The 99,709-nt window shown below is 54.7% G+C and carries 99 protein-coding genes and 1 pseudogene; 36 read left to right on the forward strand and 64 right to left on the reverse strand.

The genetic code is table 11. The features are described 5' to 3' along the window. The first annotated feature begins 97 nt into the window (after positions 1-97). Complete coding sequence (locus AC2FJB_RS17205; protein ID WP_496720550.1) at positions 98-1,786, forward strand: glycosyltransferase family 2 protein; 1,689 nt, start codon at positions 98-100, stop codon at positions 1,784-1,786. Positions 1,787-1,857: 71 nt separating this feature from the next. Next, positions 1,858-2,931, forward strand: coding sequence for a tetratricopeptide repeat protein (locus AC2FJB_RS17210; RefSeq protein ID WP_496720552.1), 1,074 nt, complete (start codon positions 1,858-1,860; stop codon positions 2,929-2,931). Positions 2,932-3,362: 431 nt separating this feature from the next. Here the strand turns inward: AC2FJB_RS17210 and AC2FJB_RS17215 are convergent, their stop codons facing one another. The 5 genes from AC2FJB_RS17215 to AC2FJB_RS17235 form a co-directional block, all read right to left on the reverse strand. Beyond that, entirely contained in the window at positions 3,363-4,763 is a 1,401-nt protein-coding gene (locus AC2FJB_RS17215; RefSeq protein WP_496720554.1) for a TRAP transporter large permease, read from the reverse strand. Positions 4,764-4,774: 11 nt separating this feature from the next. Next, positions 4,775-5,407: a TRAP transporter small permease subunit gene (locus AC2FJB_RS17220; RefSeq protein WP_496720556.1), complete on the reverse strand. Its 633-nt coding sequence runs from the start codon at positions 5,405-5,407 to the stop codon at positions 4,775-4,777. Positions 5,408-5,475: 68 nt separating this feature from the next. Then, positions 5,476-6,486, reverse strand: coding sequence for a TRAP transporter substrate-binding protein DctP (gene dctP, locus AC2FJB_RS17225; protein WP_117869969.1), 1,011 nt, complete (start codon positions 6,484-6,486; stop codon positions 5,476-5,478). 125 nt (positions 6,487-6,611) lie between these two features. Beyond that, entirely contained in the window at positions 6,612-7,952 is a 1,341-nt protein-coding gene (locus AC2FJB_RS17230; RefSeq protein ID WP_496720558.1) for a sigma-54-dependent transcriptional regulator, read from the reverse strand. Beyond that, positions 7,949-9,679, reverse strand: coding sequence for a sensor histidine kinase (locus AC2FJB_RS17235; protein ID WP_496720560.1), 1,731 nt, complete (start codon positions 9,677-9,679; stop codon positions 7,949-7,951). Before AC2FJB_RS17235 ends, AC2FJB_RS17230 begins: the two co-directional genes overlap by 4 nt. 427 nt (positions 9,680-10,106) lie before the next feature. On the opposite strand from AC2FJB_RS17235, the gene AC2FJB_RS17240 reads away from it, so the two are divergent. After that, positions 10,107-10,973, forward strand: a complete 867-nt coding sequence (locus AC2FJB_RS17240; protein WP_496720562.1) for a DMT family transporter — start codon at positions 10,107-10,109, stop codon at positions 10,971-10,973. 652 nt (positions 10,974-11,625) lie between these two features. Here the strand turns inward: AC2FJB_RS17240 and AC2FJB_RS17245 are convergent. The 3 genes from AC2FJB_RS17245 to AC2FJB_RS17255 all read right to left on the reverse strand — a co-directional run bounded on the left by AC2FJB_RS17245 (position 11,626) and on the right by AC2FJB_RS17255 (position 12,931). Next, positions 11,626-12,012, reverse strand: coding sequence for a YybH family protein (locus AC2FJB_RS17245; protein ID WP_496720564.1), 387 nt, complete (start codon positions 12,010-12,012; stop codon positions 11,626-11,628). Positions 12,013-12,037: 25 nt separating this feature from the next. Then, positions 12,038-12,472 carry a hypothetical protein gene (locus tag AC2FJB_RS17250; protein ID WP_496720566.1) on the reverse strand — a complete coding sequence of 145 codons (435 nt, stop codon included), beginning with the start codon at positions 12,470-12,472 and terminating at the stop codon, positions 12,038-12,040. Between the two features lie 72 nt (positions 12,473-12,544). Next, a complete protein-coding gene (locus tag AC2FJB_RS17255; RefSeq protein ID WP_496720568.1) occupies positions 12,545-12,931 on the reverse strand; it encodes a YybH family protein in 387 nt (128 codons plus the stop codon). Positions 12,932-13,078: 147 nt separating this feature from the next. Between AC2FJB_RS17255 and AC2FJB_RS17260 the strand changes: the two genes are divergently transcribed. Beyond that, positions 13,079-13,981, forward strand: coding sequence for a LysR family transcriptional regulator (locus AC2FJB_RS17260; RefSeq protein ID WP_496720570.1), 903 nt, complete (start codon positions 13,079-13,081; stop codon positions 13,979-13,981). Between the two features lie 25 nt (positions 13,982-14,006). Here AC2FJB_RS17260 and AC2FJB_RS17265 read toward each other — a convergent pair whose 3' ends face one another. After that, positions 14,007-14,921 (reverse strand): LysR family transcriptional regulator, encoded by a 915-nt coding sequence (locus AC2FJB_RS17265; RefSeq protein ID WP_496720572.1) that lies wholly within the window; start codon positions 14,919-14,921, stop codon positions 14,007-14,009. Between the two features lie 108 nt (positions 14,922-15,029). On the opposite strand from AC2FJB_RS17265, the gene AC2FJB_RS17270 reads away from it, so the two are divergent. The 4 genes from AC2FJB_RS17270 to AC2FJB_RS17285 all read left to right on the forward strand — a co-directional run bounded on the left by AC2FJB_RS17270 (position 15,030) and on the right by AC2FJB_RS17285 (position 19,038). Then, positions 15,030-15,665, forward strand: a complete 636-nt coding sequence (locus tag AC2FJB_RS17270) for a glutathione S-transferase family protein (RefSeq protein WP_496720574.1) — start codon at positions 15,030-15,032, stop codon at positions 15,663-15,665. A 1-nt stretch (position 15,666) separates the two neighbouring features. Then, a complete protein-coding gene (locus AC2FJB_RS17275; RefSeq protein WP_496720576.1) occupies positions 15,667-16,089 on the forward strand; it encodes a nuclear transport factor 2 family protein in 423 nt (140 codons plus the stop codon). A gap of 195 nt (positions 16,090-16,284) precedes the next feature. Then, a complete protein-coding gene (locus tag AC2FJB_RS17280; protein ID WP_496720578.1) occupies positions 16,285-18,255 on the forward strand; it encodes a pyridoxamine 5'-phosphate oxidase family protein in 1,971 nt (656 codons plus the stop codon). A 387-nt stretch (positions 18,256-18,642) separates the two neighbouring features. After that, on the forward strand, positions 18,643-19,038 hold the full coding sequence (locus AC2FJB_RS17285; RefSeq protein ID WP_496720580.1) for a nuclear transport factor 2 family protein: 396 nt from the start codon (positions 18,643-18,645) through the stop codon (positions 19,036-19,038). Between the two features lie 371 nt (positions 19,039-19,409). Here AC2FJB_RS17285 and AC2FJB_RS17290 read toward each other — a convergent pair whose 3' ends face one another. Together AC2FJB_RS17290 and AC2FJB_RS17295 are read right to left on the reverse strand one after the other, a co-directional pair. Continuing rightward, entirely contained in the window at positions 19,410-20,777 is a 1,368-nt protein-coding gene (locus AC2FJB_RS17290; RefSeq protein WP_496720582.1) for a sensor histidine kinase, read from the reverse strand. Next, positions 20,774-21,442 (reverse strand): response regulator transcription factor, encoded by a 669-nt coding sequence (locus AC2FJB_RS17295; RefSeq protein ID WP_496685736.1) that lies wholly within the window; start codon positions 21,440-21,442, stop codon positions 20,774-20,776. Before AC2FJB_RS17295 ends, AC2FJB_RS17290 begins: the two co-directional genes overlap by 4 nt. A 139-nt stretch (positions 21,443-21,581) precedes the next feature. On the opposite strand from AC2FJB_RS17295, the gene AC2FJB_RS17300 reads away from it, so the two are divergent. The 5 genes from AC2FJB_RS17300 to AC2FJB_RS17320 all read left to right on the forward strand — a co-directional run bounded on the left by AC2FJB_RS17300 (position 21,582) and on the right by AC2FJB_RS17320 (position 27,141). Beyond that, positions 21,582-22,670 carry a tricarboxylate transporter gene (locus AC2FJB_RS17300; protein ID WP_496720584.1) on the forward strand — a complete coding sequence of 363 codons (1,089 nt, stop codon included), beginning with the start codon at positions 21,582-21,584 and terminating at the stop codon, positions 22,668-22,670. Between the two features lie 77 nt (positions 22,671-22,747). Beyond that, on the forward strand, positions 22,748-24,778 hold the full coding sequence (locus AC2FJB_RS17305; RefSeq protein WP_496720586.1) for a tripartite tricarboxylate transporter permease: 2,031 nt from the start codon (positions 22,748-22,750) through the stop codon (positions 24,776-24,778). A gap of 10 nt (positions 24,779-24,788) precedes the next feature. Continuing rightward, positions 24,789-25,877 (forward strand): 4-oxalomesaconate tautomerase, encoded by a 1,089-nt coding sequence (locus AC2FJB_RS17310; protein ID WP_496720588.1) that lies wholly within the window; start codon positions 24,789-24,791, stop codon positions 25,875-25,877. A gap of 50 nt (positions 25,878-25,927) precedes the next feature. After that, positions 25,928-26,164, forward strand: coding sequence for a hypothetical protein (locus tag AC2FJB_RS17315; RefSeq protein ID WP_117870000.1), 237 nt, complete (start codon positions 25,928-25,930; stop codon positions 26,162-26,164). Then, positions 26,161-27,141 (forward strand): D-2-hydroxyacid dehydrogenase family protein, encoded by a 981-nt coding sequence (locus AC2FJB_RS17320; protein WP_496720590.1) that lies wholly within the window; start codon positions 26,161-26,163, stop codon positions 27,139-27,141. Before AC2FJB_RS17315 ends, AC2FJB_RS17320 begins: the two co-directional genes overlap by 4 nt. Here AC2FJB_RS17320 and AC2FJB_RS17325 read toward each other — a convergent pair. After that, on the reverse strand, positions 27,110-28,174 hold the full coding sequence (locus tag AC2FJB_RS17325) for an AbrB family transcriptional regulator (protein WP_496720592.1): 1,065 nt from the start codon (positions 28,172-28,174) through the stop codon (positions 27,110-27,112). The genes AC2FJB_RS17320 and AC2FJB_RS17325 overlap by 32 nt on opposite strands. A 78-nt stretch (positions 28,175-28,252) precedes the next feature. Here AC2FJB_RS17325 and AC2FJB_RS17330 point away from each other — a divergent pair, with 78 nt between their 5' ends. From AC2FJB_RS17330 to tcuB, 3 genes are read left to right on the forward strand one after another with little or no spacing between them, the layout of a single operon-like run. Beyond that, positions 28,253-28,933: a GntR family transcriptional regulator gene (locus tag AC2FJB_RS17330; protein WP_496720627.1), complete on the forward strand. Its 681-nt coding sequence runs from the start codon at positions 28,253-28,255 to the stop codon at positions 28,931-28,933. Between the two features lie 11 nt (positions 28,934-28,944). Continuing rightward, positions 28,945-30,339 carry an FAD-dependent tricarballylate dehydrogenase TcuA gene (gene tcuA / locus AC2FJB_RS17335; protein ID WP_496720594.1) on the forward strand — a complete coding sequence of 465 codons (1,395 nt, stop codon included), beginning with the start codon at positions 28,945-28,947 and terminating at the stop codon, positions 30,337-30,339. After that, on the forward strand, positions 30,329-31,408 hold the full coding sequence (gene tcuB / locus AC2FJB_RS17340; protein ID WP_496720596.1) for a tricarballylate utilization 4Fe-4S protein TcuB: 1,080 nt from the start codon (positions 30,329-30,331) through the stop codon (positions 31,406-31,408). The genes tcuA and tcuB overlap by 11 nt, the downstream gene beginning before the upstream one ends. A gap of 960 nt (positions 31,409-32,368) precedes the next feature. On the opposite strand, the gene AC2FJB_RS17345 is transcribed toward tcuB, so the two are convergent. The 4 genes from AC2FJB_RS17345 to AC2FJB_RS17360 all read right to left on the reverse strand — a co-directional run bounded on the left by AC2FJB_RS17345 (position 32,369) and on the right by AC2FJB_RS17360 (position 36,454). Further along, the gene (locus tag AC2FJB_RS17345) at positions 32,369-33,445 is read right to left on the reverse strand and encodes a lyase family protein (RefSeq protein ID WP_496720600.1); all 1,077 of its coding nucleotides are present in this window, start codon (positions 33,443-33,445) and stop codon (positions 32,369-32,371) included. Then, on the reverse strand, positions 33,438-34,952 hold the full coding sequence (locus AC2FJB_RS17350) for a tripartite tricarboxylate transporter permease (protein WP_496720602.1): 1,515 nt from the start codon (positions 34,950-34,952) through the stop codon (positions 33,438-33,440). The genes AC2FJB_RS17345 and AC2FJB_RS17350 overlap by 8 nt, the downstream gene beginning before the upstream one ends. 5 nt (positions 34,953-34,957) lie before the next feature. Further along, positions 34,958-35,425 carry a tripartite tricarboxylate transporter TctB family protein gene (locus AC2FJB_RS17355; RefSeq protein WP_496720604.1) on the reverse strand — a complete coding sequence of 156 codons (468 nt, stop codon included), beginning with the start codon at positions 35,423-35,425 and terminating at the stop codon, positions 34,958-34,960. A gap of 69 nt (positions 35,426-35,494) precedes the next feature. Next, entirely contained in the window at positions 35,495-36,454 is a 960-nt protein-coding gene (locus tag AC2FJB_RS17360) for a tripartite tricarboxylate transporter substrate binding protein (protein ID WP_496720605.1), read from the reverse strand. A 109-nt stretch (positions 36,455-36,563) separates the two neighbouring features. Here AC2FJB_RS17360 and AC2FJB_RS17365 point away from each other — a divergent pair, with 109 nt between their 5' ends. Next, complete coding sequence (locus AC2FJB_RS17365) at positions 36,564-37,481, forward strand: LysR family transcriptional regulator (protein ID WP_496720607.1); 918 nt, start codon at positions 36,564-36,566, stop codon at positions 37,479-37,481. Between the two features lie 25 nt (positions 37,482-37,506). Here AC2FJB_RS17365 and AC2FJB_RS17370 read toward each other — a convergent pair whose 3' ends face one another. Both AC2FJB_RS17370 and AC2FJB_RS17375 read right to left on the reverse strand, forming a co-directional pair. After that, the gene (locus AC2FJB_RS17370) at positions 37,507-37,707 is read right to left on the reverse strand and encodes a hypothetical protein (protein ID WP_496818750.1); all 201 of its coding nucleotides are present in this window, start codon (positions 37,705-37,707) and stop codon (positions 37,507-37,509) included. Positions 37,708-37,812: 105 nt separating this feature from the next. Further along, the gene (locus AC2FJB_RS17375; RefSeq protein ID WP_496720611.1) at positions 37,813-38,379 is read right to left on the reverse strand and encodes a TetR/AcrR family transcriptional regulator; all 567 of its coding nucleotides are present in this window, start codon (positions 38,377-38,379) and stop codon (positions 37,813-37,815) included. Between the two features lie 97 nt (positions 38,380-38,476). Between AC2FJB_RS17375 and AC2FJB_RS17380 the strand changes: the two genes are divergently transcribed. Genes AC2FJB_RS17380 through AC2FJB_RS17390 form a run of 3 tightly spaced genes read left to right on the forward strand, consistent with a single transcriptional unit; the run spans position 38,477 to position 40,747 of the window. After that, positions 38,477-39,583, forward strand: coding sequence for an NmrA family NAD(P)-binding protein (locus AC2FJB_RS17380; RefSeq protein ID WP_496720613.1), 1,107 nt, complete (start codon positions 38,477-38,479; stop codon positions 39,581-39,583). A gap of 47 nt (positions 39,584-39,630) precedes the next feature. Continuing rightward, positions 39,631-40,203, forward strand: a complete 573-nt coding sequence (locus AC2FJB_RS17385; RefSeq protein WP_496720615.1) for a carbonic anhydrase — start codon at positions 39,631-39,633, stop codon at positions 40,201-40,203. Positions 40,204-40,258: 55 nt separating this feature from the next. Then, a complete protein-coding gene (locus AC2FJB_RS17390) occupies positions 40,259-40,747 on the forward strand; it encodes a DUF8737 domain-containing protein (protein WP_496720617.1) in 489 nt (162 codons plus the stop codon). 296 nt (positions 40,748-41,043) lie between these two features. Here the strand turns inward: AC2FJB_RS17390 and AC2FJB_RS17395 are convergent, their stop codons facing one another. Then, a complete protein-coding gene (locus AC2FJB_RS17395; RefSeq protein WP_496720619.1) occupies positions 41,044-41,505 on the reverse strand; it encodes a hypothetical protein in 462 nt (153 codons plus the stop codon). Positions 41,506-41,890: 385 nt separating this feature from the next. On the opposite strand from AC2FJB_RS17395, the gene AC2FJB_RS17400 reads away from it, so the two are divergent. Together AC2FJB_RS17400 and AC2FJB_RS17405 are read left to right on the forward strand one after the other, a co-directional pair. Beyond that, positions 41,891-42,802, forward strand: coding sequence for a homocysteine S-methyltransferase family protein (locus AC2FJB_RS17400; protein ID WP_496720621.1), 912 nt, complete (start codon positions 41,891-41,893; stop codon positions 42,800-42,802). 315 nt (positions 42,803-43,117) lie between these two features. After that, positions 43,118-45,616: a tetratricopeptide repeat protein gene (locus tag AC2FJB_RS17405; RefSeq protein ID WP_496720623.1), complete on the forward strand. Its 2,499-nt coding sequence runs from the start codon at positions 43,118-43,120 to the stop codon at positions 45,614-45,616. Between the two features lie 97 nt (positions 45,617-45,713). Here AC2FJB_RS17405 and AC2FJB_RS17410 read toward each other — a convergent pair whose 3' ends face one another. The 11 genes and pseudogenes from AC2FJB_RS17410 to AC2FJB_RS17460 all read right to left on the reverse strand — a co-directional run bounded on the left by AC2FJB_RS17410 (position 45,714) and on the right by AC2FJB_RS17460 (position 55,656). Continuing rightward, positions 45,714-46,640, reverse strand: coding sequence for a DMT family transporter (locus AC2FJB_RS17410; protein WP_496720625.1), 927 nt, complete (start codon positions 46,638-46,640; stop codon positions 45,714-45,716). 806 nt (positions 46,641-47,446) lie between these two features. Further along, positions 47,447-48,574 (reverse strand): annotated as a pseudogene (locus AC2FJB_RS17415) (cytochrome-c peroxidase). Next, positions 48,571-48,876, reverse strand: a complete 306-nt coding sequence (locus tag AC2FJB_RS17420) for a hypothetical protein (protein WP_496720492.1) — start codon at positions 48,874-48,876, stop codon at positions 48,571-48,573. The pseudogene AC2FJB_RS17415 and the gene AC2FJB_RS17420 overlap by 4 nt, the downstream one beginning before the upstream one ends. Positions 48,877-48,944: 68 nt before the next feature. Next, on the reverse strand, positions 48,945-49,751 hold the full coding sequence (locus AC2FJB_RS17425) for an amidohydrolase family protein (RefSeq protein ID WP_496720490.1): 807 nt from the start codon (positions 49,749-49,751) through the stop codon (positions 48,945-48,947). 21 nt (positions 49,752-49,772) lie between these two features. Then, positions 49,773-50,639, reverse strand: coding sequence for a dioxygenase family protein (locus AC2FJB_RS17430; RefSeq protein WP_496720488.1), 867 nt, complete (start codon positions 50,637-50,639; stop codon positions 49,773-49,775). A gap of 10 nt (positions 50,640-50,649) precedes the next feature. Further along, positions 50,650-51,954, reverse strand: coding sequence for a TRAP transporter large permease (locus tag AC2FJB_RS17435; protein ID WP_496720486.1), 1,305 nt, complete (start codon positions 51,952-51,954; stop codon positions 50,650-50,652). Continuing rightward, the gene (locus AC2FJB_RS17440) at positions 51,951-52,502 is read right to left on the reverse strand and encodes a TRAP transporter small permease subunit (protein ID WP_496720484.1); all 552 of its coding nucleotides are present in this window, start codon (positions 52,500-52,502) and stop codon (positions 51,951-51,953) included. The genes AC2FJB_RS17435 and AC2FJB_RS17440 overlap by 4 nt, the downstream gene beginning before the upstream one ends. A 30-nt stretch (positions 52,503-52,532) precedes the next feature. Further along, a complete protein-coding gene (locus AC2FJB_RS17445) occupies positions 52,533-53,606 on the reverse strand; it encodes a C4-dicarboxylate TRAP transporter substrate-binding protein (RefSeq protein ID WP_496720482.1) in 1,074 nt (357 codons plus the stop codon). 29 nt (positions 53,607-53,635) lie between these two features. Then, positions 53,636-54,091 (reverse strand): OsmC family protein, encoded by a 456-nt coding sequence (locus AC2FJB_RS17450; RefSeq protein ID WP_496720480.1) that lies wholly within the window; start codon positions 54,089-54,091, stop codon positions 53,636-53,638. An 18-nt stretch (positions 54,092-54,109) separates the two neighbouring features. Next, positions 54,110-54,775 carry a malonic semialdehyde reductase gene (locus AC2FJB_RS17455; protein WP_496720479.1) on the reverse strand — a complete coding sequence of 222 codons (666 nt, stop codon included), beginning with the start codon at positions 54,773-54,775 and terminating at the stop codon, positions 54,110-54,112. Next, on the reverse strand, positions 54,772-55,656 hold the full coding sequence (locus tag AC2FJB_RS17460; RefSeq protein ID WP_496720478.1) for a fumarylacetoacetate hydrolase family protein: 885 nt from the start codon (positions 55,654-55,656) through the stop codon (positions 54,772-54,774). The genes AC2FJB_RS17455 and AC2FJB_RS17460 overlap by 4 nt, the downstream gene beginning before the upstream one ends. Positions 55,657-55,739: 83 nt before the next feature. On the opposite strand from AC2FJB_RS17460, the gene AC2FJB_RS17465 reads away from it, so the two are divergent. The 5 genes from AC2FJB_RS17465 to yghX all read left to right on the forward strand — a co-directional run bounded on the left by AC2FJB_RS17465 (position 55,740) and on the right by yghX (position 60,631). Continuing rightward, entirely contained in the window at positions 55,740-56,126 is a 387-nt protein-coding gene (locus tag AC2FJB_RS17465) for a YciI family protein (protein ID WP_496720477.1), read from the forward strand. Positions 56,127-56,168: 42 nt separating this feature from the next. Further along, positions 56,169-56,834, forward strand: a complete 666-nt coding sequence (locus AC2FJB_RS17470; protein WP_299898915.1) for a GntR family transcriptional regulator — start codon at positions 56,169-56,171, stop codon at positions 56,832-56,834. Position 56,835: 1 nt separating this feature from the next. Beyond that, positions 56,836-58,134, forward strand: a complete 1,299-nt coding sequence (locus AC2FJB_RS17475; RefSeq protein ID WP_496720475.1) for a malonyl-CoA decarboxylase — start codon at positions 56,836-56,838, stop codon at positions 58,132-58,134. After that, entirely contained in the window at positions 58,131-59,654 is a 1,524-nt protein-coding gene (locus AC2FJB_RS17480) for a malonate--CoA ligase (RefSeq protein ID WP_496720474.1), read from the forward strand. The genes AC2FJB_RS17475 and AC2FJB_RS17480 overlap by 4 nt, the downstream gene beginning before the upstream one ends. 89 nt (positions 59,655-59,743) lie before the next feature. Beyond that, the gene (gene yghX / locus AC2FJB_RS17485) at positions 59,744-60,631 is read left to right on the forward strand and encodes a YghX family hydrolase (protein ID WP_496720473.1); all 888 of its coding nucleotides are present in this window, start codon (positions 59,744-59,746) and stop codon (positions 60,629-60,631) included. 346 nt (positions 60,632-60,977) lie between these two features. On the opposite strand, the gene AC2FJB_RS17490 is transcribed toward yghX, so the two are convergent. The 12 genes from AC2FJB_RS17490 to AC2FJB_RS17545 all read right to left on the reverse strand — a co-directional run bounded on the left by AC2FJB_RS17490 (position 60,978) and on the right by AC2FJB_RS17545 (position 70,598). Continuing rightward, the gene (locus AC2FJB_RS17490; RefSeq protein WP_496720472.1) at positions 60,978-61,919 is read right to left on the reverse strand and encodes a YHYH protein; all 942 of its coding nucleotides are present in this window, start codon (positions 61,917-61,919) and stop codon (positions 60,978-60,980) included. 55 nt (positions 61,920-61,974) lie between these two features. Then, positions 61,975-62,934, reverse strand: a complete 960-nt coding sequence (kce, locus tag AC2FJB_RS17495; RefSeq protein ID WP_496720471.1) for a 3,5-dioxohexanoate:acetyl-CoA acetone transferase — start codon at positions 62,932-62,934, stop codon at positions 61,975-61,977. 4 nt (positions 62,935-62,938) lie between these two features. After that, the gene (locus tag AC2FJB_RS17500; RefSeq protein WP_496720470.1) at positions 62,939-63,967 is read right to left on the reverse strand and encodes a branched-chain amino acid ABC transporter permease; all 1,029 of its coding nucleotides are present in this window, start codon (positions 63,965-63,967) and stop codon (positions 62,939-62,941) included. Further along, positions 63,964-64,827 carry a branched-chain amino acid ABC transporter permease gene (locus tag AC2FJB_RS17505; protein ID WP_496720469.1) on the reverse strand — a complete coding sequence of 288 codons (864 nt, stop codon included), beginning with the start codon at positions 64,825-64,827 and terminating at the stop codon, positions 63,964-63,966. Before AC2FJB_RS17505 ends, AC2FJB_RS17500 begins: the two co-directional genes overlap by 4 nt. Before the next feature lies 1 nt (position 64,828). Continuing rightward, entirely contained in the window at positions 64,829-65,536 is a 708-nt protein-coding gene (locus AC2FJB_RS17510) for an ABC transporter ATP-binding protein (RefSeq protein WP_496720467.1), read from the reverse strand. Beyond that, positions 65,529-66,245, reverse strand: coding sequence for an ABC transporter ATP-binding protein (locus tag AC2FJB_RS17515; protein WP_496720465.1), 717 nt, complete (start codon positions 66,243-66,245; stop codon positions 65,529-65,531). Before AC2FJB_RS17515 ends, AC2FJB_RS17510 begins: the two co-directional genes overlap by 8 nt. Before the next feature lie 62 nt (positions 66,246-66,307). Next, positions 66,308-67,339 carry an ABC transporter substrate-binding protein gene (locus AC2FJB_RS17520; protein ID WP_496818771.1) on the reverse strand — a complete coding sequence of 344 codons (1,032 nt, stop codon included), beginning with the start codon at positions 67,337-67,339 and terminating at the stop codon, positions 66,308-66,310. A 9-nt stretch (positions 67,340-67,348) separates the two neighbouring features. After that, positions 67,349-67,588: a hypothetical protein gene (locus tag AC2FJB_RS17525; protein WP_496720464.1), complete on the reverse strand. Its 240-nt coding sequence runs from the start codon at positions 67,586-67,588 to the stop codon at positions 67,349-67,351. A gap of 43 nt (positions 67,589-67,631) precedes the next feature. Next, positions 67,632-68,555, reverse strand: a complete 924-nt coding sequence (locus AC2FJB_RS17530; RefSeq protein WP_496720462.1) for a 3-hydroxyacyl-CoA dehydrogenase family protein — start codon at positions 68,553-68,555, stop codon at positions 67,632-67,634. Between the two features lie 3 nt (positions 68,556-68,558). Further along, complete coding sequence (locus AC2FJB_RS17535; RefSeq protein WP_496720460.1) at positions 68,559-69,344, reverse strand: SDR family NAD(P)-dependent oxidoreductase; 786 nt, start codon at positions 69,342-69,344, stop codon at positions 68,559-68,561. A gap of 11 nt (positions 69,345-69,355) precedes the next feature. Next, positions 69,356-69,700: a cupin domain-containing protein gene (locus tag AC2FJB_RS17540; RefSeq protein WP_496720459.1), complete on the reverse strand. Its 345-nt coding sequence runs from the start codon at positions 69,698-69,700 to the stop codon at positions 69,356-69,358. Between the two features lie 61 nt (positions 69,701-69,761). Next, positions 69,762-70,598, reverse strand: coding sequence for a cyclase family protein (locus tag AC2FJB_RS17545; RefSeq protein ID WP_496720457.1), 837 nt, complete (start codon positions 70,596-70,598; stop codon positions 69,762-69,764). A gap of 216 nt (positions 70,599-70,814) precedes the next feature. Here AC2FJB_RS17545 and AC2FJB_RS17550 point away from each other — a divergent pair, with 216 nt between their 5' ends. Together AC2FJB_RS17550 and AC2FJB_RS17555 are read left to right on the forward strand one after the other, a co-directional pair. Continuing rightward, complete coding sequence (locus AC2FJB_RS17550; protein WP_170588260.1) at positions 70,815-71,561, forward strand: IclR family transcriptional regulator; 747 nt, start codon at positions 70,815-70,817, stop codon at positions 71,559-71,561. 611 nt (positions 71,562-72,172) lie between these two features. Next, entirely contained in the window at positions 72,173-73,105 is a 933-nt protein-coding gene (locus AC2FJB_RS17555) for a DMT family transporter (protein WP_496720455.1), read from the forward strand. 445 nt (positions 73,106-73,550) lie between these two features. On the opposite strand, the gene AC2FJB_RS17560 is transcribed toward AC2FJB_RS17555, so the two are convergent. Both AC2FJB_RS17560 and AC2FJB_RS17565 read right to left on the reverse strand, forming a co-directional pair. Beyond that, the gene (locus AC2FJB_RS17560) at positions 73,551-74,246 is read right to left on the reverse strand and encodes a DUF4336 domain-containing protein (RefSeq protein ID WP_496720453.1); all 696 of its coding nucleotides are present in this window, start codon (positions 74,244-74,246) and stop codon (positions 73,551-73,553) included. Positions 74,247-74,345: 99 nt separating this feature from the next. Beyond that, positions 74,346-75,230 (reverse strand): transporter, encoded by an 885-nt coding sequence (locus AC2FJB_RS17565; RefSeq protein ID WP_496720451.1) that lies wholly within the window; start codon positions 75,228-75,230, stop codon positions 74,346-74,348. A gap of 342 nt (positions 75,231-75,572) precedes the next feature. Here AC2FJB_RS17565 and AC2FJB_RS17570 point away from each other — a divergent pair, with 342 nt between their 5' ends. Next, on the forward strand, positions 75,573-76,553 hold the full coding sequence (locus tag AC2FJB_RS17570) for a helix-turn-helix domain-containing protein (protein WP_496720449.1): 981 nt from the start codon (positions 75,573-75,575) through the stop codon (positions 76,551-76,553). A gap of 920 nt (positions 76,554-77,473) precedes the next feature. Here AC2FJB_RS17570 and AC2FJB_RS17575 read toward each other — a convergent pair. From AC2FJB_RS17575 to gntH, 3 genes are all read right to left on the reverse strand, one after another. Continuing rightward, positions 77,474-78,697: a HupE/UreJ family protein gene (locus tag AC2FJB_RS17575; protein ID WP_496720447.1), complete on the reverse strand. Its 1,224-nt coding sequence runs from the start codon at positions 78,695-78,697 to the stop codon at positions 77,474-77,476. 52 nt (positions 78,698-78,749) lie between these two features. Next, positions 78,750-80,006 (reverse strand): hypothetical protein, encoded by a 1,257-nt coding sequence (locus tag AC2FJB_RS17580; RefSeq protein ID WP_496720445.1) that lies wholly within the window; start codon positions 80,004-80,006, stop codon positions 78,750-78,752. Between the two features lie 564 nt (positions 80,007-80,570). Further along, the gene (gntH, locus tag AC2FJB_RS17585) at positions 80,571-81,752 is read right to left on the reverse strand and encodes a guanitoxin biosynthesis MBL fold metallo-hydrolase GntH (protein ID WP_496818763.1); all 1,182 of its coding nucleotides are present in this window, start codon (positions 81,750-81,752) and stop codon (positions 80,571-80,573) included. A 197-nt stretch (positions 81,753-81,949) separates the two neighbouring features. Between gntH and AC2FJB_RS17590 the strand changes: the two genes are divergently transcribed. Next, positions 81,950-82,471, forward strand: a complete 522-nt coding sequence (locus tag AC2FJB_RS17590) for a TetR/AcrR family transcriptional regulator (RefSeq protein ID WP_496720441.1) — start codon at positions 81,950-81,952, stop codon at positions 82,469-82,471. Between the two features lie 273 nt (positions 82,472-82,744). Here the strand turns inward: AC2FJB_RS17590 and AC2FJB_RS17595 are convergent, their stop codons facing one another. The 7 genes from AC2FJB_RS17595 to AC2FJB_RS17625 all read right to left on the reverse strand — a co-directional run bounded on the left by AC2FJB_RS17595 (position 82,745) and on the right by AC2FJB_RS17625 (position 86,692). Beyond that, positions 82,745-83,623, reverse strand: a complete 879-nt coding sequence (locus tag AC2FJB_RS17595) for a CopD family protein (RefSeq protein WP_496720439.1) — start codon at positions 83,621-83,623, stop codon at positions 82,745-82,747. Next, positions 83,620-83,964 carry a copper resistance CopC family protein gene (locus tag AC2FJB_RS17600; RefSeq protein WP_299898926.1) on the reverse strand — a complete coding sequence of 115 codons (345 nt, stop codon included), beginning with the start codon at positions 83,962-83,964 and terminating at the stop codon, positions 83,620-83,622. Before AC2FJB_RS17600 ends, AC2FJB_RS17595 begins: the two co-directional genes overlap by 4 nt. A 12-nt stretch (positions 83,965-83,976) precedes the next feature. Further along, positions 83,977-84,441, reverse strand: a complete 465-nt coding sequence (locus AC2FJB_RS17605) for a c-type cytochrome (protein ID WP_299898928.1) — start codon at positions 84,439-84,441, stop codon at positions 83,977-83,979. Then, positions 84,441-84,776 (reverse strand): DUF411 domain-containing protein, encoded by a 336-nt coding sequence (locus AC2FJB_RS17610; protein ID WP_299898930.1) that lies wholly within the window; start codon positions 84,774-84,776, stop codon positions 84,441-84,443. The genes AC2FJB_RS17605 and AC2FJB_RS17610 overlap by 1 nt, the downstream gene beginning before the upstream one ends. Positions 84,777-84,966: 190 nt before the next feature. Further along, positions 84,967-85,302: a hypothetical protein gene (locus AC2FJB_RS17615; protein WP_496720436.1), complete on the reverse strand. Its 336-nt coding sequence runs from the start codon at positions 85,300-85,302 to the stop codon at positions 84,967-84,969. A 194-nt stretch (positions 85,303-85,496) separates the two neighbouring features. Next, positions 85,497-86,036: a luciferase domain-containing protein gene (locus tag AC2FJB_RS17620; RefSeq protein ID WP_496720434.1), complete on the reverse strand. Its 540-nt coding sequence runs from the start codon at positions 86,034-86,036 to the stop codon at positions 85,497-85,499. Positions 86,037-86,101: 65 nt separating this feature from the next. Beyond that, a complete protein-coding gene (locus tag AC2FJB_RS17625; protein ID WP_496720432.1) occupies positions 86,102-86,692 on the reverse strand; it encodes a YceI family protein in 591 nt (196 codons plus the stop codon). A gap of 124 nt (positions 86,693-86,816) precedes the next feature. Here AC2FJB_RS17625 and AC2FJB_RS17630 point away from each other — a divergent pair, with 124 nt between their 5' ends. Beyond that, positions 86,817-87,398, forward strand: a complete 582-nt coding sequence (locus AC2FJB_RS17630) for a TetR-like C-terminal domain-containing protein (RefSeq protein WP_496720430.1) — start codon at positions 86,817-86,819, stop codon at positions 87,396-87,398. 463 nt (positions 87,399-87,861) lie between these two features. On the opposite strand, the gene AC2FJB_RS17635 is transcribed toward AC2FJB_RS17630, so the two are convergent. Next, positions 87,862-88,560, reverse strand: a complete 699-nt coding sequence (locus AC2FJB_RS17635) for a hypothetical protein (RefSeq protein ID WP_299898940.1) — start codon at positions 88,558-88,560, stop codon at positions 87,862-87,864. Between the two features lie 223 nt (positions 88,561-88,783). Here AC2FJB_RS17635 and AC2FJB_RS17640 point away from each other — a divergent pair, with 223 nt between their 5' ends. Next, positions 88,784-89,665: a cation diffusion facilitator family transporter gene (locus tag AC2FJB_RS17640; RefSeq protein ID WP_299898942.1), complete on the forward strand. Its 882-nt coding sequence runs from the start codon at positions 88,784-88,786 to the stop codon at positions 89,663-89,665. A gap of 159 nt (positions 89,666-89,824) precedes the next feature. After that, positions 89,825-90,676: a hypothetical protein gene (locus AC2FJB_RS17645; RefSeq protein ID WP_299898944.1), complete on the forward strand. Its 852-nt coding sequence runs from the start codon at positions 89,825-89,827 to the stop codon at positions 90,674-90,676. Between the two features lie 76 nt (positions 90,677-90,752). Here the strand turns inward: AC2FJB_RS17645 and AC2FJB_RS17650 are convergent, their stop codons facing one another. The 8 genes from AC2FJB_RS17650 to AC2FJB_RS17685 all read right to left on the reverse strand — a co-directional run bounded on the left by AC2FJB_RS17650 (position 90,753) and on the right by AC2FJB_RS17685 (position 96,971). Beyond that, complete coding sequence (locus tag AC2FJB_RS17650; protein ID WP_170359583.1) at positions 90,753-91,400, reverse strand: response regulator; 648 nt, start codon at positions 91,398-91,400, stop codon at positions 90,753-90,755. Beyond that, positions 91,397-92,800 (reverse strand): sensor histidine kinase, encoded by a 1,404-nt coding sequence (locus tag AC2FJB_RS17655; RefSeq protein WP_299898950.1) that lies wholly within the window; start codon positions 92,798-92,800, stop codon positions 91,397-91,399. Before AC2FJB_RS17655 ends, AC2FJB_RS17650 begins: the two co-directional genes overlap by 4 nt. A gap of 308 nt (positions 92,801-93,108) precedes the next feature. After that, the gene (locus tag AC2FJB_RS17660; RefSeq protein ID WP_299898952.1) at positions 93,109-93,285 is read right to left on the reverse strand and encodes a MerR family transcriptional regulator; all 177 of its coding nucleotides are present in this window, start codon (positions 93,283-93,285) and stop codon (positions 93,109-93,111) included. After that, positions 93,275-93,484, reverse strand: a complete 210-nt coding sequence (locus tag AC2FJB_RS17665; protein WP_299898954.1) for a hypothetical protein — start codon at positions 93,482-93,484, stop codon at positions 93,275-93,277. The genes AC2FJB_RS17660 and AC2FJB_RS17665 overlap by 11 nt, the downstream gene beginning before the upstream one ends. A 78-nt stretch (positions 93,485-93,562) precedes the next feature. After that, complete coding sequence (locus AC2FJB_RS17670; RefSeq protein ID WP_496720425.1) at positions 93,563-94,834, reverse strand: sensor histidine kinase; 1,272 nt, start codon at positions 94,832-94,834, stop codon at positions 93,563-93,565. Further along, positions 94,818-95,501, reverse strand: a complete 684-nt coding sequence (locus tag AC2FJB_RS17675; RefSeq protein ID WP_496720423.1) for a winged helix-turn-helix domain-containing protein — start codon at positions 95,499-95,501, stop codon at positions 94,818-94,820. The genes AC2FJB_RS17670 and AC2FJB_RS17675 overlap by 17 nt, the downstream gene beginning before the upstream one ends. A gap of 83 nt (positions 95,502-95,584) precedes the next feature. Continuing rightward, positions 95,585-95,911 (reverse strand): PepSY domain-containing protein, encoded by a 327-nt coding sequence (locus AC2FJB_RS17680; RefSeq protein ID WP_496720421.1) that lies wholly within the window; start codon positions 95,909-95,911, stop codon positions 95,585-95,587. A 670-nt stretch (positions 95,912-96,581) separates the two neighbouring features. After that, positions 96,582-96,971 carry a hypothetical protein gene (locus AC2FJB_RS17685; protein WP_496720419.1) on the reverse strand — a complete coding sequence of 130 codons (390 nt, stop codon included), beginning with the start codon at positions 96,969-96,971 and terminating at the stop codon, positions 96,582-96,584. Between the two features lie 332 nt (positions 96,972-97,303). Between AC2FJB_RS17685 and AC2FJB_RS17690 the strand changes: the two genes are divergently transcribed. Next, positions 97,304-97,492 (forward strand): hypothetical protein, encoded by a 189-nt coding sequence (locus AC2FJB_RS17690; protein WP_299898963.1) that lies wholly within the window; start codon positions 97,304-97,306, stop codon positions 97,490-97,492. A gap of 239 nt (positions 97,493-97,731) precedes the next feature. Here the strand turns inward: AC2FJB_RS17690 and AC2FJB_RS17695 are convergent, their stop codons facing one another. Further along, the gene (locus tag AC2FJB_RS17695) at positions 97,732-98,895 is read right to left on the reverse strand and encodes a hypothetical protein (RefSeq protein WP_496720417.1); all 1,164 of its coding nucleotides are present in this window, start codon (positions 98,893-98,895) and stop codon (positions 97,732-97,734) included. 179 nt (positions 98,896-99,074) lie between these two features. Between AC2FJB_RS17695 and AC2FJB_RS17700 the strand changes: the two genes are divergently transcribed. Then, a partial coding sequence (locus AC2FJB_RS17700) for a PepSY domain-containing protein (protein ID WP_496720415.1) occupies positions 99,075-99,709 on the forward strand: 635 nt, incomplete at its 3' end.

Consider the following 99,709-nt stretch of genomic DNA (forward strand, 5'->3'; position numbering starts at 1 on the left):
TTGGCGGTTACGATGAGCCAGAAACCCTCTCTTATCAAATCAACCTAAACTGTCCCATTGGTGCTGACGTCAGACAGCCACAACACAACTTTGGATCGTGAACACTGATTTTGTCGCACAGGTATTTCCAAACCGGGACTATGTGTTTTCGGCCCATTCGGGGCGGCACGCCATTGCGATCCGGATCTTCCTGATCTCGTTCTTTGTTGCTTTTGCTGCATTCAGCTCCGGCGATTTCCGTGGGCGTTCGATGTTCGGCCTCGATCTGGTACTGACCTTCCTGGCAGGCTGCGCTGTTTTCGATCTGGCAAACGCCTTGGCAGAAAACCTCCTCGGATCATCATTCTCCCTGCATTTCAGTGCCATTGCCTCTGGGCTGTTCGGCTTCGCGGTCTATTCGTTCAAATTGCTAGAGCGCGGCTTCATGCCTGCCCGCATCCGGGTCGAGCATATCCCGGTTAGTCAGATGCGTGCCTTATTGCGCCTAGGCGTCACAATTGGCATCGCGGCAGTAGTCGCGATGTGGGTTGGTGGTATGGATCTACATGCGGTCGAAGTGATGCGCAGTCTGACGCTGTTGGGAGGCATTGGTCCGGGTGTGTTCCTGTTCCTGCCGGTGCTTTTTGGACAGCTTTACCTGCTTGCGATCTACGATGTGGTGACTGCCAAGACGCCCAAGTTCAATCCACCCGTCTCGGTCATCGTGCCCGCTCACAATGAATCCTACATCATCAAAGATACAATCAACGCAATGGACCGCGCCGCCCACCACTATGGTGGTGAAGTTAACATCCTAATTATGAACAACAATTCCACCGACGACACGGAAGAGATCGCGCGCGAAACACTCTTGTCTTGCAAGGCTGCCAAAGGACGCGTGATCAATGTACCAAAGCCCGGCAAGTCAAACGCTCTCAACGCAGGTCTTGATGCGTGCGAAACCGAGTTTCTTGTGCGTGTCGATGCCGACACGCTTGTGGGCGAAGACAACTTTTCGCGAGCTATGCCATACTTCACTGATCCCGCCGTAGGTGTTGTAGGCGGCGTGCCTGTACCACCAGGTGGAGCCCTTTTTGACCGGGCTCGCCTGTTGGAAGTTCTCGTGAAACACGGCTTCTACTCAGTTGCCATGGGGGCAGTGAATGGAGTTGTGGGTATACCGGGCATGTTCGTTGTCTACCGCACGCATCATCCACGCTACCTGGGCGGTTTTGTCGAAGGGATGAATGGCGAAGACACCGATATTTCGCTGCGTATTGGCGAGCTGGGCTTCCACTCGGTTGTCGATCCCAAGATCCGCTATATTTCCGAGGTGCCGTCATCCTACAGTCATATGCGCGAGCAACGCATGCGTTGGTTTCGCTCAATCTACCACATCTCGTCGCGCTGTCGGGACCTGATCTATGGACCAAATGTGACGTTGAGGGGCAAGGTGATCCTGCCCTACATGCTGGTAAACTCAGCACGTCGAGCGATGCTTGTGCCCCTGATAATCTTTGGTGTCTTGGAGTGGGGCGTCGCGTTCAACGAAAACACTCCTATTGTTTGGCAGTCGATCATCGCTGTGACCACAGGCGCGCCCGCAATCGTCGCTGTGGTTGCTTCGCTGCTCAATGGCGTGCCACGCGGCATCCTTGCGCTACCAGAATACCTGATCTTTCGGGTCTTGCGGGCCTATTTCACTCTCGAATCTATGCTCAGCATTCTGATCGACATCCGTGCCGAAAACCTTGAGCTCGCAATTCGACGCGACATCGTTCCCGACAAGCCCATACGCGTAGCATGATGACGACATTTCATTCACTGCCACAAAAGATTGGCCGACACAAACTATGGGATTAAGTAGAGGAGCGTAAAATGAGACAAATAGCTTTAGCTGCTACCTTAGCTTTGACTTTGGCAAATGTGGGCGCTGCTCAGGAACAACGCTTACAATTCAAGGCCATTATCAAGCAGGAGCAGGCCGATCCAGTCGCGGCACATGCCGCAATGACGTCTTTGGCAGAAAGTGGGTACGTTCCAGCAATCGATCGGGTCGGATACTATTTCCGAAATGGGATCGGCTCGCAAAAAGACCTAAAAGCAGCGCGTCAATGGTATGCGAGCGCCGTCGATGCTGGTCATCCTTGGTCCACTGCATCTCTGGCACGAGTTGAAATGGAGATGGGACGGGGTGACGTCGCATTGGAGCTCCTCCGGGCTGGCGCCCGCGACAACCAACCCGGCGCAGAACGGCTTTTGGCAACGGCACACATTGATCGAAAGTTGGGCGCCGCTTCGGACGTCAAAAAAGGACGAGCGATCTTGGAGCGTATGGCGGAGAGCGGTGATCAAAATGCGGCTCGCGATTTAATGGTGCGCATAAACTGGAAACGTTTAAGAGGACCGGCGCCCGATACAGCTGTAGAGCAAGTTGTGCGTGCAGGCCTTGGGGGTGACGCAAGGTACGCCGCAGTTGCACTGGTCTATCTGTCTTCGCAGCCTGATAGAAGCCAAGAGGCTATTCAAACACGTACAATGCTCGCGGAAGTTCCAGGCATTTCTGATCGGGTGTTGTCGCCAGAGCTGATTAAGCTTGCCGCGGAAATAAATCCCACTCAATTCTGGTCGGAAGTCGAGGAAATTCTTGAAGACACTCAACCAGAAAACTACGCCAAGGCGGCAAACACGGCCTTTTGGATCAGCAAGAATGCGTGGGTTCGCGTGTTACAGAAAGAACTTCACGCATTCGGGTATTATCAAGGTCGGATCGATGGGATGATGACCACACGTACAATCAAGGCTCAAAACCGTTTTTGCAGGGATCGCGAGCTTTGGTCAATTTGCGCATCAGGTCCACTGCGCGGAGCAACCGTACGGACCATGGCAGGTGCAATTGCAAAGGAAAAGCATAGCGGCAAAATTGACAATCTTGCGCATCCGGATTCGTGAAGTGAGGCGGAGCAAATGGAAGGTTTTAAACATTCAGGTACGGACTTTTGCGATCCGACTGAAGAGTTCCGAGCGCGCACCTCGTTTTGGCCTCGGAGAAACACAACTACATGGTGTTTCACTTCGTCGCTACAAGCTATCAACGTCGCTGAAGCGGATTTATGTGAAGCGATCTCTGGTTGAGTGATGGCCGTTCAGTGGAACAAGTACGAAAGGCTGCCTCGCGGACGGAGCCGGCATTGGCAATTCCACCTTGGCTGACGCTGCATCGATTTGCAATTGCAGCGAGTCTTTTACCGCGACGCAAACCAGGCTTAGTAAGCTGTCATTGGTCCAGTTCGTATTCGGAACGCCAACTGCTAGCATGGCCATTTTCGGATGCAAGAAAGCTCAAACCTATCCATCGCCGTTGGACCCATCGGAAAACCACTTCAAACCTGTCCGGGAAGCCACAGAACGATAGCAGGGAAAGCAACAAGCATCGCAATGGTCGCAGCATCCGCCAGAAAGAAAGGTGTTACACCTTTAAAAACATCCTGAACGCTTAGGTCATCACGCACGCCAGCCACTACAAAGCAATTCAGCCCGATAGGTGGAGTGATCAGACAGAACTCGGCCATTTTTACGACCAGAATACCGAACCAAATGGCACACATCGGTCCAGACATACCGAAGGTACTGTCAGCTGCGCTTACGGCCTCGCCACCATTCAGCGCCATAACCGCGGGATAAACTACCGGCAACGTCAGAAGCAGCATACCTATCGCATCCATGAACATGCCCAGAACGGCATAAGCCAGAAGGATGCAGATCAGGATCAGCATTGGCGACATCTCGAGCGAGGTGATCCAGTCGGAGAACGCGATGGGCAGCTCTGCAAAACCCAAGAACCGAACGTAAACCAACACGCCCCAGATGATGGTAAAGATCATGACGCTCAGCTTGGCCGTCTCCAGCAACGCGTCTTTAAGTTCGGACCAGCGCATGCCCTGATATAGCGCCATCAGAAAGACAACGAAGGCACCGATTGCGCCACCCTCAGTTGGCGTGCCCCAAGCATCGCCTCCGAATGGGTTGTAGACAAAGAAGATGATGGTAACGACGACAAACAAGATAGGCAGCGCGGGCGGAAGAGACATGAAACGCTCTTTCCATGTAAAGCCTGAGACTGCGGGACCAAAGTCTTTGATCACGACGGCCATGCCAATGATCAGCAAACCATAGATCAAAGCTGAGAACATGCCCGGAATGAAACCGGCTAACAGCAGTTTGCCCACGTCCTGTTCCACAATGATCGCGTAGATGACCAGAATGGCCGAGGGAGGGATGAGCGAGGCCAGCGTACCGCCTGCCGCCACGACACCCGCAGCAAAGCGTTTGTCATAGCCGATCTTCAGCATCTCGGGGATGGCGATGCGAGCGAAAACGGCGGATGTGGCAACCGAGGCTCCGGACACTGCAGCGAACCCGGCGGTCGCGAAGACAGTCGAAACCGCCAACCCACCCGGGACCCATGCCAACCAACGCTTCGCGGCTTCGAACAGTGCTTTGGTCAGGCCCGCGTAGTAGGCAAGGTAGCCAATCAGGATGAAGGTCGGGATAAGGCTCAACGCCTGGCTTGAAATCTTAGAGTGCGGCACTTGCCCCGCTGTTTTGACGGCCACAGTCACAGCCTTTCCGAAACGCGCCGGGTCGTACCCAAACTTGGCCCAGAAGATCCAGATCAGACCAACCATGCCAGCTGTCGCGGCGGCAAAGGCCACGCGCATCCCCAACACCACAAGAACAAGCATACCGCCCGAGACGATCAGACCAATATCAATGGGTTCCATCAGATTTAACCTCAGTTGTCGTGGCCCGAGACGTGCTCGGCTTCCATTGCAGCTTGAGTGGCTGCATCGGCTATTAGCGGGACGGCAATAGGTGCCTGATCCGGGTGCCTGATCGCGCGACCGTAGGCCCAGATCTGTAGAGCAAGCCTCAGGCAAAGCACGCTAAAGGCGACGGGGGCCAACAGCTTTGCGGGCCACAGCGGGATACCTATGTCGATGGAGCTGTCGCGGCTCCAGAGTGGAGCACCAAAGTCAAAGCTGCGTGCGAAATGCGCCCAGCTCCCCCAGATCAGCAAGACGATCAGCGCCAAAATGACAGTGGTTGTGACGAACTCAACGATATAGAGCGTCCGGCCTCTAAGCGCTCCAACAACCATGTCCATTCGGATATGACCGCCATCACGCTGCGCATAGGAAATCCCCATGAAGGCGATCAACGGCATGGCCTGCTCGATCCAGTCAACGTAACCGGGAAGTGGCGCATTGGCGAAATTCCGACCACCAACGGAGACTACGGCCATGACCATCAGCGAGAAAACTGCGAGGCCGCTGATCAGGGCCAGAAAGCTTTCCAGTTTGTAGAGATGTTGATCGAGAATGCTGAGACGGCTTTCGTCGGACAGCACCAGGGATGACCCGGCCATCGTTTTACTCCGCTGTCAGGAAATAAAGAACCCGACGCCAATCAAGCCGACGCCGGGTTGTGAGTGGATTAGCTGCCGTTTGCGATCTTCCCAGTCACAAGGTCATAGAGTTCTTGTGCTGGAAGGCCACGCTGGGTGTTTTCTGCAATCCAGGCCTCGGCCGCGGGGGCGGCAGCGGCTTCTCTGAACGCTGCAATTTCTTCGTCGCTGAAAGTGACCCGTTCGATGCCGCGTTGATCCAACTCAGGGCCCCACGCTTCCATCGTTTTGGTCTGGTAGTGGCTCACGTAGTGATCCAATGCCTCATCCACCGATCCCAGCAGAGCTTCGCGGTGTTCGTCAGATAGATCTTCCAGTGCCAGCGTGTTCACCACGACAGGGCAGTTGACGGTGCCGGGATTGAGGTTCGTCGTCCACCACGTGCCATTTTCAATGGTGCCAAAGGACATATGCGCGTGTGGCGCAAAGCTGACCGCTTTGACGATGCCGCTGTCCATTGCCTGACGCACTTCGGATGCAGACATCGAGGTCGGAACTGCTCCAACCGTCTCCATCGCTTTACCGATGCCGCCAGTCGCCCGAACGCTCAGACCTTCGAAATCGGTTAGGGATTTGGGTGCTTCACCAACGCCAACAAGGTTGTACTGCGGCAGCGGCGACGGCATCAGGAGCGTAGCATCCCAGCGGGCCAGATCCTCGACAACGGCCGGGTGTTGGTAGACAGCCATCGACAGGTCAACCTCTTGGTCCAGCGATGTCACACCCAGAAACGGCAGTTCCAGAACCGTGATCGAGGGGTTCTTGTCGCGATGATAGCCCGCGCAGAACTGGGCCATTTCAAACGCACCGATCGAAATCCCATCAAGATTTTCTTTGTTCTTCGACAGACCGCCATAGCTGATGTTGAGTGTGAATTCGCCGCCCGTCTTTTCGTTCACCAATTCGGCAAGCTTCTCGACGTGTTCGGTAAAGGCGCGACGTTTGCCCCACAGGGAAACGTTCCATTCGACAGCCAGTGCTTCGGATGCAACGGTCAGCGACAGGGCAGCAATGGCCGCCCGGTTAAGATGTTTGCGCATAATGGCTCCTCCCAGATCACGCAATGTGTTTGGGCAGAGTATTCAGGATGCGCAGCAGCCTGCCTATGAAGGAAAATGCGCGTGAAGTTTTGGAGTCCCTGCGGATATCCGCAGAGTGATTTCTCCTACAACAGCGCCTCTTTATCGAGACCGAGTTTGACGATCTTTTCGTTGAGTGTCCGGCGGCCAATCCCAAGCGCTTCGGCGGCGGCATCCATACGGCCTTTATGCGCCTTTATGGCTTTGCCGATGAGCTCGCGTTCAAAAGCGGCAACCGCTTCGCGCAGCGTATCCGGCACTTCGTCGAAGTTCTGATCGCTTTGGATAGCCTGCACCACCGACCCTCCTCCGCGTCGGGCCGCCAAAATGCGCCGTTCGCAGACATGGCGCAATTCACGTACATTCCCGGGCCAGTCATGTGCTAGCAGAGCAGCCAAATCGTCCTGATCGAGTTCTGGCGAGTCTATCTCATAAACTTGCGCGTATTCGTTGAAGAAATGCGTTGCCAACAGAACAAGATCATCCCGTCTTTGACGCAAAGGAGGTAAAGACAGGACAACGGTATTCAATCGAAACAAAAGGTCCTGACGCAGGCGACCTTCCTCGGCTGCCTGTACAACATCTTCGTTGGTTGCTGACACGACCCTGAAGCTTACTGGCACTGGCGACACAGCCCCCACCGGCAGCACCTGCTGATCTTCGATGACCCTTAACAGCTTGGCCTGCGCTGCAGGCGGGCATGAGCAGATTTCATCCAGAAACAAGGTCCCGCCCGATGCCGCCACAAGCCTTCCGTCGGATTCACCTGCGACGCCGAACATTTCCGCTTCAAACGTATCGGCCGACAACGCGGCGCAATTCAGCGCTAAAAACGGTGCCTCCGGCGAGCGGCCCAAATCATGTAAAGCATGAGCAACCAGCTCTTTCCCGGTGCCCGTATCCCCCTGCAACAAAACCGCGACCGAGGTATCAGCAAGATCAAGTACATCTTGTCGCAAGTCTGTGATGGCGTCTGTTTGTCCCAGCAGGATGCGGTCAAGGCCTGACAGTTTGAACAGCCGGTCTTTGAGGCGGGCATTGATTCTTCGCATTCGGTTTTGTTCAGCCGCGTGCCTCAGCACCGTAAGCAATCGCCGTGGCTCATATGGCTTTTCGATGAACCCATACGCCCCGTCCTGTATAGCCTGAACCGCCATCGGAATGTCACCATGTGCCGAAATCAATACCACCGGAGGTGCCACTTGCCTGTCCAGGGTGGCCAGCAATTCAAGTCCCGACATGCCGGGCATACGCACATCAGACAAAATGACATCGGGCGAGGCGTTGGCCAGATGTTCCGTCACCTGGGTCGCACGTGGCAAGGCGCTGACAGTCCAGTCGGCGGCTTCGAGCAACTCGACAAGAGATTGTCGCAGAGATTTGTCATCATCAACGACCAGAACTTTAAATGGTTGCCGCTGGGTCATTCGTTCGTTTCTTCAGTAATAGAGGCCAGCGGGAAGGTGACCCGAAAAACTGTTCCGCCGCCATCACGATTTCGGGCCGTCATCGTGCCATCGTGATCTTTGACAATGCTGGTGGAAATGGCCAGTCCCAAGCCCATGCCTCGCCCGCTCTCTTTTGTGGTTACAAATGGCTCTTGCAACTCAGCCAGCGTTGCCTCGCCCAACCCGTGACCGTTGTCCTGAATTTCCAACACTGCCTCATCATCAGATGCCATGATAGCGATTTGGATTTCAGGCGCATCCGCTTCATCCGTTGCATCTATGGCATTGCGCAAAAGATTGGTGATGACCTGTTCGATCCGCAGGGCACTGCCCCGGATAAAGACCGGATCGGTCGGCGCATCAACTGACATTTTCACTTTGCCCTGCTCGATGTTTGGCGCAACCAGAGCCAAAGCGGCATTGACCGAAGTGCATAAGTCTACGTCGTCAAACGCCTCACTCTCTGAGCGCGCGAAGAACCGCAATTGGCGCGTGATCCCTTCCATCCTGTCGACTAGACTTCCAATTTTTTGCGGCAGCTTGGACTCACCGGAAGATGAGATCTCTTCTGCCACCAGGTGATTGCGCATCGCAGCGATGGGCTGGCCCAGTTCATGCGTGACCGACGCGGATAATTGCCCCAGAGCCGCCAATCGGCTTGCGCGCTCCAACTCGCCTTGGGTGCGTTTGAGGCTCCGCTCGGCTGTCTTGCGGTCGTCGATTTCGATTGCAAGCCTTTCATTCGCCTCCCGCAGCTTTGCTTCTTCCTCTTCCGACCGCTCCAAGGCCGCGCTTACGCGCCTTGCGCGTTGTATCTGGAAAAAGATAAATGCGAGCCCCGCCAAAAGGACAAAGACTGCAGTTACAAGCCAACTACGTGCTACGGCCTGATCGTCACTTGCAAAATAGTGAAGCGACCAGCCATGGGGTAAATCCGTAGCTGCAAGGTGCAGGCGCTTCGTACCAGCAATTCTGGCCTGATCTCCCGGCAACTCAACCCAATCCAACACATCTAAGTCTTGCCCCGGAAACTGCCTGGCATCTCGAATCCGTTCTTGCTGAGTTTCTGACAATGGCGTCAACGCGCGGTATTGCCAATCCGAGTTCGAAGAAAGCAAAACGACGCCGTCTTCATTAGCCAAAAGAACCTGCTCGCCCGAGTTTTTCCAGCTTTCTTGAAGGTTGGAAAAATCAATCTTAATAGCAACGACGCCAGCTGGTTTTCCTGCTTCGCCACGCACCGCATTGGCAATGAAATAACCCGGCAATCCTGTTGTTGTCCCGATCGCGTAAAACCGCCCCTGGTCGCCGGAGAGAGCCATTTGGAAATATGGGCGGAACGCGTAATTCTGTCCTACAAAACTTCCGGCCTCACGGTAGTTGGAAGCCGATATCGTTATACCATTCCGGTCCATCAGATAAATCGCGTCCAGGCCCGCTTGCGCTGCAAAATCCTCGAATCTCTGATTGAGAATTCCGGTACTGTCACCTTGCGCAGTTCCGATTACGAATGGGTCTTGCGCCATTACGTATGTGAGGTGCGAAAAGCGCTCCAGCTCAGCGGTGACCGAACTTTGATAAAGAGAAAGCCGTCCCTGTGCTTTCGAAAGCTCTTCCGAAAGGAAATACCTGTAAGATGACAGGTAAAGGCCGGTGCTGGCGACAACTGCAGTAACCAGGATCGCAATATGTGACGATGACCGCATTAAGCACCCTTTGATCCCATAAGATAGGATCATAGTAGCTTGGGATAGTCTATCCCACACGCTGGGCGTGAGCGTAAGACACTGCTGCCTTGTGATTGAACGGCCAGTTTTCAGCCGCGTTACGGAGTTTGATTTTCTGCGCCAGCAACATCTGTCGCACTTTGCGCGCGCAGCATGAAACTAATATGACTGAAATGGGCTCACTGTCGGCATTCTCTGCGGTGGGCGTCGATTGGCGGTAAGAGCCCTTACCTGCCTTTTCCAAGCTACTTGACCTCTGCGGGTGCATGCGTCCTGTAAGCGGGCAAAGTTGCCGTACATTTGTCTTGACGAGATCACCCGCAATATAGCGTGTTAGTTGTCAGCAATGAACTAACTAGCCTCAGCCAAGCGGAACGCCATACCCTATGCCCTTGCGGTCGTTGGTGTGCTTTTTGCATCCATCTGTTTTGGCCTTGTACCTTACTTTAGCCGTGGGCTCACCGATCAGGGCCTCGCTCCCTATGCGGTTGCCTTTTATCGGTACATCTTGGCAGCGGTTGTCCTTTTGCCCGCACTTGTAATGCATCGCTCGAAGTGGCGGGAAATCGTCTGGGGCATGGTTGCAGGCGCAGTGATGGGTCTTGGCTGGGTCGGCTATGTTACCGCTCTTGAGACTGTTCCTGCATCGACGGTTGGTGTTCTCTACATGACCTATCCGGTGTTTACGATTGCTATCGCATGGGCGCTTTTTGGTGATCGACCAACACGGCGTAGCCTTATTGCGGCTGGATTGATCGTTGTTGCTGCGATATTCGCAGGTTCTCCGGCATCTGTGCCTCCAGACCAAATTCCAATCCTGCTCGTCTCATTAGCGGCACCTTTCGGTTTTGGCTTCGGCATATGTGTTCTCGTGCACCGCCTGTCACGTATTGCGCCTTTAGCCAGAATGGCGTCAGTCTCGCTTGGGTCAGTCATTGGCCTTGCCCCTCTCATTCTTTCATCCGAGGTCGGCGAAATCCGACCAGAAAGTGGGGACGACTGGTTTCTAGTTGTCGGATTTGGCCTTGTGACGGCGCTTATTCCACAACTGATTTACACGATCTGCTCGCCTATTATTGGGGCAGCGCGCACTGCTGTAGTTGGAAGTATTGAACTACCCACGATGTTTGGTGTTGGCGTTCTTGCATTCGGTGAAGTAATCACGGGTGCACAGGCACTGGCCTGCGCGCTGGTTTTGGGTGCGATAGCTCTCACTCAAAGTCGGTCAATTCAAACTGTGACGACCGTGATCAGCAAGGAGCCTGAGAGGTAGCTTTGGTCTCGTTGCCGACTTTCTCTACGGCGAGTTTGGACACGCAGATTGAGCCCTTTGCAGACCACCGCTAGCACGACTGATTTTGCCAGCGCAGCACGTCGAGAACCGCAGAAACCGGACATTGTATTTCCTAGGCGGGATTGGTGGTCAGCAGGACATTGCTGCCGTTTGCTTCCGCGAATATTGCTGACGCAGCATTTGCTCGCACTTGCAGCACGGTCATCTTTGCACTGCAGCCGCGGTCACTAGAGCGGCCATTGTAAACTGGTCTAAGCCGTCAAATCCAAACTGCTCTTTGGCTCTTTCGCTGTTTGGTTGAGCAGTTTTCGAGACGCGGATCTAGGCGACGTGGAAACTTTGAACTTCGCTGACGCCGCATCATTTCGCGGTCGCAGCTTTGCTACTATTGCCTCGCAAAGTGAGTTAGCAATGCTTTTGTTTGATGATATCGATTTGCGCCGATTTGAATTCGCTCTTTCGCCTTCTCGAACACATGTCAAAGGAGCGCCGGTCTATCCGGCGCGAAATCCCACATGTAATGCGCGGGCGTCACGTCGACCTTTGCCCGAATCCCGATCTGTTTTGCAATCCCACCCAGCGATCATGAGAGCGTCCGGTAGCCGTGGGACGCCCTCAAATGCTCGTGCGATCAAGCAAGGCTTGGAGGACCGTTAGGGCAGTCGATCAGATACCCCCAACCGCCGTTTTTCAGCTTTTTGGCGACTTCGGTGGATTGGCCTTCGGCCATCACATTACCGTCCGGGGCAATAACGCGCCAGTTTGCGCGCAGCAGAGCGACATCGCCATTAATGACCTCGCTGAACACCTCGCTCTTGATTTGAGGGCGGATGTCCAAGAATCCTTCAAAGGCTTTGCGAGCCCCTTCCAACCCTGTCAGGGGCGGCTGGTCGGGTGGAAAGAAGATCCGGCAATCTGGATGGAACATTGAGGTGATGCCATCCAGATCACCTTCTTGCAAATAGGCGCTGACGCAATCAGCGATTTCACCGGGGTGATGGGCGATACGTTGTGTCATGTCGTTGCTTTCAGATTAGAGGTGATCAGAAATCGAATGGGCCTGCCGCGCGTAGAGCATCGGGAAGCCATGTTTCCTGAATGTGCAGCCAAGTCACCGGGTCGGTCATTTTCATTAAGACGCTGGACACACGCGCGTTTTTCTTTTCGACTGACAACGCGGCACCTATCTGCCACTCGGTATATGTTACCATCACCAGATCACCGATTTCATGCCGGATGGTGACGTCGCGGATTTTGATGCGGAAGTCCTTGTTCGAGCCATACCCGCGGTCGAACCCGCCCTTGAGCATGTCGCCTGTCATGATGTGTCCTTCGGGCGGGATGAAGACGACATTTTCATCCAAGCGTGACAAGAACCGTGGCTCCAGTTGGTCGCGCTCTACGGTTCCGTTGAACCACTCGGTAAAGAAGTCGTGCAAATCGACGATTTCCTTTGTGACAATCTGAAGTGTTTTCATCTCGAACTCCTGGGGTCTTGGTTTTTCCTGAAAGAGGTCCGGTCGCGCCAGATCAGGCGCGGCGGCGACGGCCTAGGCCGGGCCGTTGTTGTCGATGTCGAGGAACATCTTCCACGCTCCGTTTTCGTCGCGCTTGTACCCAAGCACCAAGCGGCCCTCAGGCTTCTTGACCTCGCCTGTGTCGCGCATCTTCATCGTGCCGTAGAAACGGCCGGACACGATGGCTGTGTCACCGTAGACCTGCAGATCTTCGATGTCATAACCAGAGATGATTTCTGCGGCGGCAATACGTGGGTTGTATTTGTCGCGGATCGCTTGCGTGCCGATTGTTACGGGGTTGCGTTCGTTCACCGTCATCACATCAGGATGGCATGAAGCCACCATCCGTTCGATGTCACCACTGTCGAGGCCATTGTTCCATTCGTCGATGGCGGCTTGGATTTCTTCACGTTCGGTCATTGTCTTGCTCCTTGGGTTGTTGATTGAAGAACCGGCTATCGACCTGATCTTCGTTGCCACATTTTTGCGTCTTGCTGAGTATGTATGGCGCTGCTAACGTAAGGATAACCCCACTTCATCCTGACAGCGCGATCGGAAAAGCGAACAATGGCCCGTAGTAGCTTTGGTGACATTCGTGTATTTGTCGAAGTCGCGCGCCGTGGTGGTTTCCGCGCGGCGGCCGAGCATCTTCAGCAAGCTCCGGCGTCGGTTAGTGAGGCAATCCAACGTTTTGAAGACCGTCTGGGCGTGCGGCTGTTTGAACGTTCATCACGGTCCGTCGTGCTGACACCGGTAGGCGAACAGTTCTATGTAAAAAGCCTGCCCGCCATACTTGATCTGGAAGGCGCGCTGGATGACATCCACGCGCAGAAAGATGAGGTCGCAGGCACCTTGAGGCTTTCGGCCCCTTACAGCGCTGGCCCCTTCTTTCTGGATGATCTGGTCGCGCGTTTCGCGGCTACATTTCCAACGGTCGATGTCGAAGTGATCTATGATGATCAGAAGGTCGATCTTCTGACGTCAGGCGTCGATGCCGCCATCCGTTCAAGCACGCTACTCGGGCCAGATACTCATGCTGTTTCTGTTGGGCCAGAGCTGGAGATGACAATCGTCGCTTTGGCTGAGTACCTTGCGCAGAAGGGGACACCCGACCATCCGCGGGATATCCTAAATCACGATGCAATCTGCTATGCTTTTGGCTCAGGTGATAATCTGGCCGCGTGGGGGTTCAACGGGCCAGAGGGTATTTACACGATACAGCCAAAACCGCATATGGTGGCAAACGATATGCGGTCGCTTCTTGCCTATGCAAAGCAAGGGCTTGGTCTTGCATATCTTTACAGAGAAATAGCTGTGCCTCATTTGGAAGAGGGTGGTCTGACCGAAGTTCTTAGCGGCCAAGTGGGACAGCTTCCGCGCTATTCTTTGAATTACCGCAGTAAGCGTAATATGACACGACGGCTCAGAGCGTTTGTCGATATGGCAAAAGCGTCTGGCAAGGCGGCGTAGCGCAGGGTTGGGGCGATTTTCCGGGTCAGCCTGGCAGTGTCGCGACGCTGTCAGAACACAAGGCCGCGTCGCCTGAGAGATGATCAATAAGCGCGCGCACCCGCGTTGTAAGGCGCCTGTTCTGCGGGAAGAGCGCGGCAACAGTATATGGCGAGACCCGGTGCTCAGCGAAAAGTTCAACCAAGTCACCGGACCTGAAGGCGTCCGCCACCGTGTAGGCGGGGCAACGTGCTATTGCAGCCCCTGTTGCGGCGAGCCGGGCTGCGGCTGCGGGCGCGTTCATGCGAAAGCGTCCGCTGACTGAGACAGCCTCTTCCTGGCCATTGATATTGAACCTCCAGACGGTGGGCTCGGTCATGTTCCCGTCGAGAATACACTCATGGGTGGCCAGCGCGCGCGGGTGGTTTGGCGTTCCGGCTTGCTCCAGATAGGCAGTTGATGCGCAGACCACCAAGGGCATGCGGCCCAGTTGCCGTACCTTGAGTGAGCTGTCTCGCATGGGGCCAATCCTGATGGCGAGGTCGAAGCCTTCTTCAATGATCGACACGCGGCGGTCAGAGAATTGCAGATTAAGTTCCACTTTGGGGTGTTTCGCCGCAAACTTTGCAAGCGACGGCGTTAGCCGCAATGCACCGAACCCGGTGGGGGCCGAAATGTGTATCGCACCACGTAGCGACGCCTGATCGTGTCTGACCCTTTCTTCCAACTCATCAAAGCCATCAAGAAGCGGTTCACACAGCGTTAGGTATGTCGCGCCGGCGTCTGTCAAAGAGACACTACGTGTGGTGCGATTGAGCAGCTGCACACCAAGCGCGTTTTCCAAGTCAGCGACGTATTTGCTGACCAAACGCGCTGATCGCCCCATGCGTTGCGCGGCAATAGTGAAAGAGGCGTTCTTGGCGACAAGCGCAAACGCCCGCATTCGGTCAATTTTGTCCATCTTATTGCGCCTTCTCAGGGCTTAAACATACGCCAATTTAGACAATTATCGCTGGAATGTGCAACTGGTAGGGCTAGCGCATACCTTGAAACATAACTGGAGACACTGATGTCAAACGCCGTTCGCATTCACCACTTCGCAAAGTCAGGTCACGCCCATCGTGCCTTGGTTTTTGCGAAGCTTGCCGGGATCGCTCATGAAGAAGTTCCCGTGGATTTGGCAAGTGGTGCGCACAAATCACCGGAGTTTTTGGCCATGAACCCAAACGGGCAGGTGCCCGTTATGGAAGATGGCGATGTAATCGTATCGGATTCAAACGCAATTCTGGTCTATCTCGCGCGGACATATGCGCCTGACTGGATGCCAAGCACCCCGGTCGACGAAGCCAATGTTCAGCGCTGGCTGACCCTTGCGGCTGGTGAAATTGCATTCGGGTCTTGTGCCGCACGTCTGATCACCGTTTTTGACGCCCCGCTGGACCCAGTCTTTGCTGATTCCACAGCGACCAAGGCGATGCAAAAGCTGGAACATGGGCTGGAAGGTCGTGATTGGCTGGTTGGCGATCGTCCGACGATCGCTGATGTCGCGAATTATTCCTATACCGCCCATGCGCCTGAGGGGAATGTCTCGCTTGATCCTTACCCGAATGTCCGGGCATGGCTCGCCCGTTTCGAAGCCTTGCCAGGTTTCCAGGCCATGCCAGCGACGGCTGTCGGCCTTGTGGCTGAATTTGGGGGGCGCTGATATGACATCCGCAGCCCCGCGCCATCCGGTACCGCCGTTTGCGAAAGACTCCGCGATCGAAAAGGTGCGTCTTGCAGAAGACGGTTGGAACGGTCGAAACCCTGCGAAAGTCGCACTTGCGTACACACCCGACAGCAAATGGCGCAATCGGGCCGAGTTTCCCGAAGGCCGTGAGCAGATTGAAGAGTTTCTGACCCGCAAGTGGGCCAAGGAACTGGACTATCGGTTGATCAAGAAATTGTGGGCATACGGCGGCAATCGCATCGCCGTGCGATACGCCTATGAGTATCACGACGACAGCGGAAACTGGGTTCGGGCCTATGGTAATGAAAACTGGGAGTTCGACAAAGATGGGTTCATGGCGCATCGTTTTGCCAGCATCAACGAACACCCCATTCAAGAGGCAGACCGAAAGATTCATTGACCGCTTGGTCGCCGCCCTGATGATCATCCGGGTCTAAGCGATCTGGGGCTATAGCTCTGACGCCGTAGCACGAAAAGTCGCTAACGCCTTCCAGACCCACAGACCCACAGATCCACAGATCCACAGATCCAATGGAAGGCGTCAGCGGAAGCATTGCAATACAACTGATTGTCAAACGGATGAACGGAGCACGGGATGGTTCGGATACATAAATCTCACAAGGGTGAGCTGTTGCTTCAAAAGCGGCGCAAGACACCAAAAGAGCTGATCGACTCCATTCCTCGGTACATCGACAGTGACATGCCGCAGCAGCACGCGGATTTCTTTGCGGGCCTGTCTTACTTGCCGCTGGCGACGCTGGATCGCGACGGGCGACCGTGGGTCAGCCTGCTGGTCACACAGTCAGAGAGCGATCCGTTGATCGGCATCAAGATTTCGGGCCACAATGCGATGGACGTCTTCGCCGAAAGCAACGCTTTCGATCCCTTTGCCCGCTCTTTGAAGCAGGACCCAATGTCTGGGCGGCAACAACGGCTCTTTGCTGGAGTAGGGGTCGACTTCCGCAACCGTCGACGGAACAAAATCGCAGGGGGAATTCGCTCTGCATCTGTTGAAGAGACTGGAAAAATCAGCCTGCAACTGGAGTCTGATCAACACCTTGGGAACTGCCCCAAGTACATCACCGTGCGGGCATTGGCGCATGAACAGCGCGCCGCTGAACTGGTGCATGATTCCTTTGACAGCCACACAACTGCTTTGCCGGATGCGGCCAAGGCGGTCGTGGATCAGGCCAGCACGGTCTTTCTGGCGACAAAGCACAGTGGAGATGAAACCGCTACTGGCACGAAGACGGATATGGGGGTAAATCATCGTGGCGGTGCACCGGGTTTTACCCGCATTTACGAAGAAACCGATGGCGACGATATCACTACCTATCTGGTTTTGCCCGACTATTCCGGCAATCGCTTCTATCAGTCCTTGGGCAACATTGAGACTGACCCAGAGGTCGGCCTTGTCTTTCCAGACTTCACCACGGGTCATGTCCTTTATGTCACGGGTAAGGCCAAAAACCTGATGGATGATGAAGCGCCAGCGCTCATGCCGCGGGTCAGCCTGCTTACGCGCATCAAAGTTACAGGGGCGGTTTTTGTGAAAGACGGCCTGAACCTCAGGCTCATGTCGGAAGAGCATTTCTCGCCCTATAATCCGCCGGTAAAGCCCTTGCGTCAGGAACTGGAACAGATGGGGCATGCACTCGTTGCGCACGAGACTGCAACCCCAATCACTGCCACTCTTGTTTCGACGAAACCGCTTTCTGAAAGTATCACAACTTTCAACTTCGATCTGTCACAGCCGATCAACTCACCTTTGCCGGGTGGGTTTGGTGTTTTCGATTTCTCTGGGCTTCTGGACACGGGGTACAGCCACATGAACGAAGCCAACCCTCAGCTTGTCAACGAGGACTTCGTGCGCACCTGGACGCTTTCGAATGCGCCCAGCTTTGCGGCAGAAAGAAATGCGTTTGCCGCGACCCATCAGGTCAGCGTCACTGTCAAACGTAAACCGGGCGGCTTGATGTCGAATGTTCTACATAACAATGCCCAAAAACTGATCAAGGATAGACTGCCGATTGAATTCAGAGGGTCTGGCGCGGGGTTCACCTGCTTTTCGCAAGGCGCCAAAGACACGCCTCCACATATCCCATCAAAGGTTCTGTGGATCGCAGGCGGTGTCGGCATTACCCCATTTATGGCGATGTGGGACGGCATCCTCCAGCTGGCGAACGCTCACCCGCAAACATCGACCGACATCGTCCTCCTGTTTTCTGGTCGTGGTGATGACATCAAAGTGCTGGAGCATTTTGCCGGGCAAATTGGTCCTGTCCCAGCCAGTGTGAAACTTCGCATAGTGGCGTTTCAAAGCGTCGGAGATGACCCATTGGTCGCAAAATCTGCAAGGGATGATCTGCGTCTAGCATTTTCTGAGGATGCGCTGCAGACCGAAGAACGGCGCGCGCAGATTGAAGATATCCAATCCATCTCCGCACTCGACACACGAGAAGTCTATATGTGCGGACCCGATGCGTTAATGACGTGGAGCGAAGCAGCGCTCACTAAACTAGGCGTCGAAGAAGGGAGACGTCATCGCGAGTCCTTCGTCTTCTGATTACAAAATTCACAAAGCCAATGACCGTTTTACCCGCAGTTAGTGAATTCTGAACCAGATTTTTGCTGCAGTATGCACGAATGGCTGATTTATCCACCGCGCGGCAGCACTAAATTTTACACTGACGCAGCAGTTCCAGCGCTGCATGCGCGCGCAGCGAGAAAACCGAATTCACAGGTGGGGCTCAAACCAGACCTCGGAGGCGGCGCAGCATGTGAATTGAGGGATACCAGGAGCGGTATCGTGGACGGCCCGGATCGGATGAAGTGGTTGGCTCCTGCACCTTCGACATCGAACGTGCCATAGTGCAGCTTTCATGCGGTGGCTTGTTCACCTTCAAGGTCCCAATTAGAATTTTCGGAACGAATAATCACTGAGGGCGTAGCCATGACGCCTGATATCCAAACAGCCCGAAAATTGGCGCAAGATCATTGTGATGCCTGGACGAACAAGGCTCCGGATCAAGTCGCCAGTCGGTATTCGGAAAATACAACGATGATTATGAATGGTGGCGAACCGATGAACAGTCGCTCGCAGATCGGTGAAATGGCGGCTGGTTTCATGACTGAATTCCCCGACCTAGTGCTTAACCTCGATACTGTTCTCGTAGCCGATCATCACATGGTTTACGCATGGACGTTCGAAGGCCAGCACAAAGATACAGGAAACAAAGTTCGCTTTTCGGGTTGGGAAGAGTGGGACCTCGATGAAAATCTAAACGTGACCAAGTCGCTGGGGTGGTATGACGGCGCAGATTACGATCGTCAGGTTTCAGGGACGTAACCGCTCAAATCGCAAACACACTAACGGTTGATTTTGGGGTCAATGGTGGCCTCTGGTCAGCGCAGCCTTTCCCGTCGCGATACGAAGTCACTTGTGGGTGACGGCCCAAAACTGCCGTTGACAGAGAGACATCTTTGCTGCGATGCGGTCCGTCAGATGAGACATTCGCCGCGGGCGCAAAACCGAGATCGAGTCGAACTCACGATTTGCGGACCAAGCGCAATTTCGCTGCAAGAGGCTTCAAAGTCTGGTGAAGACGTATCAAGACCGCCGTGCCCAGCACCTGGGGTGGAAACCGGTCATTCGCTGCAATCGCAAAAATTCGCTTTGATTGTGACAGGTCTCGGGCTCCGAGCAGAGATAGAAACGAACTACAGGGCTATGGGAAGCTGAAGCGTAACGCTGGCTCCTTTTTCGACTTGGTTGATCGCGACCACTCCTCCGTGGCGCTTCGCTACAGCTGAGACAATCGATAACCCTAAACCGCTACCTTCGGAATATTCCAACTGCGAGAACCGACTGAAAACAGCTTCGCTTTGGTCGGGTGAAAGGCCGGTTCCGTCATCGGATACGGTTAGCTTGACGTCCCCTCCTTCACAGCGCAGCACAACTGAAATTCGACTCAGTATAGCGCCGCCGTGCTTAACCGCGTTATCCAGCAGGTTCTTAATAGCCTCTGCCAAAAAGACCCGATCTCCCAAGACCAAGATTGTCGGTTCTGGCATGGAGACTTCAAAATCGATCCCTTTTGCGAGGATATGAACACCCATGTCCGCGCAGGCTTCTTCCACAACCGCACGGAAATCAATCTTGTCCATCTGATCCTGATGCGTAGGCTGCCGCAACCGCTCCAACGACAATAGCTGTTCGGCCACCTTGGCGGAGTTTTTTGCTGCCGACACAAGCTCGACAATCCGTTTGTCCTTGTCCTCATTCGTTTTTGCATCCCGCAACGCCTCGGCCATGGACTGAACTGCTGCCGCCGGATTTCGCAGCTGATGTGCGGCTTCTGAGATAAACACCTGGTGGGCGTTGATGCTGTGCTCGACCTGTCCAAACAGCCGGTTCAAGGTCTGAACAATGCCAAGAACCTCGACCGGGACCGGGCGTTTGATTTCGCTCAGGTCGTCAGGTGAGCGTAGGTCGATCGCATCCTGTAAATCCAGCAAGGGCCGCAACCCGCGAGCGACCCCAAACCACACTACAAAAGCAAGGGTGGCCAGCAGGATACCCATCAGGATCGCCGCGCGGATCGACAGTTCGTTGGCAAAGGCGTTGCGGTCCGCAACGCGTTGCCAAGCTGTTACCGTCGCATCGCCCACTAGGTTACCCAGTGTGACACGCTCGGTCATTTTCAATACGCGCACCGGCTCATCCCGATAGATAGCCTCGAAAAACCTCGGCTGGTACGCGTCTTGCTCAGACGGGTTTGCAGCGGCCGGAGGATATGCATACCCTGTGACGTAGATGCCACCGGGTCCAGTCACGTGATAGAAAATCTCTCCGCCTGATGCGTCGCGGATCAAGCTGCGCGTGGTGGGCGACAGGGCATCGCCTTCGGACACCGCCACATCGCGTGAAATGGCCAGACCGGCAGACAACAGGCTGTCGTCAAATAACTCTTGCGCCGTCTGTTGGGCGACCGTGTAACGCCAGTATCCAAGCAGGATCGCGAGCAGTACCAAGGGCGTAAGGATCAGAATGAACAGCCTGAGCCTGAGTGAACGGTGCCGGATCACTTTTGCACCTCAAGCAGATATCCAAGACCACGGGCCGTCTTGATCCGGATGCCAAATTTCTGAAGGCGCTTGCGCAGTCGTGACACATGCGGCTCGATGGCTGAATCGTCGACATCGGCGCCCACGCCGTAGACGTAGTCGGTCAACTGACTTTTGGGGACGATCCTGCCGCGCCGTTCCAACAGGCATTCAAGCACAGCCATTTCCCGACGCGGCACATCGAGAACTTGGCCCTTTGCGCTCACTTGCCGGGCGGTACGGTCAAACTCAAGATCTCCGATGGTCTCTCGCGCGCCATAATCCAGTTGTTTGCGGCGGGACAGCGCACGGATGCGGGCCTCAAGCTCATCCATCTCAAAGGGCTTCACAAGGTAATCGTCTGCGCCCATATCCAGGCCCGATACGCGATCGCTGGTATCGGTGCGCGCGGTCAGCAGGATGACAGGCGCACTGTCGCCCCGATGGCGCAGCGACCGCAAGATCTCAAGACCTGACCGACCCGGCAGGTTGATGTCCAGAACAATCAGATCCGCGCCTTCCTGTTCCAGATACAGATCGGCGGCATCGCCATCTGTCAGCACGTCGGCGGCATGGCCCCGATCCCGCAGGCGATAAGCAATGGCGTTGGCAAGGGTTTCATTATCCTCGACGATGACGATCCGCATTTGGGCTCCTGCAAGTTTCGCGCAAGGTTGGCGTTCCATGATTGCCAGATGGGAGGGGGAATCAACCCCGCAGTTCTATTTGCGATCACGGTGGCGCGGAGGGCGCTGACGTGGTTGTTTGGTCAACAGGGAGGAACCAATGGCCATTTCCAACTTCACCCGTCGCGCCGTCGTGGGGCTGATTGCCGCCGCCGGTATCGCTGAACCTGCCATTGCTGAGGTTGATTTCTCAGGTAAAACCGTCGAATGGGTCATTCCGTTCTCGGAAACGGGCGGGTCGGCCAAATGGGCCAATTTCTTTGCACCGCTTCTGTCCGAGGCTCTGCCGGGTCAGCCGACCGTTGTGGTCAAGTTCATGCCGGGCGCTGGATCGACCAAAGGCGCGAACTGGTTTCAGGAGCAGAACCATGACGACGGCACGCTGCTGTTTGGCACGTCGGGTTCAACACAGTTCCCCTATCTGTTGAGTGACCCGCGCGTCCGCTATGAATACAACGACTGGATTCCCGTCATGGCATCCGGAACGGGCGGTGTTGCTTATCTGAACGCCGAGGACGGAGCCAAGTTCGACGGATCTGCCAATGCGCTGAAGGACACCAATTTCATCTACGGCTCGCAGGGTGCAACCCGCTTGGACCTTGTGCCTCTGCTGGCCTGGCAGATGCTGGGCATGAATGTTGAGCCGGTCTTTGGCATCAAGGGCCGCGGAGATGGTCGCCTGATGTTCGAGCGGGGCGAGGCCAATATCGATTACCAGACGTCCTCGGGCTATCTGGGCGGTTCGGCCCCGCTAGTCGAAGCCGGTCAGGCCGTTCCGATGATGACATGGGGCGCATTGGACGCGGATGGCAACATCGTGCGCGATCCGACCTTCCCGGATATCCCAACTTTCAAAGAGGTTTGCGCGGCCACCGAAGGGTGCGAAACCAGCGGAGAGGCATGGGATGCTTGGAAAGCGTTTTTCGTGGCAGGGTTCCCTGTGCAGAAACTGGCGTTCTTGCCCGGTGACACGCCACAGGAAGTGGTCGACGCATATACCGCAGCGTTCCAAGCCGTGACCGAGCGGGGTGATTTTGCCGATATTTCCTCTAAACGCGTTGGTAAGTATCCTGTGTTTGTCGGCGATGGTTCGAAAGCGGCGCTGCAAACGGCGACCAATGTTGACGACAACGCCAAGCAATACGTCTTGAACTGGCTGAAAGAGGCCTATGGTGTCGAGCTGAACTAAGCCCGGACACCGCAGCGCGCGCCCGGATATTGGGCGTGCGTTTTCCAACAAGTTACAATTAATGAAAGGCGGCCGCTATGGAGGTTTTCGCCACCGCTCTACCTGCGCTCAGCGACGCGTGGGGTTTGATCCTGCAACCCATTGTTCTGGGCTATCTTGTGCTCGGCGTCGTCATGGGGCTGGCCGTGGGCGTTTTCCCGGGTCTCGGAGGCATTGCCGGCCTGTCGCTGTTGCTACCTTTCATGTTTGGCATGGACCCGATCCTGGGTCTGGCCCTGATGATCGGTATGGTCGCGGTGGTGCCGACCTCGGACACCTTCGCTTCAGTCTTGATGGGCATTCCCGGCAGTTCTGCTTCGCAAGCCACGGTGCTGGACGGCTTCCCTATGGCCAAAAAGGGCGAGGCTGCGCGGGCGCTTTCGGCGGCCTTCTCCTCGTCCCTATTCGGTGGGCTGGTCGGCGCGACTTTTTTGACCATGTTCATCCTGATTGCGCGGCCCATCGTTCTGGCCTTCGGCCTGCCCGAGATGTTGATGATCACAATTCTCGGCCTGTCGATGGTCGCCATTTTGGCCGGGCGGATCCCGCTGAAAGGAGTCGCCGCCGCCGGTCTGGGCCTGATGGTCGGCACGATTGGTGAGGCGGATGCAGGCGGTTCGCTGCGCATGGCAACTTACGACATTCCTTATCTGACGGACGGTTTGAAGCTGGTCATCGTTGGCCTGGGTATCTTTGCAGTGCCCGAGATCGTATCGCTGCTGCGTCAAGATCGGTCGATTGCCAAAGGGGCCTCACTGGGCGCCGGTTGGCTGGACGGCGTCAAAGACTGGTTCGCAAATATATGGCTGTCGGTGCGTTGTTCGATCATTGGCGTGATTGTTGGAGTCATTCCCGGCCTCGGCGGCTCGGTTGTCGACTGGATCGCCTACGGTCACTCGGTGCAATCCACCAAGGACAAGAGCAATTTCGGCAAGGGCGAAGTGCGCGGCGTCATCGGCCCGGAAAGCTCGAACAACGCCAAAGAGGGTGGAGGGCTGGTGCCAACTCTGCTGTTTGGCATCCCTGGTTCAGGCTCGATGGCGATCTTCATCGGCGCGGTGGCTTTGCTGGGGTCAGGCGATATCGAGGTCGGTCCGAGCATGCTCAAGGACAATCTCGACATCACCTATTCGATCGTCTGGCTGCTGGCGTTGGCCAACGTCGTCGGGACCATCCTGTGCATCGCGGCATCGGGCGGGATCGCCAAGCTGACCACGATCCGCTTCACCTATCTGGCGCCGTTCCTGTTCATGTTGATCAGCTTTGCGGCGTTCCAATCCGGCCAAAACTTCGAAGACTTGCTGGCCCTGTTCGTGATCGGCCTGATCGGCATCTTTTTACGCCGTTTCGACTGGTCGCGCCCGGCCTTCCTGATCGGTTTCGTTCTGTCGAACCCGGTTGAGAAGTTCACCAATCAGGCGTTCCAGATCGCCTCATTCCGGTTCCGCAAAAGCTTTGGCGAGGGGATGGAATATGTCTTCAGCCCTATCGTCATCGTGCTGATCGTGGTCACGGTTGTTTCGGTCATTCTGGGTATCCGGCAGGCCAAGATGATCATGGCCGAGGGTGATGTTCAGGCCGGTACCAAACGCGCGCCGCTTATCTTTCTGCTGGTGATCATGGCCTATCTGATCGTCGCTTTGGTCAACGCCAACATGATCCCTGACTACAACATGACTGACAAGATCATCCCGCTGGTGATCGGCGGTGTGTCTCTGTTCTGCTGCGTGATCCTGCTGATTCAGATGATGCGGCGGCCCGAGGGAGACGCAATCTTTGCCGACAAGGAAATCGCTGGTGAGGACGCCAGCGCGCCTCATGGTCTTTGGTCCACACTGGCATGGTTCGCCAGCCTGATCGCTGCGACCTGGGTGGTGGGTTTCATCCTCGCTCTGCTGGGTTTCCTGATCGCATTCTTCCGTATCCGGGCCGGGGCCAGCTGGCAGATGACACTGATCCTGACCGCCTGCGGCATTGGTTTCATGTGCCTGATGGCGGGCGCACTGAACCGCGATTTCCCGCCGGGTCTGTTGCAAGACATGGTCAGCCTGCCCTGGCCGTTGAAGTGAGGGATCCAAAATGACCCAAACCGCAATCCCTTACCTCTTCATGCGTGGCGGCACTTCGAAAGGTCCGTATTTCCGCCGCTCAGATTTGCCCGAGGATTTGGACACGCTGGCCGAGGTGCTGGTCGCCGCCCTTGGTTCCGGGCAATCGCTGAACATCGATGGTATCGGCGGCGGCGCGGCGGTGACCACGAAGGTCGCGATGCTGTCGGTCAGTGAGGATGACTGGGCCGATATCGACTATTTCTTCGCGCAGGTCTCGGTCGACGAGAAGCTGGTCGATTTCAAGCCCACGTGTGGCAATATCCTGTCCGGCGTTGCCCCTGCGGCCATCGAAATGGGACTGTTTGTACCACAGGACGATGAAACTGAGATCCGCATTCGGGCCGTCAATACGGAGGCTCGGGTCGTGGCCAAGGTGAATACACCCGAGGGCGAATTGACCTATGAGGGCGATGCGGAGATCGCTGGTGTACCCGGCCATTCGGCACCGGTGCAGCTGAGTTTCATGGGTGTGGTGGGCTCGGCAACCGGAGCTTTCCTGCCCACGGGCAACTTACGCGATACCGTTCAGGGCGTTGAACTTACTTGCATGGATGTTGCAATGCCGATGGTCATCGCCCGCGCCGCAGACTTCGGGCTGACGGGCTATGAAAGCGCCGAGGAGTTGGATGCCAACCACACTTTTTTTGATCGGATGGAGGCTGTTCGGATTGAGGCCGGGAATCGGATGGGTATGGGGGATGTGTCCAAATCGGTCACTCCCAAATTCGGCCTCATCGCGCCTGCCAGAGAGGGCGGAACGCTTGCGGTGCGGTATTTCATGCCGTGGAAGACCCACCCGACCATGGCGGTCACCGGCGCGCAATGCATGGCGTCCTGCGCGCTGACGCCTGGCACAGTCGCGGACAGTTTGCTGGATCGCCCCACTGCAAGTCCGGCTGAAGTCGTGCTAGAGCACGCCTCCGGCGAAATCGAGGTGCTGGTGGACTTCTCCACCACTGACGGGTTCTCCGTGGACGCGGCGGGCCTAGTACGGACCGCGCGCAAGTTGGCGGACGGGCATGTTTATGTGCCGCAATCTGTTTGGAATGGAAGTTGATCAGGTGTCATCTATTAGGTATACGACGGTATACTATATTGGAGGATACGATGGACGACTATTCGGAATGCCTCGCTATCGCGCGTCAGGAACTTAGGTTGGCGCAAGCGGTCCTAAGGCGGGATATGGCAGAGTACCCGACACCGATCGCAGGGTGCGATGAGCAGTTCAACCATCTGCTGGACCAAAGCGAACGCGTCCGGAACGCGCTGGCCGCCCTCGACGCTCCGCATTTTGTACCAACCCCAAGAAAGCTGACCTACGGTCAGGGTATAGAAAGCCGATGAACGTACATATTCTGGATGACTGGTTTGACACGCTGCGTGGCCTGCCGTGCTTTGAAAAACTCATCAGTCATGAGGTGACGGTATGGACGGATCATGTCGAAGACACTGACGTTATAGCCGAGCGGTTGCAGGATGCAGAGGTGCTGGTGCTGTTCCGGGAACGCACCAAAATCACTCGCGCCTTGCTGGAGAAATTGCCGAAGCTGAAACTGATCAGCCAGCGCAGCGTTTATCCTCATGTCGATGTTGAGGCCTGTACAGAACACGGAATGTTGTTGTGTTCGAACATGCATGGTGGGACGCCGTCCTACGCCGCAGCCGAACTCACTTGGGCGTTAATCATGGCTGGGATGCGCGACTTGCCCGCACAAATGGCCTCGGTCAAAGCGGGGCATTGGCAGGCTGGTGTGGGCAAAACGCTGCGGGGCCGTCAGTTGGGGCTCTATGGCTATGGTCGCATTGCCCGCGCCGTTGCGGGTTATGCCGAGGCGTTCGGGATGAATGTTGTCTGGTGGTCGTCTGAGGAAGGTCGGGCACGCGCGCAGGCGGATGGCGCGCTGGTCGCGCCCAGCCGTGAAGCGTTCTTTGCCGACAGCGATGTCGTCTCAGTCCATGTGCGCCTGAAACCGGACACGCGCGAGATCATCACCGCATCGGATTTCGCACAGATGCAGCCGGGGGCGCTGTTTGTGAACACCTCGCGGGCCGGGCTTATCGCTCCGGGCGCTTTGATTGAGGCGCTGAACGCCGGTCGCCCCGGCAAGGTGGCCATTGATGTGTTCGATACCGAGCCACTGACCGATACGACCGATCCGTTATTGTCGCATCCCAACCTGATCGCGACCCCACATATCGGCTTCGTCACCGAGGATGAGTTCGGTCTGCAATTCGCTGATATTTTCGATCAGGTGAACGCCTATGCCGAAGGTGCTCCGATCCACATGATCAACCCCGAGGTTTGGACCAGCGCAGAATAAGATTTGCGGCGATGGGCGCACCGATGATCACCAACACGATCCTTGTCAGATGGTGGGTGATCACAAAGCCCAGATCCGCGCCCGAGACGATGGCCAGCACCGTCATCTCTGCCTGCCCACCAGGGGCGAAGGCCAGAAACGCCTCGACAGGTTGGCCCAGTCCCAAGGTCGTGACAACGGCGGTGAAAGCGGCTGCTAGGACGGCGAGGACAATGACATAGGCGAAGCCCGCTGCCACTACCCGGCGCAACTCGACCCAGGTAACACCAACAAACTTCACTCCAATCCCGCAGCCAATGAAAAACTGCGCTGCAAGGATGGCCTCGCGAGGCGGTCGGGTATGAATGAAATCGCCCAGTGACAAGGCTGCCGTCAGGATCATTGGCCCCAGGATTGACGCCCCGAATAAGCCGATCCGCTCCCCGCCTTTCCAGCCGATAAAGGCGGCCAGAACCATCAACGCCAATTCATGTATTGGCAGGTTGTGCGCAGGCTCGCCAATCGGATTGGTGAGTTGGGCATCATAGAACACGGTGAGGAACAAGGGGGCCAACGTCACGATGATCAGCACGCGCGTACCGTGGATCAAGGACAAGGTACGCGGATTGGCCCCCGCCTCGGCGCCAAAGATGATCATGTCTTGCAAACCGCCCGGCATAGCTGCGTAGAAAGCCGTTGTGGAGTCAAAGCCCCAGATCTTGCGAAAGAATGGCACACCTACCAAAGCGATCAGCAAGATGAAGAACGGGATCAGCGCAATCGACGCGGCCATTTGGGGCAATTCAGCAAACAGAGCCGGCGTAATCGATGCCCCTACCGCCACGCCCAGTATAGTGCGGGCGGCAACCGAGACCTGTCCAAAGCCTTCCATCGGTGCGTGCGCAAGAGCTGCAATCAAACATGCGCTCATTGGCCCGAACAGAAAAGGTAGCGGCAGGTTTAGCGCCCAAAATACCCCAGTGCCCAACACCGCCAGGCCGAGCGTGACGGCCCGTTTCGTCAGAAGAGAGGGGGTATCGGTTTGGCTGTGCAAGGTAAGCGTTCCAGCTTCGTTGACTTATAATGTATCCATGTGTATACAACTGGACGCAAGATGACAAGAGAGCCTGCGATGACCCTTCAGGACGACCCGTTACAACCTGGCCCACAAGGCAATTCTGCGTATCAGCGCCTGCTGGGCGAGATTCGCGAGGGCACTCTTTTGCCCGGCGACCGGCTGCGCGAGATTGAGCTCTCGGAACGGTTGGGCGTCAGCCGTACCCCGGTGCGCGAGGCGATAAGGCAGTTGGAAGCCGACGGACTGGTCACACATGTGCCACGGCAAGGTGCCACCGTGCGCAGCCTGGATTACGCTGAGGTCATGGAACTCTATGAGATGCGCGCGGTGCTTGAAGGGACAGCGGCCCGTCTGGCAGCCCGCGCGGCGTCTGATGTCGAACTGGATGAGCTTGAGGTTCTGAACGACCGGCTGGCCGAGGCGGGTACTGGCCCCGATGCGGCCCAAATCAACAAGATCTTTCACGCGACGTTGCTGGATGCGGCCAAGAACCGGTTTCTGGCAAAATCCATGCTCTCCTTGCAAAAGGCGCTGTTGATCCTGGGTCCCTCGCAATTGCTGGATAGCGACCGCGCCGAGGCCGCAGTGGCCGAGCATCGGCGCATCATGGCGGCTTTGAAGGCCCGCGATGGTGCGGCGGCCGAGACAGAGATGCGCGCGCATATTCAGGCTGCGCAGCGGATGCGCATCCGCGCGTTGCAGGACCGCGACCGCTCAATCGACGAAAGCCAGTAGGTAGACAGGATATGGCCACCCCAAAGGAAGCTTACGATATCGCTGTGATCGGTGGCGGCAATGCGGCTCTCTGCGCTGCGATGACTGCCGCTGAGGCCGGCGCACGCGTTTTGATCCTTGAAACGGCGCCAAAACCTTATCGCGGCGGAAACTCCCGCCATACGCGCAACTTTCGCTGTATGCACAAGACACCTTTGGGGCCGCTGATTGAGGAATACAGTGAGGACGAATACCTCTCGGATCTACTGAAAGTCACCGGCGGCAAAACCGATGAACATCTGGCCCGCCTCGCGATCCGAACGTCGGAAGAATGCCTTCCTTGGATGCAAGAACACGGGGTTCGGTTTCAGCCCTCTCTTTCCGGCACATTGTCATTGGCACGGACCAATGCGTTTTTCATGGGGGGCGGCAAATCTCTGGTGAATGCCTATTACCGCACGGCGGCGGGGCTGGGTGTAGATGTGCTGTATGAGGCCGCTGTGACGCATCTGGAACTGAACAGCGACCAGATCGAGTGGGTGGATTACACCTATGAAGGCCAATCTCATCGCGTCGCGCCCAAAGCGGTCATCGTTGCCTCCGGCGGCTTTCAGGCAGACACAGATTGGCTTACCCGGGCCTGGGGTGAGCCTGCCAAGAACTTCCTGATCCGGGGAACGCCGTACAACCGAGGCGTGGTCCTGTCTGATCTGCTGGACCAAGGAGTAGAAAGCGTCGGCGGCCTGACCCAATGCCACGCCGTTGCCATCGACGGGCGCGCGCCGAAATTCGACGGCGGCATCGTCACCCGTCTGGACTGCGTTCCGTTTTCCATCGTCGTGAACAAACATGCCGAGCGGTTCTATGACGAGGGCGAAGACGTCTGGCCCAAGCGCTACGCGATCTGGGGTCGATTGGTGGCAGCCCAACCGGATCAGGTGGGTTATGTGATCATCGACGCCAAGTCGTTGAACCTGTTCATGCCGTCCGTGTTCCCGCCGCTAAAGGCGGAGTCGTTGGACGAATTGGCCGGGATGATGGACCTGCCTGCGGACAAATTGAAAACGACCGTCAGCGAATTCAACGCCGCTTGCGGTGACACCAGCGGGTTTCATCCGACCGAGTTGGACGGGGTCGCGACCTCGGGTCTGACACCGCCTAAGACCAACTGGGCGCGCCCAATTACCGAACCGCCTTTCTATGGCTATTCACTGCGCACCGGTGTGACCTTCACCTATCTTGGGCTGAAGGTTGACGAGGCGGCCCAGTGCTCGACCTCAAACGGAAAGATCAAAAACCTGTGGGCCGCAGGCGAGACCATGGCCGGGTCGATCCTTGGGCAAGGTTACTTGGCCGGGTTCGGCATGACCATCGGAACTGTTTTTGGACGCATCGCAGGACGTGAGGCCGCCGCTTATGCAAACTGATCTTATTCAGGAAGCCCGCCGCCAGGCAGAGATCTGCAACGCCTGCCGATATTGCGAAGGCTATTGCTCGGTCTTCCCCTCCCTGCATGCGGAACGCGCGTTCTCGGATGGGGATATCACGCAACTGGCCAATCTGTGTCACAACTGCCGGGGCTGCTACTATGCCTGCCAGTACACGGCGCCGCACGAGTTCGACCTGAACCTACCCAAGGCGCTGGCCGAAGTGCGGCGCAATAGCTGGGAAAACTTCGCCTGGCCGCAGCCGCTGGCGCGCCGGTTTCACACGCATGGCGGGGCCATCGCCCTGGCGCTTGTGATCGGATTTGCCATGTTACTCTGGGCCATCCGCGCCATCGGTTCCAGTGGAGGCGGGGGATTCTACGCCGTCCTGTCGCACAACGCGATGGTTGCGATCTTCGCGCCTGCGTTCCTGCTGCCTCTGTTCAGCATAGCCATCAGCCTTCGGCACTATTGGGTCAAGGTTGACGGCAAACCGATCCAGGTGTCTGATCTGATGGCCGCGTTCAAACACGCGGGCCAGATGCAGGATCTGGCCGCAGGCCACGGCGAGGGCTGTAACTTCGAGGACGAAGACCGTTTCAGTCAGGCACGACGCCACATCCACCACGCCATCATGTATGGGTTCCTGTTGTGCTTTGCGTCGACCTCGGTGGCGACGGTCATGCACTACGTCTTCGGATTGCACGCGCCTTACGGGTTCTGGTCTTTGCCCAAATTGTTCGGAATTTCCGGGGGGCTGCTGCTGACGGTGGGATGTGGTGCGATGGCTGTGCTTAAGCAAAAGTCAGACCGGGATCTGGGGGACCCGTCGGCTTGGGGCGGCGATATTGGTTTCATCCTGCTGCTGGGCTTTGTTGGGTTCAGCGGTTTGGTTCTTTTTGCCCTAGTTTCAACGGCACTGATGCCCGCGCTGCTGGCCATCCACCTCGGATCGGTTCTGACCTTTTTCCTGCTGACGCCCTACTCAAAAATGGCACATGGGTTTTACCGATTAGCGGCGCTGATCCGGGACGCGCAACGGAAAAGAGATGTGTCCGTGGTCCGTTAACAGCTCGTCGCGTCTGTGTGAGCAGAAAGAACATGCAATAGGGTCAAATATGATTGTGAAGAACTCTGCGTTGCAGCACTTCGAGTGGCGGTCAACGTCTGGAATGGACCGTCCCTTGCACGACCGACGGCAGCGACGCACGCTTCGCTGGTATTTGGGCCAACCGCAGCATTTGGCACTCTGGGCTCACTGCCGCCGTTCCGGCTCGACCCAACTGGTGACCGTTTCCAACCAGCGAATGTCCTCACATCGTGGCACTGAGTTGAAAACGCAAAACTATACCATCTTTGGAAATGGCCGCTTTCGGATTGTTCTTCAGACTTGAACTACTGCGCCGCCGCAAGTCGGCTCTGAGCCCAAAGCCCCGGATGCTGCAGCGTTCTTGAAAGTCGGTTTCGGAGAGTTTGGTTTGCCTCTTATCGGCGGCGCCGTAGAAGCCAAAAACTGAAGCTGAATAATTCAAATACAAATGCGCCGGCAACTATGCCAATGAACAAGGGGAGCCCAAAGAATGCGCATATCGCCCCGCCCAGCGCGGCACCTACGGCTGCGCAACCTATGACGAAGGCTGCCATTAGTATGAAGTCTTTCAAGTGCCACTTCAGGCCTTCGCGGAACTCTGACTTCCAGTTTCGTTTCGTGCGATATTCCATCACCTGACGTTGATCAAAAAAGAATGTCCATAATGCGGCAACTCTATTCTCGAACCTTGACGTATTCAAAGCGGTCATTGGAGGATGTGCAGCGAGTTGGCGCTTCGTTCGCAAGTTTGACATCGGCCACCAAAATCTTGCTGCGGTTGGGACGAACGGCAGCTTTTCCTGCTGCGAAGCGGCTATCGGCTTAACTCGTGGCATTGCTGCAACTGCGAATTATGGGCTTTGTCGATCTCACCGAACGCGGACAGCGTTGCCGTTCGCCGCAACAACGCGAATGACGGCTAGCGTTTCTTAACTCTTCTCAGATTAAATTCTGTTCCATCCCGCCTTCGTCGACTCTCAAATCAGATAGCATCCGATTTGCCCATGACAAAGCTCCTGACGACAGCAAGAACACTTCAGGAACGACAAGCCACTCACCGACCCAAACACCGCCAGAGCGCTCATGTTGGTGCAGAGTCAGTTCCCCTATTTGCTCCGACCTTTGGCGCCCCAATCTTGCTACGGCCTCGGCAAATTCACTGGCCCGTTGATTACGTTTGTGATGCATTGAGGATGAAGCACCCCTACCATTTTCATGGCATTCGCAGACCTCACCGATATCACTGGATGAAAGCAGGTTGATGTTGTGGGCTATTTTGCAGATCGTCGCACACAGCGCGCCGAGGGCGGTGACAATATCGGCCACGCCGTCACGCGCGTTTTGCCAATGAGGTTCTGCAACGCCCAAACCAAGCGCCTCTGCCATTCGCACCTTTATCTCTGTCCCTGTTCCATCGCTATAATTTGACAAATCCCCTAACGGCCCGCCGACCTGAACGAACACCCCACGCTTTTCCGCTTCGATGATCACCTCGCGACGACGTAGAAGCTCCTCTAGCCAGACTTCAAACTTGGTCCGGAGCAGCATCGGGATCGCGTGTTGCCCGTTAGTGCGCCCGATCATTCGCGTGTTGGGGTGCTCCTTGATCAGGCCCGTCAGGGAAAAAACGAGCTGATCGAGGTCGCTCAACACGGTCGCCAGACCGAGCTTCATTTGCATCGCAAGCGCTGTATCCATGATATCTTGCGTCGTGCTATTGAAATGGACGAACTTGGCGAGATCCTCGCCGACGTGTTCGCGCAGTTGCCCGACCAATCCCACAATGGGCCGCCCGACAAGCGCCATGTCCTGCCGCAAGCGCTCCTGATCGAGCTTTCCGATGCCAAACCCGTCGAGTGCAACAACAGCTTCATTCGGCACGAGACCCGCATCACTTTGCGTACGCGCCAGCGTTTGTTCGACTTTGATCCAGGCAGAGATTGTCGAGGATTCAGACCAGATGTGCCGCATATCTGTGCTGGAAAAGCTGCCTTGCATGAGTTGCCATTCAAGCATCGCCCAACCCTCCCTGCGCCAGTTTGCGTTCTTTCATGATGCCGCGAATGCGAAAGGCAATCGCCCCGGCACCAAGGATCAAGAAGACGAGCGCAATCGGTCGTTCGACAAAGATCAGCGCACCGCCATCCGACATCAGCAGGGATTGCCGGAACGTCTCTTCCGCACCTTTGGCCAGAACGAAGGAGATTACGAATGCCGCAATGTTGAAGTCATATTTGCGCATCAGCCAGCCGACGAAACCGGCAAAGGTCATAACCGTCACATCGAACATCGAGCCTCGTGCTGAGTATGCCGCGACGAAGGCTGTCATGAAGATCAGCGGATAGAGAACGTTGGTCGGGATTTTCAGGATTAGTCGGGCAACTTGTGTGGCTCCGAAATAGCCGATCAGGCCATACACGAGGATACCAAGCATCCCGCAGGCAAAGAGCTTGTAGACAAGTTCCTTGTCGGTCAGAAATAGCGTCGGCCCGACCTGGATGCCATGGATCAGAAACACGCCCAACAGGATCGCGCCGATGGTCGAGCCTGGAATACCCAAAATCAGCAGAGGAGCCATGGACGGGCCGGACACCGCGTTGTTGGCCGCTTCTGGCGCGGCCACGCCTTCCAATGCGCCCTTACCCCATTGTTCAGGGTTTTTCGCACGGCGCTTACCTTCTCCATAAGAGATAAAAGCCGCAATCGCTGAACCCAGACCTGGCAGAACACCAATGCCAGCACCGATGAACCCGCCCCGCACAGCATGAGGCAGACAGGGTTTGTATTCCTCCCATGTCAGATCATTGCCATCAGCCGAGCTTTCGTTTTCTTTGGTCTCGCCTGTTGCTTTGCGCCGCTCTTCAAGTTGCGCAAAGACTTCGCCCAAGACAAAGACACCGATCATCAGCGGCACCAAGCCGATGCCATTGGACAAGTCGAACGAGCCGAATGTGTAGCGCTCTTCGCTGGAAATCGGATCGAGCCCCACCATTGCCACCAGAATTCCCAGGAGCGCGGAGGCCAGACCTTTAACAATGGATTCTCCGATCACCGAACCGATCACCACAAAGGCGGCAAAGTAGATGGCAAAGGTTTCTGGAGGTCCCAGCTTCAGAGCAATTGCTGCGATGAACCCGACACCAACAACCAAAAGAACGTCGCCCATGAGATCGCCGATCACGGATGAGATTGTGGCAACTTTCATTGCTTTACCCGCCTTACCAGCGCGAGCCAGTGGATAGCCGTCAATCTGCGTCGCAGCACTCGCGGCTGTACCAGGCGTATTAAACAAGATTGCTGCGATGGAACCGCCATAGCGTCCGGATTTTCCGATCACATAGAGAAAGGCGAGCGCAAAGAGGGGCGACATATAGAAGGTGATTGGCAGCAGCATCGCGATTGCTGCTGAAGCTGTCAGACCCGGCGTTGCGCCCACAATCATGCCAACTGTGGCAGCAAGAACGATGGCAAAGAGCAGCATCGGATCAGTGATGACCGAAAGAAGGGCGGGAAAAATTTCCATGAGACTTACCTCTGTATCAAGCTGAGTAGGTCGAACACTTCGCCATAGGGCGGGAAGACACCAAGCAGCACAAAAAAGATGAGGTGAAAAACCAACGGGCAGATGACTACAGAAACTGCAAGGCCGATCCAGCTCCGCACACCGAACAAATATAGCACGATGGGAGCCACGATGCCCGTAGGTAGTAGATACCCGAACCAGCGGAATGACTGTTGGTAGACCAATGCAATGATGAATAGTGCGATGATCTGAACAGTCGCCCCATTATCTGTGCTGGCGGCGGTGACATCGCCTGTCTGACGGGATGCACCTATCAGCAAGAGACCAGACAAGCCCAATAGAGCGACGGATGCGGCAAAGGGAACAATCCCGGCCCAGGTATCTCCGGGCGATGCAGCGGGCACCTGCCACGCGCCCCAAATAGCCACAAGTGAAACGGCCGCCAGCACCAAACCTTCGGCATAAGCGCGCATGTCATCCTCCCTCAACAACGCGTGGGCAAAAAAAGGCCGGGGGATCATCGATCCCCCAGCCTTGAAGACTTAATTAGTCAGACTTTCGACCAACGGAGCGGCGTCCTCTTTCATAGCGCTAAGCGTTGCCTTGGCATCCGCACCATTCTGATAGACAGGACCGGTCCCACGCGAAGCCAGCAGCTCGGCGAACTCGGGCTTAGCCGAAATCTGCGCAAGCGCGGCTTCCATCGCTGCGACCACCTCGGCAGGCGTACCCTTCGGAGCAAACACGATCACCGGCGAGGAGACAGCAGCAAACGGAATGCCCAATTCTCCAAAGGCAGGTACATCCGTCATGATGCCGTCGCGTTCCTGGCTGTTGACCGCCAGCGCGCGCAGTTGGTCCTCGAAACCGGCAAGCTGTTGTACGCCCAAGAAGCCGAAGTCGGCTTGCTCACCGATGAGAGCAGCACGGGTCGGGCCACCACCTTTGAATGGAACGTCTTGCGCTTCGATGCCGTTATTGGCCAGAAAGCCCAGACCGCCTACATGGTGGAAACCACCGCGGCCTGAATGCGCCCAACGAAGCGAGCCAGGATCAGCTTTAGCCGCGTCGATCACGTCTTGAACGGATTGAAACGGGCTGCTCTTCGGGACCATCAGCGAGGTTTGCAATTGGCCGACCTGTGCGACGAACTCAAAGCTGTCCAGCGCATCAATGTCGGTGTCGCGGGTCATGGTGGACAGCAAGAACGAGCCCCCTGAGGTCATCATCATAGTATAGCCGTCGGGTCGGGCGCCGACGACAGAATTGGCTCCATTCAAGCCGCCCGAGCCAGGTTTGTTCACGACCACTACGGGGGCATTCAAAATGCCTTCAGCTGCCGCCGAGATGGCGCGAGCATAGGCGTCAGTGCCGCCACCCGCCTTGTAAGGCACGACCAGATTGATCGGGCGTTTGGGCCAGTCAGCCGCAAAGCTGGCTGTTGCTGTTGCCGCAAGGGCGATGCCTGCCAGTACGGCAGAAATGAGTGTTCTGCGTTTCATAGTATCCTCCCTAATTCCTCTCCTGATCTCACCTAGCAGATGATGGAGATTGCGAAAAATGCAAAGGTGTTTAGTTTACTTGCAAAAATTGTAAGTGACGGTGGCGAACATGAATATCAAAGCGCTTCGTGCATTCAGAGCAACGCTGTCAGAGGGATCACTCGCAGCAGCAGCAAATATACTGCACCTTTCGCAACCAGCAGTCAGCCGGTTGATTTCTGGACTCGAGAGGGAGTTGCGGCTTAATCTTTTTGATCGAAGCGGCCGGAACCTCACTCCAACACCCGAGGGACTTGCGTTCTATCGCGAAGCTGGTCGCATCCTCGACAACCTGGATGAGATCCCCAGAATCACCGCCGAGATTCGTGCAGGCCGCACTCAGAACCTTCGGATCGTCGCAATGCCGCGCATCGCCCGCGCGCTCGCCTCCCCCGCTGTTGGCCAATTCATAAGGGAAAATCCTGATATCAATGTCAGCCTCGATGTGCGCGCGCGCAGAGAAGCTGGCAAATGGTTGGCCGGTCGGGAATATGACGTGGGAATTGGTGCTCTACCGGTCGAACACCCCGATATCCAAACCGAGTTGCTATTGCGCGTAAGAGCGCAAGCCGTCGTACCAATTGATCATCCGCTTGCCGATCTTGAAGAAGTTTCCATTGACGTTTTGGCTGACGTTCCAATTGTTCGCCTTATGCACGGATTGCTCTTGCGCGACCAACTGGATGATATGTTTAGATCTGCAGGGGTGCTGCCAAAACAAACCTGCGAAGTCGCATCTTCTTCGCTGGCATGTGCTCTGGTAGCAGATGGCGGTGGTGTCACAATCGCAGATGAACTCGTGGCCGCCGATGTAGATCAGACCCGTGTTCGGACAGTTCCAATTTCGCCTGAACGCTGGATGTCGTTTGGGCTTCTCTTTCCACTGCATTCAGAACCAAACGAAGCGCGTGACAAGTTCGTTGAAGTATTAAAATCGCATGTCGCAACACTCGCGGCATCGAGCCAGTCGATAGAGGTAGTTAGTTAGCGATTTAACTAGTCCCACTGAGCTTTCACTTGGAAACTCGACTTTCAGAGAGCCAAGCATCCAGGAAGCTGTCATTGGTGGACAATGCAGCATCGGTATCATCGGGCTCATTGAAGACTTCGGTGCCGTCGCAGCAAAGCCCCCTGCCCCGCAAATAACTGATCACGCGGACGGCCCAAGCCAGCCATTGGCCACACAACTCGACGCCAAAGCGCAGCTTTCGCATTGCTGCCGTTCGTGCACCTTGCAGCATTGTCGATTCGCGTGTGATGGCAATGCACAACGCAACCGCGAATCCCTCGGAATACCCTGCAGCAGTTTAGGACCTGTCTTACGGCCAATGATCCTGCAGCAAATCTATGGCAGTGCGTCCGGCCTCCAGAGCTCGGTCCGCCTCCTCTTCAGTTCCTGCCAAACGAGCCAGAGTAATCGTACCCATAAGGAGTGCCATCGCAGCCAGGCCCTGGTGCGAGCCGGATTCCGGTGTGTCCTGCAAAAGGGCCGCCATGCGATCCGAAGCTTGAGCGCCCGCTTGCCGGGATGCGCCCTTGGTACGGGCAAGCTCGGTTCCCATTGCCGCAAGCGGGCATCCATGCCGACTGTCTTGAACATGTGCCTGGGACAGGTACTTGGCTATATAGTCCTGACGTTCTTTCCCTCGCCCTTCGCTGGACCCCTCGCGCTCCATTTCGGAAACCACATCATCGACTGCGTGCCGGAAGGCTGCCGCGATCAAATCTTCTTTCGAATGGAAATGTCGGTAGAAACCTCCATGTGTCATTCCGGCTGCCTTCATGACGTCCGCGAGGCTAGTCGCTTCGATACCGCGTTCGCGGAACAACTGTGCTGCAGCATCCAGTATCCTGTTGTGACTGCGCCTTTTTTCCGCTTCCGACATTCTCGGCAATTTCGCACTCCTAGGCGGGATTGACAATTAAGATTACATCTATCATCTAATTTATAGATTGCAAGTATCATCTAAAAGGAGCGTGCCTATGCCTGCCAAGCCTAAGATCCTCGTCACCAGCGCAAGCGGCAAGACCGGGCTGCAAGTCGCGCTTCAGCTCAGAGCCAAAGCCTATCCTGTCCGTGCGTTCATACGGCAGAGGGATCATCGCTCTGATATCCTCGAACGCGCGGGCGCTGAACTATTCGTGGGTGACCAGTATTCGCTGAGCGACATGCGCAACGCCATGAATGGCGTGCAGCGGGCCTATCAATGCGCCCCGACGGCACCCAATGGGCTGCACTTCAACGCGGTCTTCACCGTTGCGGCTTACGAAGCTAAGATTGAGCACGTCGTTACGCTAAGCCAATGGCTTTCGAGCGTAGATCACCCGTCGCTGTTTACACGCGAAGTCTATTTAGGCGACATCCTGATCGGCATGCGCCCCGAGATGTCTGTGACCACGGTGAATGTCGGCTGGTTTGCTGAAAACTACCTGATGGTGCTGGGCATGGCGGCCCATCTTGGGCAGTTCACAATGCCGCTTGGCGACGGCGACGTGAAAAAGAATGCTGCCCCCTCGAACGAAGATATTGCACGCGTCGCGGTCGGTGCCTTGACGGACCCGGCACGCCATGCGGGCAAGACCTACCGCCCCACGGGACCAACGCTGCTGTCACCCAACGAAGTCGCCGAAGCAATGGGCCGCGCGCTGGGGCGGCGGGTACGTTATGTCGACATTTCCGAGCGTATGATGGTCAAGGCTCTGAAAGCCCTGCGCCCAGCCAACTATTCTGAAGCGGCAGTCACCCAGCTTGCAATCTATTCAGAAGAGTACAGGCGAGGCGCCTTCGCGGTGAACGCCCCGACCGGGGATGTATTCCAAGTAAGCGGGCACGAACCTGAAGCGTTTGAAAGCATCGTACGGCGCAAGGTCGCTGATCAGCCGGACCTGGCACGCAGCCTGTCCGGCAGCATCGGTGCGATCGGCAGCTTTCTGAAGATCCTCACGACGCGCGCCTTCGATCTTGATCTCGCTCAGAAGCAGCGAGACTACGTTCAGCTTTCCTCTTCGTCGTACTGCCTGGACGACGCGACATGGACGGAAAAACACCAACCCAAGGACGTACAAGCCGCACCAATGCGCGTTGCCTAACGCAGCATACGACGAAGGTTTACCCTCCAAGACGAAAGGACCTCTTCATGAACGTTCAAGACGAACTCATCACTCGAAACCAAGAATTCTCTGTGGGCTTTGACAGTGCTGGCCTACCGATCCTGCCAAAGTTGCGAACAGTAGTTCTAACCTGCGGCGATGCCCGGGTTGATCCCGCGCACATCCTCGGACTGGAGCTTGGCGACGCGGTTGTGATCCGAAACAATGGCGGACGGGTTACACGCGCCGCAATCGAAGAAATCGCCACCCTCGCCTTTCTGGTGAGCGCTATGACGGAGGGCCGCGAAGAGGGGTTCAACGTCATCCTGATGCAGCACACACAATGTGGAGCCGAGCGGCTGTCCAGTCCGGACCTTCAGGACGCGCTGCTGAAAAAGCTTGGGATTGACGTATCCGAATACGCGATCACGGATCAGGAAAGCGACCTTTCGGCAGACATCAAGCGTCTAGCGGCAGCACCGGAGGTACCGGACGCGATCACCGTCTCGGCCTTGCTTTACGATGTCGCCACTGGAAAAGCCCAAGAGATTACTCCAGCCGCTTCACTGGGGACGATCCGGGCCGAGGCGAGCGTATCGCAAACTGCGGCTCGAGCATGAAGGTCTGCCCACCCCCAATTCACGTAAACAGACGCATATCGAAAGGATCGATCAGATGACCCCCACAGTGATATTCCTTCTTCAGTTCGCGATGAGCCTCTTTGTCTTTGCTCTGATCGCGGCGTGGTACGTTGCACCCTGGCTTGCACGGCTGTCGGCGGCGGCGGCGCTCTCAATCCTGCTGCTGCCGCATGCTTTCCGACACATCGGAATGAGCTTCATGGTACCAAATCTCAACAACGGAGAGTTGCCCGAGGCGTTTGCAACCAGCGCCAGCTATGGCGATTTGCTCTCGGCGTTTCTGGCAATCGCGGCGCTTTTCGCTTTGCGATGGAGATCAATGGCCGCCCTTCCGTTGGTGTGGGGTTTCAACATCCTTGGAACTGTCGATCTGGTGAACGCCTTGCGCCAAGCCGAGGCAATTAACTACTTTGGCCCCACTTGGTTCATTCCAACATTCTTTGTGCCGGTACTTTTGGTCACGCATGTGATGATCTTTGCACGGCTATTGAAGGCAGTTGGCCCCAAGACAGCCTCGGCATGAGAGGACAGGTATTGTTCCAGGGCAGGCAGCGCTGCTGCCCGCCCCACTGAGTCTCACGGCCCAGAGCCGACCTTGAGTACGGTCTTAGAATGTTGCGGTGCGGCCCGTCGAAGCTACCATTCGCTGCGGCTGCATGATCGACGGCAGAACGAATTCACACTCCGCAGAATGAAGCGGCCGTTCGTCGCATTACAGCAAGCAATCCCGGAAGGTTTAAAACCAAGCAGCGAAATCCACTTAAGACCGACAAAGCTCGAGACCAATCGAAACAGTACAGATACAAAAGCGCAGCCGTCTTAGTCAGGGATTTCCACTGTTCCGACAAGGTGAGTTCGCCTCAGAGGCAACGCTTGGTATGCTGAGGCGATGTCTGTTGTCGCGATGCCGCTGCCAGTCATCCCTTCATAGCGCCCCGTCCCGGTGATGATTTCCCAGGTGTTTGCCGCGCCTTTTTCTCCTGCCTTCCACCGCATGGTAAAAGTGTCATCACCTTCACCGAATACGCATATTCCATTGATCGAGTTGGTGCCGTCTTCGAACCCAAATCCCGAACCCAAACATCTGGCGGGCCCGTTATCCATTGGGCCTTCAATTACTTCGAAACCACCAGTGTTGTCCGTCAGATGAAAAATGTGATCACCAAGATCAAAATTCTCTTGGTTCAGAGGGTAGACATTGTTGATCTCGATGCGTTGCTCGTCAGCACTGGCAGGAACACCAAGTATCGCCAAAAGCTGGATGATCCATAAGATTCTCATTAGGCTCTCCAAAAAATGTCACTCATCTTAAGGGCCTTCAAAGCATTTACAATCAGCAAAAATGCTGATGACCGTCCGCTTATAGTGTGTGGGGAAAGCGCTAATACAATCTCGAGATTGGGCCTTCACGGTCGTTAGATCGGACACAGAAAGTTAAGCTGACGGGTAAATCTGCCCGACGAGGTGGCCCAAATCGGCCATTGGCAATGGCTTGATGCATCCGCGGTTCAGCCCGCCGAAGGGGGCGTTCGCTGCGGTTGCGAGTTGCCCGGGAAGATGAGGTCATTCTCACGGCAGACACCCTGTCGCCGCCCTAAGGTTCACAGGAGGCCCAAGACAATGTAGGTTTCTTGTGAAAGCGTAACGGCAATAGGCGTAGATCAGAATGGCCCGACAGCTCTCACTCGAAGGTGATAAGACCTTTCTGGTTTACGCCGGCACTGGCACCGACCTGATATTCAATCATGGAGTTGAGTTACCCGGTTTCGCGTCGTTTCCATTGCTGGAAGAACCTGGCACCAGGGCAATACTGGCCGGTCAAATGCAGGCACTTGTCGATCTCGCCCGAGAAATGAATGTCGGATGCATCCTTGATGCGCCCACTTGGATGGCGAACGCCGACCGGGCAGCGCCCTTGGGGTACAATGCAGAACGGCTCAGTGAGGTGAACAAAGATGCGGTGAGTTTGATGGAGGACCTGCGCCAAGCTTCTGCTCGCGATGACGTACTGGTGTCGGCCTGCATCGGCCCGCGTTATGATCCATACGCCGACATCCCGCCGGTACCCGTCGAAGATGCACGTCAATACCACGCCGCTCAAATGCAAAGCCTGAAAGACACAAGCGTCGATCTGGTCACTGCTTATACATTCAACCGCCCATGCGAGGCAGCGGGTTGCATCCTCGCCGCCCGAGACGCTGATCTGCCAATCATCATGTCTCTGGTTGTTGAGACAGACGGGCGCCTGGCAGACGGAACCAAACTTGTGGACGGCATAGACCAAATCGACGCGGCAACCGGCTCGGCGGCGCTGTTTTTTATGGTCAACTGCGCCCATCCGACCCATTTCGGCAGAGCGCTTGGCAACCACCCCCGACTTAGAGGCCTGGTGGCGAACGCTTCGAGTTGCTCGCATGCGGAACTTGACGAAGCCGATGAGCTGGACGAAGGCGATCCAATTGAACTTGGCAAACAGATTGCCTCGATTGCGCGGCAGAATCCGTCGATTAAAGTATTTGGAGGGTGCTGCGGTACCGACATGCGCCACCTGAAATCGATGATCAGCGAATTGGCGTAGCCAACTTGGTTCAATCTGCGCGTTAACGCCGAGATCTGAGGCGATACCGAGATTTCTTTCCGCAACTTGTTAGGAGCGGCCGAATGCAATCATTGATCGCGTTCAAATGCTTATCGGTATTTTCTCGTAAAGCGGACTTTTATGCATGTTGCAGCCCTTCGGGCTCTATAGGGCAGGTCCAGCCGTCGCGTAGAAAGCTCTGACCGGTCGATTTAAACGCCTTGGTTCACACTATTGCTTGTGTATCATGTCACGAAACGGTGCCGCCTTACAGATATACACCTTCCATGGTCGCACTTCTGCGGAGTGACGTTAATGCCCGCCATCGATGATCTCTCATGGCCTGAAGCTTACATTGAGCTTCTGCCGCTGATAACTGACAGGTGGTCAGTGAAGGGTGAAATTTATTTTCACCGACAACTAAGTGCCGGCAAGTCCGGTGCCCTTGTTTTTATTGTCGACATCACTTGCGACGCATTCAGCGGCCAGGCCATTCTCAAATTTGACGCCCTGCCCGATCCGGAATGGAAAGAAAAGGCCGAAACCCAGCGACATCTGGAGGCGTTTGAAGCGGTTCCTGCGTTTGGATCAAAGCATCTGGCACGCATTGTCCATTCTTTGGAACACGACGGTAAGGTCGTGATCCTTTCCACCGTTGTGGCGCAAGGACTTGAATACTCTCTTCCTTGGAATGATTGCGGCTACGAGCTGGCCTTGAACGTTCTTGAGCGGCTGTCGAGAAGCCTGCTCGATGACTGGAACGTCGATTATGAAATGGCGCCCGGATTGCAGTCGCCGGGGGAACTGCTTTCCGGATGGCTCGGCTACAGACTGGACTCTGAACCAGGTCGGCTGCATCACTTTCTTTCGGATGTTTGCGGTCATGACCCGAACGAACGTTGTCTGATGTTTGAAGGGCACTGGTACCCAAACCCGCTGGCTTTTGCCTACGATGAGAACCTGCCAAGCCGGTTGAGTGTAAGAGCGGCAAAGGGTCGGGTGCATGGGGACCTCCATGGTTACAATATACTGGTTCGAGCGCACCAAAGCCGTGATCCCGATTATTTTCTGATCGATTTGGCGTTGTACGTAAACAAACAGTTTTTGTTTTACGACCACGCGTATTTCGAATTGGCATACCTGTTGGCGCGGCGCGGAAACTGCATACCTGCCCAATGGGATGCCATCCTTGATGATCTTGGCCTCTTTCATTCAAAACACCACACATTGGGGCTTTGGCAGGATGATGTCGGCATCGTCGAATTTGTCAGAACTCTGCGGCGTGGGGCGATGAGTTGGGTTGAGCGCCACGAAAGCCATCGGCTCAGTTTTATGGAAAGCCAATACTTGCTGGCCCGTGTCGCAGTGGGCCTGAATTTCGCACACAAGAACCTCAGTGTCGCTGCTCGCAGCCACGCATTCTTGTACGCAGCCCACAACCTTAAAGACTACATGACGCTCAACAATGTTGAGTGGCCCCGGCACGGACCAGTTTTCCGCTTTCCGACAGCGGAAGAAGCTTTGTCCAGCAATCGAACTGAAACCGAAACACTTGCACCAAAAACAGAGCCGCCGGCCGAAAAAGACCGTCTGTTTGATCAGATGGTCACACAGCTTCCAACACCGCAAAAGCCAGTAGTCGCAGTGCTGCCTTTCGATTGCCTCAGTGGACAAAGCGACACCAATGGGTTTGTGGCGGGCATCAACGATGAACTTGTGACCGAACTGGCAAAAGTGGATTGGCTATCGGTGGTCTCTCCTACTTCAACCAAGCTCCTCAAAGATGCTTCTTTGGCCGGCGAAGAGATCGCACAACGTCTCGGGGCGCATTATTTGGTAGAGGGTAGCGTGCGCTATGACGATCAGCGCGTTCGTGTGACCGCCCATCTGGTAGACACATCAACTGGGCATGATCTTTGGGCTGATCGTCTGGACCACAAAACGGAAGATGTTTTTTCCCTCCAGGAGGAAATTGCGTCAGCCGTTGTCGGGCACATAGATTGGGAGTTGCGGTTTGACTTGCGCGAACAAGCCCGATTGAAACGTGGTGAAATCAACGTGTGGGACAGGGTTCAAAAAGCACTGTGGCATCTGTTCAAATTCACAGATGAAGATACCCAGAAAGCAAACGATATCTTAACAAGAACCATCGATATCACACCAGACTACGCGCTCGCGCACGCAGTGATGGCAAACGCCGAGCTTCGAAAACTGTTCTTCGTCCAGGTCGATGATCGGGCAGAGGCGAAAGAACGCGCGCTCTATCACGCGGAGCGCGCCGTGGCCCTGGATGAACAAAGCAGTTTCGCGCATGCCACTCTTGCCCGTGCCTACACTCAGTATAACAAACACGATACCGCGATTGCAGAGGCACAACTTGCCGTCAGTCTTAACCCAAGTGCAGCAAACGCGCATTTGGTTCTCGGATATGCACATCTGGCAAATGGGCAGGCGAAGCCTGCGTTGTCCCATTTCGAGACAGCAACCCGGTTTGGCCCATCAGGTCCATATTTCAAGGTGAAACTGCTGGCCAAAGCTTTCTGCCTTTATGTTCTCGACAGTTTTGATCAGGCGGAAACTTGTGCGAGAACAGCTTTGGAGGGAAAATCGGTTGATCCATTCGGCCGTTATGTGTTGGCGGTAATACTGATACGACAGAAAGCTCCGGATGAAGCGAGACGAATAATCAGTCAGAGCAAAGAAAAACGCCCCGACATGACCTGTTCGCGCGTCCGTCTGGCCTTCGAAAACCTGCAAAAAAGCGATCTTGACAGATTTGTCGGAGACCTCCGGGAAGCTGGTTTGCCGGATTGAGCTTCACCTTCTGCGGACTGGCCATGAGGCATAGAATTCCATTCAATTCGCCTTGCCCAAAATGAGGCCAGGCACAATACCGCTGGAAGCACATGTATCAATGAGGCGGATGGTCCGCAGCGGTTGGTCGATGGTGCAAACGGGTTGCGATCAAAACGCCACTAACAATCAGCACACCGCCGAAACCTTGATAGATCTGGAGATCCACCCCCTTTAGGGCTACAGCTTCGACCGTAACGAGTATCGGCACGAGATATGCAAATAGGGAGGCTGTCGACGCACCAACTTCGTTTGTGCCGAAATTAAGCAAGTGCAGATAGATAGCACCCATACCAACTCCGACGAACAGGATCGAGCCCCAGACCTGCCAAGAGTAGTCTAATGGTCGAAATGTGCCAGCTTCATGTATCACAACGAACGGCAGCAGAACGACAATGCCAACAACGAAAATCACGAACAAACCTTCGTCGGGCTTAAGATGTATGTGCCATTTCTTGAGAAGAACCAAATAAAGCCCGCGGCAGGCATTGGAGGCTATCATCAAAAGGAAGGCGAGATGCGGGTTGAAATTGATTAGATTTTCCAAATCACCACGAAATGCAAAAACCAGCGCTCCAAAGAGTGCGATGGCGACACCCAGATACTGAACTGCTCGCAATCGTTCGTTAAGCAACAATGCCGAAAACAAGATCGTGAGCAAAGGCACACTGGTATATCCGGCGCCAAGATCTATCAGATCATTGGATTGGAGCGCTGTATATACAAACCAGGGCGTAGCCACCACGCCAATGCAAGCAAGGATTGTAGTACGAAGCCAACTGCCCTGAAAATGATGGAATGGGTTGCTCCGTCTCTTCAGAACAAGTGGTAAAACAAATATTGCTGCAATCAGGCAGCGCCAAAATGTTAATACAACCGGATGAACTTCGTTGACTGCCAGATTGCCGAACAAAAAGTTCCCGGCGCTGATCAGCATTGCAAGCAACAATGCCCCGTAAGCCAGTGCAGTTTTGTTCATTTTCATGGTTACATCAGAGCATGACCGGCTTTTGAAACAAAGCTTCAATCGATGCAGCAATTGTGTAAAAACCACCTTAAAAAACTTGCACTGCTTTGACCTCGAAGCTCGGAAAGCGGCCCAAAGGAGACCTTCAGGGTGGTTCTGTGATGCTGCGGTCGCAGCCCTCGAAACAGTTCTGTCGAATGACTGCTTTGCCTTGTTACTGGTCGGCGCCGAATCATTAGATCATCTTCTGCAGTTTCCTATCGGCGCGGATATCGGTCGTGAAATATGACCGCTTGTCCTCGGCTGTGCCTGCGGGCCGCACCACCCCTGTCGAATAGCGTTGCCTCGCCCCCCCCCCCCCCCCCCGCGTTTGCCACGTGGCAGATTAGCAGGAACAGGCAGCTTCGCTGTCTGACCTGCAAATCAGCTCTGATTGTCCGAAAGGGAAGTCAGAACAAACCAAACTGTCTGCGGGAGCATAATAAGGGGGCGGCGTGTTAGTTGATGACGCAAAGGTCAAATTCAACTGATGTCCAACGTTGGGGGCGCCATCTGATGTCGAACGTTCACCTTGTTTCTGGTCCACCTGTGACGGTTGGGTCAGATTCGTGTGACGTTCAACAGGAAATGTAGAACGTCACTGATACTTGACTCAATCGATATCCAAAACCTCAACAAATCGGCCAATCACGTCATCCATTTCTGACCCAAACGTCAAGCAATTCTGACCCAGAGCGAGCAGAACCCGCTCATCGGCACTGCTAACGATAGTCGCCGAACCAGCTTGCCAAATAGCCCATTCCTGGGCTTTAAACACAAATGCTTTAATAAGGCGCCTTGGACAGCGTCAACAAAAACGCAACTAAGTCTGCAATCTCTTGCTCAGACAAATTCAATTGCGAGAGAATGGCTTCACCGTCGGCGTGCAGCCTTTCCGTATTGATTTTGCTGTAATGCCGGATCACAGCGTTCAGATCCCTTAGGCTGCCGTCATGCATGTACGGCGCGGTTTCAGCCACTCCGCGCAGGCTGGGCGTGCGGAAGGTTCCAAAATCAGCGTGGCTCCGGCGTACATTTCGAACCGCCCAAGCACCTTGCTTATCCGGATCGTCATTCCAGTCGCCGTCCAGTGTATAGGGGCTTGAGAGCAAAATGTTCAATCCACCAAACCGACCTTCGTCGACCTCGGTTTCATTCAGAAAATATGGTACACTGGCATCGTGGAACTCATTGTTGGAAAACCTCGGGCCGTTGTGGCAAAATACGCAATTCCCGCGCCCTAAAAACAGCTGAAGACCTCGCTGGGCTGCCTCGGGGTAGTACGCGGCCGCTGGAAAATCTCGACGCTCTAAGGCATCGCGAAAATCGTCAAACTGCGTCCGGTCGGTAACCAAAATCTCCAAGTAAGCCGAAAGAGCTTTTGCAGTATTCACCAGAACAAGCTCTGGGCCTTGATTTTGGATGACGCCAAAAATAGCTTCAAAGTCATCAATGTAGGCACTTTCAGAGATTGCTGTTTTTAGGCTTTCGGGGCTGTGCGCCATCTCTTGCTCTTCGATGATCGGATGCAGGCTGGCTGCCCAAAGGTTATCGCCTTTGCCACCCCACCCATACCAGCGGAGTCCGGCCAGATTCCGCAGTGATAGAGTGTTTCAGTCTAACAATACACGGCCGAGCGCCCGCGCCTCCGACGTTGCAAACGCCTGTTCAGGATCATGACAACTTGCACAAGAAAATGCACCGTCGACGGATAACACCGGATCGTTGAATAAGGCCTCTCCAAGCGCGATCGCTCTGGCATTGTTCGAAACCCTATTGCTTGGGTCTGACTGGAAGGATGGTGGCCACGGCCCAAAGGAAAGCGTTTGTTCGATTTCGTCTGCAGATAACAAGACCTCTGCACGCACTGCACTTGTCAAGGCTATGAGCGCAGCTGTAACCCACAGCTTCATTTCAGCGCAATTTCTGACGAATAGAAAATTGATTGGCCATTGATGTCGACATCGACCTGCAGCTCCCACAAACCCGGCATGTGAAACAGCATATCATCAACGCGGAACGCTCCGCCGCCCAAGGCGGTAACTTTGGGGGTATAGTTCATACCATGTCGATGAGCCGGCATTATTGCATCCACATGCAATTGGCGAACAGCGGTCTCATCGCAAACTGAAACCAAAATGGAAAACGGTTGCGCCAACGGAATTTCGTCGACAGCCAGATACACCTCGGGCGCGTTTTGAGCGTCCGAATTCATGCGTTGCCCCGTCGCCTCACAAGCAACGGCCGCGCTGGACCATATAAGAAACCAAGCAGTGCAGTGGGTCATTCTGATGCCAGCAAACGTTCTGCGTTGGCATAGGCAATGTTGTCTGCGATCTGGTCCGGCAACAAATCCAACCATTCACGCGAAAAATCGGCATGAGGGCCTACGTAGTACCAACGTTCAGGTGCGAACGTATCCGTACCAACCATGAAACGATCCGGATGGGCTTCGAAAGCCTCCTTCCAATCGGGGTCAATTCTGCCTCTTGAAGCCATGTCTGAACGAAACGCCAGGTCGGCCCAAAGCCTGGGATACGTGTCCAGCGCGTCAACAACGCTCGCTGGATCATCAAAGCCAGAGTGCGCCCACAATACCCTTGCCTCCGGCCAGGTTTCGAAGATCAGGTCAACGGCCTCTCGATCGCCGTGGTGATGTAGAACAAGGTTCCGCTCTTTAGCCAGTGCAATCATAAGCTGGATGACCGGCGTCTTAATGTCGTCTCCGTAAGCGTGAAACTCGCCGATGGCTTCGTAGTCGTTCTTGGCCAGATTTGCTTCCAAATAGTCGACTACAGTTTCATCGTGCATCCAGGTGTTGATTTCACCGCGGCGACGGTAAGGGCGCAGTGCTGGCACGACTATATCTGGTGCTGCGGCCAACAATAGTTGAGTGCCATTGTCATCCGAGCTGGAGACCAGGGCTTTACGAACGCCCGCATCCCGAAGGATTTTGGCCACCTGTTCGGGAGGAACCAGTTTGACGGCATCGTGGCTGTAATGAATATGCGCGTCAAAGATCGGGCGCTCTTCTGCGATAGCACTACTGCAAATCAGCGCGGCACCTAATATGAAGATATGTTTCAGCACCTCAAGCCTCCTCAATATCGTTCAGACTTTGGCAAGCCTCACATCGAACTTCACGTGCAAGAAAGGTTCAGTGATCTTACCAGAAAGCTCCATGCCATCAGGAAATTCTGAAACTGGCCTTTCAACATAGGTCATCACCAGATCGTCGCGCACGCCAAACACCGTGTCTTCATCCAGATAGGGATCATCGTCGGGAAATATTTCTGTCACCAACGAGCGATAACCCGGGGCCTTAATGATGTAGTGCAAGTGCGACGGTCGCCAGGGATGGCGGCCGCAGGCGCGCAGGATATCCCCAACCGGCCCGTCAGATGGTACAGTGTATTCCACTGGCTTGACAGTGGTGAAAGCATAGCGGCCATCTGAGCCGACCGTCATCAAGCCATGAAAAGAATAGGTATCCTGTTCCTCATCCTGACTGGCGTAAAGCCCGTTTGGCGCGGTTTGCCAAATGTCGAGCTCAGCACCCGCAATCGGATTGCCCTTTGTATCCCGGATCACGCCTTCGGCCAGCAGAACCGGCCCTCCATAGTGGCGTTTCATATCGCCTCCGATCGGCAGCGGGGGTGCGCCAGAGACATGGAATGGCCCCAGCACGGAGGAACTGGTCGCGTCAGGGCTGGAATGCAGCATATCCACCAAAGACGACAGGCCTAGCACATCCGAGGCCAGAACAAACTCGTGCCTGTCTTCTGTTTCTACGGCGGCGCACCCCTCAAGAAACGCTATTCCTGCGCGCCATTCGTCATGTGTCAGATTGGTCTCACGGGCAAAACCATGAAGGTGTTTGACCAGAGACCCCATGATTTCACGCATCCTTGGATCGGTATCTTTGGACAAGTACCCCATGAAAACGTCGGTGATATTGTCTGAGGTAACAGAGCGCATCTTGGCCTCCTTATATCAGGGCAAGGCTGAGGATCGGGAATTCGATCAGAATGAACAGAACGATCAGCATCACGAACGCAAAGGGAAGTGCGCCCATGAAGACGTCCATTAGCGATATGCGGTCATCGTTGATCGTGGATTTGATGACGAAACAGGATATGCCTAGCGGCGGGGTCAAAAGTCCGATTTCAGCGCCGACAACAGTGATGATACCGAACCAGATCAGCGACATATCCAGAGCTTCGGCCATGGGCAGAAACAGCGGGACAACGATCAGAATGATGGACGCCGTATCGAGTAGTGTTCCCAAAAAAAGCATCAAGAGGACGTAGAGCAGCATGATCGACCAAAAGGACGCTGAATTCCCCGCAAGCAAGTCTTGCAACTGATTGGGCAGCCCGGCCAGTCCCAGCATGCGGCTGTAAATCGAAGCTGCCGTAATCAGGAACAAAATCGCCGCTGTAATGTGACCGGTTTCCAGCAACGCGTCCCAGAACGCTCTTGGTGTCATGGACTTGCGCGCGACGGCGATGACCAGCGCAACCAGTGCCCCGGCGGCACCCGCCTCGACAGCGGTTAGCCATCCTGTGTAAATGCCACCGAGCACTACCGTGATAATGAACAATGTGGGCAGGGTCTTAGATGCGATCTCGCGCCCGGACATCCATTCGGTGTCTTCGACGACCCGGCCGCCCACAAATGCAGGTGTGAAGCGGCCCATCAACCAGATCGCGCCCACATAAGCTATCGCCAGCATGATACCGGGTATTACTCCCGCCAGAAACATGTCCCCTACGGACTGTTCGGCGACAAAAGAATAGATGATCAGCATCGCCGAGGGTGGAATAATCATCCCCAAAACCGACGACCCGGCCACAACCCCAACCGCAAAACGTGGATTATATGCCTGCGCCATCATCTGCGGGACCGAGACCTTGGTGAACACTGATGCGGACGCAATGGACGACCCGGTAACGGCCGCAAACACGGCGTTTGCTCCGACGGTCGCCATTCCGATACCGCCTTTGACCTTGCGAAACCGCATGGTCATGACTTCGTAAATGTCCCTGCCTAGTCCCGCTTTTGAAACGATGAGACCCATAAAGGTAAACAGCGGGATTGTCGCGAAACTGTATTCCATCGCGCTGTCGCCTACCGCAACCTTCAGCAGGTTGAGCGCAAGCGTGAAGTTGTCCCGCATCAGCCAGATCGACACGAAGGAGACCACGCCCAAAGCAATCGGAATGTAGACACCTGCGTAGATCAAAAAGACGATGGCAATGACCGAGATCAGGCCAATCTCAATCGGCGTCATTCTGCGGCCTCGTCATGCTCGGGTGTACGGACAAGCTGCGGGCGGTCCTGCGCCGTGACGACCTTAAGCAGGAAGATCACGCAGGCAAGCGCAGTACCGCACGCGATGACCAGTTTGACCGGCCACCATGGCAATGTGAAAAGACCGGGCACTCCGAAGTAGTCCTGTGTCTGCCACATGTGTAGGAATTCAGGGAATGTCACATAGGCAATCAATGCCATGAAGATCGCCGAGATGGCATTGATGATGCGCCTCAGGTTGGCTGTTAGCCCCGGGCGACGATGGTGCAGCAGGTTCAGAAACCCGTCCGAGCGTGTTAGCCGGTCAACTCTGACCACGTCTGCCAACTGCAGAAAAACGATCATTACGACCGAGAACTGCACCATTTCATAAGTGCCACGTAATGGAGCTGAAAACAGGCCACGTGCAATAACGTCGACATTCAGAACAACCACCAACGCCAGGACGACGAGCGTACCCAAGGCGTTGGCGGCGATTGCGAGCGAATTGGCGACCCGCGACAGGCCAGCAACTACGGTCGTCAGCATGAAAGGCCCCTTTCCCGGATCGCCGGACAGTTATTCGGCTGTCCAGTCACGCACTCCGGTGAAACCGGCATCCTGAAGCTTGCCAAGGTAGGCGGCCAGCATCTCTGTGCCCTGCTCGCCGTTATCGTTCAGCGTCGCGGCCCATTCCTGCGCGACATTCGGCATGGCGTTTGCCCAAGCGGCACGGTCTTCGTCCGAAACCTCAACGATTGTTCCACCCGCTTCAACATACGCATCCCGCGAAGCAGCGGCGCGGTCCATCGCGATGCCGGCAACATGGTCACGGTAGTCGATGGCCACGGCCTTCAACACGTCTTTGACTTCGTCCGGGAGGCTAGCCCAATAGTCGGCATTGACGGTGATGGTCTTCGAATTCACTGCTCCAAGATCAGCCTTGAGCATGTAAGGTGCTACTTCCGCGATCTTAAACGTCTTTGCGGCTTCGGGCCAAAGCATGCCGCAATCGACGAGGCCGGTTTGAAGCATGTTGTAGAAATCGGTTAGTCCCCCGCGTACACCGGCGGCATCCTTGATCCCTTCAAGATAACGCAGATTCAGGCCTGCTCCCGCGATTTTGCGGCCCTCAAGATCAGCAACCGAAGAAACAGGTTCCGTGCAGAAAATTTGATAGGTGTCGAGCACAACGCCCGTGGCAAGATAAACTTGGTTCTGCGCGGCAAACTCGTTCTGCATCGCAGGGTATTCGCGCGCGATTTCATCCACTGCCTTAGCCACGGCACGGGAGTCCGACGCCACGAAGGGTGTCGATCCCGAAATACCCTGGCTGGGCAGCTTAGAAGAATGAAAGATGGTTGTGACGATACCTATGTCGCCAAGGCCAAGCTGAATCCCTTCCAGAACGCCTTTCGGCTTAACGATTGAACCGCCGTAGTTCTCTTGCCAGTTCATTTTGTAGTTACCGGACTCAGCCAGCCGCTTGTCCACTTCTGGAATGAAAAAGTTGGTGAATTCCTTCACCCACAACGCCCGGTCTGGGTAACCATCGATCACGACAGCGGAAATGTTCTCTTCCGCCGCCAGAGGCATCGCTATGACGCCTGCCAGAGCAGCTGCCACAAGGCTGCATTTGGTCCAGTTTTTCATTTCTCTCCTCCCAGAAAGTCGGGTCTTTTTTATTTTTTTGTTTTGACCCAGTTGACGGTCAGGTCCGTGCCTGCCGCTTCAAACAGTTTTGCGATGGCGCAATACTTGGCTGTCTCCTCGCCCACGCGCGTCAGTTCCTCCTGACTGGCGGGCGTCTCACAATTCACGGTGAGTTCGATTTCCGGAAACGGAACATCGATCTCCTCCTCCATCAGCACACCACGCCGGTCCAACCTGCATTTCGCGTCGATTGTTACCGTGCCGAGTTCAATTCCCAAACGGTGCGCGTTTTTGTGCCCGATGACGTTGGTGCAGGCGATCAGCGCTGCCATCGCGGTTTCGGTCGGAGACGGGCCAAGATTTGTTCCGCCCCGTTCGACCGGTTCGTCGACGACAACATCCAAATCACGAATTGGAATCTCGGTGCGCGCGTGCGTCGGGCATTGAGCTGTCGTGCGGTACGTCACGACGGGTTTCACTTTCATAGCCACAGCGTCACCTCCTCATGCATAAGAGCAAACCTTTTCGAACGGAAAACGTGGAAGCTTCTGGAACAATCCGGTCTCGTCCGCGTAGCCCAAATTGCAAAGAAAATTGGACTTGAGCGTCGTGCCAGCAAAAAACTCCTCGTCGACGATTTTGTTCGAAAAACCTGACATGGCGCCGACGTCCAACCCGACAGCCCGGGCCGCAATCATGAAGTAAGCGCCCTGAAGCGTGCCATTTCGAAAGGCCGTGTCTGCCACGTAGTCGGGCTTGTTTTCGAACAATGACCGACGGTCTTCGTGCGGGAAAAGAAAGGGCAGTTCCTTCCAGAAGTCCATGTCATAGGCAATGATCGCCGTGACCGGAGCATCCATCATCTTTGGCACATTCTTCGGCTTTAAAGACCTTGCAAGCCGCTCTTTCCCTTCGGGACTTTTAACGAAAATAAAGCGCGCGGGCAGCGTGTTCATGCTGGTCGCGCCGTTGATCGTGATGTCGTATATCTCTTCAAGCAACGCATCAGAAACTGGCTTGTCGGTCCACGCGTAGTGAGATCTGGACTCGCGTAAGATCAACGCAATCGCGTCATCCGACAAGCGTGGAATGCGTTCGCGCAGATCGCGGTGATCTTGCTGCGCCTTGGCGCGAAGTGCCTCCAGCTCTGCTCCGGTTGGTGCGCTCATGCTGCAACCACCTTGGACTTGGCGTCCTTTTCGTCAATGATTGGGCTGGCGCAAATTCCGATGCCTTCAATCTCGACCTCAACGGTTTCGCCGGGCTTTAACCAACGGGGATTGGGCTTTTTGGCGTGTCCGACACCAGGCGGCGTACCCAGCGCAATCAGATCCCCCGGCTCCAAAGTGGTATATTCCGAAATCGTCGCAATTACCTGCCGGACACCCCAGATCATATTGGCCGTGTTCGAGCTTTGCAGGATTTCGTCACCCACACGGCTTTCGATCTTCAGACCTGATGCCCCTTCGGGCAACTCATCCGGCGTCACGGTGAAAGGACCGATCGCGCCCGTGTCATCAAAGTTTTTGCCGGGCGTCCACTGAACGGTTTTGCGCTGATAGTCCCGCAGCGAACCATCGTTGAATACAGTGTAGCCAAAGACATAGTCCAGTGCGTCCTGTTCCGAGATATGGCGGCCGCGTTTTCCCACGATCAGCATAAGTTCGGCTTCGTAGTCGAGCTTCTCGGAACAGGCAGGCCGCACCATAGGTTGCCCTGCCGCCATGATCGAGTTCTTCCCGCGCATGAACAGCGTCGGATATTCCGGGATGTCATACCCGCCTTCCTTGATGTGGTCCGTGTAGTTCAACCCCATGCAAATGATCGTTCCGGGAGCAGCAACGGGCAATGCCGGAGTGATGGAAGACACGGGCATTCTGTCTGCCGCGTCAATTTTGCCGACAAGTGAGTCGGCCAGTTCAGGCTTGGCTATCAAACCCATCAAATCCGAACCGACGGCAGGGTCCAAAGCCGTTAGATTCACTGCGTTTTCGCCGTTTACAACAAAAACCGCTGTGCCTTCCGAAGTCTCTCCCACCAGGTATTTCATTTTCACCATCCATGTCAGTTCGCTTGATTTTTGCCGACTATTTTGCCATATGTCAAATAATATCGATATTTTGGAGACGGCAAATGGTTGCTTGGGCAGACTACAAATCAGAAGCAAAAAGCCGCGGTGCGCTTGCTTTAGAGCTTTACGTCGCGCTGAGCACGCCAGCCAAAGCGCTCGAAGATGTAAAGGCGTCACTGCCAGATCACTTGGCGTATCAGGCGCAGTTGGAACGTTCGGGGCAGCTGGCTTTTGCAGGCCCCATGTCGGATGAAACCGGCGAGCATATGCAAGGAATGGGCCTGATCATCTATCGCGCCGACAACCTTGAATCCGCCCGGAAGCTGGCCGAAGACGATCCTATGCACAAAAGCGGGGCACGTAGCTTTGTACTTCGGCGCTGGTTGATCAACGAAGGCTCGCTGAACCTTTCAGTTGGTCTATCGACTGGAACGAGTGCCTTCAGTTAAGTGCACTCAAGAGTATTTGCCGCGAAATAGGAACAGTCGGATATGGACGCCATGCTTGATACCGAGGGCAAAGAGACATCAGCCACTCATGGAGCGTATCGAAGGCTGCGCGAAATGATCCTGACCGGAGAATTACCTCCGGGTCAAAAACTCAAGATCGAACAGCTTCGCGGGCTTTTGGACACTGGCGCTAGTCCGGTTCGTGAAGCGCTTAGCCTTTTGACTTCAGACATGTTGGTCGAGCGGATTGATCAGCGCGGATTTCGGGCAGCGCCAGTCAGCAAGTGTAACTTCGAGGAAATACTTCTGTTGCGCTGCAACCTTGAGGAAACCGCGTTGCGCGCTTCCATCACCAATGCGGATGCGGCCTGGGAAGATCGGCTTGTCTTACGTCACCATCATATGAAAAAGGCCAGCCAGAACGGGGCGCGGGACTTTGAGGACGCTCACAAGGCGTTTCATATGGCCTTGTTGGACAATTCGAAACTGCCGTTGCTGCTGCGGTATTGCTCGCAACTTTATGACCTGAACATTCGCTACCGCTATCTGGCGGCCGGCGGGTCGAGCTACAAAAAGCGAGACATCGCCGCTGAACATCAGCAAATCCTGGACGCCGCATTAAATCACGACGCAGACAGCGCAACTCGGCACCTAATCGATCACTACCGCCGAACAGGTGAGTACCTTAGCAGCCAGATGGAGCCCTGAAATGCAGCGGAATTGGTTTCTGGGTGATCTACTAAACCAATTGCTGGACCGTCCCGACAATAGGCGTGGCAAGGATGACAAACGGTCCATTGCCGAGCTATGTGAGGCGCTTTTATCTGCGGAAGGTGAAGTATCAGGCTTCACGCTAGCGTCTACGATCCTTGAGCGCTACCACACCCTGAATGATGCGGAGAAACTAGACTTTTTTGTCTATTTGAATGACCAACTTGAGTTGGACGCAAATCAGCTTTCTGAAGCAGCCCGCCTCTACGCCAGTGACCAAAGTGTCAATCTTTATCAAAAACTTAGTGAAGTTTCAGAGCCACGGCGGCAAGAGTTATTGCGACGGCTGAACCAGCCGTCTGGTGCGACGCAGGAACTTGTAGCCATACGCGTTGATCTGCTGTGCTTTCTCAAATCCAAACCGGAACTCAAGCGAACGGATATCGATTTCGTCCATTTATTGCGCAGCTGGTTCAACCGAGGCTTTCTTGTCCTCAAGCAAATCAGTTGGGACACCCCTGCCCGCGTTCTGGATAAGATCGTCGCCTATGAAGCGGTACACCAGATCAACGATCTGGACGATTTGCGGCGAAGGCTCTACCCGCCAGACCGTCGTTGTTTTGCGTTCTTCCACCCCTCGATGCCAGATGAGCCACTGATTTTTGTTGAGGTCGCTCTGACCGCTGAAATCCCGAATGCAATAGATACGCTTCTATCCGAAGCACGAGAACCGATCGAAGCCGAGCAGGCAAAGGTCGCGGCGTTCTATTCCATTTCAAACTGCCAAAAGGGTTTGGCGGGCATCAGCTTTGGGAACCTATTGATAAAGCAGGTTGTGACCGAGCTTTCGCGGGAGCTTCGCGGGCTTGATACCTTTGTGACATTGTCGCCGATACCGGGGCTAAACCGGTGGCTGGCTGGTGAAACAGACAACCCGGAACACGGGCATGCCGCCGAGGCCGTGCTTGCAGAAACAGCAACACCGCAGGACGTGCGCGCGATGGCCGCCCGGTACTTGATGTTCGCCAAGCGCGAAGATGGCATGCCGCCTGACCCTGTGGCGCGCTTTCACTTGGGAAATGGTGCCGAGCTTCATGACCTGCATACCCAGGCAGATCAGTCGCCAAACGGACGCGCCCAATCCGGAGGTGCGATGGTCAATTACCTTTACGATTTGAACAAAACAGAACGTTACCACGAAGAATTCGCGACACGTGCCACGATCCAAGCCTCGCGTTCAATTCGCGCGGCTTCAACTGCGACGCTTGCGGTAAAGCCTAGGGAAAATACAGCGTGACTAATACACTTTACGACAGTTTGTTTGCCCGCCACGAGGGCAACACGGCTCCATTCCTGCAACTCGATAATGGCCAGGTGGTCACTTATGATGAGTTTCTGCAGCGCACCGCGCAAATCGCGCATGTCTTGCAGAACAGCGGAGTTTCCCCTGGCAGTCGCATCGTTGTGCAAGCGCCCAAGCAGGCCGACACGATTGCGCTCTACGCCGCTTCGGTTCAGGCAGGTGCTGTCTACCTGCCCCTAAACACTGCCTATACCATGGCAGAGTTGGACTATTTCATCTCTGATGCGCAACCTGCGTTAATCGTTTGCGACAGCCACGACAAAGTTGAATTCGAACAATTGGCGACCCGGTCTGGTGCAAAGCTGCTGACCTTGGGTGGCGAAAATCCAAGCTTGAGCCACGAAGCGGACGCACAGCCTTGTGTATTCGAAACCGTGGATCGCGCGCCGGACGACCTCGCGGCGCTTCTTTACACATCAGGTACCACGGGCCGGTCCAAGGGCGCGATGCTCAGCCACCGAAACCTGCTGTCCAATGCCCAAGCCCTTGTGGATTTGTGGGGTATCACCGACGCTGATCGCTTGATTCACGCGTTGCCCATCTTTCACACGCACGGGCTTTTCGTGGCAATGAACACATCACTACTCGCCGGTTCCAAAGTGCGGCTGATGAAAAAATTCGACAATGGTATGATCTTGGAGGAATTGCCCCACTCGACCCTTCTAATGGGAGTCCCCACTTTCTATACCCGATTGCTGGCGGATGACGGTTTCACCGCAGAGATCACAGAGAACATGCGCCTGTTTGTTTCCGGCTCAGCCCCGTTGCTGGCAGAAACCCATGTGGCGTTCGAAACGCGCACCGGCCACCACATCCTTGAGCGCTACGGTATGACCGAGACGAACATGAATACCTCTAACCCTTATGGCGGTGAGCGTCGCGCGGGAACTGTTGGTATAGCCATACCCGGCACCGAGGTGATCGTAACCAACCCTGAAACTGGAGAACCGCTGCCCCAGGGCGAGGTCGGAATGATCGAAGTGCGTGGCCCCAATGTTTTTCAGGGCTATTGGCAAATGCCCGAAAAAACGGCTGAAGAGCTTCGAGAAAATGGATTTTTCATCACCGGAGATCTGGGCCAGTACAGCGAGGATGGCTACCTGTCGATTGTAGGTCGGTCAAAAGACCTGATCATCACTGGTGGTTACAACGTCTACCCCAAAGAAATTGAAGACGTTTTGAACGATGTCGATGGTGTTCAGGAATCGGCGGTCTTCGGGGTTCCCGACAACGAATTTGGAGAAGCAATTATTGCTGCTTTGGTTGCCGAGCCTGGAGCACAGCTTCAGGTGGAACAGATCGACTCGATCATCAGAAACAAACTGTCGCGATTCAAACATCCTCGCCGCTACGAACTCGTCCAGAAGTTGCCGCGAAACACTATGGGAAAAGTTCAAAAGAACGTGCTGCGCGAACGGTACGCGAACAAGGAACTGTCACCGGCGGTATCTTAGGAAGCCCATCCAGACGCTCAATCAAATCAAGACTTTCAGATCGGATACTACCCACCCTTCAGACTGCCAAACTCATCAGGAGATCCACAATGACTCGCATGACGGCAAAAGACTTCGACCAGGAACTTCTGGACCTGTATGACTTTTACGCGCACGGCAAGATCACCAAGCGCCAATTCCTGGACCGCGCAGGCAAGTTCGCGGTCGGCGGCGTGACAGCGGCCGCGCTGCTGAACATGCTCAGCCCGAACTACGCGATGGCTCAGCAAGTGTCGTTCAACGATCCCGATATCCACGCGGACTACATCACCTACCCTTCACCGAATGGAACCGGTGATGTTCGCGGCTATCTTGTCCGACCCGCCGGCGTTGAAGAGCCCCTGCCCGCGGTATTGGTAATCCACGAAAACCGCGGCCTTAACCCCTACATCGAAGATGTGGCGCGACGCTTGGCGAAAGCAGGCTTTATGGCTCTGGCTCCAGACGGTCTGACGTCGGTTGGCGGATACCCAGGCAACGATGCTGATGGGCGCGAGCTTCAAAAGACGGTCGATCGGGTCGAGCTGATGAATGATTTCTTCAATGGCTTTGAATACCTATTGAACCGAGAAGACTGCACCGGGAAGGTTGGCGCTGTGGGTTTCTGCTATGGCGGTGGTGTGGTCAGCGCAATTGCCGTGGCTTACCCGGAACTGGCCGCAGGCGTGCCATTCTATGGTCGCCAGCCAGCAGTTGAGGATGTGGCTAAAATTCAGGCACCGTTACTGATTCAGATGGGAGAGCTTGATGAGCGCATCAACGCAGGTTGGCCGGATTTTGAAGCCGCCCTGCAATCCAACGAAAAGGTTTACGAGGCCTACATCTACGAAAATGCCAACCACGGTTTTCATAACGATAGCACGCCTCGTTATGACGAAGAAATGGCGAACCTAGCCTGGGACCGCACCATTGATTGGTTCAACACTTACCTGAAGTAACTACAGTATACAGCGAAGCGAGCATTGTGTTTTCCTCGCTTCGTCGCAACCCACAGTTTACCGGGGCCAAGTCATTTGAAACCCCAGTATTCTATTTCTCATGATCAGATTGATAGACAGGAACTCTTGGCTAAAAGGCTTGGGTGCAAAGAACATCTGATTTGAGCCCCAAGGCAGCAGTCTCAAATTCAATGAATCACTTTGACCGCTTTAAACGGATAGCAATCCCAAACAGATTAGAATTGCGAGCTATTTCGCAATACCGTTAGCATCGCGGAGAAAACGCGAAGTGTCTGGGTCAATCCAGGGTAGGTCAAAACTGCATCTCCGAAATCAGGGCTAGAAATCACCTTTTGTCGAATGAGCTGTCAGGTGCTCCGACCAAACAGTTGAGCACCCACGGGTAGCTTGTCGTGACATAGTATCCGTATTGGCCATCCACAGTCATGCCATTGCACTTATCTAGATCGCCAGCCTCTGTGAACTCGTAGTCGTCGATATATGTCCCGTCCGGCGTACCACCGGGCCCTGTAGGTGGAGCAGGTCGTGGTGTAGTTTTGAGTTCATAGCCAGAGATCGCAGGTCTAATTTTGCCGTCGCTGTCTTTGAAAATCGTCCCGTAGATCGGAAAGCCGTCAGCTGCGAAGCCAATAACAGGTGACGGTTTATCAAGGTCGTGATCCAAAAACAGAGCATTTGGATTGGAATGGTAGTGATACCTCCCATCGGGCTGGGCGTGAGCATTGTGAAGATCTACGCCAAAATACTGATCGTAGGACGGCGGATCGAGCAGCCAAGGATCAGTGTCTCGACACCCTGCCAACACATTGCCGTTCTTATCTGCTCGCGGGCCGCTCGGGCGATAACACCCAGCCGAAAGCAAATCGACCGGCACGCCATTCAACAAAATGGCATCATAACTCCGTTGCGACAGCACGGTTTGGTTACGGGCCTTTTCCGGATTTCTGGGAATCCGAAAAGTGCCAGGCAATTCGCGTACATTGTTAGCGAAGTTGGCTGTGGGCCCGTTGAAATCATGGTTAGGAATGCCATTGGTCTTGAGGGTGCAATGCTGGCTTTCTGCCGAAATTTCGATTTCGGAGTTAAACCGTTGTTGGCGCGTTACGTCCTCCACCGAAGCAGAATACACTCCTTCATAATCCGCGCAGTCTCCAGATCGGTTGCTGAGCAAAAGGTTGGTGATGTCTTGGGCTTCGTTTTGAGCATGAGCCTGAACGGTAACAAAACCCACCAAAAGCGCGCTGATTGCCAAATATACCAATCGCATGGTTCAACCTCCTGAGGGTTTTCGAAATTCCAAAAATAAGCCACTCGATGAGAGGTTAGGCCAAGCGTCCAATCATCAGAAGGCAACGCGGTCTCCCCCCTTTCAAATCAAGAATTTCCCTGGCTTCATCAGGCGTCGCCACCTGACTGCCCAGATCTTCTACGATACGCCGAATTTTGGCGACTTGCTGAGCGTTGCTTTCGGCCAACTTTCCACGCGAGATGAACAAGCTGTCTTCCAGGCCAACGCGAACGTTGCCGCCCATCTGACTTGCAGTGGTAGCAAGCGACATTTGCGCACCTCCGGCTCCGAGAACGGACCAGCGGTAGTCATCGCCAAACAGGCGATCTGCCGTGCGCTTCATGAAGATCAGGTTGTCGACCTCGGGCCCGATGCCGCCGAGTATTCCAAAGATGAACTGAATAAAAATCGGCGCTTTGAACAGCCCGATATCCATGCAGAATCTTAGGTTATACAAGTGGCCGACATCGTAGCATTCATGTTCGAACTTGATGTCATGCGGCGCGAGCGTTTCTGCCGCTTCGCGAATGTCCCGGAAGGTATTGCGAAAAATGTTCTGATCGGAATTCGCGACATAGTCCTTCTCCCAATCAAATTTCCAGTCGTCATCGCCATACCGGTTAGCCAGCGGATGAAACGAGAAGTTCATCGAACCCATATTCATCGAGCACATTTCCGGGCTGAAGGTCTTGGCCGGTTTGATCCGGTCCTGAATGGATAAAGTCAGCGACCCTCCGGTCGACAGGTTCACGACAGCATCCGTCGCTTGTTTGATGCGCGGCAGGAAAGGTGCGAAGTCATTCGGGTCGACCGATGGTGAACCGTTCTCGGGGTTGCGCGCATGCAGGTGCAGGATCGACGCGCCGGCCTCCGCAGCGTCAATCGCCTGTCGCGCGATGTCATCATAGGTGTACGGAAGTGCATCCGACATGGTTGGCGTGTGGATAGCCCCGGTTACGGCGCATGTGATGATCGTTTTTTTCTGACGGGCCATAAGTTCAGTTTTCCTTGGATTGTCCGATGTGCTTGACGCGATAGCCCAGCGGAAAAAGTTGCAGATCATAACGGCTGCGGATCACGCCCCAGATGCCTTTCGGTGCCTTGAGCATGACGACAATCGCAACCACGCCGAGTACGATCAGGTAGGTTGTTCCCAGGTCGGCCAACGTTTCGCGTAGGGCGAAGAAAACCAGCGTACCGATAATCGGCCCTTCGATGGTGCCGATGCCGCCGATCACCACGATGAATATGACAAAGGCGGTCCAGTCATTGACGCTGAACGCCGCATCCGGCGAGATGCGTAGCTTTTGCAGGAAGATGAGCGCACCGATCATTGCCGTAAACGCTGAGGTGACAACATAAACGATGAATTTTGTGCGCCAAATATCAATACCCAAGCTGCCGGCTGCGAGTTCGTTGTCGCGAATTGCCGTCAGCGCCAACCCTTTCCGCGAGCGTAGGAAGAGATACACGGCTGTCACCACCAGAACAGCGGCCCCGAGCGCCAGCCAATAGCTCAGCGCCTCACGCATCGCGCGCCCGGACGCCAGTGATTTAACGATGGCGACGGGCAGCGAAGATCCTGATCCTCCGCCAAGCGCTGAGATTTGCGCGAAGCTAAGTCGAAAGACTTCGGCGATGACCCAGGTGCCTATGGCAAAATAAGCGCCCCGAAGCCTGAAGATCAAAACTGCAACCGGGATTGAGATCAAAGCCCCCAGCACTCCTGCAGCTGCGATAGCAACCAGTGGGTGCAAACCGCCAAGCATCGTAAGCGCAAAGAGCATATAGCCGCCAAAGCCCACATAGGCTTGCTGACCAACAGAGACGAGACCGGCATAACCCGCCATGAGGTTCCAAAGAGTGGCGAGGGACAGGTAGAGAAACAGCTCTCCCATCAGGCGCATGTCAGCGCGGCCTGCCCACCAGGGCGCTGCAATCAATACAAGCAGAGCAATTGCGGTTAGGATCGCGGCAACACGGGCTGCTTTTGACGATCGAGAAACAGAGCAGTCCTGTAGGTTCATCCGGAAATCCTCGGGAAGAGGCCGTTCGGACGAACGGCAAGAATAACAAGGAAAGCAATATGACCGGCAAGCAGCTGCCAGCCCGGATCAATCTTGGCTCCGATGGTTTGCGCAACGCCAAGGATAACGCCGCCAATCAACGTACCCCAAAGGTTGCCTAGCCCACCGATGATAACGGCCTCAAAGCCAAAGATCAGGCGCCCCCCGCCAATGGAAGGATCAAAGCTTGTCCGAATACCAAGCAGGATACCGGCGATTGCCGTCACGCCGAGGGCCAGCGCCATTGCCAGGCCAAAGATATGCCGACGATTGAGACCCATGAGCTGTGCGATGTCTTGATTGTCAGAAACCGCTCGGAACGCGCGCCCCAGAGCGGTATGATAGAAGGTCCATTGCAGCCCCCAGATCACGGCGACGGCTATACCGAAGGTGAGAAGCGGTAAGATTCCGAGTGCCACACCGCCCACGGCAACGCTTGCTGTTTCCAGCGCACCGGCATTCAATGTTTGGGGGTCTGCGGTGTAGACCTCCAGCAACCCGTTCTGGATGATCACGCTTAGGCCGAAGGTCACAAGCAGGGGTGGAAGAATATCATCGCCCAGAGTTTGGTTCAGCAGGCCCCGTTGAAGGGCGTACCCGATAAACGCCATGGCGGGTACGACGATCACCAGCGCCGCCACCGGATGCATCCCCGTTGCGGTTGTGACGGTCAGGCCAAGGTAAGCGGCCAACACAATCAGATCGCCATGGGCGATATTGACGAGCCGCATGACTCCAAAGATCAACGACAGACCCGCAGCAAACAACGCGTATAGCCCACCCAGCAAAGTTCCCTGCACGATAGCGTTCAGCCATTCCATATTATTCGATCCCGAAATACGCGCGCGAAATGTCTTCGCGCGAAACGGTGTCGGACGCGCTTTCCAGCGAAACGCGCCCCTCCTGCAGGCAGTAGACCCGGCTTGAGACCGACAGTGCCTTGGTGACGTCCTGTTCGACGATGATCGCACTCATGCCCTCGCCGATGATGCCGGGCAGCGCTTCGTAGATGTCTTTGATGATGATCGGCGCGAGCCCGAGGCTGATTTCGTCGAACAAGATGAGATCTGGATTAGCCATCAGTGCGCGCCCGATTGCGACCATCTGCTGTTGACCGCCCGAAAGCGATGTCGAGGCCTGATCTTTGCGCTCTTCAAGGATCGGGAATAGATCATATACTGCTTTCAGATCCCAAGGGCCTGCGCGACCAACTTGGGCGCCGATCATCAGGTTTTCTTTGACAGACAAAGAGGGGAATAGCTGTCGACCCTCTGGCACCATCGCCAGTCCACGTTCAGCAACCTGGTCCGCGCGAAGTCGACTGATATCCTGACCCCGGTAGTGAATTTGATCCTGGCCGTTTGTCAGCAACCCGGTGATAGACCGCATCAGGGTCGTCTTGCCTGCACCGTTCGCACCGATAATGGCAAGAACTTCACCTTCGCCAACCTCCAATTCGACATCGTACAGTGCTTGGAAGTCGCCATAGTGCGCGTTCAACCCACGTGTCTGCAGAATTGGATCAGGCATCGGCTTCGATCCCCAGATAGATTTCTTTGACTTCAGCGCTTTCCATGATTGCCTGTGGTTCGCCCTCGGCGATCTTCCTTCCGAAATCGATGACGATCAGGCGGTCGACAACGGCCAGCAGGGCGTGCACAACATGTTCGATCCAGATGATGGTGACGCCAGAGGCGTGGATGTCTTTGATGGTCTGGACCAGTGATTTGCACTCGGCTTCGGTCAAACCACCGGCAATCTCATCCAGCAACAGCAGTTTGGGCTTGGCGCAAAGCGCACGTGTTAGTTCCAGGCGTTTACGCTCCAGCAAAGTCAGGCTACCAGCAAGAACGTTTGCCTTGGGCAGCAGTTCTGTTTGGTCCAGAACCTCCAGACAAAAGTTTTCGGCCTGGTGTCCATGCATGCCAGCTGATTGCGTGGCGGCGATCATCGCGTTTTCGAAAACAGTCATGCCCGAAAACGGCTGCGGGACCTGAAAAGAACGCGCGATGCCTGCATGGCTGCGCTTTGCCGCGCTCCATTTGGTGACGTTCTGCCCACTGAATTCTATCACCCCGGAATTGGATTTGAGCGTCCCCGTGATCAAGTTGAACATCGAGGTTTTGCCGGCGCCGTTGGGGCCTATTACCCCGAGTGCCTCGCCTTGCTGAACCTCATAGCTCAGTGCATCGGCGACAGTTACTGCGCCAAATGCCTTGCTCAGGTCTTGGAGTCTCAAGATTGTCGTCATGCTTCTCTCGGATGGAGGGTTCGGCGCCAAGATCGGCGCCGAATGTCTGGTTAGCCCAGCAGTTTCATATCTGCCGTCACCGGAACTTCGGGCGCGGTGCTGTTTGCAACAATCTGCAACTCATAGGCGTCTCCGGACTTCTGCCACTGGCCACCGACCAGCGGAGTTTTGGTGACGTTGTTCATTGGCCCATCACCCCAGTTCACCGGCCCGACAATTGTGTTCAGGTTGGTGGACGTGATTGCCGAAATGATCGCAGACGGGTCTTCCAGATCATCCGCTCGTTTGATGACGTCTGCGACGACCTCAAACAGGGCATGTTTAAAGCCAAGGGGTTGGGTCCAAGGTCGGCCCGACTCTGCCGTATAACCCTCAGCAAGGTCTTTCGAAGAAATGCCCGTGAGTGAGGACGAGAAAGGATGGTGCGGAGACCACCAGACCTCGGTCGACAACCCGTCACCACGGTCGCCCAGCGATTCAATGACAGATGGGAACAGAAGTGCCTTGCCAATTGTGACGACCTTCGGGTTAAACCCTTGCTGGGCCGCTTGGCTCCAGAACGTCGCAAAGTCCGGCGGGATCATGTTGCCAGTGACGATTTCGCAGCCAGCAGCCTTGAACGCTGCGATCTGATTTGAGAAGTCATCGGACAGAGGCTGATAGCGACCGGGATCGGTCAGCGTGTATCCGGCGGCGGCGAGCGGCTTTGGCAGACCAAGTTCCGCATCGCCCCAAGCATTGCCGTCAGCATCGTTGGGGAAAAGACCACCCACAGTCTTGGTCACGCCGGTTTTGTCCCACATATCGAGAAAGGCGGCGATCACATCCTCCAAACCCCAGAAAAAGTGATAGGTCGTTTCAAACCCCTCACCCGGAACACCGTTGCGGCCAAAGAAGTAAGGCTGCCACGGACAGTCGGTAGTGATGCAGGGAACTTCATTGATCTCTGCCTGATCGGCGACAGGGTTCACCGTGTCCGGTGTTGAAGCCGCAACGATGATATCGACCTCATCGCCCAGGATCAGGTCAGCTGCAACCTCTGCTGCTCGGTTCGGGTTGGACTGGCTGTCTTTTGAGATGATCTCGACATTCTAGGTCTTTCCATTGTTGTCCAACCCGGCCGAAAAGACCTGCTGTATGGCTTGAAGCACGTACTCGTCGGCCTCAGCGAAACCAGCAAGCGGTCCGGTGCGAGGGCTAACGTTGCCGACCCGCAGCGTTGGGTTTGCGGCGTAGGCGCGCGTCGCCCGAAGAATGGCCGGCGCGGCGATTGCCGCCGTAGCACCGGCAATAAAACTGCGCCTAGTGGCCGTTTTGAAAGTCCTTGTCATTGCGTCCTCCCTTCACCGGCCTCCCGCCAGTGTTTGATTGATCTTACAAAGTCTTCTCGAGATTTTTCAGGTGTTTCGCGACGCGGTGGCGAACCTGATCCGCCTCGCCCTCGGCCCATTTCCTGAAACCTTCGCCGGATTTCATGCCTAGCTTGCCCGCTTCAACGAGCGACTTCAGGTAGGATGAAGGTCCCTTATGCGCTTCGAGATCGTGCAGTACGTTTTCGTGGATATCGAGTGTCAGGTCAGTACCCACCAAATCCGCGTTTTCCAACGGACCAAGGACCGCCAATCGCCGCCCAAAGCTGGACTTGATCACAGTATCAACAGCTTCCGCGTCGCAAATACCGTTTTCCACCAGACTGACCGCTTCGCGCCACAGCGCATGTTGAAGGCGATTGCCGATAAAGCCGGGCACGTCCTTCTCGACCATAACCGGAGTTTTTCCAGCGTCCTTCAGCAGATCGAACATTGTCCGTGCTATCTCGGGGTCTGTCCATTCCGTCTTGATGACTTCGACCAACGGAATCATGTGCGGCGGGTTCCACCAATGCGTTCCCAACGCACGGCTTTTCAGTCGCAATTCAGACATGATCTGAGTGATAGGCATGACCGAGGTATTGGACGCGAGTATGCAGGTCTCTGGTGCGTGCGCCTCGATCTCAGCAAAGATCGCTTGCTTGAGCTCCAACTTTTCCGGCGCCGCTTCAAAAACAGCATCGGCATTTTGAATCGCACCTTCCGTCGTCGCAAAGATTTCAATCATCTTGAGGGTATTTGTGATTGTGGCCTCGTCGTCCCCCATCGCGGCCATGCTGGCGCGGATGCGGTCAGGCACGTTGGCTCGTGCCTCCTCAAAAGGATCTGTGATGGCGACATATTGACCTGCTTTTGCCAAGGTCAGGGCGATACCGTGCCCCATCAGACCCGCGCCAATTACCGCTATTTGCTGCTTCTTGCGCACCATTCTTTATCCCGCCGTATATCCGCCGTCGGCATGAAGGATATGCCCGGTGTAAAAATCAGAGGCGCGTGAGGCGAGAAAAAGCAGGGGTCCGGCCAGATCTTCCGGCTCACCCAGCCGCCCCTTTGGAACACGGGTCAGGAAGCCATCGCGCACTGCCTTCGCTTCGTCGGTTTCCTCGAACATCCAAGCAGTCAAAGGCGAACGGAATACCGTCGGCGCGATCGCGTTGACGGTGATCCCAGTTGGACCCAGCTCACATCCCAAGGCTTTGGTTATCCCGTTCACAGCAGCCTTTGACGCGCAATACGCTGTGTAGCCGGCAGGGTGGCCCAAGATGCTGCGCGCGGAACTTACGAAAATGATCTTTCCGTATTCACTTTGCTTCATGTGCGCCGCCGCCGCGCGCGCCAACAACCAGCTCTGGTTCACGTTGGCGTCCATCACTGCGTCAAAGGTTTCCGGTGCCATTTCGTTGATCGGCGCAACTTTGTTCATACCAGACGCGACAACGAGAATGTCGAGCTTACCATAGTTGTTGACGGCTTCGTCGACCAATGCCTCACATGACGCTTCATCAGTCGGGCGCGCATTTTTTGCGACGACGGTCGCACCAAGCGCCTCGCACTCTTTGGCAATCTCGTCGAGCGCTTCTTGATTGCCCGCAGCCAGAACCAGATTGCACCCAGCACCAGCCAGAACGCGCGCAGCAACCATGCCAAACGCGCCGGATGCTCCGGTGATCAGTGCGACGTTGTCTTCTACGTCAAACATCTTGAGTGGATCAGACATTCTTTTCGTCCTTAGTTTTCTGGCGGATACGGAATGACCACCAGCATTTTGCAGGTGTGGTTGGCGCGGTTTTCAATTTTGCGCACTTCGCCGGGTGCGATCGTACAGCTGTCCATGTGTCCAAGAGTGGTTTCGGTGCCATCAACGATGACAGTCATTTCGCCTTCCAGAACGACGTAGACTTTCTCAAAAGGTGTAGAGTCGGGGCCTGCGCCACCACCCGGCAGAAACTGGCTGAAGCCAATCCACTGGTTTGTCGGCCCGCCTTCCTCAAATCCCTGCAGACGAAGCCCATGACACCCAAAATGGTTCGGTGCTTCGTAGGGTAAGGCGTCTTGAAACCGTTTCAGGTGCATTTCCGTCTCCGCGTAGGGTAAAGGGCGGCCACTGGCGAACCGGCGACCGGTCCGTGAGTGTTCAGAATTCTTCGCCAGCCTCGATGCGGTAGGATTGGGTTTTGTCGATCATCGCCACCAAGCGGATGATGCAGCCATCGCCGCGGTCCCAGTTCCAAGGGAAAAACGCAAAGGTACAGCGCTTTCCTGTTACCGCGTCCAGATCACCCCCGACATTTTCGATGCCCAGGATACCTTTGGAGAACAGCATGTTGTGCACAGGCTCCCACTCGGGGAAATCAACTTCCCACGGTGTCCCGCCAGACCACTCAATATACTCTTTTTCGAGATGAGGCATGATCGGACCATTTCGCTGCGGACCAATGGCCGTGGCCAGCGGGTGATCGTTCGCCTGCGTATCGTGGCCAACAACTTTCACACCTTTTTCGATCATCCACTCCGCAGCGGAAGGAACGAGACCTGGGCAATACGCGAAATAATCGCCATCCTCATATTGCTTGTGCCAACCGGTATTGATGATCAGCACGTCACCCTTGCGGATCACATGCCCACAGGCTTTCTCCAGATCATCTCCGGTAATCTTCTCCCATTTCTTTTTGGGCACGGAAACCACGAGGCCCGAGCCAAAGAAATGTGGCAGAGGCACCTCATCGATGAACGGTGTTCCCTGAACGACATGTGCAGGTGCATCAATATGCGTGGTCACGTGCATCGTCGTCGTGATCGTCTGCGACAGAACCCCCGACTTGGCCATATAGTGCTTTCGGTCGATCTGAACGTCCTTGAAATACGGCCAGTTGGGACACTGAAACCCGTATCTGTGGCTCAGGTTATAGAACTCGAGCCCCATGTCGTTGTCGGTGTTTGCCTGAAACTCAATGCCACGGATTTCGACCATTGGGCATATCTCCTCTGTTCGCCGACAACGCGGCGGTGTTCGCTTTTCAATTATCTGGGTGGCTTCCCCACCTGTCCCGTATGATGATGCATACGCACCGCATTATGGTCAACTAAAAACTCACTATACGGTTGACTTGCACCGCATTGTGATACAACACTAAAAAATCGCCAGGCATCTAGAGCTACGATGCCAAGACAGGATGAGGTAGGTTAAATGTCTGAAAAAGCGGATAAAGGTGGCATTCAAGTCATTTCCAGAGCGGCCTCGATTTTGCGTGTCCTGAAAGAAAACCAATCCGGAATGAGCTTGGGGAAAATCGCCGAGCGCGTTGACCTGCCCCGCTCTACGGTACAGAGAATCACAAGCGCACTTGCTGAAGAAAAACTTGTCATAGCAGATGCAAATGGAGGTGGCTTGAGGCTCGGCCCCGAACTAAGTGCTCTCGCAGGCGCCGCGCAGTACAGCATCGTCGAACACTGCCGACTGCTTTTGACGGAATTAACCCAAAAAACCGGGGAAACCACAGACCTCGCTGTGATGCGCGGTATCGGCATGGTTTTCTTAGATCAGGTCCCAGGTGTCTATAGATTAACGACCGTTTCACAAGTAGGTGAGGTTTTTCCGCTGACCACCACTGCAAATGGGAAAGCCTGTCTCGCTCAACTCGATGAAGGAGATGCGACAAAGCTCATTCAAAACGAGTGGGAACGGAATGGTATCCAAAGGAATCTGGATGAGTTCCTTTCCGAACTGAATACGGTCCGCGAACAGGGCCTTGCCTATGATTTGGACGAGCATTCTGCCGGCGTGTCGGCGATCGGGTTTTCTTTCGTCGACTGGGTCGGAGACCTGCACGCGATCTCAATTCCAGTGCCAACGACGCGATTTGCACGGCAAAGAGCAACCATCGAACAAGCGCTTATCGAAACATCCACAAATATACATCAAACCTTCCAATAAGCTTTTGAAGCTGACTTTAGACAGATTGGTGTCTCTCGACCGACCTTGTCTGGCAGCCCGCACTCCCGCGTTCGCCACGTGACAGATCAGCAGGAACAGGCAGCTTCGCTGTCTGATCTGCAAATCAGCCCTGATTTTCCAAAAGGGAAGTCAGATCAAACGAAACTGTCTGCGGGAGTCTGAAATAGCAGCGGCGTGTTAGTTGATGACGCATAGGTCAAATTCAACTGATGTCCATCGCTGGGGACGCCTTCTGATGTCGAACGTTCACTGCTTTTCTGGTCCAACTGTGACGGTTGGGTCAGGTTTGTGTGACGTTCAACAGGAAATGTGGAACGTCACTGATCTTTGACTCAATCAGCCACCAAAACCTCAATAAATCGGCCGTTCACGTCATTCATTTCTGACCCAAACGTCAAGCATTTCTGACCCACCACGAAGAGCGGTCATTTGTCGACGCTGCGGCTAAGGTCTCAACTGAGCCCATTTTTGACAAATGCTGCGTGGCGAACGGACGACCGTTTCTCGCTTTTCCGCAAGAAACGGGTCGCGGTGTCAGGTTCGCGTAAGCTAATCCAATAGGTAAAGCGGTAGTGACGGAACCAGAAGACATGACAAACCAACCCGTGCCAGCAATGGACTTTAAAGCCAGCGTCATGCTGCTTCTGCTCGCTGCTGTTTGGGGCGGGTCGTTTTTCTTCGGCGAAGTTGCACTAACCGAGGTGCCTCCGCTGACAATTACGCTGCACAGGGTTATTTGGGCGGTTCCAATACTTGCAATCATCGTCAAATTCAAAGGGTTGAGTATACCGTGTGCCCCCCGGATATGGGGTTCTTACCTAGTTATGGGAGCACTCAACAACGCAATCCCATTCTCGCTGATTTTCTGGGGGCAAACACAAATCGAAAGCGGGCTGGCCTCAATCCTCAATGCAACAACAGCAATGTTTGCTGCGGTCGTGGCTGGCTTGTTTCTTAAGGACGAGCCGTTGACTCCGAAGAAGATAGCAGGTGCAGCACTTGGTATTTTAGGGGTGGCCTTCATTATGGGGCCAAGTGCATTGACCGAGTTCAATCCGAGCAATCTGGCACAGCTGGCTATCCTTGGGGCGACGCTCTCATATGCTTTTGCCGGTGTCTGGGGCCGAACTGCCCTTTCGGGCCAACCACCACTCGTGAATGCGCTTGGTATGCTGATCGGCAGCACTGTGCTGATGATCCCGGTTGTTCTTTTGATGGATGGCCCGCCAAGCTTTGCTCTTTCAACTGGCGTATGGGCAGCACTCCTAGGGATGGCGGCACTATCCACAGCGCTGGCCTATGTGCTATATTTCGCAATCCTTGCGCGCGCCGGTGCCGCCAACCTTCTATTGGTTACCCTGCTGATCCCACCGTTCGCTATTGGCCTGGGCGTTGCATTCCTTGGTGAAAAGATGGAGCCGGAGGCTTGGGTCGGGTTTGCGATCATTGCTCTGGGCTTTGCTGTAACCGACGGTCGGCTCTTTTCCCGCTTTGCCAGGCGCAAACCCCAAAAAGTCGAATGAGGCGTATTTGGAAACACCTTAACCGACAGATTACGGAGTGGCGATCCCCGTCGTCACCAACTGACCCGACCAAGCGTTGGGTCTTTTTTGAGTAGCGGACATTCGGCGTCAACAACCGAATGGCCGTGAAGTCCCGCTTAGCAGAAGTCGTCGATCCGGATCTCGAATGTCGGCAGTGGTCTGGCCAAATCCCGAGCCTTCAGCTCGTGACCGGGCTCTACCCATCCTGTGAATTTGGTTATCTAGCCGCGCGCGCTCGCAGCACGAAAATTGCTGCATTTGCGTGGTTCTCGGCGCTGCCAAGTGGTGGGAAAACTAGCCCTTTGCCTACGGCGCAGCGAGTTCACTTTCTTGAATTCTCTAGTTGCGCAATAAACCAGACTTACGCGGGCGTAGCTGCAGCTCATGCTGAAAACCATTTGCCTGTGCAGCAGTTCTCCTCAACTCAGATCCAGGCAAGACACTGTTTAAGGTAGGCTTGTCCGTTTGAAACCTGATACTCGCCATGTGCCATAACGACATTATCGATCGGGCGGGAGAGTAAGGTCGCTTTCAGATCTTTGAGTTTTGCGCGCTTCGTGAAAGTTATGCGCCAGTCCAGTGGAGCGTAGCCTTTACCTTTTATGACACCCCAATGACGGGCAATCCAGCGCTGCCAAGGGCGCCAATGTGCCTTGAGAAACTCTTCGGAAAAATTTTCAGAAAAATCAGCCATAATCAACGTTTTGGATTTGTGGTGCAGGAACAGAATTTCATCGTTTGCCCGCGACCCCGTTACATGAAACTGTTCAATTTCATCAGCCCAGTCGCTGGGCGCGCTGTCTGTCAGCGCTGGTTCAAAACTCAGATCCGTGCGCTTTTTCTGGGTTGAGAGGGGCCCCCAGATTTTGGCCTTTGGGAACCGCTGTTTCCAGTCCGCAATGAATAGATGGTGGATTGGGCAAGGGCTGACCAAATGGGAGACTGGCCCTAGCTCTTCGACATCGCGTGCCAATTCTTCACTGTACTGAATTGGGGACCAGACCCAGATATCGCCGTTGTTCAATCGGATAACAACTGACCGGGTTGGATAAGCAAAGCCCAAAAAAGTAACGCAATCTCCATCCACAACCCACAGATTATCGGCAATGGGATTTAACATGCTGAATCTCCAAACAATCCATCAGGTGCTCTTGATATATGGCGAGCACCCACATTCTTAGGTTCGTGAATTCCGATACTCCTCGAGGAATCGCATTTGTTACTTTTTCAAACCCTTTGGAATCACGATCGACACATCCATCCGAAATGCTAAGCCGTCCGGCCCACCGGGGGGGCTATCAGCCCAATAGGTGACGCCGCCCATTATCTGAACCGGAACCCGACCGAACTCCACCAGCTTGCCGACTTCAGCTGTCACAGGAACCCACCACTCGCCTGCAGTCCAGTCATACTCGCTCTCGGCGAACGTTTGAAAAGTCCATTGCGACGCGCTGGTGTAGGCCACAAACGGTTCCAAGAATGTTGTATTCACATCCGGAACATTGTCCCGCGTTTCCCAGACCCCCCATTGCTGCGTGATCAGACCGCCATAGGTCCAACCATTCTTTTGCACGAGGGCGGCGGCTGTTGGGCCAAGCGCCATGGTTCCTTCTCCGAGCAGAGCATCTGTGCTGGCTGGCCAGGTCACTTGCAGCCCAGCCCCCAGGGACAGATCACCAAATCGCGTTTGCTTTGCGTTGGGCGCAAGAAAGAAACCCTGCTCGATATCGCCCAATCCAAACTGACTGCCGGACGACCCAACAATGTTCTTCTGCTGTATGAGTGGTATGATTGTTCGGATTGTTAGGGTGAGATTGGAATTCAGCTCGAAAGGGAATATCGGCTGAAAACTGAGAGAGGTTCTGTACCCGTCATCAGATCCGATGTCGGGCGTATACTCCAGGATCAAAGGCAGCACGATCAGATCCGCGAAAGGATTGGCAAGGTCCTTGGCAATTTGCGCGGCGGTGTCACTGTTTTGAGCAGCCGCAGCGCCACCGAATAACGTCAGCCCAACGGAAAACGCTATCGCAATAGCTTTCGTAGCGCTGGTCCTGGAAACCGAAAACTGTTGGAATTTGAATGGGGAGTGTGTTTTGACCATGCTGTTTTTAAAAGACAGTTTAATAGACGTCGGAGGCTGAATCTATGGTTAGCACACTGCACAGGACCGGTCGTTGTCTCAGGGTACCAAAATGCACCATTCTCAACATGCCCACATAGGTTTTTGGACTGCGCCGGGGGTGAGAAACGAACAACTCGCTTTTCAGTTGGGGCCAGTTCTGTTTTGAGTGCGAAGGTTTAATCAGGAATAGTTTGCTTATTGTTTTGCTGGCAAACCGCTGCCAGATTTATACAATCTTTCTTGTAGGCAAGAGGGTAGGATGCTGTGCCTTCGGGGTAAACTCCGAAAGAGCAGCGTGGCGAGAGACATGGGCAGTTCACGATGAGCGGCAAGGATATTCTGACGAACACGTCAAAGTTCGATCTCATTCCAATATTCGAAACCCGTGGGCGTTCTAAGGAAGAGATCGTGGATTTTGCAGCTGACGCAACACGCGGCCTTGTCGACTTATCTATACCAGATGGGCTTGAAAGCTTTACGTTAGAGGGGCGGTTCTGCCGCTTTGGCGACATCACGGTAAATGAAGGATATGCGTCCGGTCATGGATATCGTAGTGACCCGGCCCGTCACCGGCGTGAGGAGGTGGTACAGCTCAATTGCGTAGGGTTCGGGGATCACTCGGGTCAACCGAAACCTCACGAAAAGGTGACCACTCTGGGAATTGGCGGGGAATGCGGCATTCCAAATATTGCAGTGTCCGCTATCGATTTCTTTTTGCCATTCGAGTGTATTGGGTTCGACCCCAGTCGGCAAACAGAGACAACTATTCTGGCTGTTGGAGACCCGGTCGGGAGAGTCGTGAATACCGCAATGCATGACGTCTCGCGGAGATTGCCGTATGCATCTGTGGCTGACGGAGTTCAGATGGTAGACAATCAGTGCTCTCTCGTTCGCGATCTCATGCTATCGAACCGAAAACATGCCGACCGGCAAAACCTTGCACGGGCGCGGCGCTTGGCCATCGACAGGTACATTGAAGAAAACCTTTCAGCTGATCTTTCCGCGCGTAGTTTGATGGAGGAGTTCGCGATTTCGCGAACTTCCTTGTTCCGGGTGTTCAAAGAAGATGGTGGTGTCGAGGCATATGTCACCAAAAGGCGATTGCATCGGACTTTCCATGGCCTCCGATCCACGAGGCCACGTAAAGGTGCGGTCAGCGATGTCGCAGAGCGATTGGGTTTTTTTGATGCCGCTAACTTCAACCGAGCCTTCCGGAGAGAATTTGGATTCCCGCCCTCTGAACTTTTAGGGACCCATCAGCTAGGGTTTCAAGCTCGTGGCCAGAACGTTGCTTTAAAGTAGTAGCATTCGATGGTGTAATTCCGTTTTGCCAGAAACTGAGCGTCGAAACCGGCGCGAGCCAAGAGCAGCACCGACCGAGAGCAGCTTCCTTGACGCTGAGTTTTCAATTCCAAACCTCGGTAAGTTGCCTGTCGACGCGCCCGTCATACCTGTCATCGAGAAGCGCCTTGCAGAAGCGCGCACTGCGTTAAAGGTCGGAGCAAATCTCTCTGTGATCTTCCTCTGTGAGGTCGTGGCGATCTTCGTTCTTTTTCACCACATCTGCCCACGCCATTTGATCTTGTATGGAATCGTCAACGATCGCTATGCGCTGTGCCTGCGGGCCGCACCACCCCCATCGAATAGCGTTGCCTCGCCCCCTCCCGCGTTCGCCACGTGGCAGATTAGCAGGAACAGGCAGCTTCGCTGTCTGACCTACAAATCAGCTCTGATTTTCCGAAACGGAAGTCAGATCAAACCAAACTATCTGCGGGAGCATGAAATGGAGGCGGCGTGTTAGCTGAATGACGCAAAGATCAAATTCAACTGATGTCCAACGTTGGGGGCGCCTTCTGATGTCGAACGTTCACTGCTTTTCTAGTCCAACTGCGACGGTTGGGTCAGGTTCGTGTGACGTTCAACAGGAAACCAGTGGCGGACCGAGGAGCAACTATATATTTTTCGTAATTATTTGTTAAACTTTAATAAAAAAATTATCCATAATACCCATACCACTAAATATACCACACTGATCATAGAATCTGGCGCTTTAAAGCCTCAGGTTCGAGTATGACAGAACGACCGGTAAGACGTAAATAACAGACGCTCGCGCAAAGTGCAGCAAACGACTGCTTCGAGCCCAATCTGCCTTATGCTGCGGAAAAGCCGAAAATCCGCTTTTCTCCCAGGCGACCATCACCGCACGCGCCATCGCAAGGACCTTAAGCCAACGTGGAATAAACCTCGGCAACTCGCTGAAAGGTCCAAAAGCAGGCGATAGCCGCACATCCACCGGCTAAGCCTACTCGTAGGGACATCCACAAGCTGGAGTTTACGCGCCGACACATTATCAAGGCAGGCCAAAGTGCAAGAATAATGGCAACTTGGCCGAGCTCGACGCCAAGATTAAATGCAAGCAGGCTTTGCCAGATGTTTGGAGATGTGACCTGCAAGATCTTGTGCAACACAAAGCTAAACCCAAGCCCGTGCAAGAGGCCAATCAGCGTTGTCAGAAGCACCATCGTGACTTCAGAGCGCGCATTGTCCTTAAAACTCATAAACGCTGCGACGGCTGCAAATATGATAGAAAGCGCGATCCCGGTTTCGACGGCAGGAACAAACCACGCGCCCGATGGCACAAACCCGAAAAACCCCAGCGACAGGGTCACGCTATGCCCAACGGTAAAACCGGTTGCACGCAGCAACAGCGCCCTGAGGGTCTGCGCTCCAATGACCAAACACACGACAAACAAAACATGATCCAACCCTTCGAGGATATGTCGTATGCCTTCCCAGACGAAACTGAGGAATCCTCCATACCCCTTCTTCTGAATCACCAATGGTTCAGTCATCAGACCCCGAGATCGGAAAATCTGAGGTGTGTCTGACGCGTAGTCGAGAATAAGGTTTGCCGTTTGGTCCTGATCCGGCAAGCCGGGGTCTAGCACGTTAGCAATGCTGTACGATTGCACCGGGCCGATTGTGTCATAATACAGGGCGAGATCAACAATCGTGTCACCTACATAAAGCGGTGGCGCCAAGACCGTTTCGGTGTCTAGAGCCTGTTGAGCTTCGGCCAAAGTTGCAAATCCAGGCTCATTTCCAACGCGATGCAAGCGAACAGACTTAACTGTTCCTCTTAAGCGCTGATTGTCGACCAACAGATGTAGTCCACCTTCGGCGAGTTGCCCCAGCCCATTGGGATCGCTCATGACAGCCTGCAAGTCGACAAAGTGGACCAACTGACCGTCGCTCATGGCATTGGTCGTGAATGGTGCAGCTTTCGGCAAGGCGTCACCATTCTGATCACCGACCTTATCTGCAACCAGATAGGGCATGGGCGTGCGCATGTAGATACGTAGACCGTCTTCGGAATGCTCGACATGCGAAATTCGAACGTTGAGGTTTAGCAAAAAATGCGCCGAGGCCGACAGTGTCAGTGACAAAAACACACCGACAAACAAAGCGCCGAAAGCAAAAATCTTAGGTCTTAAACACTTATGCATTTGGATCGCGAGCCTCGATTACAGTTAATCCATCTAGCTTCCATCGCCCTGACTCAGGTATGACCTCGGCCAGCACCCTAAACGTAACGGCGCGTATGTGGGCGTGCCCCCAATGACCGCCTTGGGCTTTCACTGTCCATTTGGCCAGAGTGCTAAACCCACCCGGTTTGAGGGTCGGGTCAACGCGCTCCAATTTCAGGTCGCTGATATCAGTAACCATAGCAAGACTGCCTCCTGGCGTTCGGATCGCGAGACCACGTTCAACCTCTGTTGCGATGTCACCCAGAGATGCTGCCGTTGCAATGTGTGCCAGCTCTGACTTTCTTGCGGCCGGCGAAACTTCCAGAGTCACCGTGCTCAAGTTCTCGACCATTGAGCGCAGTATATCTTCCGCAACCTGCGGCTCAGGGGGCTCGGGCTTATTCCACGGTAATTCCGGCAAATATCCCGAAAATGCCAGGGTTGCCGAAGCAGCGGCAATCATGGTTAAGCAACTGACACGCTTTGCAACTTTGCCCTTGCACAGCAGGAAAAAACCAAGTGAGGCGGCACTGATCATCCCGGAGATCAAAGCCATTGCCGGGTTCTGCCGTGTCTGTTGCTCAACTGGAATCTGAGTAACAGATGCTCTTTCGTATTGGAGCAAGTGGTTCTGCCAATGAAACTGAGGATCTGCTGGTGTCACAGCTCCAAAGAATGGCCCGGCGATATCGTTTGAAATGGTCGCAACGCGGGAAATTTCCTCGTCAAACATATCCCATGTGACCGTCACCTGATCGGGAAGGTCTGCCGATGAGAAAGACAGGATAGCTCCGATAAACGCATTGTTCACGGACACTTGCTTTCCAGGCTCGACAACCTGAAAACCCTGTGATGTGAGCTCCAGAAGTTTTGCTGTAGCGTTTGACGGTTGCACTAATTTGCCATCAATTGACACAGGGTTACGAGACGCCAAGAAGGACGCCGCCTGGTTTACGATCAAGGCGCTACGCTGTGGCGAAAGCGTTTGCCCCACTTCGAAAGCTTCACCAATCCAAGGCGCCAGTTCACGCAAGCGGATCAGTGTTTCATGCCGAACTTCACGAGGTTCGATGTAAAGAAACGTGGATGTCCCGTCCTGCGCTTTTCGATTCAGGCTTTCTGCGGAAAATCGGGTTTCCCACGGATCAGGCCAGTGAATCTTTAACTCTGCCGGCTTTGCCAAGAAACTGAAATCCGTGACCGGAACCCCTCGGTCAAAAACCTGCATCCCGATTGTCGCCAGTGGTTCGCCATCCCGCGATGGAGGCCTAATAGTCAGTTCCTTGAGAGCTGAATTTTGAAACGGAAAGAACACTTCGACGAACAAAACACGCGGATCTGTTGGTGGGCTGGGAACAATTTGACCCGAGAACGGATCGCGTTGACCTGCAAGCGGCGAGGCCCGGTCTATGCGCGTTCGGTATTCCACTTTTCTGATATCAGCGTTTAGGGCCCGTTCGTCGCCTCCAACAATCGACAGCGCCCGGCTTTCGGCTTGCACATAACCTTGATTGGTATCTTGTTCAGCCTCCGGCTCACCCCTGACGAAATCTGATGACCAAGCGATTGGCAACATATCCGCAAACAACGGAATATCTTTGACATAGATCTCAAGGTCGACGTAAACCCCATCATCTTTGACATGAAGGACAGCAATATTGGGAGCGACTTCCGAACCGTTTGTCAAAACGACATCTGCTGAAACGGCCTGTGCACCCGAGGCCATCACGCTCATCATCAGGAATAGTCGGCACAGATACCGCCAAATTGGAATTTTGTTCACCCCTGAACGTTAATTTTCCGGCATTGGCGGTGGCGTGTAACCATCCCATTTGCCGGCTTGAACCTTTTCAGAAGGCTCTTTTTCTTTTGAACGCGGGGCATTGATGTACTCATCGCTTACAGCTGGTGGTAGCGCATAGTCGTCAACACTGGCTTCCCGAACAACGATCTGGTCTTTGGTTACGTTGATCACCTGTAGATCTCGCGCCAGCGTCAGAGGCCCATCGTAAGTCGAACGGACGCCTTCCAAAATCGCCTGATAATTTTCGGGTGATAGAACAGAATGATACCCAAGGGCCATACGCGGTTCGACCGCAGACATCACTTTGCCAAAGGCCGCAGGTTCGGTATGAACGCGCGTCGCTACATAGGTCGCCTGTTTCATGTCCCAGCCAAAATACGGGGCCAAAGCGTCAGGTGGTAGAAACGCCTCGTGAGAAGCGATGTCCGCCCCTTTGGCATATTCTACATACCATTTGTTTGGGTAAGTATCTCCGCCAAAAACGAATTTCAGTCCATTCCATTCCAGAGAATAACTCACCGAGCCATCTAAGCTGTGGATCGCAGGCCAGGACCGGATAGTTACGTCGTTTTCCTGATAAACGATCTCGTTTTCCTGCATGTAGTCGAATTCAGTGACTTCAAGCTTAGCGCCATCATCCGGCAGCGCCCCCGTACGTGTGGCCAAATCCCAAGCATAGGCTTTAGACATGCCATCAACATAGGCTTTGGTGCCCAGTTCGTCTTCTGATCCGGACGGGCCGAAGATGCGGAGCGGGGTATATCTGCCCGAAAGCCAACCCCCGACATGCAGCCCCATGAAGTCTCCAACGTGGTCAACATGTAAATGGCTGAAAAAGACCTTATCGATCTTTGCAAAATCTGGTCGCAACGAGAACAGGTTTCCCGTTGCGCCCGTTCCCACGTCAAACAGAAAGACGTCCCCATTCCCAAGTTCCACATAAAACGAAATGGAAACGGCCGCCTTGGTTTGATTTGGCATCCCCGTACCCAGTGCAGTGATACGCATCTCATCCTCGCCGAGGATTTCAGTGTTGGGAAAGTATGACGCGGGATAAACACCGTTTTCGATTTCAGTGGCACTCCGACCGGTCGGCAAGGCGTTTTGCGCCGTGGCTGTGCCAGCCAGTGTCATGCCTAAGGCCATCAATGTGCCGGCTGCGGTTTTCATTAAGTTATTCATTGATCCCCCCTTCAAAGCGAAGCCTGTTAAGAGACCACGAATTCGTGAACCCCTCGTTCACCATAGACATCTCTACGGTAGGTCCATAGACTGCTCTATGTCAAATGAAGAATGCTGTAATCTGAATGTCAGAACCTATAACTCGGAACTCACCCAAAAACGCCGCGACCAAAGAAGACTGGATATTGCTGGCCTACAAAGTACTCAATGAGGGCGGCGTTTCCGCGATAAAGGTCGTTCCAATGGCAAAACGTCTGAACCTGACAAGCGGTAGCTTTTATTGGCATTTCAAGAACGTCCGTGAGCTTTTGGATGAGGTTCTCAGATATTGGGAGCAGGAGCTGACTGACAAAGTGATTACAAAGGCCAAGGCATTTGGCGGCCCCCCGGAAGACCGCATTCTTCTTCTCATGAAAAAGGTCATTGAAGAGGACGCCGCGTTGCCAGATCACGCTGTCTCAGTGTGGGCGAATACCGATGAGAAGGTTAAAGAATCGTATCAAAGAACAATCGGCAAACGATTCCAGTTCGCCGCCTGGATGTTTGAACAGGCCGGGTTTTCGAAAGAAGAAGCGAAAGCGCGCGGAAGACTGATGGTCACTTCGCTGATGGGAGACTCCTCGACCGGTCTGAAAGCGCGAGGCGATTGGGAAAAGGTCATAGAGCGGGAACATGCAATTCTTGTCGGAAAGAAGAAGATAGAATAAAAATATTGTCCGGCATTGTGAGTTTGCTCGAAACGGACTGCCAGTTTCAAATTGCCCTGTAGGAAGATCACGCGCAACAATGCCAGATGCCGACGTTCAGTCTGTGACCATCAAGGTCCGCTTCGTCCCGCACAGCTGACATTGATCGATATTCCCCGAATGTCCGCAACGCGGGACTTTGCAGTCATCCGCATTTTGCTCCAAAGCACCGCGGTCAGCCCTATGCGGACATTCGTAACACAGTTTTCAGTTCCGGCTTTGAGCCTGATGCCGTTAGAGATTGATGGGAGGTGTCGTCACACTGGTTAGCGTCGCCGTTGCAAGCAGGATCAGGACAACAGCCATCATCTCCATCGAAATCGACCACCGGAGAGCAATTTCCGCACCACGCTTCTCAGTCCTGAGAGCCGGAACAAATCTCAGCTTGTTCAGCGCCGCGAGGCCAAGAAGGGCAGAAACGATCACGAACTTGATCAAAAGCCCCAATCCATATGCCGTCCCAAACAAGGCGGCTACGGAGCCCGAAAGCAACCACGCGAGCGCTGCGCCCGCAACAATCAGGACGGCAACTCCATAAGCAGCGACACTGCCAAAGTGGTGCAATAGATCGGCCCCAGTGGGAGTGAGCGCTGCTTTGCGCAAGGGCAGGAGAGCACCGACCCAAAACGCGGCAGCCAGCAGATGAAGAACCAGAAAGACGGCGAGAGCCTCTCTAGGCTCTCCGAGCGAGTGCCCCACCTGGGCAAATGAAATCGCAATGGCGAGGCAACCCACCAAAGCGACCCACTGCCCTACGCGGGGGAGCAGGATTGCCAATATCGCGAGTTCACCCACCCCTCGCCAAATCGCGGCGGTGCCAAGCGGACTATCCCAAACAAAGCCAAGCATCATTGGGTCCGTCGCGCCCTCAAAGCCCATCCCGGATATCCGCGCTGCTCTGATGCCAAAACGTAAAGCAAGCACGGCCAAACCGACAATCGCAGCTCCGACCGCGAGGTGCCGCGCAAGGCGTAAAACAGACTCTTCAGCGCGCTTGGCAAAGAGGACCGCGAACAGGACGCCACCCATCGCTAGCAACACCGATCCGTAGCCAAGTACTTTCGCCAAAATGGCCAAGACGACAACACCGTCAATGGGGGTCAGTCCAGTCATTTAGCGACTGTGAAAGAGAAGCTGCCCTGCATCGGGTGACCGTCGGAAGCCATACCGCGCCAGTCGAAGCGGTAGCTTCCCGGTGTGAGCTCTTCCAACGGCACAGCCCGGAATTCTGTAGCGGGGTCCATACCCGTTTCGCGTTCAATTTCGACGTCGCCATCTGGTGAGGTCAGCGTGACCGAGATGATGCGCATCGGATCATCGAACCGCATGGAAAGCTCCGGCACGTCCATGACAGTCGCGCCGTCAGCCGGCGTCGTTTCTTCGGACTTGGAATGCGCGGCCGCAAGTATTGGAGCCATTGCTACGACCAAGCCGATAAGAGTTTGTTTGATCATCTGAGTTTTCCTCTATTCGGATTGGGCATTCAGCTCATCGTGGTACTCACGAAGGTCATTGGGCCAGGTTGACTTGATATAAGAAAGGACCGCTATGATTTCGTCATCGCCGAGCACACCTTCATAGACCGGCATACCGGTTGGGGGCGCATTTTCCATCAGTCCGGCCAGGCCAAATTTGGTCAAGGTGAAGAGCGTTTCATCATCGTGGTGCCACGTATGCCCTGTGGCGTCATGCGGCGGTGCTGGAAGCAAACCATCCTCGCCGCGTTTCCGCCAGTTTGGCTGTCCTTCAAGGTCCTCACCGTGGCAGGCAGCACATTGGTCCGCGTAAATATCTTGGCCAATGGCCACAACTTCCGCGTCATCAGGTGTTAAAAGACCGACCGCTTCAGAGGCTTGGGCCGGAACGAACGCTACTGTGAAACCGGCGAGCGCAAGCCCACCGGTAACCAAGAGTGTTGTGCGCCCTACCATCAGGTGTCGAACGGCTGAGCTGTGCCCGCGCGGTAGTACACCGTTCCGGTCCCAGCCTCTCCCCCAAATGCAACGACGTCGTAGCGGGCCGACGGATCGTCGCCCATACCAGGAGAGCCCATTGGCATGCCAGGAACAGCTAGCCCTGTGATGTCAGGTCGATCCTTCAACACGGTTTCCAGAGCTTCGAACGGCACATGGCCTTCAAAGACATAACCATCGGCTTCGATGGTATGACAGGATGCAAGATTGAGCGGGATACCCCGCGCTGACTTCTGTGCCTCGGGGTCGGTCAGTTCCTCCATTGTGACGGCGTAGCCGCGTGCACGTGCCAAGTCGGCCCATGCGTGACAACATCCGCAACCTGGTGAGCTGAGCACGTGCATTGGGGTGCCTGCTCGGACGGGGAGAGCTGTCGCGATGAGAGCAGTAGCAGACATTGTGGTGAATTGACGACGTGTGATCATGTCTGTCGGTCCTTTGATGTGAAATTTGAACGGATTGCGGGCGAGCGCCCATTGCCGTTCAGGCTTTCGGAGGACCGGTGGGGACGCCCAGTGCGAGGCCCGAAAAATCGGCTCCAGCGTGCGTCACACCACCCACTGAGATCACCGATGGAGCAATAGGCGAAATCCCCGCCGTGGCGACTAGATCACCAAAACAGGATGTTGAACCCATGCCGTTAGTGGTGTCGCAACAATCCGCAGCAGCTTTCTCGGCATCAGCCAACGGATCGTCGTCCGCCATTTGAGCATGATGGCCAGAATGATCCGGTCCATGGTTCAAGCCATGCTTCACGGACGCCACAGATGCGCCAGAGAATGCAACAACAAGAAGTATCGACAGGACCAGGCGAAACATACCAAATACCTACTGGGGGCACGTGGTTTTGACAAGTTACGAGGATGTGTCAAAGCAAACGATCCTAGTTGCATCCATTGAAGTTGCGCCACATCTCTGGATCCGGCCCGTCTAGAGCGGTGGTAAATGTATCATCTGAAATTCCGGTAAAACTGAATTTTGACTGACCTGCGCATTAGTCAGCAGGTTGGCATTTAGCCCAAGGTGTTGCCGGTTATGAAAGTGTAAGAACTTTCTAACAGATTGATGACGACATCCAGCTCTTCTGGTGTCGTCGGAGTATAGATCATGACGAAGCCGCTCCACCCTGAACGTTGCTTGGCCCAAGGGTGAGCTACGGCCCAGCCAGCCTCAATTGCCCTTCGCGCCATTGCTGGGTCGAGCGAGGCGTGCAAGCTGCCATCAGGATGCATATGCGCAAACTCAAACCCACCGACGATAGAGTTCGGTTGGGATAACAACATGTCGGGATCAAGCTGAAAGCCAATCGCGCCAGGTAATGATATGCGGGTTGGGCCAAGTGTGACCCCTGGGAATTGCGCAACTCGCTCCAGCAATAGCTGGGCCAAATCGGCCTTAATTTCGACACCGATCTGAGTGTGCGGCACGCCGCTTGTCGTTTCGGGACGGGGCGAGATGCGCTCCGGCAAGGAGCGCTCTTGCGCGGACGCCATCGAGCACATCAATGTCACTACCGTCACAGCAACCGCCAATGTTCTCAGGTGTACATTCATCGTGTTGACCATCCGCCAAAATTTAAGATTGAGTGCTCAGCGCCGTATCGGTGCCCCTGCACGCATCATTCAGCTTTTAACGCTTCAATATTGATCAAGAGCTCTATCTCGTCGCTCACCGCCGGTGCAAAGGCCCCAAGTCCGAATTCAGACCGCACGATAGTCGCCGTTGCTGCCAGCCCCAAGGTCGGTGTGCCCTCCTTTTCGCCAAAAGGGTATGGCGCTGACTTGTTAAGCGTTGTTTCCAAAACAACAGATTTGGTGACGCCATTCATGGTCAGGTCGCCGGAAATATTCGCGCTATTGTCCCCGGTCACTTCAACGCTGGTTGAGGCGAATGTGACCACGTCACCGTCACTCGCGCTGAAAAAGTCATCGGACATGAAGTGTTGCAAACGGGCATCCCAGCCCGTGATCATGGATTTTACAGGCATAGACACTGTGACAGACGACGCAGACGGATCATCTTCGTTGAACTCTATCTCGCCGCTAAAGCCTGAGAACATTCCAAATGTTTCTGAGAACCCGATGTGGTCGTAGCTGAACAATACCTGGCTGTGTCCAGGATCTAGCTCGTAAGTGCCGCTCTCGGACAATGCGGTTGTCGCACCCATCGATAAGAGTACCGCCAGCGGGGTTGCTGCCACTTTGAACATTGATACGCTCCCATTTTAACAAGACGTGTTTGTGGAATTGAGTTTTGGGATTTAGGTTTTGGCCGACCATACTTTTAGGACAAAATGTTCTACTATGCAACAAAATGTTCTATAGGAGGAGTGATTGAAAGAAGATCCCAGGCTGATCGCCACACGACAGACTGCGCTTGATGCTGCGCAAAAGATACTGATGTATGAAGGCGTGCTGCACGTAACTCATGGCGCAGTTTCAAAGGCAACGGGCATTTCGCGCAGTACACTTTACAGGCACTGGCCAGATGCGCGCAGTCTGCGTGATGCAGCATTCAGGCGCATCGCAACACCGCCAAACATACCGCCCAAAACCGATGGCCCGCTACGATCTGACCTGCGCTGGTTACTCGGTGTACTGATGGGAGCCTTGAATGACACACCGTGGGGCCAAATCGCGCCTCAGGTGGTCGCTGCTGCGTCCACCGACGAAGAAGCAAGGTTAGTGATAACAGAATTCATGAAAGACAGGTTCGCGAGTGTTGAAGCAGTATTTGCAGCCGCAAGAGACCGCGATGAGATCACCGCCGACGTTCCGGTCGACCAACTCATAGAACTAGCAGTCGCGGCACCTTATTTCCGCAAGCTCATACGTCACGAGGCACTGGACGAAGAGTGGTTGGACAAACATGTTGATCTGCTTTGCAGTATCGCGAAAACCAATTCGGGACGGTGACCATCGCCTGACTATGCAATCAAAGCGGCCAATAAACATAACAGTTTCCACGATCGCAGTATGGCTACGTTCGCCGCTTGACATTAGCACGTCGCAGGGTCAATTCGATGCGCTCCTCACAACGTTGACGACTGCACCCTGATTTGTCGCTGCCGCTAATTCACAATGCAACATGGACACCTTTGGGTTCAGTGTCGCCCACGGCAATGTCGACTTTCGGGAACGGGCCAAACATTGCAATGTCCAGTATCCTCCTCGGATGCGCCTTTCGCTGACTTGCACATAAGTGACTTGAAGCAGCCCAAACTGAACCTTCTCACCCAAGCATTGCAATTTAGTAAACTCGCAACGAAGCGGCATTTAGACTTTTTCCGCCCAAAAACCGCTTCCAAAACGCGATCCCCCAGACTGACTTGGTAATGTCAGGTTCAATGCGGGCGTCACGCGTACCAATGCTGCCCGATTAGTCCGTTGCGAAGCAATAAAACAGACCTGCCCCGCCTGAACGTGGCAGATGTTCCTCTCCGCAACCGCGCGAGCCATGCGATGAGTTCCAGGACACCATGTTTCGGGCATCGTTGAGACCGATACGGTCATGATGCCCGACAATCGCAGATCCATCCTCGCTGTTCGAAGTCCAGTTACTGCATGTTGTGTCACCGCCTGCCGTAGAGAAGTAACCTGCGGAATCGGAGCCGGTCAGAATGTCATGTTTGTTCGGCTGGCTACCACGCCCATTGACGGGGTTACCGTTTTCGTCGAGCGCTGTCTGTAGACTAATGTTCACGCTGTCGCGGTGCAGTTCTTCAACATTGTTGGCGATGAGCTCTCCATTGGCATTGTGCCAGGGGCCCGATCCGATCCGGTCGCGTGCAGAAATGCCATTGGTGATCGTCATCGGGTCGGTGCTGCGATCAATGGACATTGAAGTGCTCAGATAGGCCGCAAATGTTTTGGAAGAACCGGCCGCGGAAGCGAGTGTACTACAATGGGCATCGGCGCCTTCGAGGCCGCCTAGATTGGCACCGTCCCCCTTGCCCACACTAGTGATGAAAAACGACATCTCCTCGCCTGCCGATTGCGCCTGTGCCGCCGTTGCGAAACAGCAGATTACGAGTGCAGCAACCCCATGAACAGGTGTTCTTTTGGTGAACTTCGGCATGTGTTTCTCCCTTCGTGCTGTGTAATCACTGATGCTAGTCGTATGTAACCATCGGGTCCGGATGTATGACACTATGGTGCTGGTGCGATTCACTACAGCCAGTTGTGCATGACCGACCCTCTGGCCCTAATCATTACTACCCTACTCCGGTCTTACGTGTTAAGTACGGTCTCTCACCTGTTCCCAGGATCATTTGTAACGAGTGACTGAGGGTCGTGACGGAATGACACAAAAAATCGCTCTTTGGTCCATTCCGATATCCATGGCGGTATTGGCACTAAAACTGTTGGCCTGGTGGCTAACCGGCTCGGTGGCTTTGTTGTCAGACGCAATGGAATCAACTGTGAATGTCGTTGCGGCGCTGCTGGCGTATTTCGCAGTTCGGGTTGCAAACAAGCCCCCTGATAAAAACCACCCCTTCGGTCACAAAAAAGCTGAGTATCTTTCTGCCGTCGTCGAGGGCGCACTCATTGTGCTGGCAGCATTCTTAATCATCAGAGAAGCTGTACTGGCACTTCCAAACCCGCATCTTGAGGATGCGCCGCTTCTTGGAATCGTCGTGAATGTCATTGCAACGGGTGTGAATGGCGCATGGGCTTACCTATTGCTCAAAATTGGCAGGCGCGAGGGTTCGCCTGCATTGGAGGCGAGCTCCCGGCACATTTTCACAGATGTCATGACCTCAGTTGGTGTCCTCGCAGGTCTGATACTGGCGCTTGTCACCGGCTGGTTGATCCTCGACCCGATCCTGGCAATTCTTGTTGCGCTGAACATCTTGTGGGAGGGATGGAAAGTTATTCGGGCTTCAGTCGATGGTCTGATGGATGTGACACTGTCGGAGCATGACTTGCAGACCGTTTCTAAAGCAATCGAAGCAAACCTCGGCGCAGCCTTAGAATACCACGACCTCAAAGGGCGCAGGTCCGCAAATGTCATCTTCGTGGAGTTTCACCTTGTTGTGGACGGCACAATGCCAGTCAGCGCGGCGCATGATATATGCAATGACATCGAGGAAGAATTGGATCGTTTGTATCCGAGTTCCGTCTTTGTCATTCACCTCGAACCCGATGACGAGTTGAAGGGTGACGGGGTCAGTTCCCACTAAACAGGTCACATGGCTCAGCAAAAACACTATTGGTTTGACTGATCTGACTAAGACGTTCGGCTTGAAATTCGTCAGACTTAAGCCCGATGTGGAAAAGCCGAACCAGAAGTAACCTGTCTCCAACGTCACGAAGCGTGACGCTCAGAAATGGAGGCGAAAATGAATGTTCAAAGAAAGCTGGGTCAACTTCTTAGTACCGCGGCGTTGGCTTCGTTGATTGCGGCTACGCCTTATGTGCCAGCGTTTGATGCCGATGGTCGCCTACATTTTGAACCGTCCTATGCCTTTGCCAAGAGCGGCAAGGGGAAAGACGGGGATGGTCGCGACGATGATCGGGATGATGATCGTGACGACGACAGAGATGATGACCGCGACGACAACTCGGGGTCGGGTAATAGCGGCCGTGGTGGTGACCGGGACGATGATCGTGATGACGATAGAGACGATGATCGCGACGACGACCGAGATGATGATCGTGACGACAATTCAAGATCAGGCAAAAGTGGTCGCGACAATGATGACGACGATGACGATGATGACTCCAAACGCTCCAATAGAGGCAGCGGAAAGAAGGATCGGTCTCAAGCGGGGGGCAAACCGTCGGGTTCGGCTGGGATAACAAAGGTCGAGACAAACGCCAGCGGCATTGAAGTACGTTACGCCGACGGAACCAAGGAGGAGATCGAAAACGGGCGGTATGAGAGAAAGAATGCGCAGAACCGAACTGTTGAGGAGCGCCCCGCGACCGGTGCTGACGTCTCAAGGCTTCGGTCATTGGCGAATGGTATCTCAATCGACAACGTGCGCTCTTCAGGGCAAGGCGGCGCTGCTGGAAGTCGACCCACGAAAATCGAACGCCAGGGCAACAATATCGAAGTGAACTATGCCAATGGGTGGAAAGAGGAGATCGAGTTCGGACGCTACGAGTTGAAAGACCCGTACAACCGGACTGTTGTCGAGAGAAACGCAACGGCCTCTGATCGCCGTAGGTTACAGTCGGTTACCAACTGAACAGCAACACCAGTCGATAATCCGTTGGCGGCTTCTGATTTGAGAGAGGCCGCCATCGTCGTTAAAGAGACCGCTGTTATTCTCCTTTGTTCCAAACATCATGTGCAATAAGCGCGGCCTCTACCCGATTTCGCGCATGGAGCTTGGACAGGATTGCCGTCATGTAGTGCTTCACGGTCTTTTCCTGAAGGTCTAACTCATCAGCGATTTCACGATTACTTAGTCCTTTGGCCACACGTCTGAGTATTTCTTCCTCACGATGCGTAAGGTCATCGAGAATGCTGCTGTTTATAGACATGCCGCTGTCAGCATTGATTTGCAGCAATACTCGCGAGGCCAAGCCCGGAGAAACGAACCCTTCACCTGCGGCGATGCTGCGTAGGGAAGCGGTCAATTCGCTCGCGGTTACTCCCTTCACAATGTACCCAATCGCGCCCGCCTCCAAGGCGTCCGCGACATCGCTGCTGTTCTCTGAGACCGTCAAGATTGCAATGACGGGTGGATTTGCCATTGCCGCAATTTTACGTGTCGCATTTATTCCACCGCCGGGCATAGAAAGGTCAAGAATAGCTATGTCCGGCTGATGCGTGCCGACCAGCGATACTGCCTCTTCAGCGTTGGACCCAGCGGCCAAAACTTCGAAACCATCAGCTTCATCTAACGTGCGTTGCAAACCATCCCTAAATATCGGGTGATCATCAGCTATTACGACGGATGTAGTCATGATGTGCCTAACTTTCTGGGAAAGAGTGTCATAGCAATGGTGGTGCCTTCGCCCGGTCTCGATACGACTTCGAACTTGCCACCAATACTCTCGACCCGATCTCGCAAGCCCATAAGCCCCTGGCCACCATCGTCTCGCAACGCGGTTTCTTCTGACCTGTCAAATCCAGGTCCGTCGTCTTTGACCTTTACAACTATGCGGTCGTTCTGCGCCTCAGAGATAACCGTGCAGTTGGATGCTGGAGCATACCTCGCGGCATTGGAAAGCGTTTCCTGAAGGAACCGAAAAACGCACAGCTTGTCGGACAATGACAATACTGGATCCTGGCTACCCAAGAATGAAATATCCGGTCGCAACGGGCTGTGTTCGGCGTGATCCTCTACGGCTCTCTTCACAACATCGACGAGTGAAAGGCTGTCGATATCTGGCGCGGACAGCCCTCGCGATATTGCACGAATTTCAGTTAGAGATTTTTGCAAAGACTGCTGGATTTCCTCTGCCTCTTTAGGCCTTTCGGACTCTTTGGAAAACGCCGCCTCCAGTCTAAGAGCGGCGAGCGACAAGTATTGCGCAGGACCATCATGTAGCTCGGCACCGAGTTTTTTGAGGAACCGATCTGTTTGCGTGGCATATCTTTCTGACGCCTCGACCACACGCGACCGCAGCAGGGCATTCTGCTCAGCCATCCTCTCACTTTCGGTCAGGCGTTGTTCAAGAAGAGACCCCTGTCGTCGAATAGTTTTGTCGCCAATAGCGACGATGGAATACAGTACAATAGTACTTGCCAGAAATGCGGAACCGACGACCAACCAACTTGTTCGCCTAGCCTTGGCTAAGTCTAACTCAAGCTGATCAGCTCTTTCGTAGAACTCCGCAACTGCGATGATTTCGCCGGACCAAAGTTCGCGGATGGGGCTGTAAACTTCAAGTAGTGGTATCCCCAATGCCGCCTCGGCGGCGCTCTCGGCGTGGTCAAGCTCTTCGAAGGATCCGGAGATATCACCGTTCCACGCTCGCTTTAAATCATCCGTTGGATTGAAACGGTTTCCAATGATGTCTGTATCCGAGGCATGCGCAATCACACCGCCTTGCTTCCAGAATTTGTAGGAGACGATGCGGTCACGCATTGGCTGGGCCATAAAAATCTCGTCCAGCGCCAGGCTCGCCTGCTCAGAAAGATGGTCGCCATGTGCCAATTCCTGGCTGAGCGGGGATACTACGCTTTCCATATATAGAGCCGCAGAGTTGGCGGAGTTTTGCACGACTGCGTTCTGGATTCGATTAGACACCCACACCCCGACGATTGCGGTAGCAGTACCCATCACTAAAATGCAGGCCGCAAAAAAGACTCGCGACAACGATAAATTGCCAATCGTCAGATCAGTTACTTTCTCTCTCATCTTGAATTCGACTATGAACTACAATCTCTTACCGCACCACAGACCTTGGTCTGACGTGATCTGGACAAATCTCAGATCCTCAGCATCCGCCCAGTGGCCAGAGTCAGATATCATCCTTCGTTCTCAGTCTTTGCAGCATCGGGTATTGAACGTTTCCGCTGTCACAATTGGTCATAAGCTCATTCAAGGCGTGCTCCAGGCGACTGAGCTCATCAATCTTGCTTCTAACGCTGGCAATGTGTGTCTCGGTCAGATTTTTCACTGATCAGCGGTCTTCAACACTTCCTTCTGACCGCTCCAAAAGCGGCTTAGCGTCGGATCGAGGAAACACCAGGTTGCGGTATTTCTTCAAAAAATCGAAGCATTCCCACATCGCTTGCTGAATAAAGGCGACAAGTGTTCAGAGCTGGTATGGGTCTTGGTACGATACCTTCGCGTTCGAAGTAGCGAAGGGTTTCTATGCAGACCCCGCATTTACGCGGCAACCGCCTCGACTTCCTTGCGCTCCGAGAATTGAAGCAACGCCAGAAGCGGCGTAGCCAAGATGCCTAGGCCTACAATGGCCAGCGCAAACATCGCCAAAAAGACCATAAAGGACAGTCCAAGGCTCGCCACGACACAGGCCACAAGAAAGAGGCCGACACCAGCAGCAGCAGAGGTCACTTTGTTCAGATACGTTTTCATGTCCTAATCTCCAGTTTCATTTGTTGTGTTGATGAAACTGATATTTGGTTCGGGCTTTACGCGCGCCTGGGTCAAAACTTACAAATTTGCAAACTTCAGCGTCACCGTCAGCCCGTGAGGATCGGTTTGCGATAAGATAAGTTCTGCATCGTGGCGATCTGCAACCGCACGGACGAGGGCTAAACCTAAACCCGTACCCTCGCTTTGCCGTGTTGCGTCAAGACGAACCATGGGTTTGATGATCTCGGCGTATTTCTCTTGCGCCACACCGGGGCCGTTGTCGGCGACACTGATGGCGCGACCCCGTGCTGCCAGACTGATCTTGCCCCCGCCATAGCGCGTTGCGTTCTGTATGAGGTTTGCAACTGCCTGAACAAGCATCTGACGATCAGCGAAAACCGCTTCAGCGTCGCTCGCATCAACTTGCAGCACTTTGCCTGCATCCTCAATCACTGGGCCAAAGGTCAAAGACAGGTCGGTCATCAAGTTTGCCAGATCAACCCTTTCGAAACCATCTGTGCCGTGGGCGGCCTCAATCCGAGCGACCCGCATGATCGTATCGAAAACGCCGGACAAACGCTCTGCCTCTTCCAGGGCTGCACCGCGTTCCTCTCCCTCAGGCAAGCTTTCAAGTCGAGACCGCAGGCGGGCCAGCGGGGTGCGCAGATCATGCGCCAAATTCGCGCTGAGATGGCGGGTCTGGGCGACCAGCCGCTCCAACTCTGCGGCAGTCAAATCCACCTGACGTGCCATGTCGTCGAGGTCATCCTTGTTCCGCGTGATCTCCGTTCGCGCACTGAGGTCGCCAGAGGCCAACGCTGAAAGCGTGCTGTTGATCCGCTTGAGACGTCGCTGGGCGACGATACCGGTGGCAAACCCAACCACCAATGTCAGAACAATCATTGTCAACATCGTGGTCCAGAGAACACCGCCTAAGAGTTCAAACGCATCCTCCGCGTCATCAAGCGGAACAGCCGCCATGACCGGCGCCCCTTGACTGTCAGTATCTACAAGAACGCGCCAAGCTTCGGATTCCCGAAAATCATCGGACAGCTCCACCGTCCCCCCGCCGCGCGCAACCACACGCTGAAAAGCAATTGGCAGGTCTTCGAGATCATCTGGGTGACGCAAGATGACGCCAAACCGGTCCCCGCGCGCACCCTCAAGGGTCGAGGCCTTTGCCAGTGCATCCAGCGTCGTATCGATACGGCGTTCGAACACATCCGAGCCAACCGTAATCGTGATATAGGCCGCGGTAGCCATGCAAAGCGCGAAGATGGCTGACAATATCAGCGCCAGCCGCAAGGTCGAGGAGCGGCGAAGCCAGGTCAGATTACCGACCAAAGACATAGCCTTCCCCACGACGGGTTCGGATCAGCGGTGTATCAAACGGCTTGTCGATTTTGGTGCGTAGCCGGCTGATATGGGTCTCCACGACACTTGTGGTCGGGTCAAAACTCATATCCCAGACCTGTTCCAGCAGCATCGTGCGTGTCACCAATCGTCCCGGTCTTCGCATCAAGTATTCCAGAAGTTTGAACTCTTTGGCCAATAGCTCAATCTGTTGTTCCTGGCGTTTGTAGGTTCGCGCAAGAAGATCGAGGCTCAAATCCCCATGACGCAAGACCGTGGTTTCTGCCTGTCTCTCCTCCACGCCTTCACGTCGGCGGCCCAAAGCGCCCACACGGGCAGAGAGTTCGGCAAAGGCGAAAGGTTTCGTAAGATAGTCATCGCCGCCAGCATCAAAGCCTTCGACGCGGGCGTCGACCTCACCCAAAGCCGTTAAAAAAAGCGCGGGGGTGGTATTCTTCGAGGCCCGCAAGGATTTCAGAACCGCCAAACCATCGAGGCCCGGGACCATGCGATCCAGAATTAGAAGATCGTACTCCTGAGCCATAGCCGCCGTCAAAGCGTCTTTGCCATCCTCGAAATGGTCGATGACATGACCTTCTTCGCGCAGGCCGTTAGTGACCCAAGACCCAAGTTGGCCGTCATCTTCCAGAAACAAAATTCGCATGTGAACCCTTACCGTCACGCATTCAGAGGCCACTCTAGTGAGCGACCTCCAATTTGGCCAATCATTCGCAGCTTGGCCGCGACCTATGTCTCATCTTCATCGTTGTCGTCATCGTCGTCTTCATCTTCAGCCTCAACCTCAATCACGGCACCGGTGTCGGCGGCAATCTCGACTTCGAACTCTTGACCGCTTGCATCCAGGATTTCGACCTCATAGATCTTCATCCTGTCTTCGTCTTCGAATTCCGCTTCCTGGACCTCACCGGACACTTCCTGAAGCGCGATTTCAATGGCCTGCTGCAACGTGAGTCCCGTCGTCTCTGCGGTGCTTTGTGCCGAAACCGAACCGACGACAGCTCCTGTAAGAACCAGGCCTGCCAGTGCGCTGAGCGCTGCGTTTTTCTTGTCCATGTTTTCTCTCCATAGTTTGGTTGTTAGAAGGCTTTATTGCCTTCCGATGAGATCAACATGGGAGCCGCGCTTTGCTGGAAGATGCGGCGAAGTTTACAATTTTGTAAGCTGATTATCCCGCGCGTTCCTATCTAGCACTAGGTCGCTATCTGGCTGGCGAGCCAAATACTCGATTTCTAATCCTGTATTTTTGAAGACTGTCAGGGTCGCCGCGACCGTTTGGATAACAGGTTGCGAATAAAGAACTGTACCCAGAAGCTTCGGGTCGGTTGCGGGCCGTCCGCCAAAATTGGCGAAGCTAGCTTTCAGCGCATTTTGATGTTCAACAGCCGGGATGCGTCTCGGACACAAATTGTGGCTTTGTCCGAAGACCAGACGCTCAAGTGTTCTCTTTGCATTGCAGTGCGGCTAGCCGCGGCTTCTTCCGCATTTGGTGAATTCGCTGAAGCCTAGAACTATATCTACAGCTAAGGACCGGAAAACGGGCTGCGACCGCAGCATTGTGAGGGATCATTCAAAGTCTGCTCTGGACCTTCCCTAGTGACGTTACGGGGCAAGATTAACGGTGATGCTGCTTCGCCCATGACAGCCTCGAAGAACCCAAACTCCCGTGCTTCATCTACAACCCAAGGGCGTCAATCCGAGCAATGATTGATCTTAATAAATGCAATCAATTAAGAACATCGACCACTGCCCCTATTAGGTTCAGCACCTCGTGTGTCTCCCGGTTCACTTGATAAACATAGTCTCCGGCGCGCACATAGTAGCCGTTTTGCCGCAGGCCATATCGGCTAGGATTGTCGATGCGAACATACCCATTGTAGATGAAATCCCCAACTCGGTATCGTTTAGCTTGGCCAGGAGGAACGCATGGTACTGCTTTCTTCGCCAAACCCGGAGGACAGTTACCTGCTTTTGATTTCACCAAAACAGGCTGCAGTGCGTTGTGCGACCCGATACTCTGTCCAAGATCAAGAGACTGGATGTCAAAACTCGCACCCGCAACGGGCCCGGTCTGCATAGTGAACACCGTCGCCGTAATTACTAAAGCCGTTTTCATCTTTTCCGCCTCCTTTAACTGAGCTTTCCAATTATGATCACCATCGGGGTTTGACCAATGCATCGGCGGAGACTGGCTCACTGTCGAAGTCTTCTGCTGTAACGCTATGGTTCGCTTGGCACGACATTCTCATCTAACGACCTTTGAAACCGTCGAGCTGGAATGGGGCAATTGAAGGGCGCCCGGCCAGATCAATCCTTTGTTCTTATTTCGTAAACAACATTAACCGAACGTGAACAGTGTATTCTCGTTAGGTTCAAATAAGCTTTTGCATAATGACCAAATTGGATCGAACGAAACGTATATCGTTTGGCGGAAACAAGGGGAACAAAATGGTCAAGCCTGCCTTTGTGACTGAAGATCGCAGCACTGAAATTGCGATGCGGACCTCTAGCAAATCTGTTGAAGAGCGCCAGCAAACCACGATGAATTCGAGCAATAGCCGCTTCCCTCCTATCGAAAATGCACTGACAGAGATCACTAAAAACATGCGGCTCTCCGAGGCTCACCAGAACGTCTGAAGGCAAACCAGCTGACCCCCCCGACAATTCTCGATTATCGTCCTAAACATGGGAATTGTAACATAAATCCCGCCCCAACTTGGGGCGGGACTTTCTTGTTGCGCATCACAATCATCAAGGGTTTGTGCCTAGCAGGCCGACTTAGTCGACCTGTTAACTTGGTATCCGGAAAGCCTTTCGACGCTCCAGCTTTCCGTTCACCCTGAAGTGGAGGCTGGCGATGGCCGGGAAGCCTCAGGTCAAAGCCCCAGCAGCGCTTTAACCTGTTCCTCAACTGCATCTGTAACAGGCTTGTTGGCAGCGGCTTCCAGTGCCTCACGTTCGGCCAGATCTTGCTCTTCGACAAGTTCAGTCAGCTCTTCCACCTCTTCAACGGCTTCATTGTATTCAATGGCTGCCTGTCTTTCGTCATTCAGAGTCTGGGCTTCATCAATCGAAGCGTCTAATTCGGCTTGGGCCTCTTCTAGCTGCGCTTCGATATCCGGATCACTACCGCCCGCGTCCTCCAAAGCTTGTTCAAGTTCTGCGACCGTATCCCGGTTGGTTTGTACCTCACCTACTGCGACTTCCAAGTCATCCTCGATTTCTTGAACTGTCCGCTCTGGTTCTTCCAACGCTTCAAGAAACTCCAACTGTTCTTCCAGTTCCTCCCGCAAAGGCTCTCCGGCCAGCACTGTGTCTCGGTACGTGGCAATTCTGCCAACCCGCGAATTGGGTGCTGCATTGGCCAGGGCCGTTGGGCTTGCATTGGCGGCGTTCAGTGCGCCCAACTCAGAGGGATGTGCACCAAGCAGCGCAGCCATACGATTGCCTTTTGCCCGGGCAACTGGGCGCTTGGACTCTTCTAAAATCACATTCTGGCGAACCGTTCTTTGCGCCTTGGTCTTTTGCGTTTGAAGGTTTGTCGTAGCAACCCTTGAGGTGGTTGCTGTATTGCGAGCTTTGCCTTTCCCGTTGAACAGATTTTTCAGAGAAAACCCTCCGCCTTTTTTCGTACCAGACCGAACAGACTGCGATTTTGTTTTCCCCTGTCCGAATATCCCGGCCTTGGCCCCGCTACGGCTTTTGTCGGCCCCTTTCCCACGGCCACCATTCCCAGCCGAGCTGTTGTCTCCGCGATCTCCCTGGGCGCCGTTGCCATTCCCACCGCCGTTTCCATTGCCACCGCCCTTCCCATTGCCGCCGCCGTTTCCATTGCCACCACCGTCGCCGCCGCCATTACCGTTACCACCACCGTTTCCGCCGCCATTGCCGTTTCCACCGCCATTGCCGCCACCATTACCGTTACCCGGCTTGGCATAAACAAAATCAGGAGCTGCGACTGTGGCTACAATGGCCGTGGACCCCAACAAGGCAATCGCGATCGTCGAAGCTTTAAGCAGTCCGCACTTGGTGGTTTTCATTTTCAATCTCCTCAAAACCTCCAGCAACGGCAATCAGCGCGCTGAGGTTGACCACGGTGTTTCGGCAGTCTGACTCGCAGTCGAATCAAAACCGTTGCCACTGATTTAACTTTAGGTCGCTTGAACGCAGGGCTAACTGCTTGTTCATCATCGGTTCATGTCTGGCCTAGTAATGTCCAATGACGGTGTTTGAGGGTGTTATGCAGGCCAAAGCGTTTTTTCTGGTTGCAGCTTTGCTGCATGCCTTGTCCGGGGGACAAGCGGCAGCAGACGCACGCGAACTCAAACAGTCTGAACTACGCATGGCGACGTTGTCAGGCAGTGCGATACGGCTGAACCGTGTCATCAAAGGCGTGAAAAAAGCGTACGGCGGAACTCCTGTTGATGCGCGCGCATTCAAAACAGACAAGATCTACTATCGTATTCTGGTCAAAAAGCCGGGCGGAAAGATCGTCAGCGTAATCGTGAACGCCGAAACCGGCACAGTCGTCTCAAACCGCTCGAGTACCGGGCGTGAGATTTCAGAAGCCGCACGCAATTCAACCAAATCCCAAAGCAACAACGGTCAGAGCGCCTCTGCCACTCGTGGAAACAGTGCAGGCCGAAGCAATGCGGGCGGCAACGGCAATGCCGGTGGAAATGGCAATGGCGGTGGCAACGGCGGTGGCAACGGCGGTGGCAACGGCGGCGGCAACGGCGGCGGCAACGGCGGCGGCAACGGCGGTGGCAACGGCGGCGGCAACGGCGGCGGCAACGGCGGCGGCAACGGCGGCGGCAACGGCGGCGGCAACGGCGGCGGCAACGGCGGCGGCAA

It is taken from the genome of Ruegeria sp. CDSC085, from assembly GCF_059610465.1.

Coding starts and splice junctions, on each gene's coding strand:
- AC2FJB_RS17645 (WP_299898944.1), top strand. CDS start 89,825: ATGAATGTTCAAAGAAAGCTGGGTCAACTTCTTAGTACCGCGGCGTTG.
- AC2FJB_RS17395 (WP_496720619.1), bottom strand. CDS start 41,505: ATGAGAATCTTATGGATCATCCAGCTTTTGGCGATACTTGGTGTTCCT.
- AC2FJB_RS17675 (WP_496720423.1), bottom strand. CDS start 95,501: ATGCGAATTTTGTTTCTGGAAGATGACGGCCAACTTGGGTCTTGGGTC.
- AC2FJB_RS17230 (WP_496720558.1), bottom strand. CDS start 7,952: ATGACCCAGCGGCAACCATTTAAAGTTCTGGTCGTTGATGATGACAAA.
- AC2FJB_RS17650 (WP_170359583.1), bottom strand. CDS start 91,400: ATGACTACATCCGTCGTAATAGCTGATGATCACCCGATATTTAGGGAT.
- AC2FJB_RS17440 (WP_496720484.1), bottom strand. CDS start 52,502: ATGCTGACGACCGTAGTTGCTGGCCTGTCGCGGGTCGCCAATTCGCTC.
- AC2FJB_RS17280 (WP_496720578.1), top strand. CDS start 16,285: ATGGTTCGGATACATAAATCTCACAAGGGTGAGCTGTTGCTTCAAAAG.
- AC2FJB_RS17260 (WP_496720570.1), top strand. CDS start 13,079: ATGGCCCGTAGTAGCTTTGGTGACATTCGTGTATTTGTCGAAGTCGCG.
- AC2FJB_RS17490 (WP_496720472.1), bottom strand. CDS start 61,919: ATGCGATTGGTATATTTGGCAATCAGCGCGCTTTTGGTGGGTTTTGTT.
- AC2FJB_RS17640 (WP_299898942.1), top strand. CDS start 88,784: ATGACACAAAAAATCGCTCTTTGGTCCATTCCGATATCCATGGCGGTA.
- AC2FJB_RS17255 (WP_496720568.1), bottom strand. CDS start 12,931: ATGACCGAACGTGAAGAAATCCAAGCCGCCATCGACGAATGGAACAAT.
- AC2FJB_RS17455 (WP_496720479.1), bottom strand. CDS start 54,775: ATGAGCGCACCAACCGGAGCAGAGCTGGAGGCACTTCGCGCCAAGGCG.
- AC2FJB_RS17235 (WP_496720560.1), bottom strand. CDS start 9,679: ATGCGGTCATCGTCACATATTGCGATCCTGGTTACTGCAGTTGTCGCC.
- AC2FJB_RS17305 (WP_496720586.1), top strand. CDS start 22,748: ATGGAGGTTTTCGCCACCGCTCTACCTGCGCTCAGCGACGCGTGGGGT.
- yghX (WP_496720473.1), top strand. CDS start 59,744: ATGACTCGCATGACGGCAAAAGACTTCGACCAGGAACTTCTGGACCTG.
- AC2FJB_RS17360 (WP_496720605.1), bottom strand. CDS start 36,454: ATGAAACGCAGAACACTCATTTCTGCCGTACTGGCAGGCATCGCCCTT.
- AC2FJB_RS17285 (WP_496720580.1), top strand. CDS start 18,643: ATGACGCCTGATATCCAAACAGCCCGAAAATTGGCGCAAGATCATTGT.
- AC2FJB_RS17385 (WP_496720615.1), top strand. CDS start 39,631: ATGAACGTTCAAGACGAACTCATCACTCGAAACCAAGAATTCTCTGTG.
- AC2FJB_RS17525 (WP_496720464.1), bottom strand. CDS start 67,588: ATGACAAGGACTTTCAAAACGGCCACTAGGCGCAGTTTTATTGCCGGT.
- AC2FJB_RS17615 (WP_496720436.1), bottom strand. CDS start 85,302: ATGTTTCGCCTGGTCCTGTCGATACTTCTTGTTGTTGCATTCTCTGGC.
- AC2FJB_RS17655 (WP_299898950.1), bottom strand. CDS start 92,800: ATGAGAGAGAAAGTAACTGATCTGACGATTGGCAATTTATCGTTGTCG.
- AC2FJB_RS17580 (WP_496720445.1), bottom strand. CDS start 80,006: ATGCAGGTTTTTGACCGAGGGGTTCCGGTCACGGATTTCAGTTTCTTG.
- AC2FJB_RS17210 (WP_496720552.1), top strand. CDS start 1,858: ATGAGACAAATAGCTTTAGCTGCTACCTTAGCTTTGACTTTGGCAAAT.
- AC2FJB_RS17545 (WP_496720457.1), bottom strand. CDS start 70,598: ATGGTCGAAATCCGTGGCATTGAGTTTCAGGCAAACACCGACAACGAC.
- AC2FJB_RS17625 (WP_496720432.1), bottom strand. CDS start 86,692: ATGTTCAAAGTGGCAGCAACCCCGCTGGCGGTACTCTTATCGATGGGT.
- AC2FJB_RS17345 (WP_496720600.1), bottom strand. CDS start 33,445: ATGCTTGAATGGCAACTCATGCAAGGCAGCTTTTCCAGCACAGATATG.
- dctP (WP_117869969.1), bottom strand. CDS start 6,486: ATGCGCAAACATCTTAACCGGGCGGCCATTGCTGCCCTGTCGCTGACC.
- AC2FJB_RS17405 (WP_496720623.1), top strand. CDS start 43,118: ATGCCCGCCATCGATGATCTCTCATGGCCTGAAGCTTACATTGAGCTT.
- AC2FJB_RS17565 (WP_496720451.1), bottom strand. CDS start 75,230: ATGGTCAAAACACACTCCCCATTCAAATTCCAACAGTTTTCGGTTTCC.
- AC2FJB_RS17245 (WP_496720564.1), bottom strand. CDS start 12,012: ATGACACAACGTATCGCCCATCACCCCGGTGAAATCGCTGATTGCGTC.
- AC2FJB_RS17555 (WP_496720455.1), top strand. CDS start 72,173: ATGACAAACCAACCCGTGCCAGCAATGGACTTTAAAGCCAGCGTCATG.
- AC2FJB_RS17620 (WP_496720434.1), bottom strand. CDS start 86,036: ATGAATGTACACCTGAGAACATTGGCGGTTGCTGTGACGGTAGTGACA.
- AC2FJB_RS17510 (WP_496720467.1), bottom strand. CDS start 65,536: ATGCCTGATCCAATTCTGCAGACACGTGGGTTGAACGCGCACTATGGC.
- AC2FJB_RS17530 (WP_496720462.1), bottom strand. CDS start 68,555: ATGGTGCGCAAGAAGCAGCAAATAGCGGTAATTGGCGCGGGTCTGATG.
- AC2FJB_RS17320 (WP_496720590.1), top strand. CDS start 26,161: ATGAACGTACATATTCTGGATGACTGGTTTGACACGCTGCGTGGCCTG.
- AC2FJB_RS17465 (WP_496720477.1), top strand. CDS start 55,740: ATGGTTGCTTGGGCAGACTACAAATCAGAAGCAAAAAGCCGCGGTGCG.
- AC2FJB_RS17500 (WP_496720470.1), bottom strand. CDS start 63,967: ATGAACCTACAGGACTGCTCTGTTTCTCGATCGTCAAAAGCAGCCCGT.
- AC2FJB_RS17595 (WP_496720439.1), bottom strand. CDS start 83,623: ATGACTGGACTGACCCCCATTGACGGTGTTGTCGTCTTGGCCATTTTG.
- AC2FJB_RS17220 (WP_496720556.1), bottom strand. CDS start 5,407: ATGGCCGGGTCATCCCTGGTGCTGTCCGACGAAAGCCGTCTCAGCATT.
- AC2FJB_RS17400 (WP_496720621.1), top strand. CDS start 41,891: ATGGCCCGACAGCTCTCACTCGAAGGTGATAAGACCTTTCTGGTTTAC.
- tcuB (WP_496720596.1), top strand. CDS start 30,329: ATGCAAACTGATCTTATTCAGGAAGCCCGCCGCCAGGCAGAGATCTGC.
- AC2FJB_RS17330 (WP_496720627.1), top strand. CDS start 28,253: ATGACCCTTCAGGACGACCCGTTACAACCTGGCCCACAAGGCAATTCT.
- AC2FJB_RS17410 (WP_496720625.1), bottom strand. CDS start 46,640: ATGAAAATGAACAAAACTGCACTGGCTTACGGGGCATTGTTGCTTGCA.
- AC2FJB_RS17470 (WP_299898915.1), top strand. CDS start 56,169: ATGGACGCCATGCTTGATACCGAGGGCAAAGAGACATCAGCCACTCAT.
- AC2FJB_RS17535 (WP_496720460.1), bottom strand. CDS start 69,344: ATGTCTGATCCACTCAAGATGTTTGACGTAGAAGACAACGTCGCACTG.
- AC2FJB_RS17420 (WP_496720492.1), bottom strand. CDS start 48,876: ATGAATTCGGACGCTCAAAACGCGCCCGAGGTGTATCTGGCTGTCGAC.
- AC2FJB_RS17270 (WP_496720574.1), top strand. CDS start 15,030: ATGTCAAACGCCGTTCGCATTCACCACTTCGCAAAGTCAGGTCACGCC.
- tcuA (WP_496720594.1), top strand. CDS start 28,945: ATGGCCACCCCAAAGGAAGCTTACGATATCGCTGTGATCGGTGGCGGC.
- AC2FJB_RS17540 (WP_496720459.1), bottom strand. CDS start 69,700: ATGCACCTGAAACGGTTTCAAGACGCCTTACCCTACGAAGCACCGAAC.
- AC2FJB_RS17265 (WP_496720572.1), bottom strand. CDS start 14,921: ATGGACAAAATTGACCGAATGCGGGCGTTTGCGCTTGTCGCCAAGAAC.
- AC2FJB_RS17690 (WP_299898963.1), top strand. CDS start 97,304: ATGGTCAAGCCTGCCTTTGTGACTGAAGATCGCAGCACTGAAATTGCG.
- AC2FJB_RS17570 (WP_496720449.1), top strand. CDS start 75,573: ATGAGCGGCAAGGATATTCTGACGAACACGTCAAAGTTCGATCTCATT.
- AC2FJB_RS17375 (WP_496720611.1), bottom strand. CDS start 38,379: ATGTCGGAAGCGGAAAAAAGGCGCAGTCACAACAGGATACTGGATGCT.
- AC2FJB_RS17685 (WP_496720419.1), bottom strand. CDS start 96,971: ATGAAAACGGCTTTAGTAATTACGGCGACGGTGTTCACTATGCAGACC.
- gntH (WP_496818763.1), bottom strand. CDS start 81,752: ATGAAAACCGCAGCCGGCACATTGATGGCCTTAGGCATGACACTGGCT.
- AC2FJB_RS17295 (WP_496685736.1), bottom strand. CDS start 21,442: ATGCGGATCGTCATCGTCGAGGATAATGAAACCCTTGCCAACGCCATT.
- AC2FJB_RS17635 (WP_299898940.1), bottom strand. CDS start 88,560: ATGCCGAAGTTCACCAAAAGAACACCTGTTCATGGGGTTGCTGCACTC.
- AC2FJB_RS17370 (WP_496818750.1), bottom strand. CDS start 37,707: ATGCGAAAGCTGCGCTTTGGCGTCGAGTTGTGTGGCCAATGGCTGGCT.
- AC2FJB_RS17355 (WP_496720604.1), bottom strand. CDS start 35,425: ATGCGCGCTTATGCCGAAGGTTTGGTGCTGGCGGCCGTTTCACTTGTG.
- AC2FJB_RS17275 (WP_496720576.1), top strand. CDS start 15,667: ATGACATCCGCAGCCCCGCGCCATCCGGTACCGCCGTTTGCGAAAGAC.
- AC2FJB_RS17460 (WP_496720478.1), bottom strand. CDS start 55,656: ATGAAATACCTGGTGGGAGAGACTTCGGAAGGCACAGCGGTTTTTGTT.
- AC2FJB_RS17680 (WP_496720421.1), bottom strand. CDS start 95,911: ATGGACAAGAAAAACGCAGCGCTCAGCGCACTGGCAGGCCTGGTTCTT.
- AC2FJB_RS17310 (WP_496720588.1), top strand. CDS start 24,789: ATGACCCAAACCGCAATCCCTTACCTCTTCATGCGTGGCGGCACTTCG.
- AC2FJB_RS17315 (WP_117870000.1), top strand. CDS start 25,928: ATGGACGACTATTCGGAATGCCTCGCTATCGCGCGTCAGGAACTTAGG.
- AC2FJB_RS17445 (WP_496720482.1), bottom strand. CDS start 53,606: ATGAAAAACTGGACCAAATGCAGCCTTGTGGCAGCTGCTCTGGCAGGC.
- AC2FJB_RS17665 (WP_299898954.1), bottom strand. CDS start 93,484: ATGAAAACGTATCTGAACAAAGTGACCTCTGCTGCTGCTGGTGTCGGC.
- AC2FJB_RS17695 (WP_496720417.1), bottom strand. CDS start 98,895: ATGAAAACCACCAAGTGCGGACTGCTTAAAGCTTCGACGATCGCGATT.
- AC2FJB_RS17560 (WP_496720453.1), bottom strand. CDS start 74,246: ATGTTAAATCCCATTGCCGATAATCTGTGGGTTGTGGATGGAGATTGC.
- AC2FJB_RS17475 (WP_496720475.1), top strand. CDS start 56,836: ATGCAGCGGAATTGGTTTCTGGGTGATCTACTAAACCAATTGCTGGAC.
- AC2FJB_RS17390 (WP_496720617.1), top strand. CDS start 40,259: ATGACCCCCACAGTGATATTCCTTCTTCAGTTCGCGATGAGCCTCTTT.
- AC2FJB_RS17670 (WP_496720425.1), bottom strand. CDS start 94,834: ATGTCTTTGGTCGGTAATCTGACCTGGCTTCGCCGCTCCTCGACCTTG.
- AC2FJB_RS17435 (WP_496720486.1), bottom strand. CDS start 51,954: ATGACGCCGATTGAGATTGGCCTGATCTCGGTCATTGCCATCGTCTTT.
- AC2FJB_RS17450 (WP_496720480.1), bottom strand. CDS start 54,091: ATGAAAGTGAAACCCGTCGTGACGTACCGCACGACAGCTCAATGCCCG.
- AC2FJB_RS17550 (WP_170588260.1), top strand. CDS start 70,815: ATGTCTGAAAAAGCGGATAAAGGTGGCATTCAAGTCATTTCCAGAGCG.
- kce (WP_496720471.1), bottom strand. CDS start 62,934: ATGGCCCGTCAGAAAAAAACGATCATCACATGCGCCGTAACCGGGGCT.
- AC2FJB_RS17600 (WP_299898926.1), bottom strand. CDS start 83,964: ATGATCAAACAAACTCTTATCGGCTTGGTCGTAGCAATGGCTCCAATA.
- AC2FJB_RS17215 (WP_496720554.1), bottom strand. CDS start 4,763: ATGGAACCCATTGATATTGGTCTGATCGTCTCGGGCGGTATGCTTGTT.
- AC2FJB_RS17505 (WP_496720469.1), bottom strand. CDS start 64,827: ATGGAATGGCTGAACGCTATCGTGCAGGGAACTTTGCTGGGTGGGCTA.
- AC2FJB_RS17250 (WP_496720566.1), bottom strand. CDS start 12,472: ATGAAAACACTTCAGATTGTCACAAAGGAAATCGTCGATTTGCACGAC.
- AC2FJB_RS17380 (WP_496720613.1), top strand. CDS start 38,477: ATGCCTGCCAAGCCTAAGATCCTCGTCACCAGCGCAAGCGGCAAGACC.
- AC2FJB_RS17300 (WP_496720584.1), top strand. CDS start 21,582: ATGGCCATTTCCAACTTCACCCGTCGCGCCGTCGTGGGGCTGATTGCC.
- AC2FJB_RS17605 (WP_299898928.1), bottom strand. CDS start 84,441: ATGGTAGGGCGCACAACACTCTTGGTTACCGGTGGGCTTGCGCTCGCC.
- AC2FJB_RS17365 (WP_496720607.1), top strand. CDS start 36,564: ATGAATATCAAAGCGCTTCGTGCATTCAGAGCAACGCTGTCAGAGGGA.
- AC2FJB_RS17350 (WP_496720602.1), bottom strand. CDS start 34,952: ATGGAAATTTTTCCCGCCCTTCTTTCGGTCATCACTGATCCGATGCTG.
- AC2FJB_RS17430 (WP_496720488.1), bottom strand. CDS start 50,639: ATGCGCTCTGTTACCTCAGACAATATCACCGACGTTTTCATGGGGTAC.